Origin of the sequence: Bacillus sp. OV166 (assembly GCF_900177675.1) — a bacterium.
Taxonomy (GTDB): domain Bacteria; phylum Bacillota; class Bacilli; order Bacillales; family Cytobacillaceae; genus Neobacillus.
Window position 1 is genome coordinate 57,672 of sequence record NZ_FXWM01000002.1, and the last position, 115,343, is coordinate 173,014.

94 protein-coding genes and 6 pseudogenes (2 of these 100 cut by a window edge) are annotated in these 115,343 nt (G+C 34.8%); 75 read left to right on the top strand and 25 right to left on the bottom strand.

Annotated elements, in window-relative coordinates; translation table 11 throughout:
- The 5 genes from istA to CCK98_RS32035 form a co-directional block, all read left to right on the top strand.
- On the top strand, positions 1-1,177 hold the 3' portion of the coding sequence (gene istA, locus CCK98_RS32015; protein WP_088090664.1) for an IS21 family transposase. 383 nt of this gene lie to the left of the window's left edge; only the last 1,177 of its 1,560 coding nucleotides appear in the window; the start codon falls outside the window, past its left edge; its stop codon occupies positions 1,175-1,177.
- The gene (gene istB / locus CCK98_RS32020) at positions 1,174-1,938 is read left to right on the top strand and encodes an IS21-like element helper ATPase IstB (protein ID WP_088090665.1); all 765 of its coding nucleotides are present in this window, start codon (positions 1,174-1,176) and stop codon (positions 1,936-1,938) included. Before istA ends, istB begins: the two co-directional genes overlap by 4 nt.
- A gap of 1,623 nt (positions 1,939-3,561) precedes the next feature.
- Positions 3,562-3,696 carry a protein YhfH gene (yhfH, locus tag CCK98_RS32025; protein WP_088090666.1) on the top strand — a complete coding sequence of 45 codons (135 nt, stop codon included), beginning with the start codon at positions 3,562-3,564 and terminating at the stop codon, positions 3,694-3,696.
- Between the two features lie 1,552 nt (positions 3,697-5,248).
- Positions 5,249-5,722 (top strand): hypothetical protein, encoded by a 474-nt coding sequence (locus CCK98_RS32030; RefSeq protein ID WP_088090667.1) that lies wholly within the window; start codon positions 5,249-5,251, stop codon positions 5,720-5,722.
- On the top strand, positions 5,703-6,329 hold the full coding sequence (locus tag CCK98_RS32035; RefSeq protein WP_088090668.1) for a hypothetical protein: 627 nt from the start codon (positions 5,703-5,705) through the stop codon (positions 6,327-6,329). The genes CCK98_RS32030 and CCK98_RS32035 overlap by 20 nt, the downstream gene beginning before the upstream one ends.
- A gap of 264 nt (positions 6,330-6,593) precedes the next feature.
- On the opposite strand, the gene CCK98_RS32040 is transcribed toward CCK98_RS32035, so the two are convergent.
- Positions 6,594-7,013, bottom strand: coding sequence for a hypothetical protein (locus tag CCK98_RS32040; protein WP_088090669.1), 420 nt, complete (start codon positions 7,011-7,013; stop codon positions 6,594-6,596).
- Positions 7,003-7,143: a hypothetical protein gene (locus CCK98_RS35815; protein ID WP_179196054.1), complete on the bottom strand. Its 141-nt coding sequence runs from the start codon at positions 7,141-7,143 to the stop codon at positions 7,003-7,005. The genes CCK98_RS32040 and CCK98_RS35815 overlap by 11 nt, the downstream gene beginning before the upstream one ends.
- A 157-nt stretch (positions 7,144-7,300) precedes the next feature.
- On the opposite strand from CCK98_RS35815, the gene CCK98_RS32045 reads away from it, so the two are divergent.
- Positions 7,301-7,525 (top strand): helix-turn-helix transcriptional regulator, encoded by a 225-nt coding sequence (locus CCK98_RS32045; RefSeq protein WP_088090670.1) that lies wholly within the window; start codon positions 7,301-7,303, stop codon positions 7,523-7,525.
- Between the two features lie 1,348 nt (positions 7,526-8,873).
- Here the strand turns inward: CCK98_RS32045 and CCK98_RS32055 are convergent.
- Positions 8,874-10,529: a helix-turn-helix domain-containing protein gene (locus CCK98_RS32055; RefSeq protein ID WP_088090672.1), complete on the bottom strand. Its 1,656-nt coding sequence runs from the start codon at positions 10,527-10,529 to the stop codon at positions 8,874-8,876.
- A 5-nt stretch (positions 10,530-10,534) separates the two neighbouring features.
- Positions 10,535-11,014: a hypothetical protein gene (locus tag CCK98_RS32060; RefSeq protein WP_088090673.1), complete on the bottom strand. Its 480-nt coding sequence runs from the start codon at positions 11,012-11,014 to the stop codon at positions 10,535-10,537.
- 2,325 nt (positions 11,015-13,339) lie between these two features.
- Between CCK98_RS32060 and CCK98_RS32065 the strand changes: the two genes are divergently transcribed.
- Positions 13,340-14,458, top strand: coding sequence for a hypothetical protein (locus tag CCK98_RS32065; RefSeq protein ID WP_088090674.1), 1,119 nt, complete (start codon positions 13,340-13,342; stop codon positions 14,456-14,458).
- A gap of 923 nt (positions 14,459-15,381) precedes the next feature.
- A complete protein-coding gene (locus CCK98_RS32070; RefSeq protein WP_088090675.1) occupies positions 15,382-15,927 on the top strand; it encodes a hypothetical protein in 546 nt (181 codons plus the stop codon).
- A 1,096-nt stretch (positions 15,928-17,023) separates the two neighbouring features.
- On the opposite strand, the gene CCK98_RS32075 is transcribed toward CCK98_RS32070, so the two are convergent.
- Both CCK98_RS32075 and CCK98_RS32080 read right to left on the bottom strand, forming a co-directional pair.
- A complete protein-coding gene (locus CCK98_RS32075; RefSeq protein ID WP_088090676.1) occupies positions 17,024-17,302 on the bottom strand; it encodes a hypothetical protein in 279 nt (92 codons plus the stop codon).
- Positions 17,303-17,307: 5 nt separating this feature from the next.
- Positions 17,308-17,568, bottom strand: a complete 261-nt coding sequence (locus CCK98_RS32080) for a hypothetical protein (protein ID WP_088090677.1) — start codon at positions 17,566-17,568, stop codon at positions 17,308-17,310.
- A 215-nt stretch (positions 17,569-17,783) separates the two neighbouring features.
- On the opposite strand from CCK98_RS32080, the gene mobQ reads away from it, so the two are divergent.
- The 3 genes and pseudogenes from mobQ to CCK98_RS36655 form a co-directional block, all read left to right on the top strand.
- A complete protein-coding gene (gene mobQ, locus CCK98_RS32085; RefSeq protein WP_088090678.1) occupies positions 17,784-19,799 on the top strand; it encodes a MobQ family relaxase in 2,016 nt (671 codons plus the stop codon).
- A 335-nt stretch (positions 19,800-20,134) separates the two neighbouring features.
- The gene (locus CCK98_RS32090) at positions 20,135-20,470 is read left to right on the top strand and encodes a VOC family protein (RefSeq protein ID WP_256942606.1); all 336 of its coding nucleotides are present in this window, start codon (positions 20,135-20,137) and stop codon (positions 20,468-20,470) included.
- A gap of 143 nt (positions 20,471-20,613) precedes the next feature.
- Positions 20,614-20,742, top strand: a pseudogene (locus CCK98_RS36655) (integrase); the annotation flags it as partial.
- Positions 20,743-20,872: 130 nt separating this feature from the next.
- Here CCK98_RS36655 and CCK98_RS35030 read toward each other — a convergent pair.
- The 3 genes from CCK98_RS35030 to CCK98_RS32105 all read right to left on the bottom strand — a co-directional run bounded on the left by CCK98_RS35030 (position 20,873) and on the right by CCK98_RS32105 (position 21,985).
- Positions 20,873-21,052, bottom strand: a complete 180-nt coding sequence (locus CCK98_RS35030; protein ID WP_142292248.1) for a hypothetical protein — start codon at positions 21,050-21,052, stop codon at positions 20,873-20,875.
- Positions 21,039-21,449 (bottom strand): hypothetical protein, encoded by a 411-nt coding sequence (locus tag CCK98_RS32100; protein WP_088090680.1) that lies wholly within the window; start codon positions 21,447-21,449, stop codon positions 21,039-21,041. Before CCK98_RS32100 ends, CCK98_RS35030 begins: the two co-directional genes overlap by 14 nt.
- Positions 21,450-21,703: 254 nt before the next feature.
- Positions 21,704-21,985 carry a hypothetical protein gene (locus CCK98_RS32105; RefSeq protein ID WP_088090681.1) on the bottom strand — a complete coding sequence of 94 codons (282 nt, stop codon included), beginning with the start codon at positions 21,983-21,985 and terminating at the stop codon, positions 21,704-21,706.
- A 422-nt stretch (positions 21,986-22,407) separates the two neighbouring features.
- On the opposite strand from CCK98_RS32105, the gene CCK98_RS35820 reads away from it, so the two are divergent.
- The 6 genes from CCK98_RS35820 (at position 22,408) to CCK98_RS32135 (ending at position 29,017) form a co-directional block, all read left to right on the top strand.
- Positions 22,408-22,581: a hypothetical protein gene (locus CCK98_RS35820; RefSeq protein WP_179196055.1), complete on the top strand. Its 174-nt coding sequence runs from the start codon at positions 22,408-22,410 to the stop codon at positions 22,579-22,581.
- Positions 22,582-23,685: 1,104 nt separating this feature from the next.
- Complete coding sequence (locus tag CCK98_RS32110) at positions 23,686-24,189, top strand: RadC family protein (protein ID WP_256942607.1); 504 nt, start codon at positions 23,686-23,688, stop codon at positions 24,187-24,189.
- Positions 24,190-24,245: 56 nt separating this feature from the next.
- Complete coding sequence (locus CCK98_RS32115; RefSeq protein ID WP_088090682.1) at positions 24,246-24,437, top strand: hypothetical protein; 192 nt, start codon at positions 24,246-24,248, stop codon at positions 24,435-24,437.
- 974 nt (positions 24,438-25,411) lie between these two features.
- The gene (locus CCK98_RS32120) at positions 25,412-25,936 is read left to right on the top strand and encodes a hypothetical protein (protein ID WP_088090683.1); all 525 of its coding nucleotides are present in this window, start codon (positions 25,412-25,414) and stop codon (positions 25,934-25,936) included.
- A gap of 550 nt (positions 25,937-26,486) precedes the next feature.
- Entirely contained in the window at positions 26,487-27,947 is a 1,461-nt protein-coding gene (gene zwf, locus CCK98_RS32130; protein ID WP_088091076.1) for a glucose-6-phosphate dehydrogenase, read from the top strand.
- Between the two features lie 38 nt (positions 27,948-27,985).
- A complete protein-coding gene (locus tag CCK98_RS32135) occupies positions 27,986-29,017 on the top strand; it encodes a glyceraldehyde-3-phosphate dehydrogenase (protein WP_088090685.1) in 1,032 nt (343 codons plus the stop codon).
- Positions 29,018-29,327: 310 nt separating this feature from the next.
- On the opposite strand, the gene CCK98_RS32140 is transcribed toward CCK98_RS32135, so the two are convergent.
- Positions 29,328-29,690, bottom strand: a complete 363-nt coding sequence (locus CCK98_RS32140) for a helix-turn-helix domain-containing protein (RefSeq protein ID WP_088090686.1) — start codon at positions 29,688-29,690, stop codon at positions 29,328-29,330.
- 168 nt (positions 29,691-29,858) lie between these two features.
- Here CCK98_RS32140 and glpX point away from each other — a divergent pair, with 168 nt between their 5' ends.
- The 11 genes from glpX (at position 29,859) to CCK98_RS32195 (ending at position 42,213) form a co-directional block, all read left to right on the top strand.
- Positions 29,859-30,845 (top strand): class II fructose-bisphosphatase, encoded by a 987-nt coding sequence (gene glpX / locus CCK98_RS32145; RefSeq protein ID WP_088090687.1) that lies wholly within the window; start codon positions 29,859-29,861, stop codon positions 30,843-30,845.
- A gap of 87 nt (positions 30,846-30,932) precedes the next feature.
- The gene (gene fba / locus CCK98_RS32150) at positions 30,933-31,826 is read left to right on the top strand and encodes a class II fructose-1,6-bisphosphate aldolase (protein WP_088090688.1); all 894 of its coding nucleotides are present in this window, start codon (positions 30,933-30,935) and stop codon (positions 31,824-31,826) included.
- 31 nt (positions 31,827-31,857) lie between these two features.
- Positions 31,858-33,858 carry a transketolase gene (gene tkt, locus CCK98_RS32155; RefSeq protein ID WP_088090689.1) on the top strand — a complete coding sequence of 667 codons (2,001 nt, stop codon included), beginning with the start codon at positions 31,858-31,860 and terminating at the stop codon, positions 33,856-33,858.
- A gap of 391 nt (positions 33,859-34,249) precedes the next feature.
- Positions 34,250-35,209: a 6-phosphofructokinase gene (gene pfkA, locus CCK98_RS32160; protein ID WP_088090690.1), complete on the top strand. Its 960-nt coding sequence runs from the start codon at positions 34,250-34,252 to the stop codon at positions 35,207-35,209.
- A 159-nt stretch (positions 35,210-35,368) separates the two neighbouring features.
- Positions 35,369-35,821 (top strand): ribose 5-phosphate isomerase B, encoded by a 453-nt coding sequence (gene rpiB, locus CCK98_RS32165; protein WP_088090691.1) that lies wholly within the window; start codon positions 35,369-35,371, stop codon positions 35,819-35,821.
- A 724-nt stretch (positions 35,822-36,545) separates the two neighbouring features.
- Positions 36,546-36,662: a GapA-binding peptide SR1P gene (locus CCK98_RS32170; protein ID WP_088090692.1), complete on the top strand. Its 117-nt coding sequence runs from the start codon at positions 36,546-36,548 to the stop codon at positions 36,660-36,662.
- A gap of 247 nt (positions 36,663-36,909) precedes the next feature.
- Positions 36,910-37,104 (top strand): hypothetical protein, encoded by a 195-nt coding sequence (locus tag CCK98_RS32175; protein ID WP_088090693.1) that lies wholly within the window; start codon positions 36,910-36,912, stop codon positions 37,102-37,104.
- Positions 37,105-38,055: 951 nt separating this feature from the next.
- The gene (locus CCK98_RS32180) at positions 38,056-38,493 is read left to right on the top strand and encodes a cupin domain-containing protein (protein WP_256942643.1); all 438 of its coding nucleotides are present in this window, start codon (positions 38,056-38,058) and stop codon (positions 38,491-38,493) included.
- Positions 38,494-38,798: 305 nt separating this feature from the next.
- Positions 38,799-39,584, top strand: a complete 786-nt coding sequence (locus CCK98_RS32185; protein WP_088090695.1) for a hypothetical protein — start codon at positions 38,799-38,801, stop codon at positions 39,582-39,584.
- A 73-nt stretch (positions 39,585-39,657) separates the two neighbouring features.
- On the top strand, positions 39,658-40,671 hold the full coding sequence (locus CCK98_RS32190; RefSeq protein WP_088090696.1) for a DMT family transporter: 1,014 nt from the start codon (positions 39,658-39,660) through the stop codon (positions 40,669-40,671).
- Positions 40,672-40,882: 211 nt separating this feature from the next.
- Positions 40,883-42,213 (top strand): IS3 family transposase gene (locus CCK98_RS32195; RefSeq protein WP_088087180.1). Its coding sequence is split into 2 segments (ribosomal slippage): positions 40,883-41,255 and positions 41,255-42,213, totalling 1,332 coding nucleotides; the frame shifts between segments, so codons are not numbered across the junction.
- A gap of 87 nt (positions 42,214-42,300) precedes the next feature.
- Here CCK98_RS32195 and CCK98_RS32200 read toward each other — a convergent pair.
- From CCK98_RS32200 to CCK98_RS32215, 4 genes are all read right to left on the bottom strand, one after another.
- Positions 42,301-43,767, bottom strand: coding sequence for a PTS transporter subunit EIIC (locus CCK98_RS32200; protein ID WP_088090697.1), 1,467 nt, complete (start codon positions 43,765-43,767; stop codon positions 42,301-42,303).
- On the bottom strand, positions 43,764-45,911 hold the full coding sequence (locus CCK98_RS32205; protein ID WP_088090698.1) for a BglG family transcription antiterminator: 2,148 nt from the start codon (positions 45,909-45,911) through the stop codon (positions 43,764-43,766). Before CCK98_RS32205 ends, CCK98_RS32200 begins: the two co-directional genes overlap by 4 nt.
- 259 nt (positions 45,912-46,170) lie before the next feature.
- Positions 46,171-47,190 carry an ABC transporter substrate-binding protein gene (locus CCK98_RS32210; RefSeq protein ID WP_088090699.1) on the bottom strand — a complete coding sequence of 340 codons (1,020 nt, stop codon included), beginning with the start codon at positions 47,188-47,190 and terminating at the stop codon, positions 46,171-46,173.
- 684 nt (positions 47,191-47,874) lie between these two features.
- Entirely contained in the window at positions 47,875-48,879 is a 1,005-nt protein-coding gene (locus CCK98_RS32215) for a Gfo/Idh/MocA family protein (protein WP_088090700.1), read from the bottom strand.
- A 725-nt stretch (positions 48,880-49,604) separates the two neighbouring features.
- On the opposite strand from CCK98_RS32215, the gene hxlA (CCK98_RS32220) reads away from it, so the two are divergent.
- From hxlA (CCK98_RS32220) to CCK98_RS32355, 27 genes and pseudogenes are all read left to right on the top strand, one after another.
- The gene (gene hxlA, locus CCK98_RS32220) at positions 49,605-50,246 is read left to right on the top strand and encodes a 3-hexulose-6-phosphate synthase (RefSeq protein ID WP_088090701.1); all 642 of its coding nucleotides are present in this window, start codon (positions 49,605-49,607) and stop codon (positions 50,244-50,246) included.
- A gap of 16 nt (positions 50,247-50,262) precedes the next feature.
- The gene (hxlB, locus tag CCK98_RS32225; protein WP_088090702.1) at positions 50,263-50,820 is read left to right on the top strand and encodes a 6-phospho-3-hexuloisomerase; all 558 of its coding nucleotides are present in this window, start codon (positions 50,263-50,265) and stop codon (positions 50,818-50,820) included.
- Positions 50,821-51,239: 419 nt separating this feature from the next.
- Positions 51,240-53,183, top strand: coding sequence for a primary-amine oxidase (locus CCK98_RS32230; RefSeq protein ID WP_088090703.1), 1,944 nt, complete (start codon positions 51,240-51,242; stop codon positions 53,181-53,183).
- A gap of 93 nt (positions 53,184-53,276) precedes the next feature.
- On the top strand, positions 53,277-53,855 hold the full coding sequence (locus tag CCK98_RS32235; protein ID WP_088090704.1) for a hypothetical protein: 579 nt from the start codon (positions 53,277-53,279) through the stop codon (positions 53,853-53,855).
- Between the two features lie 501 nt (positions 53,856-54,356).
- Positions 54,357-55,022 carry a ribulose-phosphate 3-epimerase gene (rpe, locus tag CCK98_RS32240; protein ID WP_088090705.1) on the top strand — a complete coding sequence of 222 codons (666 nt, stop codon included), beginning with the start codon at positions 54,357-54,359 and terminating at the stop codon, positions 55,020-55,022.
- A gap of 183 nt (positions 55,023-55,205) precedes the next feature.
- Positions 55,206-55,958, top strand: coding sequence for an IclR family transcriptional regulator (locus CCK98_RS32245; protein WP_088090706.1), 753 nt, complete (start codon positions 55,206-55,208; stop codon positions 55,956-55,958).
- A gap of 265 nt (positions 55,959-56,223) precedes the next feature.
- Entirely contained in the window at positions 56,224-57,222 is a 999-nt protein-coding gene (locus tag CCK98_RS32250) for a DUF3445 domain-containing protein (RefSeq protein ID WP_088090707.1), read from the top strand.
- Positions 57,223-57,241: 19 nt separating this feature from the next.
- A complete protein-coding gene (locus CCK98_RS32255; RefSeq protein ID WP_088090708.1) occupies positions 57,242-57,832 on the top strand; it encodes a dimethylamine monooxygenase subunit DmmA family protein in 591 nt (196 codons plus the stop codon).
- Positions 57,833-57,853: 21 nt separating this feature from the next.
- On the top strand, positions 57,854-58,810 hold the full coding sequence (locus CCK98_RS32260) for a PDR/VanB family oxidoreductase (protein WP_088090709.1): 957 nt from the start codon (positions 57,854-57,856) through the stop codon (positions 58,808-58,810).
- 71 nt (positions 58,811-58,881) lie between these two features.
- Complete coding sequence (locus CCK98_RS32265) at positions 58,882-59,130, top strand: hypothetical protein (RefSeq protein ID WP_088090710.1); 249 nt, start codon at positions 58,882-58,884, stop codon at positions 59,128-59,130.
- A 1,010-nt stretch (positions 59,131-60,140) separates the two neighbouring features.
- A complete protein-coding gene (locus CCK98_RS32275) occupies positions 60,141-61,769 on the top strand; it encodes an APC family permease (protein WP_088090712.1) in 1,629 nt (542 codons plus the stop codon).
- Between the two features lie 391 nt (positions 61,770-62,160).
- Positions 62,161-63,498 carry a glucose-6-phosphate isomerase gene (locus tag CCK98_RS32280; RefSeq protein ID WP_088090713.1) on the top strand — a complete coding sequence of 446 codons (1,338 nt, stop codon included), beginning with the start codon at positions 62,161-62,163 and terminating at the stop codon, positions 63,496-63,498.
- A 53-nt stretch (positions 63,499-63,551) separates the two neighbouring features.
- Positions 63,552-63,779, top strand: a pseudogene (locus CCK98_RS32285) (NAD(P)-binding domain-containing protein); the annotation flags it as partial.
- A gap of 103 nt (positions 63,780-63,882) precedes the next feature.
- Positions 63,883-65,244, top strand: coding sequence for a glutamyl-tRNA reductase (gene hemA, locus CCK98_RS32290; protein WP_088090715.1), 1,362 nt, complete (start codon positions 63,883-63,885; stop codon positions 65,242-65,244).
- A gap of 113 nt (positions 65,245-65,357) precedes the next feature.
- Positions 65,358-65,600: an IDEAL domain-containing protein gene (locus CCK98_RS32295; RefSeq protein WP_088090716.1), complete on the top strand. Its 243-nt coding sequence runs from the start codon at positions 65,358-65,360 to the stop codon at positions 65,598-65,600.
- Positions 65,601-65,708: 108 nt separating this feature from the next.
- Positions 65,709-65,879, top strand: coding sequence for a hypothetical protein (locus CCK98_RS35825; protein ID WP_179196056.1), 171 nt, complete (start codon positions 65,709-65,711; stop codon positions 65,877-65,879).
- 91 nt (positions 65,880-65,970) lie between these two features.
- Complete coding sequence (locus tag CCK98_RS32305; protein WP_179196057.1) at positions 65,971-66,837, top strand: PfkB family carbohydrate kinase; 867 nt, start codon at positions 65,971-65,973, stop codon at positions 66,835-66,837.
- A gap of 201 nt (positions 66,838-67,038) precedes the next feature.
- Positions 67,039-67,734: a response regulator transcription factor gene (locus CCK98_RS32310; protein WP_088090719.1), complete on the top strand. Its 696-nt coding sequence runs from the start codon at positions 67,039-67,041 to the stop codon at positions 67,732-67,734.
- Positions 67,715-69,865, top strand: coding sequence for a sensor histidine kinase (locus CCK98_RS32315; protein WP_088090720.1), 2,151 nt, complete (start codon positions 67,715-67,717; stop codon positions 69,863-69,865). The genes CCK98_RS32310 and CCK98_RS32315 overlap by 20 nt, the downstream gene beginning before the upstream one ends.
- Positions 69,866-70,160: 295 nt before the next feature.
- The gene (locus tag CCK98_RS32320) at positions 70,161-71,021 is read left to right on the top strand and encodes an FAD synthetase family protein (protein WP_088090721.1); all 861 of its coding nucleotides are present in this window, start codon (positions 70,161-70,163) and stop codon (positions 71,019-71,021) included.
- Between the two features lie 55 nt (positions 71,022-71,076).
- Entirely contained in the window at positions 71,077-71,490 is a 414-nt protein-coding gene (locus CCK98_RS32325) for a cupin domain-containing protein (protein WP_088090722.1), read from the top strand.
- An 80-nt stretch (positions 71,491-71,570) separates the two neighbouring features.
- Positions 71,571-71,984 (top strand): cupin domain-containing protein, encoded by a 414-nt coding sequence (locus CCK98_RS32330; protein WP_088090723.1) that lies wholly within the window; start codon positions 71,571-71,573, stop codon positions 71,982-71,984.
- A gap of 163 nt (positions 71,985-72,147) precedes the next feature.
- A complete protein-coding gene (locus CCK98_RS32335; RefSeq protein WP_088090724.1) occupies positions 72,148-72,894 on the top strand; it encodes a hypothetical protein in 747 nt (248 codons plus the stop codon).
- Positions 72,895-73,006: 112 nt separating this feature from the next.
- Positions 73,007-74,245, top strand: a complete 1,239-nt coding sequence (locus CCK98_RS32340) for an acyl-CoA dehydrogenase family protein (RefSeq protein WP_088090725.1) — start codon at positions 73,007-73,009, stop codon at positions 74,243-74,245.
- A gap of 195 nt (positions 74,246-74,440) precedes the next feature.
- Positions 74,441-74,995: an NADPH-dependent FMN reductase gene (locus tag CCK98_RS32345; protein WP_088090726.1), complete on the top strand. Its 555-nt coding sequence runs from the start codon at positions 74,441-74,443 to the stop codon at positions 74,993-74,995.
- A gap of 401 nt (positions 74,996-75,396) precedes the next feature.
- Positions 75,397-76,464, top strand: coding sequence for a DMT family transporter (locus CCK98_RS32350; RefSeq protein WP_088090727.1), 1,068 nt, complete (start codon positions 75,397-75,399; stop codon positions 76,462-76,464).
- The gene (locus CCK98_RS32355; RefSeq protein ID WP_088090728.1) at positions 76,465-76,770 is read left to right on the top strand and encodes a hypothetical protein; all 306 of its coding nucleotides are present in this window, start codon (positions 76,465-76,467) and stop codon (positions 76,768-76,770) included.
- A gap of 459 nt (positions 76,771-77,229) precedes the next feature.
- Here the strand turns inward: CCK98_RS32355 and CCK98_RS32360 are convergent, their stop codons facing one another.
- Entirely contained in the window at positions 77,230-77,721 is a 492-nt protein-coding gene (locus CCK98_RS32360; protein WP_256942608.1) for a site-specific integrase, read from the bottom strand.
- Positions 77,722-78,119: 398 nt separating this feature from the next.
- Here CCK98_RS32360 and CCK98_RS32365 point away from each other — a divergent pair, with 398 nt between their 5' ends.
- Positions 78,120-80,399 carry an ATP-binding cassette domain-containing protein gene (locus tag CCK98_RS32365; protein WP_088090729.1) on the top strand — a complete coding sequence of 760 codons (2,280 nt, stop codon included), beginning with the start codon at positions 78,120-78,122 and terminating at the stop codon, positions 80,397-80,399.
- Positions 80,400-80,956: 557 nt separating this feature from the next.
- On the opposite strand, the gene CCK98_RS32370 is transcribed toward CCK98_RS32365, so the two are convergent.
- The 4 genes from CCK98_RS32370 to CCK98_RS32390 all read right to left on the bottom strand — a co-directional run bounded on the left by CCK98_RS32370 (position 80,957) and on the right by CCK98_RS32390 (position 84,805).
- Positions 80,957-81,355, bottom strand: a complete 399-nt coding sequence (locus tag CCK98_RS32370; protein WP_179196058.1) for a FixH family protein — start codon at positions 81,353-81,355, stop codon at positions 80,957-80,959.
- A gap of 255 nt (positions 81,356-81,610) precedes the next feature.
- Positions 81,611-82,870 carry a helix-turn-helix domain-containing protein gene (locus CCK98_RS32375; protein ID WP_088090731.1) on the bottom strand — a complete coding sequence of 420 codons (1,260 nt, stop codon included), beginning with the start codon at positions 82,868-82,870 and terminating at the stop codon, positions 81,611-81,613.
- Between the two features lie 766 nt (positions 82,871-83,636).
- Positions 83,637-84,560: an IS3 family transposase gene (locus CCK98_RS32385; RefSeq protein WP_142292249.1), complete on the bottom strand. Its 924-nt coding sequence runs from the start codon at positions 84,558-84,560 to the stop codon at positions 83,637-83,639.
- Positions 84,503-84,805, bottom strand: coding sequence for a helix-turn-helix domain-containing protein (locus CCK98_RS32390; RefSeq protein ID WP_373408552.1), 303 nt, complete (start codon positions 84,803-84,805; stop codon positions 84,503-84,505). Before CCK98_RS32390 ends, CCK98_RS32385 begins: the two co-directional genes overlap by 58 nt.
- A gap of 1,767 nt (positions 84,806-86,572) precedes the next feature.
- Between CCK98_RS32390 and CCK98_RS32395 the strand changes: the two genes are divergently transcribed.
- From CCK98_RS32395 to CCK98_RS32425, 7 genes and pseudogenes are all read left to right on the top strand, one after another.
- Positions 86,573-86,938 (top strand): helix-turn-helix domain-containing protein, encoded by a 366-nt coding sequence (locus CCK98_RS32395; protein WP_088090734.1) that lies wholly within the window; start codon positions 86,573-86,575, stop codon positions 86,936-86,938.
- 413 nt (positions 86,939-87,351) lie between these two features.
- Positions 87,352-87,558 (top strand): hypothetical protein, encoded by a 207-nt coding sequence (locus CCK98_RS32400; protein WP_088090735.1) that lies wholly within the window; start codon positions 87,352-87,354, stop codon positions 87,556-87,558.
- Positions 87,559-87,611: 53 nt separating this feature from the next.
- Entirely contained in the window at positions 87,612-89,033 is a 1,422-nt protein-coding gene (locus CCK98_RS32405; protein ID WP_088090736.1) for a PepSY domain-containing protein, read from the top strand.
- Between the two features lie 192 nt (positions 89,034-89,225).
- The gene (locus tag CCK98_RS32410; protein ID WP_088090737.1) at positions 89,226-89,423 is read left to right on the top strand and encodes a hypothetical protein; all 198 of its coding nucleotides are present in this window, start codon (positions 89,226-89,228) and stop codon (positions 89,421-89,423) included.
- Between the two features lie 279 nt (positions 89,424-89,702).
- Positions 89,703-90,515, top strand: coding sequence for a VOC family protein (locus CCK98_RS32415; RefSeq protein WP_088090738.1), 813 nt, complete (start codon positions 89,703-89,705; stop codon positions 90,513-90,515).
- Positions 90,516-91,196: 681 nt separating this feature from the next.
- Positions 91,197-91,394 (top strand): hypothetical protein, encoded by a 198-nt coding sequence (locus CCK98_RS32420; protein ID WP_088090739.1) that lies wholly within the window; start codon positions 91,197-91,199, stop codon positions 91,392-91,394.
- Between the two features lie 2,369 nt (positions 91,395-93,763).
- Positions 93,764-94,667, top strand: a pseudogene (locus tag CCK98_RS32425) (IS3 family transposase).
- Between the two features lie 458 nt (positions 94,668-95,125).
- Here the strand turns inward: CCK98_RS32425 and CCK98_RS32430 are convergent.
- Positions 95,126-95,672 (bottom strand): annotated as a pseudogene (locus CCK98_RS32430) (catalase); the annotation flags it as partial.
- A 43-nt stretch (positions 95,673-95,715) separates the two neighbouring features.
- Complete coding sequence (gene katG / locus CCK98_RS32435; RefSeq protein ID WP_088091078.1) at positions 95,716-97,932, bottom strand: catalase/peroxidase HPI; 2,217 nt, start codon at positions 97,930-97,932, stop codon at positions 95,716-95,718.
- 760 nt (positions 97,933-98,692) lie between these two features.
- On the opposite strand from katG, the gene CCK98_RS32440 reads away from it, so the two are divergent.
- The 7 genes and pseudogenes from CCK98_RS32440 to CCK98_RS37155 all read left to right on the top strand — a co-directional run bounded on the left by CCK98_RS32440 (position 98,693) and on the right by CCK98_RS37155 (position 104,122).
- Positions 98,693-99,118, top strand: coding sequence for a Fur family transcriptional regulator (locus tag CCK98_RS32440; RefSeq protein ID WP_088090740.1), 426 nt, complete (start codon positions 98,693-98,695; stop codon positions 99,116-99,118).
- Between the two features lie 667 nt (positions 99,119-99,785).
- Complete coding sequence (locus CCK98_RS32445) at positions 99,786-101,060, top strand: RNA-guided endonuclease TnpB family protein (protein ID WP_088090741.1); 1,275 nt, start codon at positions 99,786-99,788, stop codon at positions 101,058-101,060.
- A gap of 726 nt (positions 101,061-101,786) precedes the next feature.
- The gene (locus CCK98_RS36660) at positions 101,787-101,978 is read left to right on the top strand and encodes a hypothetical protein (protein WP_256942645.1); all 192 of its coding nucleotides are present in this window, start codon (positions 101,787-101,789) and stop codon (positions 101,976-101,978) included.
- The gene (locus CCK98_RS36665) at positions 101,926-102,228 is read left to right on the top strand and encodes a hypothetical protein (RefSeq protein WP_256942610.1); all 303 of its coding nucleotides are present in this window, start codon (positions 101,926-101,928) and stop codon (positions 102,226-102,228) included. The genes CCK98_RS36660 and CCK98_RS36665 overlap by 53 nt, the downstream gene beginning before the upstream one ends.
- A 543-nt stretch (positions 102,229-102,771) precedes the next feature.
- A pseudogene (locus CCK98_RS35035) lies at positions 102,772-102,972 on the top strand (transposase); the annotation flags it as partial.
- A 627-nt stretch (positions 102,973-103,599) separates the two neighbouring features.
- Positions 103,600-103,797 (top strand): ATP-binding protein, encoded by a 198-nt coding sequence (locus tag CCK98_RS36670; RefSeq protein WP_256942611.1) that lies wholly within the window; start codon positions 103,600-103,602, stop codon positions 103,795-103,797.
- A 142-nt stretch (positions 103,798-103,939) separates the two neighbouring features.
- Positions 103,940-104,122, top strand: coding sequence for a DUF5348 domain-containing protein (locus CCK98_RS37155; RefSeq protein ID WP_373408558.1), 183 nt, complete (start codon positions 103,940-103,942; stop codon positions 104,120-104,122).
- A gap of 702 nt (positions 104,123-104,824) precedes the next feature.
- On the opposite strand, the gene CCK98_RS32460 is transcribed toward CCK98_RS37155, so the two are convergent.
- The 4 genes from CCK98_RS32460 to CCK98_RS32475 form a co-directional block, all read right to left on the bottom strand.
- On the bottom strand, positions 104,825-106,909 hold the full coding sequence (locus CCK98_RS32460; RefSeq protein WP_088090742.1) for a PAS domain S-box protein: 2,085 nt from the start codon (positions 106,907-106,909) through the stop codon (positions 104,825-104,827).
- 436 nt (positions 106,910-107,345) lie between these two features.
- Positions 107,346-108,323 carry a response regulator gene (locus CCK98_RS32465; protein ID WP_088090743.1) on the bottom strand — a complete coding sequence of 326 codons (978 nt, stop codon included), beginning with the start codon at positions 108,321-108,323 and terminating at the stop codon, positions 107,346-107,348.
- Positions 108,295-109,137 (bottom strand): protein-glutamate O-methyltransferase CheR, encoded by an 843-nt coding sequence (locus CCK98_RS32470; protein WP_088090744.1) that lies wholly within the window; start codon positions 109,135-109,137, stop codon positions 108,295-108,297. The genes CCK98_RS32465 and CCK98_RS32470 overlap by 29 nt, the downstream gene beginning before the upstream one ends.
- Before the next feature lie 46 nt (positions 109,138-109,183).
- Positions 109,184-111,940: a response regulator gene (locus CCK98_RS32475; RefSeq protein WP_088090745.1), complete on the bottom strand. Its 2,757-nt coding sequence runs from the start codon at positions 111,938-111,940 to the stop codon at positions 109,184-109,186.
- A 369-nt stretch (positions 111,941-112,309) separates the two neighbouring features.
- Between CCK98_RS32475 and hxlA (CCK98_RS32480) the strand changes: the two genes are divergently transcribed.
- From hxlA (CCK98_RS32480) to CCK98_RS32500, 5 genes and pseudogenes are all read left to right on the top strand, one after another.
- Positions 112,310-112,942 (top strand): 3-hexulose-6-phosphate synthase, encoded by a 633-nt coding sequence (gene hxlA, locus CCK98_RS32480; RefSeq protein WP_088090746.1) that lies wholly within the window; start codon positions 112,310-112,312, stop codon positions 112,940-112,942.
- Positions 112,943-113,064: 122 nt separating this feature from the next.
- On the top strand, positions 113,065-113,481 hold the full coding sequence (locus CCK98_RS32485; protein WP_088090747.1) for a hypothetical protein: 417 nt from the start codon (positions 113,065-113,067) through the stop codon (positions 113,479-113,481).
- A 78-nt stretch (positions 113,482-113,559) separates the two neighbouring features.
- Positions 113,560-113,997 (top strand): annotated as a pseudogene (locus CCK98_RS32490) (hypothetical protein); the annotation flags it as partial.
- 320 nt (positions 113,998-114,317) lie between these two features.
- Positions 114,318-114,572, top strand: coding sequence for a hypothetical protein (locus tag CCK98_RS36675; RefSeq protein ID WP_256942612.1), 255 nt, complete (start codon positions 114,318-114,320; stop codon positions 114,570-114,572).
- Between the two features lie 733 nt (positions 114,573-115,305).
- Positions 115,306-115,343, top strand: partial view of a sulfite reductase subunit alpha gene (locus CCK98_RS32500; protein WP_088090749.1) — the beginning only. Its footprint extends 1,147 nt past the window's final position; the window shows 38 of its 1,185 coding nt (coding positions 1-38); its start codon is at positions 115,306-115,308; its stop codon lies beyond the right edge, outside the window.

A 115,343-nucleotide genomic window follows, 5' to 3' on the forward strand; every position in this document is an offset into this window, starting at 1 on the left:
AATGGGTGAACAAATCCAAGCAGACTTTGGATTTAAAACGGTAAAGAACCGATTTGGTAAACCAGTTAAGTTAGTTTTTATTGTATTTGTCTTAGCACATTCCAGATACAAATACGTCGAATATCAAAATCGCCCTTTCACGACAAAGGATGTAATTTCAGCTCATAGGAATGCATTTAAGGAATTTGGGGGTGTTTCAAAAGAGATCTTGTATGACCAGGATCGACTAATTGTTGTATCTGAGAACGAGGGAGATATTTTACTCACCGAAGAGTTTCAACAATTTGTAAATGAAATTAAATTTGAAGTTAAACTCTGTAGAAAAGCTGATCCAGAAAGTAAAAGGAAAGTAGAAAATGCAGTTAAGTTTATCAAGAATAACTTCATTAATAATAGAATTTTTCATAACATTGATTCCTGGAACGAGCAGTCTCAGAAATGGTTAAAAAGAACAGGTAATGGCAAAATTCATAACGGCACAAAAAGAAGACCCGCCGATGTGTTTCTCCTCGAAAAGCAACACATGCGACAGGTCAACTCGCTAAATCATATTCACAAAAATAGTATAACAAGAAGTGTTCGAAAGGACAATACAATCCTATATCTCTCGAACAGATACTCTGTTCCGTTAGGAACATTTCAAAAGTATCCAGAAGTCCTTTATTATGTGACCGATGATAATAAGCTAGTAATCTATGTCCAGGAGTCAGGGGAAATACTGGCAACACATTGCATTAGCCCTGATAAAGGAAAACTCATTCAAAATAGATCCCATCAACGGGATAGATCGAAGGGAATAAAAGAGCTTATTGAAGTCGTTAGTGAACATTTTACAAATAAATCACAAGCTACTAAGTACTTGAATGAGTTACGAAATAGGTATCCTCGTTATATACGAGACCAGTTAAGCTTAATAAAAAAATGCATCGAATTAGGCTCATTAGAAGTAATAGATGAGGCACTAGCACTCTGTATGGAGAGGCAACTCTTTAGTGCGAATGACTTTCAAGATGTTGTATCCCTCTTTAAACGACAACGCCAAGTGAACAGTACAAACGCCAGCGATCAACAGATTGATACAGATTATAACGACATCGCTGAGTTAACACTAACAGATACTGAGGCAAACCAGCGTCCATTGGAAGATTATTACACTATCATGGAGAGTACAAAATGAAGCAGATAAAATATCTTCAAGACTCCCTCATTTCACTTCGGTTGGTGGAAACATCAAAAAAGCTCCCTTCTCTTCTCGAAGAAGCTGAAAAGGAGCAGCTTAGTTATATTGCTTTCCTGAACAATGTAGTGGAGTACGAGCGAAAAATGAGAGACGAGAAAAACATGGAAAAACGATTGAAACTCGCAGCATTCCCATGTATTACTCCGTTGGAGCAATTTAATTTAGATGAACTAGAATCCCTAAGCTTAAAACAGTTTAATCAATTAAAAGAATTAGCTTGGATTGAGCAGTTATTTAATCTTATTCTATTGGGACCGCCAGGTGTGGGGAAAACACATATGGCGGTTGGCTTAGGATTAGAAGCGATTAAACGAGGTTACAGGGTCTCCTTTATAGCAATGGGAGACTTGGTTCATACCTTGAAAACTATGGACATTACGAGAAAATCCCAAACTAGGATTAAGAGAATTAAAGAATCACAATTAGTCATTATTGATGATTTAATGTACGCAGCGATGGATCCAAGGGAAGCTAATTTGTTTTTCCAATTGGTTAATGACCTGTATAACAATTCATCGATAATCCTTACTTCCAATCGCTCTCCAAAAGAGTGGACCGAACTACTGGGGGATGTAGGGGTAGCGACAGCTATATTGGATCGGCTCATCCATCGGGCAGAAATCGTTCATTTTAACGATTCAAGTTATAGGATGAAACATCGTGAGACAATTTTTAAAGAAGAAAGTGTTCAAAATTAATAAGCAAAATTGTTCAAATGTACTTGACGCTTACAATAGGATAACAAATCAATAAAAAGAAGGAAGCCGAAAACAGGTAAATAAGGAAAATGTAAGCAGCTAATTTATTTCATGTGAATAAATCAGTTGCTTTTTCTTTTCTCTATTAAAGAACATCCTTAGCGTTATTACCTACTGAAAAAAATATATATGTATTTTAAGATATATATTGAATTATATATTAAAGTTTTATCGTAAATAATTCGTTAAATTTACTGGGCTTGGTTAGTTCTATCATATACACCCCATTTTATTTCGTTTGCCTCATTTTAAATGAATTCAGACTTATCATCGGAAGTTGATAAAATAGCTGCAAAGAGAGAAAAAGGGGAGAATTTAAACTGATTATCAAAGAAATTAGAAAATTGAGTAAGGACTTATTGAGGAAAAATAACTTCATACAGTTTCAAGAAGGTATGAGTTATTAACTTAGATTATCTCTTAGTTTTTAGAAAAAGGTCAAATGAACAATAGTGTTAAAATTGTATTATATGTTAAAACATGTATTAACATATAATTTATCATATTTATATACTTATTGAACTGTTAGCTTCATTACGAACTCCGTATTAACCAGTTTGCACACCACCTGTTTTCCAACTAAAGAACTCTATTAGTGCATATTCTGTTCTAACTTTCCTTGCGAAAACTAGTGGGTCATCAACCTCCTCGATATTAACATGAATCAAATTCAGCGCATCAAACAACCATTCATAGTGAACGGATGAAACTAATATTCATGGATCGTTACAAATCGCAGCAACTAATCGATTACTATGGTTAGTCAGTTCTAAACATATAACACAACGGTCCTTGAAATTAACATTAATATATATGTTAATTTATAAGTATTTTTATATGTTAATATTGTTTTATATTCCTCTTCAAAATCTTCATTCACCCGATGTATTGAAATTTTAATCTAGGATCATTATGATAAAAGATCGTTTCAGATAACATAGAAATTATCAATATATTAAATTAGACAATTAGATGAAAGGTGATTTACACATTCATTTTTCAAATTTCCGAGTAAAGCTACTTTTTTTCTGTTGCCCATCCTTAATAATTAAATTGAATTTATTTAATATGTCCCTCTAGAAAAAGTTTGGTAACAAATTACTCAATTATTAAGTATAACTAAAACAGTCAAATAAAAATTAAGATGTCATGACTGATAAAAAACACATTTACATTCATATTAAAACCAATATCAAAACATATGTTATTAATGACAATAAAAATAATAATGTTGGTGCTGTTAATGGTTAAGATAATCATTATTTCTGAAATATAGCTTCTGGAAAGAAACATTGGAAGTAAAAGAAAGAAGATTTTGTCCTCACTTTCTATGGATCCAGATTTATATGTGGAAGTGGAGCAAATTGATACCGGGGGAGAATAAGAGGATAAACCTAAAACAATCCGAAAAAGAAAATTGTAAAATTAAGAATTAAAAAATCTTATTTTAAAAAATTGTGCATATTTTTTAAAAAAGTTCTTCTCATTATTCCCTTTTTCGTTTATACTGTATTATAACAGCATAAATAAAAGCTAACTGTATTAATAAAGGAGGAGATTTAAATGGTAGTTAGTCCGGTTGAATTTTTCCGCAATTTGCCAAAAAAGGAATGTCCTGAATGCAGGCAGCATATGCAAGAACAAGCAGAAAGTTATTTGATTGAATGTGATCGCTGTTTATCCAAAAAAGAAGAATAAGTTTGTTAACTCCCCAGCATTGCTGGGGAGTTTTTAATTTTATATCAATAAATGTTTTGGAGAGAATTAGGCAGACATAAACCATATGCGTGGGGCAAAACCTTAAATAAGGAGTTGATTTTATGGCAAACAAAAAAGATTTAAAATAACTTTTTTCAATTACTTAAAGATTTTGAAGACATAATAAAGTAAATAGAGGTGCGGCAGCCTTTTTCTGTTTCACAAACAAAGGAAGTTAGTGGATTAAGATTTCCTGTATAAGAACTAAAAAGGCACATAATTAACCGCGTTAAATTAAATTATTTAGAGGTTGGGATTATTGAAATTTGAAGCCAAACTAATCTAAAGGGAAATTTTATAAATAAGAACAATATAAAAAACCATGTTGATAACGACAATAAAATATATGTTAATTATAACAATAACAATAACAATAATAATAAATATAAAATTGTTATATATTATCATTAATGACACTATCAATCTCTATCTACAGGTTTATTTTTAATGTTTACAAATTGTAAACTTCGAACAATATTGATCTTAAAAGTCCAAATATATAATTTCATATAAAAAATTACAGTAATTTTTTACGAATAAATGATTTCCATAAAAAACCTTAATATCCTGGCAAAGGGTGAAAATCATTGTGGTAAAAACAATTAATTGAAATGTAAGCAGCTTATTTATTCCATGTGAATAATTCTGTTGTTTTTTTAAAATTAAGATCCGATTACCTTGAATTGGAGATGTAAGCAGGATATCCTAATCCGACAAACTGACGTCTTTCCATGAAAAGCTATAAAAATTTTCTAAACATGATGGATTGACTTGCACTAACTGCTTTTGAAAAATCGGATACCTCAAAGATAAACTCAAAAGTCAGGGGTAACAATAACCGGAAAAAATCTTTTTAGGTCTTAATATTAACCCTGATAAAAAGAGTTTATATTTTTAATAAAGTCCTATTCTCTCTTTATTTTGTAAACCTCTGCTGTTTAAATTGTTAAGAATGGAAGGAGAATTCTATGACGTCATTTTAACCAAACACCGATATTATAGACGTTTGAAACATCCACTTTTAACTTGAACCAAAGGTTTAACTCCTTCTAATATATTTAATAAAACCGGAAATGCGGAAAAAGAGAATCTATTTTATTATTAAACAACCTCTTCAAATCTAATCTTTTATTCAACTCTATAATCAATCAAGAATAGGGCAATAATCCTCCTTTTAGCAGATGTTTTCCCTGTGTTTATCTCAAATCTTTGAATTCCTTATCGCACTTCCACTTTAACCAGTTTCACGCCCGCCTTTTTTGCATCTTTGACTGCTTTTTTTAACTGCTTTGATACACTTTTATCCTTCTTTTTATTTGACATGTTCATCATTCCTTTCTAGAAATTCGTAGTAGCCAGTATTCCCTTATTCTAAAAAAATATACAAAAGAGTTCTATATTCCCCCTTCCCTCACTATATATCTAATAAAACATGGAAAAGTGGAAAAGTGACCATGAGCTAGATTGAAAAAGTAAGAGGGGGAGAAGGAAAGTGGAGAGCTTAAACCCAATGTTTCAAAACACTCATTCAAAAAAAATTATTTCAAAAAAAGATGAACAAGAAAGTTTCCCTAAGAAAAGACGACAACCTCGTTCGGATAAATGCCACAATATTAAATTCCCTGTAACACCTATCATGCAGATGAAATTGCGTACCCTCTGTAAGCAAATGGAGAGATTTATTCAAACTAAAGAGGGACAACCTTTAAGCCAGACCGCATTTAATACTACCCTCTTAAAGTTCGGGTTAAGTCATATCGATATAGTGGATTGGGTTCAGGATTATAAAGATACCAAAACCTATATGCATACCATGCTGAAAGAAAATAGTTACAATAGGATTGGTGGTCCGTATGGACTGGCCATTCAAAAACAATTATCAGAACGTAAGGTCGTTTTCATTATAATGGCCAGCGTCTTGAATTGGATTGAAAAGGGTGGTTCTCTTGAAGAAATCCTACAGTAAGTTGAATCTCCTTCAAAAAAAATTACAAGGCCTCTCTTCTCCAAAAGGCTTTTTGGACTATATGCTAGGAAACAGAAAGTACCTAACCATTGTTACCGGTTACTACGATTATATAAGAGGGGAAGTGTTTATCGACGACATGTTCGATATATTTGATGATGTGCCTCGAGGATTTGATTTAGCCGTCCTGATTCATCTGCTTTATCAGGATTTCCTTACCCAGGTCAAAAAAGGTAATATAAATAAGCAGGTTGCAGGGTTCCTGGTGTCAGGAAAAGCACGATATTTAGGAGAAAAGAAAGCAGAAAGACGAGTGATGAAGGCATTGACAGAACATGTTTTTACGTTCGAGTCCATTGAAGAAGAGATCATCGAGGAGTCAGAAAAAGAGAAGAAAGCTTATATCACAATTCAAATGAAGGAATCTGAAATATTAAGGGGGGAGATCCTTTTACATGACCTTACCCCTTATCTGAACGACCAGCATGTAACAATTGAGGATTTGTTGACGATCCTTTATTTAGACTTCATCAACCAGATAAAAGAACAGGGGAATTCAGATAAAATACAGAAAAGTATTCTTTCTCACCTGAAATCGGCCCTTTAGAAACGATATCAGGTGGGAAACCATCAAACGAGAACCTTAATTGTAGAAAAAACTCAAAACCCTTACAAAACATATTCATTACTAAGAATAAAGCCAGAGCTTACAATATAAAAAATTGTACATCATCAAACAATAACCAGGCTTCCTTTTAAAAAGGATTTCTAAGTTAGCAAGTACCCGTTATATGTAAGATCCCCTTTAAGATCCTACCATTAATCCACCGTTTCTCTTTGAAATAAGCAGCTTATACTATCCTTTTTTATTCTAATCCAGTGTAAAAACCAAGCCTCCTGTAATCTTAATTGGTTCGGAAGGAATTTTAGCCTGTTCAAATCGGATATACCGTTTTTTTTCACTTTCGGGAACTAGTCTCATAGTGTTTTCATTATCCTTGATTATTTCTTCTGCTTTTGTCTGCTCACCATAGACGTCCTTCTCTCCAGTGTTAACTTTAGGGGACTGCTGTAGCCATAAACTGTTCTGTTCTAGCGACCATAAAGGAGAAGGTAGAGGGACGTCACCCCTTTGATACGGCTTTATTAAATCATGAAACTCTTTTGAATGGACAGCCGTAAATAGAGCTGCCCTTATAATCTGATTCCGATCTAAATGAGTAGCATGAAAGAGAGCATCCACATGGGTTCTGAATACTTCATCATAACGAATGGTAGGTCTATATACCATAAGAAAACGCCACCTTTTCATTTTTAGGGTAAGGATACTTGTAATTAATTGAACATCCATAACATTCATTCCTATTAATAATCCATTCGATTTCCATATCCATAAATCTTTTCCGTTCAGTAGTGACCATATAAATACCCCCTTTAATGACGTCTCTTGACGTCGTTAGTACAAGGTATGAGCAATAACTTGTCCATTATTCCCAACTTTTTTGGAATCAATCGAATATTTTTGGGATTAGGGGTCAAGACTGGGGAATAAGATGAATTAGAAGGGAGAAATAAAGAATGTGGGGTATAGGAAAATCACGGAGTAATCTGGGGAAGTGGTTAGATCAAAAAGGATTAGAACAACAAGATCTCGCCAAGATCGCTAACGTTAGTAAAAATACAGTTACTAAAGCATGTAGCGATGAAGACTACATTCCACGCCAGGACGTCATGAAAAAACTATTAAAAGCGATACGTAAAGTGGATCCACAAGCGAAAATGAGCGACTTTTGGGATATGTGAATGTAAAAGCTTCCCTTTAACCCCAATGATTCACTAGGGTTTTTCGTTTTTTGAATTATATAGAGGAATAGAAAAATGCTACGACTTTAGAATAAACATAAAGATTAAAGTCATTCTACCGTTTTCCTTATATTCTAATGACTATAAAAGATAACAACAAATCCAATAATGATGTTGTACAAAACATTATTAAATTACACAATGATAACGAAAATAACAACAATATATATGTTAATCTTAACACTAATAATGATATATGTTTTAACATATCTAACATTACAAGGTATAAAGAAATTAGGTCAATCAGGTTCCTTCATTATCCACATATTTGTTAGCATTTATTTATCACCATTGGTTACAAAATCATATTTAACCATCGTCCCTATACCCGTTTTCTGTATTTTCAAAAGGTTAATTAATAATTGCAACAAAATGATGTTATACAAAACATAAATAATGTATACTATAATATCGATAATAACAACATCATATATGTTAATGATAATAATGAAATATTTTTTCCCATTTACCATTTCAGGAATTAAAAAAATAGGTCAATCAAATTACTTCCTTATCCACATTTTGTTTAACATTTATTTATCATCCATTTGGTTTTGATAAATATTAAAGATTCTTCCTGATTTTAGTATTTCCAAAGAATAACAGTTAAAAATAAAAATAATGTAGATCAACAGAAAACAATAATTAACGATATTTTGAAAAACAATAAAAAAATATTATCAATGTTGATAACGAAATATATGTCATCCATAACAATATTATTAAATATAAAATCGATAATATTAATAACAATATAATTATTAATTTAGGCAATTAAAAACAAAGAAGAAAAACAAGAAGGATGTGTAATGGAAATTACCTCTTAATCCGTAGCTCCCCAAAGAAATGGTATCCCTGGGAATAAAAGGAATACAACAGTGTAAATTAATATTATAGATTATAATTCATTAAGCATACATTACTCCTAGTAGACGCAAAAAAGTCTTACAGACCCCTGAAAAAAAGGTTGTCATGACAGCACTATTTTAACGCTATTGTTCCGCCTTAAGGCGGTTCTTATAACTTAAGTTAGGTCAAAAGCTCCGTCTTATATTTAACCTACCAATTGCTACCTTATAGATGGCGTTGATAGGGCTTTAAACCTTCTACCAACAAAGTATTTTAACTAAACCCATATTGTTTCATCCCTTAAATTTCACTATTCTTAATTCAAGAAGGAGGGGATTGTTGTAAGTGTTAAAGCGAATGGAATAATTCGAATAAATCACTTTAATGATAAACACTTGGAACAATTTTAAATAAAAAAATAAGCACCGAATTTCGATGCTTATTTTGCATTTAGCCATTCCTTCATTTTTTCTAAATTCTCGGTATACGGGCGTTTAATTAAGTTCCTTTCATACCTGGATAAGGTACTGTGGGAAATACCTATTTGATTTGCTGCCATTAATATGCTTAATCCTCGGTCATTTCTTTCCCTACTGATGTTTTCAGGAGTTACCAACTTTTCTTCGACTGTTTCAATGGAAGCTGCAACCTCTACTTTCGTCAAACCCTTTAACATGGTCGAAAAATTCACCGTTTCATAATCATAGTCTTCAATCATCAATAAATCCCTGTCATCACCAATTCCAGTGATTTCAGTAGGAGGAATAATTTGAACACGGGCCTTCAACCAGGTGTTTGCAAACCAGTTTCGCTCCTGCTCAATTTGTTGTTCTAAGTCTTTTTCTTTATAGCTCCACTCTTTAATGATTCCGTCCTGCTGCAGAGTATCTAATATTTCTTCAAATTGCTCCTTAATTCTTGAACCATATCGAGGGTTTACATCCAAATCCATGACTTTTAACAGCCCTTTATCTCCACCAATATGATAGGCTCTTAGATAGTCTGCACTCTTTTGGCGAATCCTCCACTGCCAGGATAGATACCGTGATAACCGTTTATGGTACTTTTGCTTTGTGGGATGGTATTCGAGCGTCTTTAATGCTAAAAAACCACTGCTTTTTTGGGAACCGTACAAGAAGTTAGCAAGTATTTCCCCTGGACGGATGCTGCATTCATAAATACCAATCGGATTTTCTCCCCGATAGGCAACCGTTACGCTATCAATCAAAAACAGGGGATTGAATTGAACTTGCCCTATTTCATCAAAGTTCCCTTGATCCTCATTGATGAACCTTAAATTTTCTCGTTCAATCCTGATCCATATGGTCGTCAGTGCTGCCAACCTTTTCATAATATCATCCCGTTCTTTTTTCCGATACGAGGTTTGATAGCCGTTAGACTCTCCGCTCCGCCCTTGCAATCTCCTTAGATTCAAGGCGTCATCCGTGTGGAAATGAATCATTTGATCTTTATGAGTGGCCTGCTGCATCCACAGAATCGAAACGATATCGAAAATGTCTGCCGTTAAGTCATCCATCGAGGTTATGGCTTGAGAGGTGAGATTTTTCCATTGTTCGATCGCTGCATTGGATTTCATTTTTAGATAAGCATTTTCGGATCTTACTTGGGCAGTGGCTTCTAATGCCTTCTCCGCAATCTTTGCAGTGGGTATTTCTGTTGCAATGTCAAATTCATTTTTACTGATGGTCTCCCTTAATTTATGAAATAATAAAGCTGAACCGGACTCTGCAAAATTCTGATTTAACAAAGAATTTATTACTTGTCTATTGCTAGACTTTAAGGAATAGGGGGCACTATCTTCCCCAACGATCCGAATGTATGGAAGGACAAAATTTCTTATCTCATCTTTATAATCTTGGACCCAATTTTCCATACTCTCAAATTTCAATTCATGATCTTTTGCTAAACGATCTATGATCACGAAAAACGCCTTTAAGGATTGGCAAGGCTGATAATCCACTTGACTTGCCATAAGATGACCGATATCATCGGTCCACTCGTCAAAGAGTTGAGGATGATCTGGAAAAATCGTTTTCGTAATTTTCAAAAAATTATTTTGCAAGGTATTTAACATGATTCTTAATCCCGTCCTTCCCTAGTCGTCCCTATGTATTCATATGAGTACTTGTGGATGTAATCATGGAAAACATCCGACTCCAAAATACCCAAATCATGTAGATAGCTGATGGATTCAAAAGAAAGGAACTGAGCAATCGGTTTTTTTTCCAGTATGGCACTTATCAGTAGTTGGATGTCCTTTTCCTGATAAACAATATAATTCCCCATACATTCCTTAATTTCTTCAGGTGAATAGTTTGTTTCTTTCATAGGATAATTATGTTTGCATTCATATACTTTTTCTTCAACAATATAATAAGTAGTTACACCCAACTCTTTACTAGTCTTATAATATTCAATCTGTTTCCGAAGCCAAATGGGACCACTTGATAAGTTGATTACTGGTTTAGGCAGCACACCACGCAGATGATAGGTTGAGACCTTTCTCCGGTCCCAACCAAGAATTTCCCCCGCCTCTTTAACACCTACTAAAAAACCCATCTCTTATTCCCCTTATTTACTAGTCTAAAGTTATTATGATTGAGGATTGTTGCATTTGTCAACATTTCTTTTTCCCTATCTTTCCCTTCAAAAAAACTTTTCTTCATCATGTATACCCATTGGAATGTGCAACTCTTTCTTTGACGTTTCCTTTCACAATGTGCACAGCCTTTTAAAGAACTTTCATTTTAGAATAAAGGAGATATCTACTCACCTTTTATTGGTAATGCACTTATTGTGTCTACTTTGACGGTTCCTCTCACAATGTACACATCCCATTTTAAAGAGCATTCTTTCAGCATAGAAGAGAGTTGTACATCTTTTACTGGTAATGTACTTAATTTTGTCTACTTTGACGTTTCCTCTCACAATGTGCACAGCCTTTTAAAGATCATTCTTTCTGAATAAAAGAGATATGCTCTTATCTTTTACTGGTAGTGCACTTATTTTGTCTACTTTGACGGTTCCTCTCACAATGTGCACAGCTTTTTAAAGATCATTCTTTCTGAATAAAAGAGATATGCTCTTATCTTTTACTGGTAGTGCACTTATTTTGTCTACTTTGACGGTTCCTCTCACAATGTGCACAGCCTTTTAAAGATCATTCTTTCAGCATAGAAGAGATATGCACACCTTTTACTGGTAATGCACTTATTTTGTCTACTTTGACGGTTCCTCTCACAATGTGCACAGCCTTTTAAAGATCATTCTTTCAGCATAGAAGAGATATGCACACCTTTTACTGATACTGCACTTATTTTGTCTACTTTGATGTTTCCTCTCACAATGTGCAAATTCTTTTAAAGATCTTTCATTCAACATAAAAGAGAGATACTTATCCTTTACTAGTAGGTCACTTATTTTCCACTTTGACGTTTCCTCTCACAATGTGCACAGCCATCATCTTAAAGGTCCTTCATTCTGAATAAAAAGAGATATACCCATCCTAAACTAGTTGTGCACTTTTTTTTACTTTGACGTTTCCTCTCACAATGTGCACATCCATCATCTTAAAGGTCCTTCATTCTGAATAAAAAGAGATATACCCATCCTAAACTAGTTGTGCACTTTTTTTTACTTTGACGTTTCCTCTCACAATGTGCACAGCCTTTTAAAGATCCTTCATTCAGCATAAAAGAGTATCCTCATCCTTTACTAGTTGTGCACTTATTTTCTACTTTGACGGTTCCTCTCACAATGTGCACACCCTTTTAAAGATCCTTCATTCAGCATAAAAGAAATATACTCATCCTTTACTAGTAGTGCACATATTTTCTACTTTGACGGTTCCTCTCACAATAGGCACACCCTTTTAAAGGATCCTTCATTCAGCATAAAAGAGTATCCTCATCCTATACTAGTTGTGCACTTATTTTCTACTTTGACGGTTCCTCTCACAATGTGCACACCCTTTTAAAGATCCTTCATTCAGCATAAAAGAGCATCCTCATCCTTTACTAGTTGTGCACTTATTTTCTACTTTGACGGTTCCTCTCACAATGTGCACACCCTTTTAAAGATCCTTCATTCAGCATAAAAGAGTATCCTCATCCTTTACTAGTTGTGCACTTATTTTCTACTTTGACGGTTCCTCTCACAATGTGCACATCCTTTTAAAGATCCTTCATTCTGCATAAAGAGATATACTCATCCGTCTAATAGGGCACTTATTTTCTGCTTGACGTTTCCTCTCACAATGTGCACAGAGTAAGCCTAAATCATGTGAAACCTTTCTTTACTCCAAGCGACCTGGTCATTATTAAATGATTGACGCTCCCTTTCACAGCAGTACATTAAAAATCCTGTGTGCAACTTTTTTTTGCCTGACGTTTGCTCTCACAATGTGCACAAAACCTTCAAAAGACTACATTTTTTGTCTGAATGAACATCCTTGGTTGAATAGTGAAAATTCATTAATTTCTTATAAAAACACAAATTATTGCAAAGTTTGCTCTTTCTTGTGTTTGAAAATGAAGGATAATGACGTTTCCTCTCACACAAAATAGCAAAGATTTCTGTGCAAGTTTTTTAGTTCTGCTTTTTTTTTAATAGACTCTTTTAAAAAAACGTTGATATATCAACGTTTCTCTCATTCCATTAATCAATCAGGTATGACGTTTCCTGTCACAATATGCACAAATTATAAAAAATAATGACGTTTCCTTTCACATAAAAAATTTTAAAGTTTTTTTCAACCCCTTGGGGGACAAGGGATTGACGCCTGTTGTGCAACTTTGAAAATCCCTTAATAAAGGGCATCATTTCCTCTATTTCCATTCTGCTATAATTCAAGCTAGGAAAATAGACGAGAGGAGGGCCCCAAGTATGAACAGTAAAATGAGAATCGACGGTTTTCGAATGCACCATGCCATATTGGAAGAATTCCGTTTTCTACGCGATGAGTCATTTGAGCGCCCTCCAGCATCTGCCTATGTCGTATATATGACCATGTTAAAGCAATTGGAAGTAGAACAGAATCAACGCGGCATGCTAAAAGAATATAATCTCTCTTCATGGGCTAAAAAACTTAGAATCTCTTATTCTACTCTTTGGGGAGGAAAGCGATTTCTAGAAGAACATCATTTTGTGAAAGAGGAAATTCACGAAGGATTACCTGTTTTAGTTCTAAAAGATGTCGAAAAGTATAATACACCTGAACAAAATGGTGGGGTTCTCAACTACCTGATCATACCACATGGCCTTTTTGACACAAATATATTAGCTGAATTCGTACGCACTTCAAATCCTGAAGGGATCGAATTACTCTTATCCTTGCTTAACCAATTTCGTACTGGTATGTCTTTTAGCAAAACGGGGGAAGTGGAGAAAGTAAAGCAAGAACGAACGATGAAAACACTCAAATTACAACTGAACAAAAATGCAAAAGGAGTCCGAAAAACATTAAGCGTTTTAGAGGCTCTATTTTCCATTGAATTTACTGGAATTGAAATTCGTGGTAAACAATTATGGATTAAGAAAGTTGGCTTTTCCTTGAAGCCGGAATGCGTGGAAGAGAATACAGATGAATTCAACGTGAACCCGCTTATGGCAAAATTATCGAAAGAGCTAACGTACTTCTTGGATGGACATCAAATTAAATATAAACCAAGAGACCAAATTGATGTCATGCTTTCTTTTAAACAGGAAGTAATGAATAAAATGAACTATTTACTGGATGAAGATAGTGAGAAATTCACTGTCAGGGATCGCTTTATAAAAAATTTCTTTTTAGAAACAATGGATCAAATTGGAGTCTTAATACATACAGAAAAACAACGAACCGGAACGTTTCATTTTTACTCAATCGGTGCTTTTTTCAGGATGGCTTTCAGAAAGTATCTCCCTGGTGCTTTAAAGAAGCTGCCTTATGAACTAATCTTTGAAGCCAAAATAAGGGAATATACTATAACGGGTCAAGAACCAGCACTTTACAATCTAATTTAATAGAAATAATCAGCCTTGTGAAAAAAATGGACCCTCACAGGGCTCTTCGTATTTGACAAAAAATTAAAATCATAGTTCAATTTTTTAAAAAATTCCTTTCTTTTTCTTCTGTCTTCTTCTTTGACAGATTTTCCAAGAAGGAATTATTTTTTTTGAGTAAGAGGTTCCGAATATATACTTGTGTATTTGTTGATTTTTAAAATAAACCCTTGTGAATATGTAAATAGTTTAAAAAAATACTTGTGGAGATGTGAATTCTATTTTGTGATCTTTGTGTAATAGTGGAAACTATGTTATTACTACTCTCCTAAAAGTCTGAAACCCTTCTCCCACAACGGTTATACCCCGAAATTTTAAAATGCCTATTAATATTGTTTCTCTTATTACATATGTATTTTTTACTAACTATATATATTCTTATTAAATATAATTTTTACGATAGAAATCCATGACTATAAAATTCCTGTTAATTTAATACCATCTATTAAATTTATTCCTCGATTAATAAAAACATGAGAGCTTTTAAAAAGATCACAAATGAATTTGCTTGTTCAAAAAATATTATTTTTTGTTAACCTTACCTACTTCTTTAGCATACTTATAAAATATAAATCGCCTTTAATACCAACACCAATTTGTTTCAAAGCTCGCCTAACACTAAGCAGCCTGCCAAGGCGTGCTTTTTTTCCTTTAAGAAGGTGATGATAGGAAAATTGCTAATCATTCATCGTTATAACCAAAACAGCAGCTAGATAAAACTCAAAGAAAAACAAAAGAAAAAGAATACTCTAGAAAAAAGAATGTTGAGGAATGAATGAGTTACACCGTGATACTTATACAAGAGGATATGGTACTGTAAGAAGGAAATAAGCAGGATTTACTTTCCTTTTATCGAAAAAGTAATGATGAAAGGAAGGATGCAAATGAATTTAGATTCAAAAAATTTGATTAGATGGGGAATACCTGGATGGATGCTCTTGGCTATATTAATTTCCTATTTTACAATAAGTGATTACGGGGCAGTAAAATCGTTCATATTTAGTAAGGACGTTCCGATCATTGTCTCTTCAATTACACTTTTTATTGGGACTGGGATTATTATAGGCAATTTAATACATCAAATCAGTCTTAGTTTTGGATTTATTATTTGGATAAACAAGAATAAATACTTTAAAAACGAGTATGAGATGGACTTAAAAATGATTAAAAATCAATTCGGAAAAGAAATCCAAAGGATTTATAGTTATAGACTTGGGAATGTTCATGCTTTAAGAGTTTTATCTACTAGTTTATTCCTATCATTATTAATCTTAGTTATATTATCTCTAACGATTACTTTTTCGATAAGGATAGGTATCTTACTTCTAATAGTTCTTGGGCTTAATTGTATTGTGTTCTATAATTGGTTTTATTTTCAAAACAACTTGAATTATTTTATAAAGAAAATTAAGTCTGATTTTGAATTATAGGTTATGGCATCCTTTGGGATGTTTTTTTTTTATTAAAGTAAGCTGCTATGTTATAAAGCTTGCTGATTACTTAATGTAAACTTAGTAAGTAGGTAGAAGGTAACTTAGGGAAAAATAGAAATGTTGTATTAAGAAAATGATGAGTATTAATAATTCGACATATACTAGAAAAATGAATTTTTGAGGAAAATAGTTTACTCACAAATAATCAATAAATTAGCAGGATAAAATCTCTCTTTGCTGAAATGTAACGAGGAAGGGGAGTGAGAACTATGAAAAACTACGTAACTTATACGTTCCATCAATTGGGTTAAAACGCGATTCAGAAGAATTGAATAGAGTGATAGGGGGTCTATGCTGAAGACAACTATATCCTTCATTCTGTGGTGCCTAAAATTAGTGAGAGTGATACTGAAGGATATATTTTAATTTTTGTCACAAACATAGCTGGATTTGATCCATCCTTCGTAGTGTATTTTTTTATTTCAAAACAATACCAAATTTGAAATGCATGACTTTTTATTGTATTCTTCTGCCTTGTCACTTCAAATCATCTTTATCATCTTTAAATGAAATAGAGAAAGAACAAATGCAGAAAGAAGAGAAAAACATGATGGTAGAATAAATGCCAATAACGGAAGACGCTTTTGATATAAAGTTCGAACAATTGAAAAATATTTCTAGGTAGTAGCAGATGTGAATTTCTTAACATAGAAGTTCCTTCTGTTGATGGAGATAATCTTTCAAATTTTAACAATATTCAAATGAAAATGCTCCCAGGATTGACGGTGCATTCGAGATGTTAAAAGTTTATTTATCTGTAGAAAAAACTAGGATATGGATGGAAGTGAAATTTTTTGTCAAAAGTATTTAAGAATTTTTGATAATAGTAAATACCTATAAACATAATGATCTGTATAATATTCTTAAAAATTTTTAGGATTTTACCGGAATAAAAGAATTGATCATTTAGGGGAATAGGTGTAACACTAAATAGATTTTCTTATAGAATTTTTGAATGGATTTCATCGAAGTAGAAAGTGGAGGAGTAATAAAGGTGAGAAAAAAAGCGCATTAACAATTTGTAGAATTTAAATTAATGCGCTTCTCGATCTTCCTGCATGTTTTGAATTTGTCTATCAATATATTCTTTATTTTTATTTTTAAACTCAGCTAAAATTTTTAACAAATCTTCTGTGTCCTTTAGGGATACATTTTCATTTTCTAAGTACTTTTCTAAAAGTGCTCCTTTTTGGATCAATCTTCTAGTTCTTGCTCGCCGATCTTCATTAGAAATTTTGTATTCTAAGGCTTTCTTTTTTTGCTCCAGGACTTTTATTTTGTCCTCAAGTTTATGTAACTCTTCATTTGTCATATTAATCACCCAGTAGGTTTATTGGTCGTCTCTTCCTCTTTTTGCTCTTCGTTGGATGATGCAACCTCGGAATACACCTTTACTTGGTCCTTAAACAAATCTATTAATGTTTTTGCTTCATTTACATCTTCAATTCCCCATGTGTCCATTAAGTACTTACCAATCTCTTTTTGGGAATTGGTTAAAATACGTTTTTGTTTTTCTTTCAGTTTTTTAATTTGTTCTTCGATATCGTTTATTTTTCCCTTTGTACTGTGTTTTGGCATTTTAGCACCCCTTTTGGATAATTTACTATATTATAGCATTTGAACCAAAACATGGGAAGTGATATAATTATCCCGAAAACTAAGTTCAGGGCGCACTTATATACCACTATTGTGATATTGTGCGTTAGCCCCTTCTTCGAAGTAACTAATTTCGTGAGGCGTCTGAAAAATTCGCTTCGCTCATGTCATTAAAATAAGTTGAGGTGACTATAACTATGGCAATCTATCATTTCTCTAATCAGATTATTTCTAGAAAAAAACAACAAAGCACCATTGCAGCTGCGGCATACCGTTCTGGTGAAAGATTGATAGATGAAAGAACGAATGAAGAAAAGTTTTACAAAAGAAAAGTTGAACCAATAACTCATATTCTTGCGCCTAGTCATGCGCCTCAATGGGTTTATAATCGTCAACAATTATGGAATGAAGTGGAGAAAAAAGAAAAACAATGGAATGCTCAACTTGCTCGTGAAATTAATATAGCTTTGCCAAAAGAATTATCAAAGGCGGAACAAGAAAAATTAGCCATTGAATTTTGTACTGAAATTTTTGTTACAGATGGGATGGTTGCAGACTTATCCATCCATCGTGATGATGAAGAAAACCCTCACTTTCATGTGATGTTAACATTCCGTCCATTTAATAAAGATGGATTATGGGGAAATAAACAAATGAAAGTAAAAGAAATGGTTGATGGAAAACTACAAGTTAAAGCTTTACATATTACAGATTGGAATACGAAAGAAAAACTGGTTTATTGGAGAGAACAGTGGGCTCATTATGCCAATCGTTTTCTAGAGAAAAATGGGTTTTCTGAAAGAATCACTCATTTATCATATAAAAGTCGAGGGATTGAAACACTGCCAACGATTCATGAAGGTTTTGTTGCAAGGCAGATGCAAAGCGAAGGTAAAGAATCCGATAGGATTAAAATGAATACTAACAGAAAAGAGTACAACAAAACGGTCATTGAACTTGCAGAAGCGAAGAAAGAAAAACAGATAAAAGAAAGAACTGACAAGTATGTTCGTCGCTTTACTCCTTTAGAGAAAAAGCAATTACGTGAATCAGCAAAACTGTTACGGATGTTTGTCAACTATGAAAATATTAATACTCGAAGATTACAATTAGGAAAATGGCAATCCCGACTTGAGTTTCATCAGGATTCCATTAATAAATATAAAAAAATAAGCCGGATAGAAAAAGAAACAGAACTATTAAATCAGACAGAAGAAATCTTAAAAATTGAAGCAAATAGATTCTTAGATAAATATTATCCGGATTTAAATAAGGAAGAACTATCTACAGATCAAAAAATTGAAGTTATTGAAACCACTGTTTCTCAAAATAAATTGTTGAGCACCAATGATATCAAAAAAGTACTTAGTGAATTAGAGAAAAAGCATATTGAAAAAGATCTGCATGTTTTATTGAATAATAGACCAAAGTTCGTTTTATCTTTGCAGCAAGAAATACAAAATGCAGAGAACCAATTTGAACATTTACGAGTTAAAAATGGAATTAACTTTGCTGATCCATCTACCATAAAGGATGCTTCTGATAAAGATTTAAACCAAATGCAGTTTTTATTAAAACAAAAAGAAAATATAAATAAATCGTTAGACTTAATGGATCAGCTTTATGATCATCAGCTACAAGGTATGTATCTTAATTGGGATGGACGAAATTATTTAACAATTGAACAGAAAGAATTCTTTTTGATGGCAGAAGAGTTTTATGGAAAACCCATTTTGCCAACAGATTTCTCCAACCCACCAAGAAAGTATTCAAAACAGGAACAAAAAGAAATTATTTTCTCTTTGTATTGCATTAATAATGTTAAAACTAATTCATCAAATAAGGATAAACATTATGATATTTTACGCTATAAATATCCTGATTTCCAAATTGATAATCCATCTTATATGAAAGTCTTTTATCATGAATGCTTGCGTTATTCAGATGAAATTGGCCCAGATAATATTAATCAGCTTCACAGTGCATTTAATGTTCAAACTTTTGAAAATGTCGAAGAATCATCATTTAAAGCTCCTAACACTGTTACACCACATCCTAATCATTATCTAGGTTCTATATCTCCTGATGGAACGGATTTCTTCTCGATTCTTGAAAGTGCAATCCGTGAAGCAGACCGCAAGTGGGGAGAAGATGAACTTGAACAGCATCACAAAAACAAAAAGAAGAAAAGACAAAAAGGAATAGAACGATAGAAAGAGATTGAATGGATGAAAAAAGATAGTAACCTTTATAAAAAAAAATCGCCAGCAATAAGTAATTTCATTGTGCAAGCACAAGCTAACTTTATAAGGATTGGAGGTTATGAAGATGGTTGTTTATCATTATGAACGTAACTTTAATTTGAAGCCATTGAGAGCTTTGAAAATGTCTTTTTTTTAACTTAATAAATAAAATAATCCTATTACAAGGAGAGAGCCCACTGATTGTGCCAGGATTTTATTTTTTTGACTTCATTTTTCCGTGTTATTAAGGTGTATGAATTAAAAAATATTTAAGATGAAAGAACCTCTTCTAGTCCTTTATTGAGTTGAGTAAGATAAGTAAAGACAGGCACCATGTAGGTTTAACATTAAAAGGAACACTTCTCCATACAAATGGAATTATCCGATTAGCATTCCTTGGGTTTAATGAATCAGATGAAACTGAATTGGAGTTAATTCAAGGCTACAATGATCAACTACCTGCGGAAGGTAAGGTCCATCATTTCGCTGTTACGGTGGACTATATTGAGGAAGAATTTAAACGTATTCAAAGCTTAGATGTAGAATTAGTGGATCAAGAAATTACTTCATTACCTAATGGACATCGCTACTTTTTCGTATACGGCTTAGAAGGGGAATGGGTTGAATTTTTTCAACGCTAAGAATTTACAATATCATTAGCAGAAAGAAGAGATTCTTCTTTTCTGCTAACGATATTGTAAAAACACTCCCATTTAGTAAAGACATTAATCGGTTTCAAAGTTAATCCAGAAAAGATCTTCTATAATATCTACTTGTTTTATAGCAGCGTTCCCCTAAATTTACGGTTCGTGGAATTCAGACCATGATTGAAAGTTACAGCTTGCCGAAGAAAAAATTAACACCCCATATGTTCAGGCATACATTTTGTAAATGGATGTTAAAAGCAACGAATTACCGGCTTGTTGGTCCAGTGACGTCAGCGTTCGAAACAAAGCGCGCGGATCTGGATTCTTTTTGGCATAAGTCAGAAAGTCGTTATACAAAAGGTTTATTAAATCGTTTTGCGAAAAGGGCATTTCTAATTAGTCCTGTATATCTTCACAAAATACCTCGACCCTTAAGTACAGATTTTTAGGGACGTCTATCGACAATAAAACGGTAGACGTCTTATTCATTTTCTGAAGGAACCGGCCGAAAAGGTCAGAGGAACCAATTAACGAAAGTTCCTCTTTCAATAGGTCAGCTTGGCTATATTTCCCCATCGGTTATTCCTCCGAATTGCTTTTTCTTAAATGCTTCGATAAAAATTCGGTGAGCTGCTTTCCGAACACTGTATTTCCATTTATCAGCGTATTCTCCTATTTTCTGATATGTTTCATAGTCTACTTTGCAATGGACTGTATCAGGAAGGTCCTTATACGTGACGTCTGGGTAAACAAATATCTGATTAAGTCCGAACGTTAATATTTCCGTTCCCAATGCTGTTTTGGATCCGTTCCAGAATCGTCTTGATTCGCGTCTTAAAATCGAATCCATAGATTCTGTAACCGGTATTTTAATGTCATGCAGCTTATCTGAACGGACCTTTCTAGTCTGTGGTTCCCTATATCTATTTTGTGGAATGGAAAGAATCGGGTTTAAATGTGTTTCCTTCCCCATTCGCTTTTCCCCCTTCTTTTTTGGTTTTATCCTAGGGTTGGTTGGTCAGTTGGTCATTTGGCAACAGCTTTATGGAACATAGAGGGAGGTATATATCTTTTTCATCTTGGCCATCCTTCTGCTAGTGAGGTGAATCGGAATGAGTAAAGATAAAGGCATTTCCAAAGAAATCGCTCAGAAGCTGGCCAGTAAAGCTTCAACCCTTAGTTATGTGAAAAGTACCAGCCCTAAAAAAGGCTAACCAATAACAATTTTTATCCCACCCTGCTCAATAATCTTGATTGGAGCTGGATTTGGTTTTTTCCTATAATTCTGGTCCTTCCAGCAGCGTTCTTCATCCTTCCCCCAACCAGGTCGGGGGAGAGGGACGTCAGCTGTTTGATGCTTTTTAAGGATACGTTGTATTCATCTGAATGCGCGGCCACATATAGGGCGAACCGGATGATCTGGTTTCGGTCCAGGGTAGTAGCCTGAAAAACCTTTTCTACATAATCCTTGTATACATCTGGATATCGTATAGTAGGTCGATAACTCATTTTTCATCCCCCTTTTGTACAAAGTATATTGACGTCAGTTGGTAAAAATGCCAGTTGGTTAAAATAGAGCCTTTCTATGGTTCTTTTTTTGTTTATTTTAACGAAAATCATTGACGTCACATAAGGTACTACGTGTTGCCTCTATACATAAACATCCGAATGATATTAACGTTTTAGACCATTTTGAATGTAAGCCTTGTTAATTAGATGAATAATTTTCATGACTCCGACCAGCGAGTTATGAAATCGGCTTTTCCTAATAACGATAATCCTGTAGAGCAAATTTCTTCACAACACCAATACCATATGCTAGACTTTGTTAAAACATAGGTGCGATGAATTGGCAATTATGTTTTTCATGTTTTATATTGTTAGCCAAAGGCAAAGATAGTAAAGATAACTTGGAAAGGGAGGAATGAAAAATGGATGTTCCATTAACATCAAAGGAAGTCATTACTCAGATCCAGAAGTTACAGAACCAAGGTGATTCTCTACGTAAAAAAGAGGTAAAACAACTTTATCCTGATTTAATGCGGAGTGCTTTGTATTACTATCCAAGTTGGCAACAAGCCATAGAAGAATGTAAACTAGGTTAGAATAGCTCATTTCCATCAAGACAATAGATTAACATGAACTCTGCTAACAAAAAGGCTTCGCTCCCCGTGAAGCCTTTTTGTCATGTTAAAGTTCCTTTAAAGATTACCTGATTTCAGTGTTTTTAAATAAATTCATCTTAACGGGAATTAATATTCTTTGATCGTATCGTTTGATTTCCAAACTGGATCGAACGACTGAATCCACATATGATCCTAAATGAGCTCACTAGATGAGTGGGGAGCTGTGTTTTAGTAAAGGAAATTGTCCACTTCGCTTCGATTAAATCGTTCACCTTACCGCCTCATAAATCTGCTTTATTATGTTACTGTTAAACTGGTTAACCATGAAGGTTTCTATTTTATTGTTATAGTCTTCTAGAGTTCTTTGTCATTCTTTCAAATAAAAATCAGCTATCCTTTCAAAGTAACAATTTTGTCCTGAATTGCTTTGTTTGGCCTCTCCTTCAATCGCTTGAAAAGGAGGAAAAGAAAGTGATTCATTTGGAACTTTGGGTGATTAAGAATAGGGGAAGAGTTGAATTTTTACTTTAATATAGAAATTGATGAAATCATGATTTAATAGAACTCGTTCAAAACAATGCTCATCTTTCTTCGGACGTCAGCACTACGGACTGATCAGAAAGGAAAGACGTCTTTCTGTCATTCCGTACGTGTCGCTTTGGCACTAAATGGTCCGATAACCACGGTCTGTAAGGCTTTAGCCTACATTCCGTTGGTTCCTGTTCCATTTGCGGCGTGCCGCCATACCAAACGAGCCGAAAAACGGAAATTCAAAAGTCTGAAAGATTAAAAGAATAAAAGACAAAAGGAGAGCAGCTGAATCAGCTGCTTTTATTTTTGTATATTTTTCCCTTTTGCCTTACGAATCGTAAAACATCGCAAGCCGACTAACCTTCTAGCCGGCAGGACACCCGAACCTATCCGGCTGAAAGCTAAGTCAGCTAGTCGGCCTATCAAGGGGCAAAAAACTTTTTTGCTTAAGGGCGCTAGCGCAACAACAAAAAACTTTTTGTGCTGATCCCTTGACCGGCCGCCTATGCGTGTTTTTCGTTTCTCCATGCCAAAGGGGAAAAATAATCCCCTTTGGGGAGCTCATTCGCTTCGAAAGGCAAAAGAGAAAAGGGAGTTGGAAAGATGGAATTATTGTCAATCTTTGAAGTCGTAAGAATCAAACAAGAAATTAAGGAATCGCCAGAACCGTTTGCGCAGTATGTCATTCGTTCACCGGAAGATGCTCAAAAACTAGCGGCCTCTTATATTGCTGATGAAGACAGGGAAGTGCTTCTTGTCATGATGCTCAATACGAAAAACCAGGTCGTCGGGTTACATAGAGCTCATATAGGAAGTTTGAACACCAGTATCGTCCATCCAAGAGAGGTGATGAAATGCGCGATTCTCAATAATGCAGCATCCATTATTGTCAGCCACCAGCATCCAAGCGGAGATCCCACACCTAGCAGAGAAGATATAGAGGTCACGAAAAGACTTGCGGAAGCAGGGAGAATTTTAGGAATTGACGTCCTTGACCATGTGATTGTCAGCCATACAGGGAAGCATGTAAGCCTAAAGGAGAAAGGATATATATAAAAATATCAAAATAGCAAAGGGGATATTTCCCCTTTGCTTGAAAGGAGAAATGTATCATGATGATTATCGTATCTGATTTTTATAAAGATGAGGCAAAAGCTATTGAAGAGGCAAGTCTAAAAGATGAAATCGAATATCATTTAATGGAATATGGGTGTAAGCCTAAGAAAATCTATATCCTGCCATTTTTAGAGGCTATGAACGAAAAATATAAACCCACAAAAAATACGATGATTTTATCCGTGTAAAAAATGAAACCGAAAAACATCGGCTGGTTCAGCGCCGATGTTGGTTTACGAAAGGATATAAAACATCCGTTTTTTCTTGATTATATGACTCAGGCATCGAGCCTGCTTGACGGTTGCGGACGCAACCTTTTGAAAGATGATTCTAGGAAGAAAGGAAACCATTTGCCCTGGCAAATGGTCTTTTCTCATTAGACAATTGATTTAGTACATAAAGAAATATCTTAAGATGCACAACTGTTATCAATCATTTAAATCACTATACCTCTAATTATCAATTTTACTATTCTGTTTTTTGTTTGCCAGACAGCCTAATTATCTAGGAGATCTAACGCAAATAGTCATTGAATTAGATGCACAAGAGAGGTTTAAAAACAGCAATGGATATTATAACCATTGCTGCCTTTGGATTAAATGGAGGATAAAGCCTAATAAAAGTTGAAAAAAGTATCAGCTGTATTATGTTTTGTTTAAAAGACCAGAAATGGTCTTTTTCTTTATAAAACCTATTAATTTAAAAAACTAAAAAACATTAACGAAAGCAGGCATTGAGCCTCATTGGCGGTTGTTAATCAACTTTAATACTGTGATATGTTAAATGATGTTTCCTTTCACAATATGCCAAAACCGTAAATTGGATGAACCTCCATAAGAAATTACCGATGGACTCTAAATAGTTAAGAGCCTTAAGGAGACTAAGAGATAAATAAAAAAGGAATTTTAAAAAACGTAGTTTAAGATGATAAATTTGATACTATATGACAAAAAAGTGCGTACTTTCATATTAAATTTATAGATATTATACTTAATTTATTCCAAACTCCGAAGAGTTTTATTTGAAAATTCAAAATTTATAGAGTGAAGCAGTTGCTTTAAAAGCATATTAGTTTACACAAGTCCAATACCATTTTAGTATTGTTTAATTTCTTATATTTTTTTGAGGTATAAGATACGAACAAGGAAGAGGGGATGATTAAATGGATATAGCTAAAGCGAAAGGAATTATTGATCTTAGTAAAGAATTAAAGGAATTGCAACAAGTGTATTTAAGCAAACAAAAATCGGTAAAAGAACATAGGACTAAAATAATGTTGGATAGTGCTATTGAAGCTTTTAATGTATATCTTGAGGATCAAGGGTTTACTGTTACTGCGGATGAAGGACTTACAAGGTTAAAAGCAAATTTAGATGGTGAACTTCCAATTATTTTGGATAGAAAACCATTCATCTTTTCCGTAAACATGCCTAACGATGAAAGATATACTGTGGAGATCGAAAGTGATTTAAAGCTACAATACAATGAACATAGCGGAAAAGGCCAAGATTTAGAGATTTCTCACTTAAAAAGGGATAAAGAAAATGTGAAGGAGCTAATTTCTTTGATTGAGGGCCAAAGCTTTTATTATCTTCTTCATATGGAAACGCGCAGCTTTTATAGATCATTAAGTAATTGTCAAAAATTTACGAACTTTCAAGAAGCGTTAAAGGTAATGTTCAGTTAGTTTCATTTTTTGAAAGCGCTATACTGGTGAGAATATTTTTATTGGCAGCTGTTGCACAAACATGTTTCTTTTAAAAATTGATGTAAAATATTTAATATTAAATACGTGTAATCGGGTAGAACGGTTCTCAATTGAGGATCGTTTTTTTGTTTACTCAATCCAATAAGCTTTTCAATAATACCGATGCTGACTTGGTGATTATTGCTACAGGTTTAGCCTGTTTACAGGGGGGAGCAATTATGCTCCTCTTTTTATATGCCTTCTTTAAGCTGTTTAAAGTGTGTTTCCATAATACCCAATTATTAAGAATAATCTTAATTAAGTGTATTTTTATATACTATATAATAAAAAAGTGCGTACTTACAAATAAAGTTTTTCAATATTATACTATTTTCATAAGAAATTTTAAAAATCTTGTTGGAAAAGCTGTAAATATGTGGAGCATAAGGGGTTTATCTATAAATTAGGAGGGGAAAGTATGGGTGGTGTGACGATTCCTCGGAGTATTAATTTAGTCGAGAATGATTTCAACAGTATCAAACCAATGGAATTGGATTCGTTGACATTTGTTTTGTTTGGAGCAACTGGGGATTTAGCTAAGAGGAAAATATTTCCTTCCTTGTTCAATTTGTTTTTGGATAGAAAAATGCCTAATTCATTTACAATTATTGGATTAGGTAGAAGAGAATGGTCTGATGAAATATTTCAACAACATGTTGAAAAATCATTACAATCATTTTCTATACGCTCTAAAAATGTTGAAGCTTCTAAAATAAAAAAATTTCTAAGTTCATTTCATTATAGTCCTTTGGATGTTACAGATAATGAAGGGTATAAACAGGTACTAAATTTGATTCAAAAACGTGAAGAAGAGTTTGGTATTCCTGAAAATCGCCTTTTTTATTTATCAGTTGCACCAGAGTTTTTTGATGTAATTGCTTTGAACATCAAAAAAAGTGGATTAGGGTCAATTAAGGGATGGAAGCGCCTAGTAATTGAAAAACCATTCGGACACGATTTGAAGTCAGCTCAAGAATTAAATGCAAAATTAAGAGAAGCTTTTGAAGAAGATGAAATCTATCTTATTGATCACTACCTTGGGAAGCCGATGGTCCAAAATTTAGAGGCCTTAGAATTTGCAAATCCAATGTTACAAGCTATATGGAATAATAAACACATTTCTAATGTTCAAATTACAGCAAGTGAAACTGTGGGTGTTGAAGAGAGAGCGAGTTATTACGACCAGGCAGGAGCAATTCGCGATATGGTCCAGAATCATTTGCTACAACTAGTTATGATAACTGCTATGCAGCAACCGGAAAAAATAAGTGCAAACGAGATTCGTAAACAGAAAATAAAAGTTCTGGAATCCCTTAAACCATTACAAATAGACGACGTAGATAAAAATTTGGTCCGTGGTCAATACATTCATGGGAATATCAACGGTGAACCAGTTCCATCATATACGGTGGAACCTGGGATTAAGGAATCTTCAATGAATGATACTTTTATAGCTGCCCGTTTATGGATTGAAGACACTTTTTGGAGTGGCGTTCCATTCTATATCCGAACAGGAAAAAGAATGCGGGAGAAGTCTACAAGAATTGTGATTGAATTTAAAAATCCAATAAAAGATTTATATAAAGATAAAAAAGAGGAAAAAGCTCCTAATCTTTTAATTATTGAAATAGGTCCAAACGAAGGCGTTTCAATTCAATTTAATAGCAAAAATCCATTGAAAAATAGCAAAATTGAGCCCATTACTGTGAAATTTTCCGCTAATCAGCAAAATGTCCCAGAAGCTTACGAACTGTTGTTATTTGACGCTCTAAATGGAGACTCCACTTTCTTTGTACAATGGAAAGAGGTGGAATCATCTTGGAAATGGGTGCAACCGATTTTAGATGCTTTTGAAAAAAATACGCTTCCTCTTCATGTATATCCATCTGGAACTATGGGACCAAGGGCATCTGAACAATTATTGGAAGAAGACGGATTTAATTGGTGGTAGGTAAAAACCATAATAAAAAAGTCTGGAGGAAATAGGAAATGAAGGTGAGAATAGCCATCAATGGTTTTGGAAGAATTGGTAGACTCGTTTTCCGGAAAGCGATTATGGATGAAACACTTGATGTAGTAGCAATCAACGCTAGCTATTCTGCTGAAACCTTAGCCCACTTAATAAAATATGATACCAATCATGGTAAATTCAATGGGGAGGTGACTCCTGCCGATCAGGCTTTGCTTGTGAATGGTCACTTCATTAAGTTATTAGATAGCAGAGATCCTAGATATCTTCCTTGGAAGGAATTTGATATAGACATCGTAGTTGAAGCAACTGGAAAATTTAATTCTAGAGAAAAAGCAGCTCTTCATCTGGAAGCAGGTGCTAAGAAAGTGATTTTAACTGCTCCAGGGAAAAATGAAGATGTGACCCTAGTGATGGGTGTAAACGAGAATGATTTAGATATTGATAATCATTTCATAATCTCTAATGCTTCATGTACTACAAATTGTCTTGCACCCGTAGTTCAGGTATTAGATCAACAGTTTGGTATTGAAAATGGTTTAATGACAACAGTACATTCATATACAAATGATCAAAAAAATCTGGATAACCCACACAAAGATTTACGGCGCTCCCGTGCCTGCGGACAGAGCATTATTCCAACTACCACCGGTGCTGCGAAAGCACTTTCGCAAGTATTGCCGCATTTAAAGGGCAAAATGCATGGTATTGCACTTCGTGTCCCAACCCCTAATGTTTCATTAGTGGATTTAGTTGTCGACTTAAAAAGAGATGCAACTGTTGAGGATATCAATAATGCTTTTCAATCTGCTGCAAACAGTACATTAAATGGGATTTTGGACTATACTACCGAACCGCTTGTTTCAATTGATTTTAATTCAAATCCCCATTCAGCAATTATTGATGGATTATCGACAATGGTTATCGGCGGAAGAAAAGTGAAGGTCCTTGCATGGTATGACAATGAATGGGGATATTCAAATAGAGTAGTTGAACTTGCAAAGTTTGTTGCAGAGAAAATGGGAAACGTATCAAAAATTAAGGTGAAATAGCCTCATAGAAAATATCTATACTCCTTAAGTCCTTGCAATAGCAAGGACTTGCTTATAATTATTGAGATCCCTTTGAGTATTAGATTAATTTACTTATTTATTAGATTTTGTTTAGATTTTCAGTAGAGAATTATGAATAAAATAGTTAGACTATTAAGAAAGTCGGTTGGTATTTTCTGTATTTTCATGAGTTTTATTAATTAATATAGGGTCTAAAGATAATGAATGTTCTTTAAGGCGGTATAGAATTTGATTTTCTTTTTCATATTGTTTTAATTACAAAAGGCAAATCTTAAAAATGAACGGAAGGTTAGTCTATATCGATATATTCCTCTCTTTTTATCAAAACCGTATTCATATAATTTTTTCCCCATTCATACATAGATTCTAGAATGGGCATTAGACTTTTCCCTTGCTCGGTCAGTGAGTATTCCACTTTGGGTGGAACAACAGGGTAGACTTCTCGATGGACAATGAAGTCTTCTTCTAGATCTCGTAATTGATTAACGAGCATTCTTTGAGTAATTCCAGGCATCAGAGCTTTTAATTCGTTAAACCGTTTGGTTCCCTCTTTGCCAAGATACCATAAAATTAACATCTTCCATTTTCCACCAATAACCTCTAGTGTTAATTCCTTTTCACACTTAAAAGTCGTATTATCAATATGCTTCATAAGAAACCTCCATAAATTAATTACAGTATATTTTTTGACACTATATGAAATTAAAGTGCGTACTTACATAATGATATTATACAATTTATAATTATATCTGTACAGATGATTACAAAATACAAGATACGATGACTTGTATAATTAATAACGAACTCAGGGGGTGAGGTGATGAGTAAATTGGAGAGTAGTGTTGTTAGAGAAGGGTATGTTCATACACTATCTATGGATTTTCTCTCTGTAGCACAGCAAGCAGCAATCGCTTCCTATCCTTGGATAGGTAAGGGCAACAAGAATGGTGCTGATGGTGCTGGAACTGAAGCCATGCGTAATCGGATGAACCTAATTGATATGAATGGACGGATTGTAATTGGTGAGGGAGAAATGGACGAAGCTCCTATGCTTTACATTAACGAAGAGCTAGGAACTGGAAAAGGACCTAGAGTGGATATTGCAGTTGATCCTGTTGAAGGAACGACTTTCTTGTCAAAAGGGCAGGAAAACGCAATAACTGTTGTTGCTGTATCAACCAGGGGGAGTTTACTGCATGCACCAGATATGTACATGAGAAAACTTGCTGTTGGTCCAAAGGCTAAAGGTCATATTAACATCGAGGCCTCATTAACAGAAAATATGATAGCAGTCGCAAAAGCTTTAGGAAAGGATTTATCCGAATTAACAGTAATGATTCAGGATAGACCTCGTCATGATCATCTAATAAAACAGGTTTTTGATGTGGGGGCTAGAGTTAAGTTATTCAATGATGGTGACGTTACTGGGGCGATAGCTACGGCAATAGATGAATTAGACGTTGATATATTAGTAGGAACTGGCGGTGCGCCAGAAGGTGTAATTGCTGCAACAGCGCTAAAGTGTTTGGGAGGGGATTTCCAAGGACAACTAGCCCCACAAAACCAAGAAGAATTTGATCGCTGCATCAAGATGGGATTGTCAAATCCAGAACAGGTTTTTACATTAGATGAGATTGTAAGATCAGATGATTGCTTTTTTGTTGCAACAGGAATTACTGATGGAATGCTTATGCGGGGTGTTAGAAAAAAAGAGAATGGTTTAATTCATACGCACTCTTTTCTTACAGGTAGGGGAATAAATGAAAGATTTCAATATATTGAAGCATATCACTCATTATTGAAATAAACATAGGAACTCTAATTGCTACCATTACTAGTTGAAAAGTTCTATTTATAAAAAATATTAAATGAAGAAAAAGGAGAGGAAAAGAAAATGCCATTAGTTTCAATGAAAGAAATGTTAATCCATGCAAAAGAAAATCAATATGCGGTTGGACAGTTCAATATCAATAATCTTGAGTTTACACAAGCAATATTACAAGCAGCACAAGAAGAGAATTCTCCAGTTATTCTCGGGGTATCAGAGGGTGCTGCTCGTTATATGGGTGGATTTAAGCTGGTTGTCTCGATGGTTAAAGAATTAATGGATGCATATAAAGTGACTGTACCTGTTGCTATTCATCTTGATCATGGTCCAAGCCTTGAGATGTGTGTTCAAGCTATCCATGCTGGGTTTACTTCCGTTATGATCGATGGATCTCATTATCCACTAGAAAAAAATATTGAAATAACAAAACGTGTTGTTGAAATAGCTCATTCTGTTGGTGTATCTGTTGAGGCTGAACTTGGTCGCATCGGTGGACAGGAAGATGATCTAAACGTTGAGGATTCTGAAGCTATGTATGCGATCCCTGCTGAATGTGAACAATTAGTTCGCGAAACAGGAGTAGATTGTTTTGCACCCGCGTTAGGTTCAGTCCACGGCCCATATAAAGGTGAACCTAATCTTGGTTTTGATCGGATGAAGGAAGTTAAGGAATTAACAGGTGTTCCACTTGTTCTTCACGGTGGTACAGGTATTCCAACTAAGGACATTCAAAAAGCTATTTCGCTTGGATCGGCGAAAATTAACGTTAATACAGAAAGCCAGATTTCTTCTACAAAAGCTGTTCGCGAAGTATTAGCTGCAAAGCCAAACGAATACGATCCACGTAAATTCCTAGGGCCTGCTCGCGAAGCAATTAAAACCACAGTTAAAGGAAAAATGCGTGAGTTTGGTTCTTCTGGTAAGGCTCAGCAGGCAGAAGCCTACTTAGTAACAAACTAAGGTGCCAATATAGATAGAAAGGGGAAGAATAATGATTGATCAAAAAGTGAATTTAGATGTGCTATCCATTAATACTATTAGAACTCTAAGTATTGATGCAATTGAAAAGGTTGGGTCAGGTCATCCAGGTATGCCGATGGGTGCCGCGCCTATGGCTTACACGCTTTGGACGAAATTTATGAATTATAATCCAAGCAATCCTCAGTGGTTTAACCGTGATCGATTTACATTATCTGCAGGTCATGGATCTATGTTGTTATACAGCTTATTGCATTTAACGGGTTATAACCTATCAATAGATGACTTAAAGAATTTCCGTCAATGGGAAAGTAAAACCCCTGGGCATCCTGAATTTGGTCATACACCTGGAGTTGATGCTACAACGGGACCGCTAGGACAGGGAATTGCTATGGCAGTAGGGATGGCTATGGCAGAAAGACATTTAGCCACTACGTATAATCGGGGTAATTTCAATTTAATTGATCACTATACCTATAGTATTTGTGGTGATGGTTGTTTGATGGAAGGTGTATCTGCAGAGGCAGCCTCACTTGCTGGTCACTTGAAACTTGGTCGTTTAATTGTATTATACGATTCAAATGATATCTCCCTTGATGGCGATCTACATATGTCATTTAGTGAGAGTGTTAAGGGTCGTTTTGAAGCATATGGTTGGCAAGTACTTCAGGTTGAAGATGGTAATGATGTTGATGCAATTGCTAAAGCGTTAGTGGAAGCTAAGGACAATCAAGAGCAACCAACATTGATAGAAGTAAAAACAACAATTGGTTATGGATCTCCTAATAAAGGTGGTAAGTCTGATTCACACGGTTCCCCACTAGGAAAAGATGAAATTAAACTTGTAAAACAACAATACAACTGGGAATATCAAGAAGAATTTTATATCCCAGCAGAAGTTAAATTACATTTTAAGGAACTTCAAGATGTATCTAATAAGAAGGAATTAGCTTGGAATGACTTGTTTGAAAAATACGAGGAGGCCTATCCAGTTCTAGCAAAAGAATTAAAATATGCAATAACTGGGCAACTTCCGGTAGGTTGGGATGAGTTTGTTCCAAGATATCAAATTGGTAAAGATAAGCTTGCAACCCGTTCTTCCAGCGGTGAAGTGTTAAATGCCATTGCGAAAAAAGTTCCACAATTATTTGGTGGCTCTGCCGATTTGTCTTCTTCTAACAAGACTTTGATGAAAGGTGAAGGTAACTTTAGTGCAGTAGATTATAGTGGACGAAACATTTGGTTTGGTGTACGTGAGTTTGGAATGGGTGCCGCTGTAAATGGTATGGCACTACATGGTGGAGTAAAAGTATTCGGAGCTACCTTCTTTGTTTTCTCTGACTACTTGCGTCCTGCAATTCGTCTTTCTGCCATAATGAAAATACCAGTAATCTATGTATTTACACATGATAGTATTGCAGTAGGTGAGGATGGACCAACACATGAACCAATTGAACAATTGGCGTCCTTACGTGCGATGCCAGGTCTCTCTACTATTCGACCGGCAGATGGAAATGAAACAGCTGCAGCTTGGAAACTTGCAATAGAAAGTAAAGGAGAACCAACGGCACTCATCCTTTCTCGTCAAGATTTACCAACACTTGTTGATTCTGAAACTGCTTATGAAGGTGTTAAGAAAGGAGCCTATGTAATTTCAAATGCCAGTAACATTGATGGACTGTTATTAGCTTCCGGTTCAGAGGTTTCACTAGCTGTTAAGGCGCAAAAGGCTCTTGAAGTAGAAGGAATCAATGTTTCAGTTGTTAGCATGCCAAGCTGGGATCGATTTGAAAAACAATCTGCAGCATATAAAGAAAGTGTACTTCCTAAAAACGTTCCAGCACGACTTGCTATTGAAATGGGAGCTTCCCTGGGATGGCATAAATATGTTGGAGATCATGGTAACGTCATTGCCGTAGATCAGTTTGGAGCTTCCGCACCAGGAGATAAAATAGAGGCAGAATATGGATTCACTATTAAAAATATTATTTCTCATTTTAAAATGCTTCTATAAGCTTATAGCTGAAAATCAATACAAATACTACATTAGATAGAAGTACTAACCTAATTTTATAGGAAGAAAACTCATTTTTACTTGAATCCTTTCATTCAGGAGTAGGATTTACTTGTTGATGAACACTTTGGTATTGGGCAGACTCACCGCTGGTGGACCTGCCCTTTTTAGAATCCTAAAAAGTCATAAAAAATTAATTTAAAACTTGGGCCTGGAAACCGTTTATAACAATCAGTATTTCTGTTTTGTAAATAATTGAATTTTGATTCGTTGATTGTAATAAAACGAACAATACTTCAGGTTAGTACTTCTGATGAGGTATGTACAAATGCGGAATATTTCGAGGTTCTTCCAGCACGATAATATGTGAAAATTTGGAGGAAAAATAAGAATGAAAAAGATTGCAGTATTAACTAGCGGCGGAGACGCACCTGGAATGAATACAGCTATTCGTGCAGTCGTTCGTAGGGGTATACACAATGGATTGGATGTATATGGTGTGGAAAATGGCTACAAAGGCTTGATTGAAGGCGATTTTATTTCAATGAATTTAGGGAGCGTAGGGGACATCATTCATAGGGGAGGCACTATCTTAAAAACTTCCAGATGTGAGGAATTCAAGACCATTAGAGGACAGCAACAAGCAATTCTAAAACTAAGAGATAAGAGTATTGAGGGATTAATTGTAATTGGAGGGGATGGTTCGTTTAGGGGAGCGAGAAAATTGTCAGAATTAGGCTTTCCGACGGTCGGGATCCCAGGCTCTATTGACAAAGACATTGCAGGAACGGACTATACAATTGGGTTTGATACTGCAGTAAATACAGCTGTTGAAGCAATTGATAGAATTCGTGATACGGCATTCTCTCATGAACGCACTTTTGTACTTGAGGTAATGGGTCGAGGTGCTGGAGATATTGCCTTATGGGCAGGAATGTGCGGTGGGGCAGAGTCCATAATTATCCCAGAAGCTAACTATGATATAGAAGATGTGATTGATCGAATAAAGCAAGGACATCAACGTGGAAAGACCCACAGTATTATTGTGATGGCTGAAGGTGTTGGCAAAGGGATTCAAATGGGTAAAGAGATTCAAGAAAAAACCGGCTTTGAAACAAAGGTTACCATACTTGGACATATTCAAAGAGGAGGTTCCCCTAGTGCCTATGATCGGATGATGGGTAGCCAAATGGGAGCATTAGCAGTTGATTTACTCGGAGAAGGGCAAAAAGGTGTAATGGTAGGGTTGAAAAAAGGCCAACTAACTCATACACCTTTTGAGGTAGCAGAAAAAGATAAACATACGATTGATCTTTCCATTTACGAGTTAGCAAGAAGTCTATCTACATAGGCAAATATGCTAATTGATAAGGTCATTAATGTATTCACCACTGGTAATAGCAGAGTCCTATAAGGAGCTTCTCGGGTTCTTGTGAAGGCTGAACTATCGTGTAATAGAGAAAAAGGACAATATGAAACTTAATAACAAGGATTTAGGAGGAAATAGTATATGAAGGTAGCAATTGCAAGTGATCATGGCGGAATGAATATTCGCAAGGAGATAATTTCTTTGATGGAAGAATTGAATATTGAGTATGTTGATTTAGGGTGTGAATGTGAGGGCTCTGTTGATTATCCTGATTATGCAATTCCGGTGGCGGAGATGGTAGCAAGTGGAGAAGTAGATCGTGGCATCCTCATTTGTGGTACAGGAATTGGAATGAGTATTGCAGCTAATAAAGTACAGGGAATTCGTTGTGCTCTTGTCCATGATATGTTCAGTGCAAAGGTAACGAGAGAACATAATGATACCAATATTTTAGCGATGGGGGAACGTGTAATTGGTCCAGGGTTGGCTCGTGGTATTGCCGAAACATGGTTAACTGCCTCCTTCGAAGGAGGGAGACATGAAACTCGAGTTAATAAAATCTCATCATATGAATCTAGAGTTATTCATCAGTAGAATTAAAGCATTCTATTTAGATAAGAAAATGCTCTAAGACCCATAAATTACAAGACTTATGGCACAAGAATTGTACAAAACTAAAAATATATTTTAACTGTATAAATTATTAGCCATTTGTCTCTCTTTTTTATAGATCCAACGCTTCTTAGGATTGTCATTCCTTAACAGGAAATGTCTTCCCTTTTTGGGTTAATAAATTAAATTCAGAATAGGAGAATGATCACCATGGAAAAGAAATATTGTATTCATTGTAGATCACTTTATACTAAAGAAACGGTTTGCAATATATGTGGAAAAAGTGAATTCCAGGAAATAAAAATTGTTATCCAACACCAGAAACAATCAAATAGTAAGCAATTATTCGTAGATACCTTTCTTTCCTCTAACCTAGAACTAACTTAAAAGGTAAAATGGTTTTGATATTATAACCTATAAAATTGGTTGAATTCATATTTAAACCTATTTAAAACCTTTTAAGTAAAATAATTAACAGTGGTAAAAAGAGTAGGCATTTAAATAAGACCTTAATCCTGGGTAAGTTTACAGCCTAAAATATGAGCCGTTTATGAATGAAATAAGGAAATAATCTATCTTTTATATTCCAATGCTTTGTGACATAATTTGATAGTGAAAATAATTGTGGTCTTTTTTAATAACTAAAATAGAAAGCGTTTTCATTTATTGTTATTTATATTTTATAATCAGGAAGGAGCTTTGCAAAATGGTAACAATTGTTTGTAAAAACTGCGATGCTATTATTGAACACGATGATGATGAAAAGGTACGAATTCTTTATTCTTTATGTGAAAAATGTCAAGAAGATGTATCTGAAGCCTAGGATTGGGGAGAATGAATTAAAACCTAAAAGATACATTTTCTGTCATTTTTTCTTTACTCTTCGTGTAGAAATCATAACTAAGTGTGACTTTCGCTGAACTATTAATTAACGTTTAAAATGATTAAATCAAGTTATAAAACCTTAGATTTTATTTATAGTAGTTAAGTTTTGGACAAAATCCGTTATGATGCATTTTAATTAAAGATATCGCCGGATTCCACTTTTACCTTATTTAGGGGGCGGAGGTATGGAGAAGAAAACCAGATATTTATTGTTTTGTAATAAATGTGGTATACCTCAATTAATCCCGAAATACATTTTGCAAGCATACTTCATAAGTGGGGTTAATGGAGTTTATTGCAGCAATTGTGAAAATCATACGATTATTCCTGAGTATTTAAAAAAGATTGCTGGGGAGCTGCTAATTCATAGTGCGGAGTAACAAATTCAAAAAAATAAAAGCCTTTTTAGATGAAAGTTATCAGCCTCCTTCTATGCAAGTTGAAAGGAACTTCCAACTTATTCAAATCCTTTAGAAGAGAATCAAGGACATTAGTTTCAACTATTGTTTTTAATGCTTTTTTTGAAATGGGCTACATTATATTTCATTAAAACATCCTTGGCATTTCCCAAAATTAAAGTAATTGTTTTAGGGGACATATTAGGTTGAATGACCATAAGAGATATTAGGTCAATGAAACTATTTAAATATAGTAGTGGTTTAGATGGTTATAAGTTGCTGTTCAGTTCCGATCGGGTTGAATATGTTTAATAAAAAGAAAGAATATGCTTTATTTATTCCACAATAAGACGCTATTGTTGAGTAACGAATTTAGTAAAGTCCTTTTTTGCTATTAAATGTGTGTCTAATATTCGGATTTTTGTCAAAAGTAAACAACTATTTTTTGAAAAAGCCGCATTCTTCATCAAAAGAATGCGGCTTTACGCTGTTAAAATTAAACAACTTATTTGCTCAATATTATGGTGTATCTAAAGTGGTAATCTTCCAAAATACATCTAGAAATATCACTATATTATAACATCTGGCTCGGATTTCATTAAAGAGTCCTACCACAGTTAAACAATTACCTCAATTCATTAACAGACCTAATCCCTTTAAAGAATTTAATGAACCAGGTGCTCGTAACACTAATAGGCAATTCAGTCTTTCATTTTCTATCAAATTATCTTTGAACCAAATCTAGTTTTGTCGCATTTTGAATGCGACAAACCTTAGGAATCTAGAGAACGAAAATGATATCTATTGATGATAAAATTAAAATATGAAAGCGGAATCAATGCTTAAACTAATATTTAGATTTATATTAGTGATTTTACCTCTCCTATTAAGTAAGTGAGGTAGGACCTTAGAGTTGAAAACGCTGTAGAAATAATAAAAAAAAATGGAGGGAAGAAGATGAGCGAAAAAACAGCAACAAAAACAGAATTTAATTACTTAAGTCAAAAACCGGGTGTACAGCTAATTAAGGCAGGTACTTATAAAAAGATTGAATTAAATAACGTGTTAGGGATTCCAGCTGTTAAAAGCCAAATCATTGATGTGCCGGTTACTTCAAAACAAAATGCATTACAGTTAGGATACTTTGCTATGCAGCCTGGAGAAGAATTTGAATTTACGTATACATTCTTAGAAGTAAAGACCATTATTAAAGGGAAAATTGTGGTACGTGATGATCAAGGGAAAAAATATGTAGCAGAAAGAGGCGATGTCTTCATCTTTACCCCAGATACAACTGTTGTTTTTGATGGAGAGAGCGATGGAGAAGCTATTTATACAGGACATAGATTACCTGAACCTTTATTTATGTAAATTTACGATAAAAAATTTTCAACTCAAACAATGGCACTTGTCTGATAACTAGAATCTTCTGTGGAACGACAAAATGAGCGGGTTGCCCATCAAGAAGGGACGAGCTCATAAGTAAATAAAACATTCTATAGGGTGTTTATTAACTCAATAGTATGTTTTTAATATAAAAAATCTGAATTTTCTGCACATTAATTTTAAAGGGAGAAAAATCGATAATCAATAATTGATATATAACATTATGATTTTTCTACTCAAAAGTGATATCTATCAAATCTAGACATACAAAGGGAAGGAGCTAGCAAGCGATGCACACGATAAATATGATGAGTTATGCTGATTTTGATTTTGGGATTAACGGAAACAAGGTTTTTTTGGAAGACATATTCCCTGGATTCAATGAGCACGATCGTATTGGAGTTGTTGTACGGCAAGCTGGTGGAGGCATGGGTGCAAGTGCCCTGCTCATGTCAGCGTTAACACGTTTTTACGATTTTCATCGTCCTAAGCTAGGAGACGAGCCTGGTAAACTGCGAATCTACCCCGAGAATTTTGTCTTCCATGTAGGAAAATTACACATGAACCATTCTTGGATGGATGTATGGCCACCACACAAGGAGGTTGTCGTCGAAGATGACCCAGAGCAAATATTGGAGGCGATTAATGATCGCGGTATAACACGTCTGCTGGTCGAGGACATTTCAGCTTTATCTGCCACATTCTTGAGAGAGACAATTAGTAGTGCTCAACACCGAATTATCAGTACCTTGGCGTATTCGCCTACCGGACTTGTCAAACATGCCGACGTCACAATCATGAGTTGCTCAGCTGCAGAAGATAATGTCCTTGACTCTCTAAATAGGTCGGAAGAGTTGTCTGAAGAAGTAAAAGAAAAATTACGTAAGGGCCGCCATCATCTTTATATCGACGGTCGTATAACAGAGACTTATCGCCGGATTGAACTATCCGATGCCCTTCAAATGCTCACTCATACTACTGAACAGGGGGCTTCTACACGAAGCTATATGGGTATTCTAGGTAATAACCCAATCTATACAACTAGTATTCAATCACTTGAAAAAATGAACAGTTAAACTTAAATCTTTCTAATGCATTTTGTGTTAGGTATATGAATGATATTAGTAATTTGAAAAGGGGTAGATTAAAATGCATGCAACAAATATTTCAGAGGCTAGAAAAGGAGTTGCAGTGGGAGTTACCTCATCGATCGCTTGGGGCATAAATACAGTCATAATTGGGGTAATATTATCGAAAGCACCTTTTATTGATACAAAAGAAGCCATTGTATTAGCTCCATTTATAAGCTCCTTCACTCATGACCTTTTCTCCTCTCTTTGGATGATTTTATTAATGGCTGTAAAAGGTAAAATTATTGAAGTGCTAAAATATATGAAAACAAGAAACGGATTGATTATCGCACTAGCAGCTTTATTCGGCGGTCCCGTTGGGATGACGTGCTATTTACTTGGTATCAATTATATAGGTGCAACCTATACCGCAAGTATTAGTTCATTGTTTCCTGGAATAGGAGCCCTGCTTGCTTTCATATTTTTAAAGGAAAGAATAGGCCCTAGAACTTGGCTTGGTATTGTTTTAAGTATAACCGGGGTCATTATATTAAGCTATATGCCATCTGCTGGAAGCTCTAATCACCACTTTTTACTTGGAGTATTGCTTGCTTTAGGTTCAGCTATAGGATGGGGACTAGAAGGAGTAATCTGCGCTTGGGGAATGAAGGATGATGATGCTGATCCTGAAATTGCAGTTGTCATTAGACAAACAGCTTCTGCACTTGCATATGCTTTAATAGTCATACCAATTATTCATGGATACTCATTAACCTTTCAAGTCATAACATCTGGCGCAGTATGGTTGTTCCTTATAGCTGCTTTTCTAGGAGCCGCCAATTACGTATTATACTACAGAGCCATTCATTTAATCGGTGCTGCAAGAGGTACAGCACTTAACAATACGTATGCCGCTTGGGCAATCGCCATTAGTGTAGTCGTATTCAATACACCAGTCAGCTTCCAGTTAATTATTGGTACAGTTATCGTAATAGTAGGTTCGTTCTTTGTATCAGGAAATCTTAAAGAGTTAGTTCACATATCCGGTGATTTTGACAATAAAGATTTAGAAGAATCAAAAATAACAGGGTAATTTGAAACCCCTACGGGTAAAGCCGGAAGGTATCATGCAACCCAAAATTGCTAAATTTATATTTTGGAAACAAAAAGCCGATATTCCTTTGCATGAACTATAACCCGAATAATGGACACTTTATAAAAAGTCCCTTATTCGGGTTTTTCTGTGTCCATTTCACAAAAACCCGTTTATAATCAAACTCAATGATGTGAGCGGAGGACATATAATGAGTAAAATTATTTTTAATGAAATTCAAATGAAACTACTAGAACAGAATCCAAATGTACAACACGTATCGGATCGTTCTATCGCATATAAGCCTGAATTTAAGGTAGAAGCAATTAAAGAAAATTCAAATGGTAAAGGACCTGCCCAAATTTTTATTGAACATGGATTTGACTTAGAAATGATTGGGTCTGATAAACCTAGTGAATGTTTAAAACGCTGGAGGAAAACATTTGAGCAGTTTGGGGAGGATGGTTTCTTCACAGAAAGGCGTGGAAAAGCAAGCACTGGTAGACCCTCTTCAAAGCCTCTTTCAGTTGAGGATAACTTAAAGAAAGCTGAAGCACGAATTAAATTCCTAGAAGCGGAGCTTGAATTCTTAAAAAAGTTAGACGAACTAGAAAGGCAGGCGAAGAAGAAGAAAAAGTAACCGTTTCAGAGAAGTATATGCTTATCGAACAAACTATTAGAAAGTTTGGGCTTATACATATGGTGAAATTCCTCTGTAAGAAGGCAGAGGTAAGCAGAAGTGGATATTATGCTTGGGTAAAGGCTGAAAGCATGCGGTCTGATCGAGAAGAGAATGATTGGAATGATTATGAGTTAATCAAGGAAATATTTGATAAGAAAAAGGGTTTCGCTGGAGCACTTACTATCAAAATGATTTTAGAGAATGACTATTTTGTGGAAATGAATCACAAAAAAATCCGACGGATTATGAGGAAGTTTAATTTAGTGGCAAAGGTTCGCCAAATTAATCCTTACAAAAAAATGGCTAAAGCTACCCAAGAACATAAGACTCTCTCTAACCTATTAAATCGAGAATTTGACCAAGGTGAGCCTGGAAAAGTATTGCTAACGGATATTACTTATGTGTACTATGGAGCAGCGCAACCGGCTTATTTGTCTTGTGTAAAGGACTCCTCGACAAGGGAAATTGTTGCTTATCATTTGTCCAGAACATTAAAGATGGATCTTGTTTATTGTACATTGGATAAACTCTCTGTAGCACTTGGTGATCTAGTTCATCCGGAAGCTATGATTCACTCAGACCAGGGATTCCATTACACGCATCCAGAATTTCAAAAAAGAGTGAAAAAGCTAAAGCTTACTCAGTCTATGTCCCGTAAGGGAAATTGTTGGGATAACGCCCCAATGGAATCATTCTTTGGTCATTTAAAGGATGAAGTAGATTATTCTTCATGTCAGAGCTTTGAGGAATTACAGGGATTGATAGGAACCTATATTGAGGAGTACAACACCAACAGATATCAATGGAGCCTAAATAAAATGACTCCGGCACAATACCGGAGTCACTTATTAGCAGCTTAAAATATTCGGTCTTTTTTTAGACTGTCCATTTTATGGGTCACAGTTCAGCATTAGGAAAATCGGCTTTTATATTCAGAAACTGTATTATCATATATTTTCCTCTTCCCCTAATGGAGAGCATACAAAATTGTTTAATCGCTCCACCAGTTCATCATAACCTTTCATATCGGTGAAGGATTTAAGCGGGTAGCAAGCATTATTAGGAACCGTTTTTTGGATAACTGAAAGGAACCTCTGGTGACAAATGATGAAGTCGGCATACTCCGGAATTTCACTAATAGATGAGTTTTCTACTTTTATAGTAAGATTTGCTTGTTCGAGCTTCTTTCTTAATATTGAGGCTCCTGCTGCACTAGAACCCATCCCTGCCTCACATACAAAAATGATGTTTTTAACGTTTTTTATATTGATTAGTGCTGAAACATTTTCTTTCTCTGCTCTTTCTTTATTAATTGGTAGGAGAGTAATATTCTCCGCCATTTCTTTTTTACCTCGTTTTTTATACTTCTCTAAACTGTAAAAATTTTTAAATTCATGGTTTTCCTTTAAAGTAGGAGAATCCGATACCTGTTTTAATAGAAACATACTACAAAAAAGGGATGCAATAGCTGAAAGTAATACACCCAAAAAAATGGTTAATATATCTTCTTTTGGTGCCAAACCAACAAGTAAGAAGATACTGCCCGGAGATGGGATGGCTGCAAGACCGACATTAAACAATTGAAATGTAAACGTTCCAACCATCCCCCCTAAAATGAGCGAGATAATAAGAAGGGGGTTCATTAGAACATACGGGAAATAAACCTCATGTATTCCCCCTAAAAAATGAATAAAGGTTGCTAGTTTAATACCCTGTCTTTGTTCATCTTTCATTTTAAACCAATAGGCAAGAAGAACACCTAACCCAGGACCTGGATTTGCTTCTAATAAGAAAAAAATTGATTTCCCCAGCTCTTTCGCCTGTTGGATCCCTAGTGGTCCTAAAATACCGAAATTGATAATATTATTAAAAAATAAAACCTTTCCTGGTTCAATAATTGTTGCTGTTAATGGAAGCCAGCCAGATTTAATAATTGTTTCCAATATCTTTGTTAGCCATTCCACTATAGTAGTAAACATTTGTCCAACATAAAAGAAACATAAAATCGTAAATACAGTAGCAATCACCGAAGCTAGTACATTACCAATCAGTAATTCATAACCAGCACCAGGTAAATTCTTTTTAACCACATTATCAAGCTTTTTTATCACCCAACCTGTACATGGCCCGATAATCATTGCACCTAGAATAGCTGGTGTAGAACTTGATAGTGTTAATCCATAAGTCACGATAGAGGCTACAACAGCTCCCCGTTGCCCTCCTATTAATCTACCACCAGTATAGCCTAATAAAATAGGTAAAAGTATGTTATAAATAGGATTCAATAAAAGTAAAATCCTATCATTATACCACCATCCATATATTCCAAAGATTCCATCAATGATTCCAGCTGTTAAAATGACAGCAATATTTTGGTAAACGATTGCGCTCAACAATTGGGCTAGTTTCTTCATTTACCTTGAATCTCCTTTAAGGAACGTGTGGCTTTCATTTCGTATGCCTTCGATAATACAACCTCCAAAGAACTTTTCACGACATCAGCCGTAGATCCAACTAAAACATTAACAAATGATTCCTCTATTAACATAGAACTAATTTCACTTATCATTTCAATATGCTCTTTTGGAGCTTCCTTAGGTACCGCCAAGAAGAGTATCGAATTAATAGACTGTTGCTCTTCATCATCAAAAGGCCATAAAAGAGGTTCCTTCAACCGAAAAACGGCAACAAGTAAGTTTTTTACTCCTTCAGACTTAGCATGGACCATCGCTAAACTACCTATTACAAACCCTCCTTGCTGTTCACGTTTTTCAAGGTCTTTAGAAAGTTCAATATAATCACTTATTTCTTCGACATTCTTTATTGCATTAAGAATACTAGAGATAATAGGAGGTCGAACATTCACATCATTATATATTTTTAGATTGCGCAAAATTTGAATCATCCCTTCCCCATATCTTGCAAGGGACATGACGGAAGGGGATTTTCCCGTAATATCTTGTACTTTTTTTTGAAGGGGTTTCGGTATATTAACTTTTGATAGTGCATTTTGAATTCTTGAACGATCTTTTTGATTGAGAAAAGGGCTTACAATGACGACATTTTTATTTTTTACAAATGGAAGATTAATCGTTGAAATCAAGATATCAACGTCCACCTTTTCCTGTAGCCATCCTTCAAGCTGATTCATCGAGACAACTGCTTCTACTATAATATTTGGCATTTTAGTACGTAGCCTTGAAGCTAGATAGGTGGATGTTCCAAGTCCACTAGAACACACAACAATGGCTTTATACTCTTTCTTAGAAGCATCTTTCTTTCGAATAAGAGCAGCTCCAATGTGCATCGCCAAATAACCAATCTCATCGTTTGGAATACGGCAACCGGTTTTATTTGTTAAAAGCTCACACGATTTCTTACAGGCAGAAAATATTTCTGGGTACTTTTCTTTAATTTTCTCAAGCATCGGATTATGTATTTGAAGACCGTGTTTTAAACGGGTAAAAGCAGGAGCAAAGTGGGATACCAACCCTTCAAGGAGGAGTTCATCACCTTCGAATGATTCTTCTAGATAATATTCCATTGCACGAATAAAGCTTTGTGTCAATTCAATCCAAGTAAATTCTTCTTTTTCATAGTTAATCATTTCCTTTCCAGTAGAAAGGCGGGTCCCAGCTAAATGTAGAACAATATAATTCACTTCAATTTTAGGAATCGAAATTGAAAGAACGGTTTCAAGGCGTTCGACAATTCTTTCCGCAAGTGAGTAGATTATGATATCAAATTTATAATCCTGAGATAAATCGGGTGTTTCAATAACATCTCCGTTTTTTATTCTCTCGACCGCAAGCATTAGATGCACGATTAAATTTACATAGTTACGGTCAGTTAATTCGATAGTTGTTTGCTCTTTTAAGACTTGACGAACAACCCGCTCAACATCCAAGATTTTATCAGGTTCAACAAACCGTAGTATTCGGTTTCGAATCACCATGCTCAATTCGACCTGAATCTCTTCCTCTTCCGTTTCTGTACTTCTATGGAAAAGTTCGAGCCATTCTTCAAACGTTATATCCTTATGGTGCAATCGTGATAACATCGTCCTCCGTTGCTTTTCCTGCCCATCAATATATACTCCAATTCCTGGTGTCCGAATAAGTTTAATCCCTCCCTTTTCAAGCCACATCCTCACTTTGTCCATATCAGAGCTAACGGTCGTTTCCGTAACACCGTACTTTTTACTAAACACATATTGCTTAATCGGTTCCTTTGAAAGCAATAAATCATAAGTAATGCCATCCTGCCGCTCTTCTGGGGAGTATGCAAACAATTCTTTTGCTTGTTCTATGTGTTCTTTTAACTGTTCCTTCCCATCTGATGATCCTTTCAACTCAAAACCATCTCCAATTTTTTTCTCTATTTTTAATCCATAGATATCTAAAATGGATTTGAGAGCTTTGATTTCTCTTTGTATTGTTCTCGTACTTAACTTAAACATTTCAGATATTTCTTTATAAGAAACGGGTTTGTTAGTTATCAGGAGTGTTCTTAATAGCTCTTTTTTGCGGGAATCTATAACAGGAAATTGTATCTTCATTTTGTTTGTCTCCTTCCAAGTTAAGCATTACATGTTAAAAATTTGTGGTTCTGTTGATAATATTTTTCGTTCCTAGTTGCTTTTTACTTTTTGGCAATTCTATTAACTGTAACAAGGGAATTTGTATTCCAGTAGGTATTTTCAATCAGCTTGTAAAAATAAAGGTATCCATTTTGTTATCACCCAAAAATTCAGATGATTATAGGTTAGACGGAAAATTACAAAAACTCCAGATGGTCTTCGATTGATTATTTACACCTTAATTATTTAGATTTGACTTTACTTTTTCACTTACATCTCTCGGAACCCAAGTGTTCCATACCCCTTCATAATTTTTTAGGAACCATACTGCCGTTTCACGCGGAGTTGCATTATGTTTCTTCATATAAACTAAAAAGTCAGTTGTAATTGCACTACTTGTAGAGTAGTTACTTAGAAACTTAAAAACTTCTGGTACTTGTTCCTTTAGTTTATTATGAACAGCAATAGTTAATCTTTGTGAAGGGAACTCTGTACGATACCCATCTAACCAATCTTTTTCATTATATGGTTCATCTTTTAATTCAGTAATATCATATAATCCTGCAATCCATGATGGTTTCCATTGGTAGCCTACCCATGGCTTCCCATCCTCATATGCACGAATAAATGATGCATTTAATACCGCTTGAGATTCCGGTCCAAAATAATTAAAAGTCTCGAATAAATTATACTTTTTCATTTTTTCTTGGAAGACTTTATCGGCATTCCATAATGGAATTGCACCATAAATACGTCCTCTATTAGGCTCATCTGGATCTTTAAATAGATTCCAATATTTTGGTAAATCGTGAATTGATTTCAAATTAGGAGCCAACGGTTTTATACCTCGCTTTGGATCCCCTTTAATAACATAAGTTGGAACAAAGAGGCCTTGCCGTGTATCATCTAAGTTTACAGAAGCTTCTATAATATCGCCGTTTTCAATTGCTGATTTATATTGTTTTGGGTAGCTTCTAGTCCAAATCTCCATATAAACATCCAAAATACCAGTACTTATCGCAAAAAGTGAAGCTGTTTCCGAACCTGGAAGTACTTCTGTTTTATAACCATAACCTGTTTCTATAATAATTCTTGCGATCTCGTTGTGCACCCTAATACTATCCCAACCCGGATCAGCAAATTTAATTGTCCCGATGGCTCTGGTAGGTATTCTAGAAGCACCAGAATTTATGCTTCCTAACATGACAGTCGATGATATAAGAGTCACTGTAAGAATTAAGCTAAAAAACCTTTTCATTGTAATTTCCCCTCTACCTATAAAGGTCTTCATGTTCCGGGACAAAAAAGTTCTTTACAGAACAATGAGACAGGGCGTTATCTTATTCCTTGTGTCGAACCTGATAATGGTAGCGCTTTCAAGTAAAGAAGGAAAAAGCTTTACTTTTGGATTGAGTAGCTTCAGAAAACATGGATACTCCATATAAGAGTTCCACACCAGAATAGTAAAAGTAGCAATTTATATTCCTTAAAAAGCAATCTATTTACTTAAGGACCAACTAACTCAAAGCATTGAAAATGTATACGATGCAGACGATGTTCAATTTGAAAAATGGCTGTCGAATAGAGAGCTGATAGAAGCCCAGTCTGAAAAAGGGGAATATATATTACTAAAAATACATCTTAAGAAGATAGTTTTTACTACGTTTAAACCATAGAACCCTCTAGGTGTGCATTTCATGCCCAAAAAACAATTTCGATACAGAAAATGTTCTGGAAAAGGAGCTAGTTGTTAAAAGAAAAACCTCAAATTAAGTAAAGCCAGGATCATTGACAACATCACTAAATTATTGAAGAATCCTATTTTTATTTGAAGAATGGATTTGTTTATGGGGATTTCCTAACAATTGTAAATTTTTCGCTTGGTACTTTTTCTTCTAAAATCAATTAGTATATTAATATAGAAGATTTTTGCTCAGAATCTTTATTTTATATAAGTTGGTTCAGCCTGATCAGCTGGGTAGGTAAGTCCAATTTGTTTCCGTGCTTCATCTATGATTTCTAGTGTTATTAAAGAATTTTTAAAAGAATTGATGGAAGATTCAAATTGTCTACGCTTTATTAAATTAATAAATTCATTAACTTCGTAATACATCGAATTATTTATTTGAGATTGGTTTATATCTTCTATCCTTCCATCTTTATATCGAATTTCCACATTTGTCGGAGTGTCTATTTGGTCTATTAAAATGCTTCCGTTTTCCCCCTGAATTTCCGATGGGATATAGGAATTAGCTATTTTTGAGTGCACTACAATACCTTCGCTTTCTTTATATTTTAAAAGGATACTTCCTTCTCCATCCACTCCAGATTCGAGTAAAATTCCATTAGCCTTTATACTTAGAGGCTTCCCGAATAATGCGACCATAGGATAAATACAATAGACTCCAATATCCATTAAAGAACCATTAGAGAATATAGGATTAAAAGCGTTTAAAATGGTTCCTTCTTTATAAGCATCATAACGTGAAGAGTATTTACAAAAGATTGCAATGTAACGGCGAACTTTTCCAATTTTATGCAAATTGTTCTGAATACTTTGAAAATTAGGGAGAAATGTTGTTTTTAAAGCCTCCATTAACAATACTTTATTTATTTTTGCTGCAGTAATCATTTTTTGTAATTCTGCTGTATTCGAAGCAATTGGTTTTTCACAAAGAACATGTTTACCATAGTTCATACAAATAATGGCCTGTTCTGAATGAAAAGAATTAGGACTTGCAATATAGACAGCATCAATTACCTTACTTCTTGCCATCTCTGAGACATCCGTAAAGATCATCGTAACGCCATACCTTTTTGCAAACTTTCTTGCAGTTTCTTCTGTTCGGGAATACACAGCGGTTAAGGAAAAATCCTCAATCAAACTAGCAGCTTTAATAAATTTCTCGGTAATCGGATTTGTTCCAATGATTCCAAAACGTATCATAGAGTATCCTCCTTCTCTTTTATAAAATTATGGTGAAATACAAATTATTACTTTTATCCTGATTTGGCATAACTAAATGACATATTATTTTTAGTTATTAATTATCTAGTACATTCTAAAATCATTATTCTGTTTCAGATCTAAAAAACAATATTGTTACCTTGTCTACAGGAAATGCTTTCTTAATATTTTGTATGATTGTATGTACAATTGTTTAGAATAAAATTTATGGCGAGCTATAATTCAACAAAATTCACCATCATTTAATATAAAGTCAGAATATTCTAATGTTTAATTGTAAATATAATATATAACAGAAAATTGATTTGTAAAGGGAAAATGACTTTTTTAGGTCTTAAATTTTTTTGATAAACCTTATTTTATGAACGTTAATGTATCGACATTTTATGGTTTTTCTTGCGATTTTTTCGAAATATTAAAATGATTTTGATGATTTGTTGGTAAATTCTCACTTATTACATTCATTGTAAAAGAATAGGGAAATAACAAAAATATTTATAGATTCCCATATAAAGCTTGAAATATTTTATTTTCCCCATATATTTCTAAATAATTTCTTAATTGTAGAATAGTGATTCTTAGTATTATCCTCCTATATAGTATATTATTAGACACTATCTGATAAAAAAGTGCATACTTTTATTTCTTAAACTTGAAATTTATACTGGTGTTGTAGCATTCAAAACTATTAAGGAGTGAAAAATATGAAACTTCAATTAGCATTAGATCTTGTAAATATTCCAGAAGCAATCAAGGTAGTGAGAGAAGTAGAAGAGTATATTGATGTAGTTGAAATTGGCACTCCGGTTGTTATCAATGAAGGTCTTAGAGCTGTTCAGGAAATTAAAGAGACTTTCCCTAACCTAACCGTGTTGGCAGACCTAAAAATTATGGATGCTGGTGCCTATGAAGTTATGAAAGCATCTGAAGCAGGAGCTAATATCATCACCGTGCTTGGTGCAACTGACGATTCAACTATTAAGGGTGCAGTAGAAGAAGCTAAAAAACAAGGGACAAAGATCTTAGTAGATATGATTAATGTGAAAGATCTTGCTAAACGAGCATATGAGGTTGATGGTCTGGGTGTTGATTATATTTGTGTACACACTGGTTACGATCTTCAAGCAGCTGGAGAAACCCCGTTTGAACAACTTCAAACGATTAAACGTGTGGTAAGAAATGCGAAAACAGCTGTCGCTGGTGGTATTAAATTAAATACTTTGCCTGAAGTTGTTAAAGCACAGCCTGATCTTGTTATTGTAGGCGGTGGAATTACTGGACAAGATGATAAAAAAGCAGTAGCTGCAAAAATGCAAGAATTAATTAAACAAAAGTCTTTAACTTAAGAAGGGGACTTTAATTATGACGACGGTTAAATATGCATCGGAAATTGTAAAAGAGTTAAATCGGACAATAGACCTAATAGCTGAAGATGAAGCTGAAAAATTGGTAGAGCGGATCCTTGAGTCTAAGAAAGTGTTTGTAGCTGGTGCTGGGAGATCTGGATTTATGGCCAAATCTTTTGTAATGCGCTTGATGCATATGGGGATAGATGCCTTTGTTGTAGGTGAAACGGTAACTCCTAGTCTTGAAGAAGACGACATTTTAGTTATTGCTTCCGGATCAGGTGAAACAAAAAGTCTGGTATCAATGGCAGAAAAGGCAAAAACTATTAATGCATCTGTTGCAGTTGTTACCATTTCTCCCGAGTCGACCATTGGAAAATTAAGCGATGTAGCGATTAAAATCCCTGCAAAACCAAAAGCAGGTGCAGATAGTGATTACAAAACCATTCAACCTATGGGTTCACTATTTGAACAAACCCTCCTATTGTTTTTTGATGCTGTTATATTAAGGATTATGAGTAAGAAGGGATTAGAATCTGGGGTCATGTACGGCAGACATGCGAACTTAGAGTAGGACAAGCTGTTTGACTTGCCAAAGGACAGATTCTATTTTTTTAAAAAAAATTCCTTATATAAAACCTATTTCTATATGAATTAATTAATTGCTGCTGGTTGCAATTCTAAGAATATTGGCTGAAGTATATGTTAAGTTGGAGAAACCACTTAAAGGATCGAAGTTCCTTATTTTAAACGTGTATTAATTTACATGATTCCTTTAATAGGTAGATTAACCGATTATAATTATTTAAATTTGCTTGTATTAATAGAAGATTGACGAATTCAATTAATTGATTACTCAGAATAAATATACTTAGGAAAAAATGAATGCGTTATCATACATCTAATTCTGACTGGGGATTAGATGGAGAGTTAACAGTTTATTAAATAATTTGATATTAAATAAATATTAAAAAATTAAGAGGAGGAAAAAACATGCAAAACCAAGTTTTACAAAAGGTTGGTCATCCATTAGAACCACTAACTGGAGAGGAAATTCTTAAAGCAGTTGCTATTATAAAAGAGCAACGGGGCTTAACTGAATCTTCAAGATTCGAACAAGTTGTATTAAATGAACCTGAAAAAGAAGTTGTAATAAATTTTAAAGAAGGGGATCCGATTACACGGGAAGCCTTCATCGTCGTCTTAAATACTAAAGATAGTAAAACTTATGAAGCAGTTGTCTCTATTACAAAAGAAGCAGTTGTTTCGTGGAAACATATCCCTGGTGTTCAACCGTCATTTCTTCTTGAAGAATATAGCGAGCTTGAGGAAACAGTGAAAAAACATCCTGACTTTATTGCGGCTCTTCGTAAACGCGGGATTGAAGACTCAAGCTTGGTTATGGTTGATCCTTGGTCTGTGGGATACCATGGCATCCAGGAGGATGAAGGCAGAAGGCTTGCTAAAGCATTATGTTTCGTAAAAAAGTTTCCAGGTGACAATGCCTATGCTTACCCTCTTACAGGTTTACTGCCTGTAGTTGATTTAAGTACGATGGAAATTGTTAGAATTGAAGACTCTGGTGTAAGAGAACTTCCTCCATTGCATGCCCTTTATAAACCTGAACAAAATGAGAATATCCAAGTTCGAACAGATTTAAAACCAATTGAAATCACACAACCAGAGGGCCCGAGCTTTGAAGTTGACGGGCACAATATTAAATGGCAAAAGTGGGATATCCGATTCGGATATACACCTAGAGAAGGTCTAGTTCTTCATACAGTAAGTTATGAGGATAAAGGTAAAAAACGCCCAATATTGTATCGTGCAGCTTTATCTGAAATGGTTGTTCCATACGGAGATACAAACCCTGCCCATGACTGGCAATGTGCATTTGATGCTGGTGAATATGGAATCGGGCGATTAGCCAACTCTTTAGAGTTAGGTTGTGACTGCTTAGGGCATATCCACTACTTTGATGCCACTATGGCAACTAGTAAAGGTGGAATTCATAAAATTCCTAATGCTGTTTGTCTTCATGAAGAGGATTACGGAATTGCATGGAAGCACACAGATTGGAGAACAGAGGATGTTGAAGTACGTCGTTCACGTCGCTTAGTACTCTCCTTCTTTACCACAGTAGCAAACTATGATTATGGGTTCTTCTGGTATTTCTATACAGATGGCAAAATTGAACATGAAGCTAAATTAACTGGTATCTTAAATGTTGGTGCAATTCCAAAAGGCGAAAAGCCGAAGTATGGTACGGAGATTGCACCACAGCTCAGTGCGCCAATCCATCAACATATCTTTAATTACCGTATTGATCCACAAATCGATGGCCAAAAGAATACATTGGTAGAATACAATACTGTTGCATCGAAGCCTGGTGGAGCTAATGAGAAATTAATTGGTTTCTATGCCGAAGAGACACCTTTAAAAACCGAACTAGAATCACAACGAACCATAAATATGGAAACAGGAAGGATTTGGAAGATTACCAATCCTAATTCCAAAAACTATGTGGGTGATCCGGTGGCTTATGAATTAGTTCCAGGTCACAATCTCGTCCCATTTATACACGATGAATCCAGTGTAATGAAACGTGCAGGATTTATCAAAAATCATTTGCATGTTACCAAATTTGATCGTAATCAAATGTTTGCTGCTGGAACATATCCAAACCAAAGTAAGGGTGGAGATTCTCTAGAACATTGGGTAAAAGAGAATCGTTCAATTGAAAATGAGGATATTGTAGTTTGGTATAACATGGGAGTTCACCATGTGGTACGTCCTGAGGATTGGCCGGTAATGCCAACTCACTATATTGGATTTGAATTGAAACCTCATGGATTCTTTGATGGAAATCCTGCTTTGGATCTTCCGCGTCCAGAAAAAGGTGCAAGCTGTCATTCAAATTCAAGCTGCCATAAGTAAAAAAAAATAGATGAAAAAGGAATTGTGCTTAATTCAATTCCTTTTTCACCTTATTTATCAGCAAAATTCGTCCTAGAAACCGGAGGAAAACGTATGTTACTAATCATAAGTACCTTATTAGTAATAATCTATACGACAATCTGTATAACGAAGGTTTATAATCATAAAAATCATTTAGTAAATATGACAGGTATGACTGTTGTAATGGTATTAGTAATGTCAAGTAGCTTAGTGGTGGGCTTAATTACTGGAATTGCAGTAAAAGGCGATTTAACTCTTTCTACAATTATAGCGATTAGTTTCAGTATTTCAGTTGGAATTTTAGTAGGAAGTTTTATTAACCTTCTTACCCTAGTAGAAGGAATTGCTGGAGGAATAATGGGAGGAATGATGGGGGCTATGTTAGGAGTTATGCTGCCTCTAGATAATTTTAAACTCATGTTGGTATTCACTGATGTACTTTTTATTATAAGCTCCTTATTCATAATTCTCATAATCAATTCTGAATTAAAGAAGAATGGAGAATCAATTTCTTTTTATCCTCGTAGCTTTCCTTGGATTGTAACATCACTCATTTCCGCAATGATTATACTTACTTTTGCACAACTAGAAAGTAAACCGGCACTTAGCAAATCAATTGTTCAGAAAGAACACCACCACCACAATGAATGAAACTGTGATTTTTCTTGGGTAAAGTGGGGTACAAAAACGATTTATAAACTTCCTCACCTTTGTACATATAACCTATAGAAAAATTTCATTATGCAATAGATCAGTTTCAATAGGACTTATAAAAATAAAATTCAGAACAATCAGTTAATTGAAAAGTTGAATTCTTTGCTGGAAGGATTTTAAGAAATTTTATAATGCTATTTCCGTATCTGTTTTCAAGTATTATTAAAGACCCTATTTTTTTCTTTTAAGTAAAGCGATTTTCGATTTAGCAGTTGTTTATTACAATGTGTGGTCAAGACATAAAAATATGCAAAGGTGAACTTGAAGAGAAATTCGCAGCTGAAGTATAAATAGCATTGAAAGACAATGAACCCATCTTGCTTAAACATCAAGAACTAAAGAGAAAGTATCAGTACCATCATAAATAATTTTTCATCTTATTTAATAGAAAATTCTAGATGAGAAAGAACCATTTAATAGAAAGCAGAGGTATTAATTATGATTAAGATTGCACCTTCTATACTTTCAGCTAACTTTGCCCGGCTCGGAGAAGATATAAAAGATGTTGAACGAGGCGGAGCCGATTATATTCATGTTGATGTCATGGATGGTCATTTTGTGCCAAACATAACGATTGGTCCGTTAATTGTTGAGGCAATTAGACCTATAACAAAGTTACCTTTAGATGTACACTTAATGATTGAAAATCCAGATCAATATATTGAGGCTTTCGCAAAAGCTGGAGCTGATATAATAACGGTCCATGTTGAAGCATGTACCCATTTGCATAGAACCATTCAACAAATAAAAGCTCAAGGGGTGAAAGCGGGAGTTGTATTAAATCCCCACACTCCTGTTTCTATGATTCAGCATGTTCTAGAGGAAATTGACCTAGTATTGCTGATGACAGTAAATCCAGGCTTTGGCGGACAATCGTTCATACATTCAGTCATACCAAAAATTAAACAAGTTGCTAGCATGATAGAAGAGAGAAAATTGCAAGTTGAAATTGAAGTAGATGGTGGGGTAAACTCAGAAACCGCGAAACTTTGTATCGAAGCAGGAGCAAATGTTCTTGTAGCTGGTTCAGCCATTTATAATCAACAAGATCGAGGAGAGGCAATTGCAATAATTAGGAACGAAAAAAAGATTTCTTCACTTTAGACAAAATGATTGCTTGAGGCTCATGTAAGTATAAATCAAAATAATTTTTAGACATTGGCTTTGATTGTAATTTTTCTTAAAGATCAATATCTAAAGATGCGTACATTTTGCAACTACTGACGTAATCTACTTTGATTCTATTCCTGTTATTTGAATTATTATTTACAGAAAAGGAGAGAGATTATGTCGGAGGTGATTAGGAAATCGATTACGATGCTCACTACTATCATTCCTAATGAGGATAAGGAAGAGTGGAGTGCAACTGAAGTAAGTCGCCAATTAGATATTCCAATTCAAACAGTGCATCGATTACTTTCAAGTCTTTCGGAATATGGATTTGTGTTTAAGAACAAAGAAACCAAGAAATTCCGATTAAGCTTGACTTTAATGCAGCTAGGGCTCTCAATCAGGGATAATCTATTAGTTCGCAATAATGCACTTCCAATTATGGAAAAATTGAAAAAGAAAACGATGGAAAGTGTTTATTTAACTGTTCCAGAAGGTAATGATGGTGTTTTTATCGAGTGTATTAATGCGGATTTATCTCTAAAAGATGCAGAACCGATAGGGATGCGAACCCAATTATCAATCGGTGCTTCTAATAAAGTAATACTAGCCCATATGAAAAAAAAGACCCAGCAACAAGTGATCCGAGATCTTATAGGACAAGGCCAAATAGAAGATTATAAAAGGTTTGACACTGAATTAAAGCAGATCGAGGAATCAGGAATTGCCATTTCATTTGGAGAAACAACTAAAGGAACAGTTAGCATAGCAGCGCCTATTTTTTCTTGGGAAGACAAGGTTGTTGCGTCTATAAGTGTAGAAGGTATGGAATCAAGGATTAGAGACCAAAAAATTAGGTATTTTATGTGTGAAACACAAAGAGCAGCTGAAGAAATCTCTAAAGAACTAGGTTGGGTGAAACCTAAATAAATTGTAATTTTCAAATAAAGATATTAATACCTAACTTGATGGTCCTTTTTCTGAAGGAGTTATTGTTTAAAAATTATCAGAATCTTTTGAGCTGAGTAATTTAAATTCATTTATTTTATTAAGTCTTTATTTATAAAGACTTAATAATAATTTCTGATAAATTTTCTCAATATTCGGTAAAGCTTGATTTTACCTATTTAGTATTTGTATAAACATAGGATTCCAATAAAAAATACTTTTATCTTATTTTAAAGGAGGAAAAAGAATGACAAAAGTTAATCTTAGGTCAATAAACAAAGAACTTATTCCACATCAATCTTTGATAGAACGTTTTCCATTTCCGTTTAAAGGAAATTCCTATCGATATTCTAACAATGCAGCACCGCTTCAATCAGGGAATTTACTTGATATTACACCTGAATATTTTGAGGAGATTGAACTAAAACGTCATCTTTTAGAAACCGCAAAAGAGCGAACGTATCAATCTTTTCCACATTCTATCGAAGCTCAATGGGAAATTTTAGAAATGATTATGCATGAGATGGTGTCAGTACATCCAAACTATTTTAGTTTAAGTAAAAATGAAAACAGTTGGACATTCCGTAATCATTTATTAGGAGAAGAACAGTCCTTTACTTTTGGAGATGTTTCAACTTTACCTTATGAACCATTAGATTTTATAGGACGCCATGTTCAAGAAGATTTAGTTTATCTTGGACAAAGGGATGGAGATTTATACTTAGATGCTGGACAACTAGCTTTTCCAGCCAATTGGTCGCTTGCCTTTGATCTTGGGATGGAATTTTTAGCAATTCATTCCCCTGTTCCAAAGGCCTTTACTGGAAGTGGTTTGGCAGAAAAGGTTCGTGGCTTTATCTTAAGAATGGAGGCAGGCAAACCTTGGACCCGGTTTAACTGGACGATAACTGTTGAGCCAATTCTCGATACAGCTCCTGAAACTTTTGATGAGTGGGGACCAAAAAAGGAAAAAGTAACTGCTGAAAATACAGGACAATTAGTCTATTTAAGAGTTGAAGATCAAAGATTGTTTCGCCTCCCTCGCAGCAATGGTATTTTATTTGGGATCCATACACATTTCATATCACTTGAAGAATTGTGTGAAAATCATCAGTGGATGAATCAGTTTTATAATGTGCTTACCGACCTACCAGATGATTTAGCAGAATACAAAGGCTTTATTTCCTTCAAAGATAGAATTATAAAATACTTAGAGAAGAAGATAGAAAATTCTTCTTCAATATAGCAGAAGGGAGGTAGCTGAAATGCAAGAAAGAAACCATTCTCATTTAGCGGAACAACTCCAAACTCAAAGTTTTGAGTTGAATTGTTTAGAGCATCCCTTATTCGAACAACTACCTAACTACAGGAAAGTATTGTTTCTAATTGATGAGTTAGATCTTTTTGATAGTTTAGCAATTATAGATTTACTTTCCCAAAATAAGATAGAGACTTCAATCTATGTTAAAACAGATAGACAACAAGGGGAAATATTGAACCATATTCAACATATTACCCACAATAATATTAACTATGTATCGTCTTTTGAAAACGATGAAGTTGAGACTCTACTTAATGAACAAATGATAGGTACAAGGATTTTCATTTCTGGACCATGGGAAATGATTCAACAGATAAAAGAAATTGCTGGAACAGTAGGTTTTACTGATGAGGAGATCCATTATAATGGGTCTGGAGAAACCAATGATAAAGTATATTGTGTAAAATGTTACTCCTATAATAAAAGCCAAAATACTAATGAAATTACATGTGAGCATTGTAATACAGTTCTTGATGTATCCAAGCACTTTTCAAAAAGACTTGACGCTCACCTTGGTTATATCCAGGTTAAATAAAATAAAGGGGATGTTAGTCAAATGTCAGCTGGTACAATTGATGTTATTGTTGAAGAAGTTAAAAATGAATCCCCGCAAGTTAAAAGTTTTAAGCTAAAGGCAGCAGACGGATCAAGTTTGCCACGTTCTAGCGGAGGATCACATGTTACGACGCTTATACAAAATGAACAAGGAACAATCGAACGTCATTATTCATTAACAAATGACCCAGACGAAACAGATTTCTATAAAATTGCCATTCGCCGAAGTGATGAATCAAAAGGTGGTTCTATCTATTGGCATGATTATATAAAAGCAGGGGATCAGCTTAAAATTAGTTATCCTAAAAATCATTTTTCACTCAGTTTTAAGGCTAAGCACCATGTCTTTATTGCGGCTGGAATTGGTATTACTCCATTTCTTGCTATGGCAGCTGAATTAAAAAAGAAGTCAAAATCGTATGAGTTGCATTATGCTGCACCTTCAAAAGAGTTATGTGCTTTTTATCCATTTCTCGTTTCTAATTACTCAGACGAAACTTACTTTTACTTTTCAAAACAAGGACGAAAAATGACAACAGAGTTAATGAAAGAGCAACCAATTGGAACACACGTTTATTTTTGTGGACCTGAAACAATGGTGAGGGAATATACAGAAGCAGCAAAAACATATGGTTACCCTGAAAAAAGCATTCATTTTGAACTATTCACACCACCAGACATGGGTCCTATGCATCCCTTTGAAGTAAAACTGAATAATAGCAACCAGGTCCTTCAAGTTCCAGAAGGGGAAAATTTGCTGGATATTTTGTTGGCACATAATATTGATGCACCATATTCATGTAAAATTGGAGGATGCGGAAGCTGTTCAGTTGATGTTTTGGAAGGCGAAGTCGATCATAGGGATATTTTCCTCACAGATAAAGAAAGAGATGAAAGAAATGTTATTTTAACATGTGTATCAAGAGGCAAAAAAGGATGTTTAGTTTTAGATTTATAGGAGTCCCCATCCTTTGAATGGTTGAAAGGACAAGGTGAATTTAAAAAAATCAAAGCATTGGGAACTTTACAATGAAAGATATAATAAAAAAGATTTTTAAAGTTTTATTTCCATCAGTACATGGAGTATTTTTATTTTTCAATATTGCAAGTGCACATGTAACAGTAAGTCCGAAAACTTCAACAACAGGGCATGGGAAACCTATACGGTTAAAGTTTCTAGTTGAAAAGGATGTCTCTATTACAAAAATCACCTTAAAAGCACCAGCAGGTATTGAGATTATGTCTTATCAACCAGTTCCTGGATGGAACTTTAAGTAAAAGCTTTTACCTTCCAGGCAACAGGAGATGGTATATTATCTGGTCAATTCCAACAGTTTACTATTGTTGGGAAGAATCCTGAAAATGCTACAAATGGAGCTTGGGATGCCTATCAATATTAAAGACGGTAGTATTGTGGAGTGGACAGGTGATGAAGGATCAAATTCACCTCAATCAATTACAGAGATTGTAAAGGGACAAGCACACACCAGGATGCCAATATGCTACACACTGAATAGACCCAGTCACAGGTACATGATGAAGTGGATCATAAATCATCCGCATCATTTCCACTTATTTTATCATGAGTTGCTATTCTATTATCTTTAATTTCACTTATTTTAATGCTGCGAAAAAAATAAAACAACTATAAGAAAAGCAGAGAATCAAAAAAGGATTTTCTGCTTCTATTTAAAGATTTCCTTATTATAATTTAAATTTAGTAATGGATTTAAATCCTATCTAGTTTTCTCAATGTTTATCAAATTATATCATTCTATGAATATTAAGTAATGAAAATTCAAATGAATCTCGATAATTGAGAAAATCAGATAGTTTTTTTAAATTCTAAATAATAATATTTATAAGTAGATATTAATTATAAATTCTTATAAGAACAGGAGTGAACAATATGAGTAAATAATATTTCATTTTTGGCAAAAAAGATAAGACCGTAAAAAAGATAATTATTAGTTTTCTAGTATTCAAAGATTTAAGCAAAGTATTAAATGATCAGTTTCTTCTAAAATGAATAAAATATTGGGGTAAAACATCCGCTTATTTTTCTGAACATTCGGAATATATTTTCGTGCTTTAAATGAGGATATTTGCAAAAAGAGAAATAGTTTAGTGGAAAATTTCTTACAAATATTAAACCATGTCATTGATATTGTGGAAAGTAGTAATAGTATTGATAGCATTGTGCTAGTCTGTAACCCTTTCTAAACATTAAAGTCATTAATACCACTAATAAATAAAAGTTGTATATCAAAAATTTGGAGGTTAGTTTTATGAGTATAAGTGCACCTGAAAGGACTTCTGAAAACGCTTTACAAAATCCTAATCCCCAATTCGAGGGTCCACAGGATTCTGTGGTTGAGTTGAAAAGAGAAATGACTTGGAAAGATGCATTTTGGTTCTCAAGTGGTGTACCAGCCTTAGTATTATTTTCAATTGGATCTATTGGAGCCACTGTTGGGAACGTCTCATGGTTAGTATGGACAATATCCATTTTTATGGGGTTTCTTCAGTCCTTCACTTATGCTGAAATTGCAGGACTATTTCCTAATAAGTCTGGTGGGGCATCAGTTTACGGTGCAATGGGGTGGATAAAATATTCAAAACTTATTGCGCCATTATCTGTATGGAGTAATTGGCTTGCTTGGTCCCCAACATTAGCTCTTGGAACATCACTAGCATCAGGATACGTATTAAATAGTTTTTTCCCCAATTCAGCCATTACAAATTGGCAACTAACACTTCTAGATTTGGGTTTCATTAAGCATGACTTAACGTTAAGAATTAATGCAATTTTCTTGTTAAGTGCAGTATTACTTTTAATGATATTTGCTATACAACATCGAGGCGCCCTTGCTGCTGCGCGTCTACAAAAAGTGTTAGCAATTTTCGCACTTGCACCATTAGTTATAGTCGGACTCGTACCGTTATTTATGCATGGAATTTCGTTAAAGAACTTATTCCCTCTTCATCCATTGTCAGGTTCTTGGGATATGGCTGGAGTGACAATAATGATGGGCGGGATGTTTTTAGCAGCATGGTCGTCTTATGCGTTTGAAACTGCCATTTGTTATACTAGTGAATTTAAAGATCCTAGGAAAGACACATATAAATCTATATTTACTTCAGGATTATTATGCATAGGAATGTTTATTCTTGTTCCACTTTCGTTCCAAAATGCTATTGGATTAAAAGGGTTACTAGATCCTGGTCTCATTAGTGGGTCAGGAGTCGGTAGCATTATGGCTAAAATGGTAGGCGGCGGCATTGTAATATATAGTGTTATTGTATTAATGTTAATCTTTTCCTTGGTGTTAGCAATTATGACATCTATGGCAGGTTCATCTCGTACATTATATCAGGCGTCTGTGGATGGCTGGCTTCCAAAGTACCTATCTCATGTTAATCACCACGGGGCTCCTACGAGAGCAATGTGGACGGATTTAATATTCAATCTAGTATTACTTACGATGTCAGATTACACGTTTATCCTTGCTCTATCAAATGTTAATTATATGATATTTAATTTTCTAAATCTTAATGCTGGTTGGATCCACCGCGTAGATCGTCCAAATTGGACTCGACCATTTAAAGTTCCAACTGCGCTATTAGTAATAAATGTAGTATTAGGTTTTGTTAACATTATTTTCTTAGGAATGGGTGCGGATATTTGGGGAGCTGGTACTCTTTGGTCAGGTATAATAGCTGCCATGTTTATCATACCTGTATTTCTCTACAGACATTACGTAACTGATAAGGGGAAGTTTCCGGGACGTATGCTGGAAGATATGGATATAATGTATAACACTCAAGAAAAACGGGCTGGTATTTGGCCATATGTAGCGATTATTGCAGCGGTTGTACTAATACTGTTTGTCCATAATATTGCTGTTTATCAATAACACTTTGAATCCTAATTAAATATAAACTCTATTAAAAATAAATCATAACCTTATCTTACTAAGTTTATGATGGGTGCACCGTTTTTATTAGTAAGAACAGTTGAACAAACAAAAATTGATGCAGAAAAATTTCGAAAAATGTTTTTATCCTTGGAGGAAACAATTTTAGAAAATTCTAAATAACTAATCTTGGAATTTTGTATATATGAGTTTCTAAATTTTCTATAATATACAGCGCGGTCATAATGGGACTGAAGGAGTGATAAAACTCATAATTACAATAGCTTCGATTGTGTTTTAGTTCCTCTAACATTTAAGTTTCTTATAAGAAACTTAAATGTTAGATATTAGAAAAAAATAGTATTTTTAATTGGAAAAGGGGAAGTAACATATGTCTATTTCTTTCAATTACTCGAATGCTTTGCCTTTCATGAAAGATAGTGAAATTGATCATCTTAAGGATTTTATTCAAAAAGCTCATGGCTGGCTTCATGAAAAGAAAGGAGCGGGATCGGATTTTGTAGGATGGGTGGATTGGCCGGTTCAATATGATAAAGATGAATTCTTACGTATCAAACAAGCTGCAGAGAGGATTCAAAAGTCCTCAGATGCTTTAATTGTGATTGGTATCGGAGGATCTTATTTAGGGGCCAGAGCGGCCATTGAGGCATTATCCCATAGTTTTCATAACCAAATTGGAAAGAAAACTCAAATTTATTTTGCCGGACATAACATTAGTTCGACTTATATTTCCCATTTGTTGGAGCTGTTAGAGGAAAAAGATATTTCAATTAACGTTATCTCTAAATCGGGGACAACGACTGAACCAGCAATTGCTTTTCGTATTTTCCGAGACTATTTAGAAAAAAAATATGGAAAACAGGAAGCAAGGAAACGTATTTTTGTTACCACAGATCATTCTAAAGGAGCTTTAAAAAAGCTTGCCGATAAAGAAGGTTACGAAACATTTGTCATTCCTGATAATATAGGCGGTCGATATTCTATTTTAACGTCCGTAGGTCTCCTTCCTATTGCTACTGCCGGCCTAAATATTGATGAAATGATGCTCGGAGCACAGGAAGCCTATTATAAATACAATAATCCGGATGTTCTAACTAATGAGTGCTATCAATATGCTGCAGTACGAAATGTTCTATATGCAAAAGGGATAGACATTGAATTATTGGTTAACTATGAACCTTCTTTACGTTATGTATCTGAATGGTGGAAGCAATTGTTCGGTGAAAGTGAAGGAAAAGACCAGAAGGGGCTGTTTCCAGCTTCAGTCGAATTTACAACCGATCTACATTCTATGGGGCAGTTTATACAGGAAGGCAGGCGCAATCTGCTAGAGACCGTCTTGCAAGTTAATACCTCAAAAGTGGAATTTATGATTCAGGAAGACCCAGAGAATATTGATGGTCTGAATTTCTTAGCAGGTAAAACTATGGATGAAGTCAATAAAAGGGCTTTTGAGGGAACTGTGTTGGCGCATATAGATGGGGGTGTGCCAAACCTATTAGTAGAAATAGATGAAATGAATGAATACAGTTTCGGTGAACTGGTTTATTTTTTTCAAAAAGCCTGTGGGATTAGTGCATATTTATTAGGAGTAAATCCTTTTAATCAACCAGGAGTAGAGGCATATAAGAAAAATATGTTTGCCTTACTTGGCAAATCAGGATTTGAAAAAGAAAGGATAATGCTTGAGGAACTTCTACACAGGTAAAGAAACTATGAAGGTTAAACTGATTCCTTAAATGACGAAGAAAGGATTTTACCATGAACCAACAACAAGTAGGTGTAATCGGTTTAGCAGATTTGGGAAAAGACATAGCACTAAATATAGAAAGCCGCGGCTTTTCTGTATCCGTTTATAGTCATTCGTCTAGCAAAACTAAAGAGTTTATTAAAAAAGAAGCGAAGGGAAAAAGAGTCGTCGGAACATATAGTATCAGTGAGTTCGTCCACTCATTAAAAAAACCTCGTAATACTAAAGATATTATTAAGTGATGTATCTATAAGAGTTGATGACTCTTCACTATTTATAAAAATTAAAAATACCACAAAAAAATTTAGTGTTTTTTTGTTAAAGAATAGGGAGGTGATTGATATGAACATCATTGTGACGGGTTTAAACTATAAGACTACCTCTATTCAAATACGGGAACGATTTACTTTCAATAAAAATATGCTTTTGAGAGCAATTCAAACGTTGCAAAATAGAATTGGAATACTTGAGTGTGTGATAGTTAGTACTTGTAATCGAACAGAGATTTATAGTGTTGTGGATGAAATAAATACAGGGAGGAATAGTATAATAGCCTTTCTTTCTGAGTGGTTTAATACTGACCAATCAGAACTTGAAAATATAATATATGTTAAAGAAAACGATAATGCAATTCGTCATCTTTTTCGTGTATCCTGTGGACTTGATTCGTTGGTTATAGGTGAGACACAAATATTGGGACAGGTAAAGGACGCCTTTTTCCATAGTCAACAACTAAATGCAACGAATAAAATATTTAATAAATTATTTAAGCAGGTAATTACATTTGCAAAATATGTTCATACCCATACAGAAATTGGTAAACAAGCTGTGTCTGTTAGTTATGCAGCTGTTGAGTTAGGAAAAAAAGTATTGGGCAATCTTTCTGAAAAGATAGTTGTTATTCTTGGTGCTGGAAGGATGGGTGAATTAACTACACAACACCTTTATTCAAATGGGGTGAAAAAAATCATAGTAGTGAATCGAACATATGAGCATGCTTCAGAACTTGCTAAACGGTTTGATGGAGTAGCTTTAGGATTAGATCAGCTCTCAACAGCTTTGAAGGATGCTGATATTGTTATTAGTTCATTAGAGGCACAGTGTAACATTATTACAAAGCAACAAATTCAAGCTATTTTTGAACAAAGGAAGCATCCATTGTTTTTAATCGATATTGGAGTTCCTAGAAATATTGATCCAGAAATTAGCTACATGGAGAATGCTTTTTTGTACGATATTGATGATTTAGAGAGTATCGTTAAGTCGAATTTTCAAGACCGTGCTAAAGAAGCAGATAAAATCGAGGAAATGATTTTCGAAGAGGTAGCTGAATTCAACATGTGGCTAGACACCCTCGATGTAGTACCATTAATAACTAAATTGCGAGAAAAGTCTATGACTGTTCAAGAAGAAGCTATACATCAAATAGAAAATAAATTACCTAATTTAACAGAATATGAACTTAAGGTAATTCGAAAATTTTCAAAATCAATTGTAAATCAGCTCCTTAACGAACCACTTATAAAAATGAAACAAATGGTCGTGGATAACCCAAATAAAGACGAATTGATAGAAATATTTACACAAATATTTTCTCTGGAAGAGGAAAATAAAGAGAAATTTCAAGAACCAACTGTTCAAATTAAGGGGTCTGATATAAAGAACATAAGATTTGCTTTAAATAGTGCGCCTATTCATTCCTAGTGAAAACAATATATTAAAAAAACGAATATAACAGGACTAAAAATTACAAGGGTTTTAGTGTTAAGCTTCTCATATTTAATTATTTAATTAAAAAGTTTTAGGGGGGATGGGTAATGAATAATAAAAAACAGAATAAATCGTATAGTGAGATTATGAAATCCCTTCATAATCAAAAGATAGCCCAAAAAGGAAATTCAATTCTTAATACGTATATACAAATGATTTTTGATGAAGCAATAATTACCCATCGATTAAGGAACCTTGAAGAAGGGATAAATGCTGCTCTTGATTCAAAGAATAAGCTGTTATTTCTTGAATTGTCAACTCAATATATAAAATTAAAACTTGTAGAGTAAATGATTATTAATGCTATAAAAAATGAGGGGGAGGTTAATACTTCTAACCCTCATACCTATACCTATTTTTACCTGTTTTCAGCAAGTAATTTTAAAGAGTTGTACCAAATGGCAATTGATATTCATAATGTTAATAAGGAAGATAGCCATGTTAACACAGGCAATTTGATTCAAGTGAATTTTGTACATAAAGAGACAAAAGAAGTTATATTTAGTTATCGTAGAACTGAAATATTGGATTTATTACTATTAAAGCAGGAAGTATTATTAACTTTCTAATAGCAGTAATAACTTTTTTTTGTATTAAGGTGTTTATATGGTTTTTTACTATCTTTTGATAAATCAAAAATATAAATGGAGTTGGAATAATATGATTAAGGGTTTATTCTGTGGTTTAACAGGTTTAGATATAACATACTACCAAAATGAGTATCCCTTAGAAAACCAGAAAAGTAAAACGAATGATTATCGAACATTTGTGGGTGGTCCAGCTGCAAATGCAGCAATTACATACTCTATTTTAGGGGGCAATACAACTCTAATAACTTGTTTAGGGAACAGCATAATAGCCAAAGCAATAAAAACAGAATTATTAGAAGAATATAATATAGATGTAATAGATATGGCGGCGGATTCTCAACAATTACCTAGTTTATCAAGTGTGTTGGTGAATATGAAGAAGGCTAGCCGAACTATTTGGAGTGGTCAACAACAATTTTATATAAATGATGAAAATACCTACGAACAAATGATAAATGAATCTGATTTTTGTTTTTCAGATTGCAATCTTCCGGAAATATCTATTGGTTTATTAAAAAAAGCGAGGGAATCAGAAAAGGACATTGTTTTAGATACTGGTTCCTGGAAGCCTCATTTTCCTGAATGTTTAAAATTGGCGGATGAAATTATTGCATCTATTACTTGTAATCCCCCAGGAAGTGACTTGCTGACGTTTTTAAAAGATACAAAGGTAAAAAATATAGCAATAACAGATGGAGAAAATGACACTTTTTGGCTTGAAAGTTCTAACAGTGGATTGATTAAAGTCCCCAAAATACAGTCAGTAGATACATTAGCAGCTGGGGATATATTACATGGAGCATATTGTTATTATCGTTTCTACGAAAAAAACTCATTTGTAAATGCTTTAGAAAAAGCTACATTGGTGGCATCAGAAAGCGTAAAATATTTCGGACCTCGAGAAGGTGTTTACAATATTAAAAAAAATAAATTTTAATTCACTTTTGTTTTATAACTAGTAAGCCTTTTTCTTTGTTTACTTCTTGCGAAAACTGTAGATTTTGTTAGTTATCCCCATTAAAGCAGGTAATAAAATTGGCATCGCGATTAAACTCATTAATAAAAGTACTTACTATTACACATTGATTTAAGAAAATAAAAAATTTTCAGAAAAATCGGTTGGCGGGGGTGGATAAACTTGGATAAAATTTTAATAGTTGAAGACGATGCAGATATACAAAAGGTCATATCAATGAATTTATCTCTTGATGGGTTTGCCTACTCTATTGCCGGAACAGGAATGGAAGCCATAAAAAAAGTTAGGGAAAACCAACCTGATCTTATTCTTTTGGACATTGAATTGCCTGATATGAATGGAATTGATTTATGCCAGCAGCTGCGAGAGATGACGGCCGCGCCTATTTTATATGTAACCTGCAATAATGACGACAGGGAAAAGATTCTTGCTTTTGCAATGGGAGGCGATGATTATATTGAAAAGCCATTTAATTCAAGAGTTTTAATCGCCCGCATTAAAGCCCACTTAAGAAGAAATTCAATCAACCATAATCAAAATGCATGTAAGAAGCGGATTTGTTTTGATGACTTTGTCATCGATCTGTCTGCCAGGGAAGTAACAAGGAAAGGAAAAGTCATTGATTTAACAGCGAAGGAATTTGAATTGCTTGCCTACTTTGCGCAGCAGCCTAATCAGGTATTCTCTGCGGAGCAGCTGCTTGATCAAATTTGGGGGTATGATTCGTTTAGTGAGAAGAGCACCATTATCGTCCATATTTCAAATTTAAGGAAGAAGATTGAAGATTATCCGATAAATCCTTCCTATATCGTTACAATGAGAGGGGTAGGGTACAAGTTTGTTCAAACGTCCATTTAAATTCAGGAAATCCTATTACTTTAAAATTCTCCTATTTACCACGATGATCTCCTTTATTCCTTTTGTGATGATTGCCGCCTACAGTATGTATCAGGGAAGCAATCTATCGAATCAAATTATGAAGGATCAGATAGCTGATACAAAAAAAGAAATATTGTCTCAGAAATTGTTATATCTTCAAAAAGAAACACAAAATTTGAATACTGACCTGCACAATCTCGAAAATACGTTAAGGCTAATTCAAAAACAAGCGGAAACCCTTTATAGCAACCCAAACCCAACTCTAACAAACGAACTGAAATTGACAAAAGGTAAAGAAGGATATTTGTGGGAAACATTTAAAGATAAACGTGAAAAAACAAATGTTTTTATCAGTTCTTTATATAGCGATTCTCCGGAATCTATCATCAAAGATTTGAAAATTGCCAAACAGCTTGAACCATTATTTATTCAGACAATAAAAAATGAATCCATGATCAACGCCGTCTACTTGTCACTTCCAACCTCATCCTGGCTGTATTATCCTTTTCTTGATGTAGAATCGGCCATTGCCGCAAAGACATTTTCACCGGATTTGCGTTTTCAGGATTATGAATTTTACACAGTATCTTTAAACTCCGAGCGTAAAGTGAAATGGACGAAGCCTTATCTATGGTCGGCAAAACCGGTTGGCGATACAACGAAGGAAGACTGGCTTATATCTGCGGGAGCACCAGTGTATACAGCCGCAGGCAATTTTAAAGGTATGGTCGGTTTAGATGTGCCAATTGAAAATATCAAAAATCAATTAATGAATGTCACATTTAGTGAACCAAACGCCTTCGCCTTTTTAATTGACGATAAAGGAAACTTCATCGCCGGACAAAGGAAAGCGGAGGGGATAGAGAAAAACAAGTTTATTATGAAAAAGGCTTTGGAAAATAAAGAAGGCATCCTTCCCATTAAGTATTCGAATTCGGATGCTTATCTTTTATCTTCAACTTTAAACAACGGTTGGAGCCTCAATTTTCTAATATCCGAGTCTGATATCGTACAGCCTATTGTAAAAAGTACAAAGGAACAAACGAACAAGCATATGCTTCTTTTTTTGAATCATCTTTTGTTATTTTCAATTTTTGGGATTATCATCCTACTATATATGACGTATCGTTTTTCAAGGACGATTACACAGCCAATTGATCAGTTAACAATTGCACTAAGAGAAAGTGCTGCCGGAAATTTTGTGAATGAACTTCCTATTAAGCAGGAAGATGAAATTGGAAACCTTGCATTAGCTTTTAATTTTATGAACCGAAAGATCCAAGAATTGATTGTCGAATTAAATTTAAAAGCCAATCAATTGGAGGATAAAGTATTAGAACGGACGAAGGAGCTGGAAAGTGCAAATGAACGGTTAGTGAATACAAACCAACAACTCCAGGAATCGGAAAAACGGCGAAAAGAATTTATGTCACAAATTTCTCACGATTTAAAAACGCCGCTGACTTCTGTCAGAGAGTATACTGAACTCCTAGTAAACCACCCCCAACTTTCTGAAGTGCAAAAAAAAGAGATTATGAATTCAATTTTGCTGCGCAGCAACCATATTATCCAATTAATTAATGATCTATTTGAAATAAATACAGACGATGATGGAGACTACATAAAAGAAGTCATTCCATTTGATTTCCTGCTGGGGCAATCGCTGGACATGATCGCTATCAGATCAGAAGGCTCCGATATAGAAATAACAAAAGACTATGAAATTGGATCACATTTTATTTTTGTTGATCCTAAAAAAATGAATCGTGTATTTATCAATATCGTGGAGAACTCCATCAAATATTCCAAGTCAAATATGAACCAAAAAATAAAAATAGATATTATGGCATATCAGCAAGATAAAGACCTGATTATTAAGTTTAAAGATTATGGGATAGGCATATCGGAAAATAGTTTGGAAAAAATATTTCTTCCATTCTTTAGAGAGAAAAGAACAAAAACAGAGAAAATTAAAGGAAATGGTCTAGGTTTGTCGATAGTCAAAAAAATCATCGCTGCACATGATGGAAAAATTTTGGTAGAAAGTAAAGTGAGTGTAGGAACAACCATTACAATTGTGCTTCCGTTAGTTGAAATATGGGACTTCTGAAAACCATACAGTAAAACAAAGGCAAGAAGCGATCATATATATACAGTTCATCCAAAAAAGAGCGGATACTATTAATTAGTATCGCTCTTTTTTATGGATGAAATTTATCGAATATTAAATATTTTTGGAAAATTTATCTGCAGTTTATTTTAACTTTAGGTTCACTTTATAAATAAATAATATGATAAAGATATCTTAAAAGTCAGCTTCGATAGAGAAAGCAATGGAAATGTTTTCTTAAAGCGAAGACACATGCCTGAGCCTTCATATCCAAAAAAATTAAGGAGGTGAGCGATTGAAGGTCATTTATGTAAACAAAAGCAACCGGCATACGTTTCTGGCGGAAAATGAACCAACTGTGATCGCATTAGGCTTTTTTGACGGGGTTCATTTAGGGCATCAACAAGTGATCAAAAAAGCTAAAAAATTAGCAGATGAAAAAAAGTTACAGCTAGTCTGTATGAGCTTTTTCCCTCACCCTAAGGAAGTGCTTAATAGAGACAATCAAAAAATTCAGTATTTAATGCCTATGAGAGCGAAGCAGCGTGTTTTGAAAAAATTAGGTGTAAAAAAATTTTATATCATCCAATTCGATAACGAATTCGCATCTTTGACTCCTGAGCAATTTGTCCAAAATTATCTGATTGATTTCGGCGTAAAGTATGCTGTCGCAGGATTTGACTTTACTTACGGCCAATTCGGAAAAGGGAATATGGATCGGATTGAAGAGGATTCCAATCACTGGATTAAAGGCATAAAGGTGGAAAAAGTAGAGCATGATGGCGAAAAGATCAGTTCTACTTTAATAAGACAATTGATTTCCTCAGGAAAAATGGACATCGTCCACCGCTATTTAGGCCAGCATTATCAAATCCAGGGGAAAATACACTCCAATAAAAACAGTGTCGAAGTGGTAGCAAACCCTTATTATCTCCTTCCTCCCCCGGGAGTCTATGAAGTAAGAGTCTCAAATGGGGATAACATAGCTAATCAGGTTGTTTTAGTGACACAGGAAGCTCCTAGAATTATTTTTTCCAATCGTAACAATAGTTTATTGATGGACCAGCAAGACATCTATATAGAGTGGATCAAACGGCTCTCAGCTGGAAGGTTCACGATTGTAGAGGAGCATGCTTCCTTATTCAAGGAAGCCTAATCTAAACCGGTAATATCGGATTTATTATAAAAAATAAAATAATGGAGGGTTAAAAATGAGTGTAGAAACAGCATGGTTGGAAAGTTTGACGTATTTAAACGATCAGCCAGGAGTCAAGCTAATTAAAGCCGGGACTTATAAAAAGAAGGAACTAAATGACATCCTCGGTATTCCAAATCTTAAAAGTCAAATTATTGACGTTCCAGTTTGCACAGACCAACATGCTTTGCAAATGGGTTATTTCTCAATGCAGCCTTCAGAGGATTTTGAATTTACGTACACCTACCTTGAAGTAAAACTAGTGATCAGAGGGAAAATTATCGTGCGGGACGCTCAAGGGAAAAAGTATGTAGCAGAAGAAGGCGACGTGTTTGTCTTCGCTCCGACAACCACCGTAATCTTTGACGGAGATAGTGATGGAGATGCGTTTTATACAGCACACCGTAATCCTGAACCCGCATTTATGTAAATGCAAAAAGAAATCTTAATTAATATGTCTCTTCAATAGACAGAATATTCTTAAAAATAAAGATTAAAGGGGTTGTAATTATGAGTCAATCTGCAACAGAATCAACAAACTACAACTATTTAAGTAAAGAACCAGGAATCCAAATATTTAAAGCAGGCACTTTCCAGAAAAAAGAACTGAATGATTATCTTGGAATCCCCGCACTTAAAAGCCAGATTATTGATGTTCCGGTCACATCTAAAGAAAATGCGATTACTATAGGCTACTTTGATATGCAGCCAGGTGAAGAATTTGAATTTGTTTATGAATTCTTAGAAGTAAAATTCGTTACGAAAGGGAAATTTATCTTACGTGATGAGCAAGGAAACAAATATGTAGCGAAAAAAGGGGATGTTGTCGTCTTTACGCCAAATAAAAAGGTCATTTTTGACGCTGAAAGTGAGGGGGAAGCTTTTTACACGGCTCACCGTATCCCTGAACCATCATTTATGTAAGCGTGTCCAATGTTATAAAGCTGTGGACAGGTGGCGCAGAAAGGAGATTGAAACTGTCTTTGTCAGTCTGCTCCAGCCGAATCCCCCAATTCTAACCTAATCAAGTTTCATACTTTGCTGAGAATTAACCCTTATCAAAATAAAGTAGAAGGGGGGTATCGAAATGCATACGGTAAATGCCATGAGCTATCAAGATTTTGATTTTGAATTGAATGGAAGCAAAGCGCTTTTGGAGGATATATTTCCAGGATTCAACGAATACGACCGCATTGGGGTGGTTGTAAGGGAAGCAGGTGGCGGAACGGGTTCCAGTGCCTTGCTCATGTCTGCGCTTACCCGATTTTATGATTTTTTTCGTCCAAATCTCGGTGTTGAGCCTGGAGCACAGTTTATTTATCCGGAATTCTTCATTTTTCATGTCGGAAAAAAACATATGACCCATTATTGGATGGATATTTGGCCTCCGCATAAAGAAGTGGTGGTTAAAGAAGACGATCCTGAGCAAATTTTGGAAGCGATTAATGACCGTGGTATTACACGCTTGCTCGTCGAAGATATAGCACCATCTCAACCCATCTTTTTAAGAGAAACGTTAAACAGCGCGAAACATCGAATTGTCAGCGCCTTGGCCTATTCCCCGACTGGACGTGTAAAAAACAGCGATGTCAAGATTACCAGTTGCGAAGCAGCCGAAAAAAATGTTCTTGACTCCATCAAGATATCAGAAAACCTCTCAAAAGAATTGCTGTATGAGCTGCTGGAAAGACGTGAACTCCTTAAAGTGAATGGCCGCGTTACTGAAACGTATCGCCGGATTGAAGTCGAAGAGGCTTTGCATATGCTTACCGAAAACACGGAACCGGGTGCAACGACACTCAGCTACTTTGCCTTACTCGAAATGGAAGTTTGAGTGTGAAGATCGAATGATTTAAGAAGGGGTTAACAATTCTATTTTTTTGGCAATAATTTGCTGAATTTTATAAATAGTGAAAAACCTAAAACTAATAGAGGAGTGAATGAGAATGTCAGTAAGTAGCACAGCTGTAGTAAACGATGGGATTATGCGAATTCCGGGTTGGTGGTCTTGCCCGCCAGGATATGAACATTTGCAAGAAAAAGCACATGAAATAGGGAAAAATTATCTGCTTGAAAGATCTTTTATTGCAGATAGAGAAAGCCAATATCCACATGAAAGCATGTTAAAAATCGCTGAATCAGGATTTGGAGCTGTTACTGTACCAGTTGAATATGGTGGTCTTGGAACTGGTCTTACTGGCTTTGCAGTATTAGCAGAAAGCATTGCCCAATATTGTGCATCTTCAGCAATGTGTTGGGTTATGCATACCGCAGCTGTACAAACACTTTTTGCATCTGGTAATGAAGAACAACGCAGAAGATTCATTCCGGAAGTAATAAAAGGTAAAGTAGGGGCTTTAGCTTTTAGTGAACCGGCAACTGGAAGTCACTTCTGGAATGTTGTAAGTACAGCTCCACGACATGGGGACGGCTACTTATTAAATGCAGATAAATCATTTGTAACAAGTGCTGGAGCTGCTGACTGGTATATTGTTTGTACATCTTCACCGGAAAGCCCTCTTGAAGATAAGCTAACGTTTTTACTTGTTGAAGACGGTCAGGATGGGATTACACAATATCCGTTCTCAGCTATGGGACTACGTGGTAACTCCAGCGGTCCAATGAAATTTAGAGATGTGTTTGTTCCAAAGGAGAACCTTTTAGGTACTGAAGGCGGTATGGCTTATTATAACGATAATGTTATTGATCCATTATTCCTATTAGGAACTGCTGCAGTTTGGACTGGTATTGCTCAGGGAGCTATTAATGAAGCGATTGATGGAGCTAAGAAAAAGGTTCATGCTGATACAGGTAAATCTGTTGCAAGCTATCAAGTCATTCGCCATGAATTAGCAAAAGCTCAAATTCTAGTTGATAGTTCCAGAAGTATGTTATATAGAGTTGCCGAGAATTTTGACAGAGCAGTTAAAAATGGAATTCCATTGCAAGATGTTCTATTACCGGTTTGGGAACTAAAAACCTATGCTGCTGATATGGTTATCCAAGTAACAAATCAAGCATTACAAGTAGCAGGTGGAAGAGGTTACCTGACAGGCCGAATTGAAAAGTATCTGCGTGACGGCCGTGCCGGAGCTGTAATGGGACCAACAAATGAAATTTTACGTGAGTGGATTGGTCTTTCTTTACTTCAATCCCCTTGGTATAACCAAGACATTAAAAAATAAAACCTTGTAGATTGATAGAAATACTAATTGTTACTTAATAATTCCAGGATGAGTTAATTGATAAGTCATATATCCAAATAGACGGATAGTAATTTGGATATATGACTTTCCAAACGATTTCTGGGTTATTTATTGTCGCGAAGAACGATAAATTTTAAATTATTAAAATGCCAACGACGAAATGGAGGAGAATAAATGAAATTACTAGGAATCTCGGGAACAATTATTGGAGCGAAACCACGGATTGTTGTTGAAAAAGTATTAGATGAGGTAAAGAAAAATCACCCTGAAATTGAAGTGGAATTGCTTGATTTAAGAGACTATGATGTTCAATTCTGTGATGGACGTAATCCTTCAACATACAATGAAGATACAAAGAAAGTAATAGATATCGTTTCCTCAGCAGATTTCTATATTATTGGAACACCTATTTTCAATGGTTCAATTACGGGTCCTCTTAAAAACCTGTTTGATTTAATCAATCCAAAGGATTTCCGCAACAAAGTAATGGGCTTTATTGCGACTGGAGGAACATATCAGCACTATTTAGTCATTGAAAATCAATTGAAACCAATTGCAGGCTTCCTCCGTGCTTTTGTTGCACCGGGGTTTGTATATGCGAATAATGATCATTTCAACCAGCAAAATGAACTGGTCGATCAAGAAGTGTTACAGCGTGTATCAGCTTTAGCTGAAGAAGTGGTCTTTATGCAAAAAGCATTAAAAGCGCCAAAGAGCGTTACAGTATAAAAAAGGAATAACAAATAGCATGGGGATTAACCTCTTTTTCTTGCAAGTGCGGCAGAGAAAAAGAGTGTTTTTCTTTTAGCACATCAACGTCATTTGGATTCATTACTAAATAAAAACATTTTAGTGATAGGATTTGATCGGTACTTGGCTCTTGCGGAATGCAAGGTTTATATATATTTTTTGGCGTGTAAAAGTCTTAAGGCAATGAAGAACTAAGCAAGAAAATCTGGAAATAAAGTAAAATGCCATCACTGAAAGAGAAGACCGCAGGATGTGCCAAGCAGACACCGTCAGTCTTCATTTTTCCATCCTTGAATCACACCCGAAGAGAATTCAGGTGAAATGGCATTGCGTCCTGCGAAAAAATTTTAAACGATTTCATTTAGGAGGGTAATTCGTTTATGAATTCATTAGCAGCTGCAAAAAAGAAACACGGAAAAAAGACAGTACGCTGGGGTTTTATGTGGGCTTTATGGACAGCCGTCCTTTGGGGAGCATGGTATGTACCTGGATCTGCAATATGGAATGAACTGCCATTCAGCTCTATGGCAATGAAAACAAATGAAGAGTTTTTAACCGTCGCAGCCGTCATATCCGGTTTAAATGCCGTCTCCGTTTTATTATTTATGTTTATTTGGCTAGGCGTTTTAGGAAAGTGGAAAGATTACGGAAGGACCATTGTTCACTTCAGGAAGGTGACAAAATGGTATTTTATCGCAGCATTATTTGGAGGACTGATGGCGATTTTCGGCAGTTTCCTGGCTATTGGCTTTGTTGGCGGTATTTTTGCTGCTGTTGCAGGGCTGATGTATCCGATTGTAGGATCAATTTTAGCAAATCGATGGTATGGCGAAAAAATATCACGGAGAGCTGCAATCGGCATTGGTCTTATCATTGTCGGGGGAATCGCTGTGTTTGCTCCGGGTATACTGGACGAAATACAAAACAGTTCAGGCTCCTGGCTGGGATATTTAGGCGGTTTAATGGCAGCAGTTGGCTGGGGAGTAGAAGGTGCAATTGCTGGACGCGCATTGGATGCTACAGATCCGGATGTTGGCTTGACAGTCCGGTTTACAGGTGAAGTTTTCTGGTGGGTTGCTGTTGTTTTGCCGCTTTTCGTACTTTTTGGAGATGTGCCTATTTTGACGATCATTGGGAAGACGCTGACATCTGGGGCAGCGGTAATTTGGCTCCTGCTGGCCGGTATCACTTTTGGTTTCTGCTATGTGTCATGGTACAAATCCTTCCCATTGATCGGGGTTGGAAGAGGGCAGGCAATTGGAGACTTGTATGGCGTTTTTTCTATTATTTTCATCAGTATTTTCACGCTAACCATGCCGGAATGGAATTTTGTAGTAGGCGCATTGGTTGTTATTGCCGGAGGGTTTGTCATGTTTACTGAAAGGCGTGATGATATAGTCCTGCGGGCAGTTCCTTCAGACAGGAAAGATGTAGAGGAGGCCATGTAAATGCCAAAAATGCATATTAAAGGATTAATATTGCAAATCATAAGTGATAACACAATGGAGGAATCGGAAAAAGGCATATGGGATTATGAAATAGCCAAACAGGTCCTTAAAGAGTACGAGTTGGACGGTGCCTATGCCATGGGCAGCGTGCGCCTAGCGCTAACGGATTTGTATTCAGGGGCACTGATTAAAACAAAGGAAGAAAAATTGGACAATGGCGAGCATTTCGGTAAAGGGAAAGTGTTATTTAAATACTCACTTACAAGCTTTGGCGAAGAAAGAATGAGAGATGCAGGAATCATTTAAAGAAAAATTTTAAAAAAGGAGTGGATCATATGCTGGAAATGAATGAATTTTGGGGATTTGCCGCTGCTCCCTATGTTGCAATAATCGGGATTACTGTAATATCAATTATATGTCTTGTAACCGCAAGGCTTTTTGTCACCAAAATATAAGTAGTTATGAAACAAAGGGAAGAGAGCGACCAGTAGGTCAGGCGCGCGAGGAGTTTAGGGAATCATGGGCGGCATGATGTAATAACGCAGTCAATATATTGATATACAAGGGTTTGGAATAAAGGTAAAGTGCAATGCTAACATTTTGCTAACATTCATCGCCTGATTAGAGGCTTCTCATTAATTGACAATTTATGAGAAGCCTCTTTTTTCATTTCTTTGGTTACATGCAGATAAACATTTTTGGTTGTCTCATGTTCACAGTAACCTAACCGATCCATAATTTCTTCTAAGCCTACTTTTGCTTCTGCTAATATGATGTATGCGTATGGCGCAAAGAGTGGGGAGTAAGTTCAGGAATTAAACCGGATAACTTCAGTAATCGAGCCATTCTGTTTTCAACGGTCTTAATGAAAATAGGGTAACCTGGTTGTCTATCTTTCTTGGCGAAAATGAATCCTTCATCAAGATAAGCTTCACCCAATCGCTCCTTAACTTTCTTTTGTGATAACATATGCTTCTTAAGAGCGACAATAACAGCTTCATCAACCACTATGTTTCGTTTGGATTTTCTAGTCTTAGGTGGCACTAATTGATAATCCAGCGTGTTATTCTTCGGGTTATAGTAGGTTTTCGATATACTGATGGTATGTTCATCAAAGTCAATGTCTTTCCACTTAAGCGCTACTAATTCACCAACATGCATTCCTGTGTAGGAAAGAGTAAGAAAGATTAAGTAATCCAAATCCAATCCTTTATTAGCGGATGTTTTCAACAGTAACTTTAACTCTTCCTTCTCCATATATTTAGGGATTTCTTGTTCCTCTTTCAGCGGATTATAAACAAGACAGTTTCGTGTGTTTTAAGTCTTAGGAAACAGAAATGAATGTTTTTAGTATCGAGTGAAGAGGTTGAATTTTCTGCCGGTATAGTTGATTGATTTAGCAAAATGTATAAATACCTAGTTGACAGATAATAGCGAAACAAGATATTTATATCTACGAGGAGATTCTATATGGATGAATTGGTAGAAAAATTCTCATTTTAGATAAGCTGAAGAAACCAAGAAGAGTTTCGTAAGCAATAAAATTATTTTATTTGATGTAATTATCGCATTTTTTGGTATTCCCCTGTCAAGGGTGGCTAGACTTGTAGCGAACTGAAAGAAGCATAGTAGTTAAAATCAGAAAGGAGGACAAAATGCCAGAAATAAAAGATGAAATCATTTTAAGAGGGCTTAAAGAACATAATTTAAAAAATATAGATTTAAACCTACCAAAAGAAAAAATTATCGCATTTACTGGTCTTTCAGGCTCAGGAAAGAGCTCCGTTGTTTTTGATACATTAGCAACAGAAAGCAGAAGACAAATGATTTTGAACTATCCTCACTATGTCAGATATCAAATGCCAAGGTACGAAAGGCCTCACGCCGATCTTATGCAAAACTTAAGCCCGGTTGTTGTAGTAGAACAAAGAGCTATAGGGAGCAATTCCCGCTCAACAGTAGGCACCTATATGGATATAAATCCATTAATTAGACTTTTGTTCTCAAGAATAGGAAAGCCATCAATAGGTTCTGCCAACGAATTTTCTAGCCAAAGTTCTTTTGGCAGATGTCCAGAGTGTGGTGGATTTGGGGAGGTAATTGCGCCAGACCTAAATAAGATTATCGATGACAATAAGTCACTTCGAGATTATGCAGTGAAATTTAAGCCATTATCGCCTTCAGGTTGGCAAGGCAGATGGATGATGACATGCGGATTATTCGATCCGGATAAACCGATAAAGGACTACTCAAAAGAAAAACGTCATCTGCTTTTATATGGTCCCCGAGAAGGTGAAAGAGTTTATGCGCCGTTTCACACAAAACACGGACCTCTAGATCATGAGTGGGATGGGTTATTTCCCAGATTTACGCGCCTTTATATCAATAGAGATATCTCAAAGCTAAAAGAAGTATCCCAAGATGACGTCTTAGCAGTATCAACACATTCATTATGCCCAACCTGCCAAGGTTCAGGCCTAAACCCAAAGGTATTAGAATGTAGAATAAATGGTTTAAATATCGCAGAATACGATCAATTAGAGCTTACAGAACTACTGGAAGAACTAACGAACATAAGAGATACTATGGGAGAATATATCGCACAACAAGCAATCCCACATATCATACAACTAGTTGAAATGGGATTAGGATATTTGAGTCTATCAAGAAAAATGGGTACCTTGTCCGGTGGCGAAGCTCAAAGGGTAAAAATCGCTCGCCATTTAGGGAGCAGCCTGAACAATATCACATACATTTTCGACGAACCAAGTGCAGGACTCCATCCAGAAGAAGTGGATATGTTAATACAAATGATGAAAAGTCTAAAAGCCCAACATAATACCGTCATTGTAATTGAACACGATCTATCTGTCATAAAAGTAGCCGATGAAATAATAGAGATGGGACCAGGAGCAGGTGTAAATGGAGGAGAAGTTGTCTATCAAGGAAAATTAGAAGGACTAAAAAACTCTCCCACCGCAAAAGCCCTAAATCACAAACTAAAAATAAATAAAAATCCAAGGGATATAAAAAGTTATTTTACAATAAACAGAGCAAGAAACAATAACTTAAAAAATATAAGCGTAAATATTCCTAAAAAGATCTTAGTCTCTATATGTGGAGTATCAGGTTCAGGTAAAAGCTCCTTAACGTTGGAAGCGTTCACGGAAAGATATCCAAAAACCATAATGGTAGGACAAGGCGGCATAGGAATCTCCAACCGTTCGACACTAGCTACATATATGGGAATAATGGACGATATTCGCGCAACATTTTCAAAAGAAACAGGACAACCAGCAGGTTTGTTCAGCTTTAACTCCTTGGGAGCATGCCCTATCTGCAAAGGAAAAGGAGCCCTAACGCCAGACGTAGCATTTGCAGATCCGGTGACAATCCCTTGTGAAGCATGTGGCGGTACTAGATATTCAGATGAAGCACTGTCATATCGATATCAAGATAAAAATATAGTAGAGATTTTAGATTTAACAATAGACGAGGCTATTAAATATTTTAAAATATCAAAGATCATAAAAAGAGTGCATACGCTAAAAGACGTAGGATTAGGGTATCTGACCTTAGGACAGACAACAAGTTCTCTAAGCGGAGGAGAAATCCAACGTCTAAAACTCGCAAGCCACTTACAAAAAGAAGGACAAATCTACCTATTAGACGAGCCATCCTTAGGACTACATACAGAAGATAATGAAAAACTCTTAGACGTATTTCAAAATCTCGTAAACAGAGGTAATTCTGTCATAATAATCGAACACAATCTAAACTTTATAGCGGCGAGCGACTGGGTAATAGAATTGGGTGTAGGAGGAGGAAAACAAGGTGGACAAATTATATTCGAAGGTACACCAGAAGAAATGTTAAATGTAGAGACATTGACAGCGAAATGGTTAAAGGATGGAGTTAGAAAGCATTTCATTTAAAATGTGGATTTATTGAACCTCTTTGTAAAAGTATTAAAGAAGAATATTAAGATATTAGCACGATGATGACTTTGAAAGTTCCATTCGTTTAATATCTAAGCATCATTTTCAAAAAGATTCCTGTCGTGAATGAAGCAGGCTAGGGTGTAGGGATTATAAGCCGTGGAGATATTATCCATAATTTATCAAAATCAATATTTAATGAAGAATTCTAAATACATACCAGCACCTCATGTGTTGCCACATACACTCTGGACATGAGGATTGTGGAACCATTGTTAAAAAGCGATGTATATAGAATTTGCATCGCTCTTGTTATAAGAGTCATCAAGTCAATTACATATCATTGTCTGATAACAGCATGCTAACATTTTGCTAACGAAATATTATAAATCGCATTAAATTCAGGTTAAAGATGTTACACGTAGTACTATCAGAACGTTGATTTTTCGTGCTTTGTTTCTACTATGGTTAAATAACAAGCCCTTTTCATATCTACGCTTTTCGGCAATAATATAAAGTTTTTCAATAGAAAATAATACCTTCCACGAGAAAAACTATTTAGCTTTAATAGATATCTTACTGACATTACGAGTGTATTTTCCTTGTTTTAATACTACGATTTTATCCCAAGAACCATCCATCGGTAATTCCAATTTAGCTTTATAAACCCCTTTTGAGATTTTTTCCATTTTGCCATCTACTTTATGACCCATGCCTTCCATTTCTAAAATCATTTCCACGGAATCTACATTAACTGGTTCATTTTTCTTATTTGATAAAAAAACTTCATAACTATGTTCAGAATTTTTAGTTGTGGGTTGATCTGAAAGTGTAACTAAAATATTATTTAAAAATTCATTTGAAACTTCTGTTTCTTGTGATTTTCCACAACCTGCTAAAATTATGATTAGTAATACTGAAAATATTAAATTTCTTATAAAGATAACGCTCACTATACACCTTTCATTTTTTGTTATTCTTCATCTCTCGTAATCTTGCAAAAAACTTATTCTCCATTAGCCAAACATATGCCGAAGTCATCTTCCTTACTACGAATCATTATGAGGTAAGGTGCTTTTGGATGATTTAAAAGAATAGTATGAAAAAGATACTATTTCACATTATCTTTTCTGATCTACATCATGTACGTTGATTTTCTGCTGCAAATGAAACTAGAGTTTATAGTAAATAGTTGAATTTTCAAATTATTATGATATATCGTTGTCAGTATCTATTAAAATTTTTGAAATTCGTGCCACTTTCTCATACTGCTCTATCTTCATATAGTGATTATATAATTCCTTGGCATAGCTGTTTTTCATAATCAAATGTTTGTTGGACTGAAAATAGGGTAGAGCATTTTCCTCTATAAAACTGTAATACTGATCCAGTTTATTTTCTATACGATAGATGAGAAGCTTGAATAATATTTTGAATAAACTGTTGTCTAACTTTTTTGCTAAGGATAACCCTTCATGAGCCTTTTTCAGCATCATTGTATTCTGTAGCAGCTTTCCTTCCAAGCAACTTTTTAAATAATCGTACAGATACTTAAGATGTAGAATGGAAAAATTATCCATCATATCAAGCGCCTCTTTAAAAAACTTCTGTGCGTTGACATAATCCTTTCTTTTGGAGTATATATGGCCTAAGTTGTTTAGAAGCGTCCCTTTTCTATCAGGTGCATTCAGTATTTCACACACTTGAATCAGGTTATGATAAGATACTATTATTTTTTGAAAATCAATATAGATGTCGTTCCCGTCCAGCCAAAGTATCAAGGTTTCAGCGTCAATCGCTCTTATGAAGTTATTCGTTTCCTTGAAGTACCGCAGGGCTTTTTCTGCATATACATAGGTCCTTACTTTGGAGTCGATCCAGTGATAGGCCATCGCCAAGTTATAATAGTATTCGTAATTACCATATGTATCCTTATCAATTTCGACCAAAACTTGTATAGCCTTTCGATGATTTTCGGTGCCTGAGGTGTTGGAATTGTATATGTAATATATACCCCATACGTGCCGCAGTAGGTTCTTTTCATATGGTGGAAGATCTGGATATTCTCTTTGAACATGCTTCAAAATGTCATAAGTGTTTTTGAAATTATTATTCAGGATATAATATCTTGCCAGCAGTAATTGGTACATGGCAGTATGTTTGGAAGTGCTTATGAAAGGGATTTTTTCTAATTCTTTACGGGTCTCTTCTACCTCCTTCATCCTTTGCATAGTGATCTCCTTATGCCAGCGATGAAGTTGATTCTCCATGTTCTCAAGACGACTGATCTCTTTTTTTATATCTATTTGCAAGCGTTCTGTTAATAATGCGAGAATTTCCGAAGAATAACTTGTATCCCCACGCTCGATTTTGCTTACATGCTTAGATGAGCAGATGCCCGTTCCTAATTCTCCTTGTGTAAGTCCAGCTTTAGTACGATAAAATTTTATGATTTCTCCTACTAGCATTGAAACTCTCTCCTCTTAAAACCCCTAAGTAATAAACTATTAGAATACGGTATTAGTTACTAGATAAAAATGTAACTACTTTAGAAGTAGCTTATTCCGATGTTGAAACACACATTTTCAGATCAAAAGAATGTCCTTTCTAAAAGAAATATTTTCATATATTTTATAGTTATTTCTTTGTTTGTATTATTTTATTGGGAACACTGAATCAATTAACACTTTTTTTATTCTTTTATTAAAAAAAGTAATGAATTATGTAATAAAGCTATTCCTATTTTTGTTTTGGTAAATAGTTCTGAAGATTGTAAACGTTTACAGATTAATCATGACTTATTTGACATCATAAACCTTGTTTTAATAATAATTATATCATTTTATATTAAACTATTCTCTGTCCAAAATATTCCTATATTTCACCATTAATTTGGTCATTCCATTGATTTTTACAATTAAATACAAAGCATTGCTTGTTGATCGAGACAGTGGAGTTTATCGTGTTATAGATGAAGAGTAATGGAGTCGAGATGTCATTCTACTCCTACGTAGCTGCATGCATTTGCGTTGCGATCCCAGAAGTAGACAATATAAATTCGGATTTAGAGAAAGGAATCAGTAATAATCGCTCTGGTTCCTTTCTTCTTCTCATCTTTTCGCATGGTCTCAGAACCCTGGTAGCCTGTCAAGGAAAGCACTTGACAGACTCCCAGAATTCTGAGAATTGGTCTGTAAGATGCGAAGGAGAAAGACTAGCCCTGTGGTCTGTCTCTTAACTGGCTGCTGCATATTGTTTAGGTGTTTTGTAATCTAAGACCCCTTGAATTCGGTGATGGTTATAATAGTTTATATACTCATGAATAATCTGTTTAGCTTCGTCTATTACCTTAACTGTTTTTAGTTCTTTGCGTTCTGCTTTTAGAAAGGAGAAAAAGCTTTCTATACATGCATTATCGAGGGCATTTGCTTTTCTAGACATACTTGGAGTGATTTTATTTTCCCCTTCCCCCATTAACTCTTTCCATCTATTTGACCGGTAGGGCATTCCTTGGTCAGAATGAATAATCATCCCCTTCTTTTTATTTCTAGTTTCTAATGCAGAGACAAGCGTATCTTCTACTAGATTGACATCATGGGATTCAGATAATTGATATCCTAAAATATAATTATCATGTAAATCCATTAGGGCAGAGAGATAAAGTTTTGTATTTCCTATCGGAATTTCTGATACGTCGGTAACCCATTTTTCACTAATTTCAGAAGTGGAGAAATCCCTTTTTAATAGGTTTTCATAGATATGGCCAGCCGAAGATACTTTATGACTTTGTCCATTGATAGATTTTCTTTTATCTCTACGCGCTTGACTTTTTAACCCCAACTCACTCATTAATCTCCGCATTATTTTCTCACTAACCGGAAGGTTATACTTATCTCTTAATTCGGCATTTATTTTGCGATAACCATAGTTCTTGTGGTGTTGATGGTAAATTATCGTAATATATTCTTTTAACTCTTTATCTCTATTTGTTTCCTTTTTCTTTTTACCTTTGTTTTTTATATATTTGTAATATCCAGCCCGGGAAACTAAAAGTTTTTTACAAATTTTTGAGATAGGATATTTTGATTTAAGCTCATCTATTACTTGGAACTTAGCTTTTTTTCCTCCCTTTTTAGAATTTGAAGGTACTTTTTTAATATTTCATTCTCCATTTCTAATTCTTTGATTTTAGCCTTATCGTCAATTAAACTGTTTCTTTTTTTACGCTTTAATCCTACTTCACCATAAGTTTCATACTTCTTAATCCATACATAAATATAGTCTGGATCAACAATCTCAAGCTGCTTCGCAACAATTTTCACACTTTCACCAGCTTGAACTCTATTAACAGCATTTAGTTTAAGTTCAAATGAATAAGATTTACTTTTTCTAATAGTAGACAACGAAATCACTCCTTATTTATGACCAGTATGGTCATAGATTCCCCGAATTATTCGTGTCTACTCTAATGGGCGCAATCCAATTGCAGTAGGTTTAATTTCCTACTGACGTTTAATTGAGTCTTCGAAGGTTTCCAACATCAAAGCAGAGCTCAATACTATGAAAATAGGTTAGATGTCTTTGAACTTAAACCAGGAGAATCTGGAGTACCTTGGGTGCCCAAAATTGAAAGCATGAACTTACCCATGAACAATTTATCTTTTTTACATACCCTTTAGATCATATAAGGTCATGTCTTATTTAAATGGCCCTTTTTTTGCTACATGCATTATTTAACGGATTTTACTTTATTGTGTGTTATTGTTCGAATTTTTCATAAAATAAAAAATCATTGTTATCCCAACGCTTTTTTATTTAAAGTGAGATCTATAGAATTCCATAATCTTAAAGAGATAATTATTTTCTTTCTGTAACGACATAGTCTTCTAATAATTTTATGATTTCCTTGTTGATCAGTTGGATTTATCCCACTTTTCCCCACGTGCTGCAATTTTATTTACTTCAGCAGCAATGTCTGGATCCTTTTAGAAAAAGTTAAAAACCTTCTTCACAATTTTCTTTGAGGTCTTTTTCCAGAAGAAAGATTTCGGAGAGAATCATCCTCATCATAAACATTAAAATCCTCAACATTAACAATATTATTAATGTTGACATATATTTTATTTGCAATGTCATTGTTATTATCATCATTGATAATTTCTTCATTTATGTTTTTTTATCGATATCTTTTTTGTATCATCTTTGCTTTCATCCTTCATCAATCCTGTTTTAATAGAAATTAAAAAATGCTGCAGTGGAATTTGGTCTTTTTATTCTATCTTTGGAATGTAAAGTTCTAATGCATTTTTTCAATTCTAGGTTTCCATCAAACCTCGTAATAGTAAAACGTATCCCGTCCAGTTTCAATATAAGTTATATATTCATTGCTGTTATATGGTGAATTTACTTGGTGTAATAACATTGGTGAAGCAAACAAAAATTCCACCCCTCCAATAATATTAACACCAAAAAACGGACTTACTTTTTTTCAAAATGCTAATTAAATAAAATGAAGAGTCTTAGAAGTGAAGTTTATGAATAAAAAGGCCTATCCAACAGCACAGACTCTTAAGAAAAAAATTAACAATCAATGGGATCCATAGATTTAGAATTATTTTTAAAACTATCTAGTAATTAATATCTCCTTAGTGATGAGAGTGATAAACTTTCACTCTTAGATGGTGGATAATTCACTGTAACAAAAATACTTACTAGATTCCCCAGACAAAATGACGAGGACGATAATTATTTGGCTATATTATGAGAAGTTTAAGTTTACAAGAGTTAGGGAGAATGCTACCTCCTAATTCTATTTCGAGATAAATAGGTGTTATTTAAATTCCTTAGTACTTAATTTACTAAAAAGTCGGGTGATTTTTATTGAAAAATATCGAAGAATTTTGTCGAATATATATTAATAACGCAGAAACACCTGAAAATATGCATAAAAATAACCCTCCATGAATTCAGGCGGTAATGATTGATTTAATTCTAAATTTTTTCAATAATTAGAGTATATCGACAATTTGTTTCAAAAGATGTGGAATTGAAACTGGTAATACCTAAAAAGATTATCCACCGATTGTATCAATACAACAAAGGGTAGAATTAAAAATCTATTTATATTTTAATAGATAAAAAAATTTCAGTTATTATTAGGAGGAGACAAAATGGGACATTTAGGTGAGAAAGTTTTTAACTGTGAGAAGGAATTAACATTGTCAATCATTAGCGGAAAATGGAAAATACTAATTATGTGGCACCTAGGGAAAGAGGGGACCAAGAGGTTTGGTCAATTAAGATCTATGATTCCTGGAATTACCCATCGAATGCTTGTTAGTCAATTAAGGGAGCTCGAGGAAGACCTAATAGTTTCGCGAGAGGTTTATCCCGTGGTTCCTCCTAAGGTGGAATACTCATTGACCGAAAGGGGAAGAAGCCTTATGCCTATTCTCGATTCTATGCATGAATGGGGGATAAATTACTTAAAAACAAATTTATCAGAAAAGCCTTATAAAAAAGTTAAATCTTTATAAGTGAATAAAATGTAAGGGTTTTCAAATTGATTTATATATAATTTTCCATTCTACAATCAGTTGAAATCGTAACAACACTTAAAAGATACCTATTTTTTTAGGATGAACAATAATCTAAAAATATCCTATTTATTATGATTAGCCATAATTACATCTCCTTTCGTGGTACCATACTTTTAATATACAGGGAATGCTGCTACCATTCAGTAACAAATATCACATGTTACTAAACTTCTAATGAAAAAGTTTCTCTCAAATTATTTGCCAAGATTATTTAATAGATTTCACAATTGGTTGCTAAAACTATATTTTAAATAAAGATATTAATATGCATTTTTGCAATCCACAAATCATTGCTTTCTGGTCAAAGGAACAAGCCGAGAAATTTCAATTGGGATTTGGGGGTGACATCTATGATTTTAAGGGAATTATTAGCGCCGTTAAATCTAGGTTTCTATTATCCTTTTCTCTTTCATCGGTATGCTGACACCTTCCAGATACGAGGCCTAGAGTTTGCACCTGTCGAGGAAATTGCAAAAGTTCTTAATGTAAATGTGAACAGGACGGAAAAAGTAATTGAATTTATTCATTTCGGAATGCCCGCCTCAATGGATATGTAAGCTAAAGAGGAATAAAAAAAGAATTGTAATACAAATAAAAGGCGGGATAAGAATTGGAAGCTGTAAAACTAGAAGAAGTGAAACAACCTAAAACAAAATCAATTGAAAATAGTAATAAATCATCTCTATATCAAACAGTCTGGAGATGGCATTTTTATGCGGGAATTTTTTTCGCACCCTTGATCATTTTTTTGGCAATTACCGGAGGAATCTACCTGTTTAAACCGCAAATTGAATCTTATATGTACCATGATCTATATTTTGTACAGCAAGGACAACAAGTAATTCCTACAACTGAACAAATCGATGAGGTAAAAAAACATTATCCCAATACAAAAATAACAAGTTTCAAACCTTCTTTTGAGGCGAAAAGGTCATCTGAGGTTGGTCTATTGGACAACGGAGAAAGTGTAACCGTGTATGTCAATCCATACAATGGTGACATTTTAGGAAGTATAAATGACAGTAATAGATTCATGGCAACGGTCAAAGAACTACATAACGGTGAAGTATGGGGGGCCATTGGAAACCGATTTGTGGAACTTGCAGGTTGCTGGGCGATTATCTTAATAATAACCGGCTCTTACTTATGGTGGCCTCGAAATAGGAAATCTCTTTTTGGGACATTGATTCCACGTATAAGGTTGTTTATGGGAAAACGAATGTTTTGGCGTGATATACATGCCGTAACAGCTTTTTGGCTTTCCTTGTTCATTATCATCCAATCGTTTTCTGGACTCATGTGGTCTGAAATTTTTGGAGGCATGGCACACCGTGCCGTTGAAGCAACAAATATGGGTAGTCCAGTTGGCGACCAACCTTGGGAAAAGTTTGCATTTCCTAAATCAACAATTCCGACAAAAGAGGTTGCAGATGTTCCGTGGGCTGCAGAAAATATGCCATTATCTAAGTCTGGTCATAGCGGTTTAGCTCCGATAACGATTGAGAATGTCATACAAATTGTAAAGAACAATAATGTTCATGCTGGCTATAATATCGGCTTTCCTGAAGGTAAAACAGGAGTCTACACAGTTTATCTAGACCCAGCTGATGTGTATCCAAATACCCCAATGCCTTGGACTCAACAAACTTTGCACATTGACCAATATAACGGTAAAGTTTTAGCCAATTTTGGTTGGAAAGATTACGGATTACTGGGGAAACTCGTTACCCTCGGTATCGCTTTCCATCAAGGAGAATTTGGCCTAATAAGCCAACTTTTTATGCTTGCTTTAATGGTTGGTATCGTATTGATTGCCTATAGTGGCTTGGTGATGTGGTGGAAACGAAGACCAAATGGAAAATTGGGTGCGCCTTCGTTACCGGAAAACTTTAAGATGCTAAAAGGAGTATCTGTAATTGTTCTTGTTCTTGCCCTTTTCTTCCCTTTGGTTGGTCTCTCACTTTTAGTAGTTTGGGCTTTCGATTGGTTAGTTATTAAAAGAATTCCGAAGGTAAAACATTTAGTTGGATAGAAATTGTTAAAAACCAACAAAATGGCATTAATTTTTAAGCTGGTTTGGCATTCTTTTTTTAGTGAAAGATAAACAACCTCATAAATCTAATACAGAAGTGTGCCAGATGGCTATGTGATTATGAAATTCCTATTTAAAAAGTTAGAAATTCTGCGAGATGCTCATACACAAGCACACTAGGAGGATGATAATATGAAACAGTTAAATGGAAAGAGATTACAGTTTAAGCACGTAGAAGGTAAGATTATATTAGTTGGGGAGCATTTGCTTTGGGGTGAATGGGTAACATCATTCGAAACAGAGGTTACAGAAGAGGTAATACCTGTCGTTGATGACTACCTAGTTTTTAATGTCCAAGCACCTCAAAACAGAGCCCTTAGTCTAAGATAGAGGTATTATTTTGAACTCGGAACATATAAAATAGGTTTAAACACTAAAAATAAAATCAAATTAAAAGCCAAAAAAATCTCTGATTTAGTTAAATATACATGTTAGATTTTCACCCTTTACTAATGACAAACATGATAAGAAACTTGGATAGTATTCGAACAAACAGACATTAATTATTATTGTGGAGAACAATGATAATTCCATACAACAAATATGAAAATGCTTTATGTTAATTTGTGTTAAATATCGTGACTATTTGTCAAAAAGAGGTGTTTATTTATGCAATTTTCTTTTGACCATCTTGTTTGGTTCTTAAGGAAGCCAGAGGAAGCCCTGGCTCCCCTTGAAAATATTGGAATTCATACGGTCAATGGAGGTAGGCATAAAACGTGGGGAACGTATAACACTTTAACATATTTTGGTTTAAGTTATATCGAGTTTTTAGGCATTGAAAACTTATTAATAGCTGAAAAACATAAAGAAAACCGATTAATAACTCATATCGTTAAACAGTTGCCAAAAGAAAATGGAGAAGGCCCAGCCAGAATAGCAATACGTACCGATGATATTGAAAAACTGGCAGTAAAGCTAAAAGAGGAAGGGTTTACTGTTTATGGCCCGATTCCGGGAGAAAGAGTCCGTACGGATGGTCAGGTAATCCGTTGGTCGCTTCTATTCACAGAAATCGCCTCCAATCATCATTCTCTTCCTTTTTTTATCCAATGGGAAAAATCGGATGACGAGAGATTTAAAGAATTAGAGGAACAAGGAGTATTAGGAAAACACACCTTAGGTCATCCGGGATTTGATAGTGTTGGTATTGCTGTATACAATTTAGACCATACCGTATCAACTTGGGAGAAAATATTGAATCGTCATTTAAGTGTTGAATTTATTAATCTCACAATAAATGCACGATGTAGCACATTAGACTTGCAGGGTGCAAAGCTGCTGTTTTGCACACCACTAGGTGATGGTCCAGTTGATCAAGTTTTAAAAGAAAGAGGGGAAACACCATTTTTAGTTAACCTAAACGCAACGAATCAAAACCGCTTTTTTAAAATGCTGAATGGATGCTGGATATTTCAATAATCATTGTTTTAAATGTGTTTATACCACTTGAAAAAAAGCCTTTATTGCTTGATAGCCTATATAAGGGGGCTCGTCAAGTAATGGAGGTTTTTATTAATAAACTGATATGAACGAAAAAAGTAAGCCCACTGTTAAACTTTATTAAATCAGGATCCTTCTTTACAAATATGGATAGAATGGGCTTTATTCAACTTACAGACGATCGATCTTTTTCTTGGTTTCTTTGTTAAGGGTGATTTTCCCTTGACGAACGAAAACAAGAATAAGGTATAATTATTCAGCTGGAAAACAGATTAAACTCTTGGCAAGAAGGCAAATAACGCTGATGGCGGTTTACAGTATGATATTCCGGGTTGGTTACCGCATTTCAATCCTGTCTGTCACGGAGCTGCTTCTAACTAAACGCTAACGTTCAGTTATAAATATACCTATTTTGCCGCCGAGCCAAAACTTCAATACCCAAAAAACAATGAGTTAAAGAATAGATATATTTTTGCTTTTAATAGAATTTAGCAACATTTGTTTACACCTGATTTCTGATTTTCAATGAAACAACCAATCGCCCAGATAAAGCCAATAAGTTCCTAGCTACGGCTACTGCTGTATGTTTCCCACTTTTCCCACGGAGTGATCCGGTAAAATTTCTTGTGAAGACGGTCTTGTGCTTTCCAGGAGAGTCTTTTGACTTCAGGAATTGTCCCTCTTGTCGTTTTAATAACTCTCCTTTTAGAGAAGGAGAACGACGATATGCTCAAGCGGATTCACAAAGAACAACGACGGATTTGTGCATTCCCAATCTTGGTTAATGACCCCTGCCATTGGCTAGACCCACTTGAATATTCCTCGGAACAAGACCAGCATGGGACATTAATTGTCTAGGACTTGAAATCTTGAGATTCTCCTATTTTAGCTACCAACGTAACTGCCGTTAGTTCTGAGATTCCTCTTTATGTTTGAAGTGATTGTAGAACAGGTGCATGTTCTTTGTTTCTTAGGTTTAGTGTATGGTTCCCAAAAACAATAACGACATCCATACCGTCAATGGTTAAGCACAACTGTTGTGTTCTTGCTCTAGTTTGCTAGAAAAGGGTATAACGTTTCGCTAAGGCTCTCATATAAAGGTGACCTCCTGCTATTTGATTAATGAAGGAGAGGTCCTCCCTCTCCCTTTACTAGTCCGTATTTTTTTAAACGATAAAAAAGGAGAGAAACAATGTTTCCCTCTCATATGAAGTATCACACTGGGTGGTAATCTTCCTGGTAATCTTCCTGAAGCGGGGGATTCCCCACGTGTCGGCTGGCGTTCCTTGATTTAGATTATTCTGAGACATCAAGCTTGGTACCCGGAATAATCCATTACTGCAGGCTGACCTTGAGGAACTTGATTAAACTGCTGACCAAAATTTATTAGCTGTGGAGCAAAACCTTGTAGCTAGATAAGCTGGATATATCCCGCCTGTGGTTGAGGAACAAAGTTCTGAGCTGGCATTTTAACCGCTACACCCGTTTGCAACGCCTCGTAACATTTACTATTTCACACGCTTTAATTTTTTCTTTTTCAATCTTCTTTTATAGACATATGATCTTGTAAAATAACCTAAAACAAATCCATAATAAACTCCAAGTACTATTCCTGCCATTTTATTTACCTCCGTCTCCCTTTTATTTGCTATTTTCAAAAGGATGTGTAACAAGTGTTCGAATTAATATTTACAGAATGACTCAATTTAAATAAGACCAACTAACCTTTAATTATTAAAAGTGAATATTATTATCATTTATCTGTAAATATGTTATTGATGATAACAATAATAACAACGTTGTTATTAATAAAGATGAAGAAGATGATTATCTTCGAGAACTACCAACGGGGAAAAGACCTTTAAAAAAGAAAAACAAGAAGGTATTTACTTCGTTTTATATGGATCCAGACTTAGCTGGTGAAGTAGACAAAATTTCTTCCAGAGGTGAGAAAGGAGATAAATCGAAACTAATAAATAAGGCAATAAGAAGTTTGTTAGAAGAGTACGGTGTCATTGAAAAAAATAATATTGTACGGTTTTATTAAACTTACACGTGTAAAAATAATTTTTTAAAGAGCGTTGTTTCGACAATGTTCTTTTTTTGGTGCCCAGCATGGATACCATCTAAAGTCTGTAAGACCAGAAATTTCAAGGAATTATAACAGTTAATTTAACACAAGGGTATCTATAATGACATTGAATTAGAGGGAAGCATCGGCGAACCTGGGTCTTAGAAATACGAACTTCCTTTTAGAGTAGTTATCAATCATGAGCTTTCTAATCAACTTCCCGTAGATGGGGAGTCAAGTAAAAGAAGTCTAGATATAGTAACTATCTAAGAAATACATACCTTAATTAAGGGAAGTATTGGACCATTAGAAAAAACTAAACTCATTGCATTCATTTCTTATCATTAAACAGATTATCAATTAGCTATCTTTAAGAAGGAAACGTTCTTATCCCTAGGGGAGCTTCGAAAGGGAGAGAAGAAATGACGCAAATAGTGTATCTTTCGTGAAGAATTAACTATCCAGTCTATAAGTTAATGTAACTGATTTTGTCACGGGTAATTACCTTTTAAATATAGTCTCCATCTTAAACTATGTATGTCCATGCTTACAAAAGGGGTACATTCAATAACCAATGTACTGCCTTCTAGATTAGTATTTATACTCTTTACCATCATAAATGTTTAACGGACAAGGGGAAGAGAAACTCAAGAATTTTCTTGAGTATTAAGAAAAAAATTATTAATCATTAATAAAAACAACATAATATATGTTAATGTTTACAACATTTATAATGATGAGGATAATGTGTTAATAAATTTATAATATATATTATTATATATATATTTAACCTTTGGATTTTCAGGTCAGAAAATATAATCGGAAAGAAACATAAATTAATGAGCAGAGTAAAGGTTCGTGTCGCTTGCTCCTTTCAACTATTTCTAGATTAATTGAATCGGTTACACTTAACTGGACAATAAAATTAAGGTCAAGTAGACTAACCACCAAATCTGGATATATTGCATAGTAAACATAAGTGATCTGTACAACGTGGAGTGGCGGGTATGCTAGCCTTGCTGGCGAGCAAGGTGTATTGATCAGCTGGCTTCCTGGGCGGGAAAGCGTGCCCGCAGAGGCTCCATGTCAAGTTTCGGCAGTAACCCACTATTCTGATAGTCTATTACATCTTATTCAGTTAAGGAGAGATTTTAAGATGACAAAAACCAGAATAAATGAAAGTGGAAAGCCTAGAATAGATATTATTAGTGAATATGATTTAACGCCTTCGGCATGGAACAACTGGGTAAAACAAAGTCAAACATCTGGTTCGTTTAAAGAGAAGGATAATAGAACACCAGAAGAAACAGAGTTGATCAAACTTCGTTAAGAAAATCAACGTTTATTGATGGAGAATGATATTTTAAAGCAAGCTGCGCTGATAATAGGACGAAAGTAAATGTGATCAAAAATAATCGACACAAATACTCGATATCAGCAATGTGCGACGTCCTACAACTTTCGAGAAACCTATTATTATGAAACAAAAGAGCAATCAAAATCAGAGGATGAACTAACGGCTACCGTCATTGATATATTTCATAAAAGCCGCCTGAACTATGGTACACCTAAAATTAAACATGAGTTAAAAGAGCTTGGTATAGTCGCATACAGACGACGAATTGGCAGAATCATGGAAGAGAATGGATTAGTATCTAAATATACAGTCACTCAGTTTAAGCCTCATGTTGATAAATGTAATGAATCAAAAGTTGAAAATGAACTAAATAGGAAATTTGATCAACAAAAGGAATTAACAGTTGTAGTAAGTGATTTAACATACGTAAGAGTCGAAAGTCGATGGCATTACATATGTTTCATTCGATATTAAACGCTCATTGAGCATGAAAGGATGCCCATATGATAATGCAGTTGCCGAGGCCACATTTAAAATTATCAAGACGGAGTTTATAAAAGGTGAATATTTTGAAAGTTTAGAACAGTTGAGGTTGGAATTAGATGATTATGTCCATTGGTTTAATCATATAAGAATACATAGAACACTAGGCTATTTAAGCCCTATTGAATATAAAAGGGAACACCTTAAAAAAGTTGTTTAGTTTAGTGTTGACATACCAAATTTAAGAAAAAGTGACTATGGGACAGTTATAAAAGTGAAATAGAACAGGAAGAGTAGTAGTGGAGTCAAATCATTTCAGTTATTTAATAACTTTTTCAATACGTACCAATTTAATAATAGAAATAAGCACTGAATAATCGATGCATATTTTGATTAACCCTATCCTTCATTTTTTTCTAAGCTATCTGTATAACTTATAGTCAAAAGTTAGCTAGTTTGATCTGTATATTCTAAGGGGAGATCCTTCCATCAGTTTATAGATTAACTGTTTAATAAATAAGCTGATGAAGGAAGTGTTAGGCAACCGGACTTTTATAAGTTTTTTTTTTATATTCAAAAGATATACTTGGAATCTAAAAATCAGTCTTTAAATTATGGCACGAAAGGGGGATGCCTTGACAAAGATTACCCTACTTTTCTTTATTCAAAAGAATTCTATTATTTTATTTCTTGTGTCACTGATAGATTTAATCCTCTAGCAATTCTTTCACCAAATTCAGCATCAGCTTTATAGAAATTTAGAGTTGCACGCAGTTAATATCTTCTCTTTCGACAGGCTTCATCGCATTCACGATATTCTCAACTGTACGAGCCTTTTCTCCTTCATCCATCAAACAATACAAATCACCAGCTTGTGTGTAGTAATCGTTATGATCATAAGCAACCTGTTCTGCTACACCTGTAACTTGGAATGGTGTTTGTTTATTTTCAGGTGACTCCTTTGGTCCGCTAAAGCTGTTTAGTTCATAATAAACAAAACCTACCCCATTTTGATCAAAACACATTTGATTGTCACGTTGATAATCATTTACTTCTCCTTTTGGACGGTTGATTGGCAGTGCAGCATGGGTTGGCACCAATACAATAACGATGGACATCTGAATAAGCAAAGATACGGCCTTGAAGCATTTTATCTGGAAAAGCCTCGACAACTGGTACCATTGTGCTAGGAATGAATGTTTGCTTGGTCAACTTCAGCGAAATAGACCGACTAAAAATAGTCGGTCTTCTTAGTGATAAAGGGGATCTTACTTAGCAACCTCTATAGGGCTTTGTTGCTGTAATTTAAGGTCGAAACGATCTGCATTCATTACCTTGACCCAAGCAGCGATAAAGTCACGCACAAACTTTTCTTTGTTATCGTCTTGAGCATAAACTTCTGCAATCGCACGTAGAACTGAGTTTGAACTGAACACTAAGTCAACTCTAGTTGCTGTACGCACTACTTCACCTGTCTTGCGATCACGTCCTTCATATACGCCACCGTCTACAGGCTTCCACTCAACTCCCATGTCAAGCAGGTTAACAAAGAAGTCGTTAGTAAGTGTACCTACACGATCAGTGAATACACCGTGTTGTGTCCCACCGTAGTTTGTACCTAGAACACGCATGCCACCAACAAGTGCAGTCATTTCTGGTGCAGTAAGGTTTAGCAGTTGAGCCTTGTCTACTAGAAGCTCTTCTGCACTTACACTATACTGCTTCTTCTGATAGTTGCGGAAACCATCAGCGATAGGCTCTAGTACTTCAAAGCTTTCTACATCAGTTTGCTCTTGTGTTGCATCGCCTCGTCCAGAAGCAAAAGGAACCGTTACGTCAAAGCCTGCATCTTGTGTAGCTTTTTCTACTGCGGCACTACCGCCTAGTACAATCAAGTCGGAAAGGCTGACTTTCTTATCTAGATGACTTTGAATGTCTTCTAGAACAGTAAGCACTTTTGTAAGTTGTTCCGGTTGATTTACTTCCCAATCCTTTTGTGGAGCAAGACGGACGCGAGAACCATTTGCGCCACCACGATTATCTGAGCCACGGAAGGTATTTGCTGAAGCCCAAGCCGTTGTGACTAACTCGCTAATTGTAAGGCTTGAGTCTAGGATCATAGTTTTAATTTTTTCTACTTCATCATATGTTAATTCATAATCAACAGTTGTTACAGGATCTTGCCAGATAAGCTCTTCTTCTGGAACTTCTGGGCCTAGATATCTTGAAAGAGGACCCATGTCACGGTGTGTTAGTTTGAACCATGCACGAGCAAAAGCATCTGCAAACTCTTCTGGATTCTCATGGAAACGACGAGAAATCTTTTCGTATACTGGATCAAAACGCAATGCCATGTCTGCAGTGGTCATCATCGTCGGAACACGTTTTGATGAATCCTCTGCATCCGGTGCAAGATCCTTCTCATCAGGATTTACAGCATGCCACTGATATGCACCTGCAGGACTCTTTGTAAGCCACCATTCATATCCAAACAATAGATCAAAGAAACCATTATCCCACTGTGTCGGATTAGCAGTCCAAGCACCTTCAATACCGCTGGTGATGGTGTCACGACCTTTGCCGGTGCCGTGTGAGCTTAGCCAACCTAAGCCTTGTGCTTCAATAGGAGAAGCTTCTGGTTCTGGACCAACATGAGCTGCATCTCCTGCGCCGTGTGCCTTACCAAAAGTATGGCCGCCAGCAACTAGTGCTACTGTTTCTTCATCGTTCATTGCCATACGTGCAAAGGTCTCGCGTATGTCACGAGCACTTGCAAGCGGATCTGGTTTACCGTTTGGACCTTCAGGGTTAACATAAATTAGACCCATCTGAACGGCAGCAAGTGGGTTCTCAAGCTCACGATCGCCTGTGTAACGGTTATCACCTAGCATTTCAGTTTCAGAACCCCAATAGATGTCTTCTTCTGGATGCCAAATGTCTGCGCGTCCGCCTCCAAAACCAAATGTCTTGCCACCCATTGATTCAATCGCAACATTACCAGTTAGAATCATTAAATCGGCCCAAGAGATCTTGTTGCCATACTTCTGCTTAATCGGCCATAGCAGTCGACGGGCTTTATCAAGGTTACCGTTGTCAGCCCAGCTGTTTAGTGGAGCAAAACGCTGATTGCCAGTTCCAGCACCACCACGACCATCACCTGTACGATAAGTACCTGCAGCGTGCCATGCCATACGGATAAAGAATGGACCATAATGTCCATAGTCAGCAGGCCACCACTCTTGACTGTTTGTCATTAAATTGTGGAGATCCTGTTTAAGAGCATGGTAGTCTAGCTTTTTAAATTCTTCTGCGTAATCAAAATCTTCTCCCATAGGATTGGATTTTCTGTCATGCTGATGAAGAATATTTAAGTTCAACTGGTTTGGCCACCAGTCTCGATTTGGCACACCACTAGATTTTAGATTAGTAGCGGCGCCGTGGTTAAACGGGCATTTTCCAACGTTTGAAATTTCTTTAGTGTCCATATTTGTTTCCCCATTAGTCATTTTTTGCACCTCTTTAAACAATTTAATATAATATTAATTATAATTTAAATTTTCAGATAAAAAAGTATGCACTTTTTTATCATATAGTATCTAATTGTATACTATATTTTAATTTATTATTTTTTAGATATAAAACGCTTAATAATATTAAAAACTCCCTTATTTCTAGAAAATTAATCAATCCTTTACTTAGTTAGTATATTCTTTAACACTATTTGAAAAAAAAGTGCCTACTTTTTTTCTGAAAATTTAAACTTATAATGGTATTATAGCGAATAATATCTAAAAGGAGTCAAAATAGGGAATTTCAATTAGCATTAGAGCTCGTAAACATTCCAAAAGCAAAAAAGCTTGTGAGGGAAATAGGGGAGTATGCTTGATGTGATTGAAATTGGAACGCCTGTTTTTTATTAAAGGCCTTCGTGCAATAAAAGATTTAAAGATGCTTTTTTCAAGCAGCTGGAGAAAGCCTATTTGAACTCCTTCATACCATTAAACGGGCGGTTATATCACAATGGCAATTTACAAAAGTTCCACCCTCGGGTCATTACTTCCTATAAGTTATAATGCTCAGTAATTGTGTATTACCTAAAAACCGATTGGATACTGACTTGTTTACGGAAAGTGATTGAAACAGAACTTGTGTTATACATCGATTATCAGTTCATTCTGATTAAATTTATCATATTCACTATTATTACTTCTATGTTGAACGAATATAATACAAAGGAGAAGTTACGTGGCTAATCATCATCGTTTACAGAAAGGATTTGAGGTATTAAAAAAAAGTGGGATAAGGATCACTCCTCAGAGATTGGCAATATTGGAGTATATGGCCACTGCTGAATCTCATCCAACAGTAGGTGAAATCTATAAGGATTTACAGGGGGTTTTGCCTAGCTTAACGACTGCCACGATTTATAGTAACTTAAAATGCTTTAAGAAATATAATCTTATTAATGAATTGTCCTTTGGGGAAGTTTGTAGTCGCTTTGAATGGACAACTTCCTTTCATTACCATATTAGATGTGAATTTTGCGGAAAAATTGTTGACTTTTATTATCCAAAATTAATGGAAGTAGAAGAATTCGCTAACATTAGAACAGGATTTAATGTATCTCATCACTTTTTTGAAGTAAAGGGAATTTGCCCCAAATGCCAATGATAAAAGGTATTCCAACTTGATAGTTTGGTGTACGGCTGTTCGATTGTTCGTCTGAACTGCTTTTTATTCTTATCAATTCTTTTAATACTTTGTCTAAAACTATAAGATTATATGTTAAGCATACAGGATTTACTCTATACAGGTAAATTATCTAGTGGAGCTGCTGTCATTTTTTCATATCCAAAGGTAGACATTCATTCTTGACTTCTAAATTTGTAATTTTCAAGACACTAGCCCTAACAAATCGACTAGAAAATTGAAATAAAAGGCACCTCTTCTTTACATGACGAGTCTGACTTCTTTATGACAATGAGGACTAGTATACTGATTCAACTGTCCTGATAAATTTTATTTTACAATCGTTCTTAGTTGCCAAACCCCGTGGCAAGATGCGACTTTTAATCATGCTGAACCCAAAAAATAATGTTTTCCGTTTTTCCCCATATATTCTCCGTTTGATTACATTATAAATGTTTCGATTTCAAAAATTGGGTATCAAGCTAAAACCATATTGTATAGTATTTGAATTATCAAATAGTGGCGTAAAACCCCTTTCTTCAGAAATGGGGATATAAGCCATATTTTTTTCTTTTTACTTTCAATTACTATTCCATAGTAGTATAATAAATATATAGAACAAATGTTCTGTGAGGAGGTGAAATAAGAAATGGAGCCCCATAAAAAGAACATGAAAGAACAGAAGAAAAAAGAATCGAAAGGAGATATTGTCATTCAGAAATTTCCACTCCGTTTAACCGGGGAGGAGAGAAGATTAGTCGATACTCTACGTATGGAAGCAGCGAATCTGTGGAATGACTGCTTAGATCTCCATTGGTGGCTATATGATGCTTATAAGGTTTGGACAAGTGCGTCTGAAAAAAAGCAATGGTACAATGCCACCACCCATAAATTACACTCGCAAACGATTCAATCGATCATCGAGTTACATGAAGAAACATGCAAAAGAACAAGGGAGTTACGGTCAAAAGGTGAGAAACAGTGGCGTTATCCTTGGAAATACAAAAAGTTCTTTTCCGTCAAATATAAAAAAGCAGCGATTAAATTAACTGGTAAAAAGCTCAGGTTTAGCAATGGAAAACAACAATCCCCCTTAGTGATCCCTCAACCGAAGCACATTGATTTCCATACGATAAAAAGTGCCGAAATCGTTTGGCACAAAAATCAATACTGGATGCATATAGCAGTGGAAGTACCAAAACAAAAGCAGGTTCAAGGTAAAAAGGAAGCCGGCTGCGATTTAGGGCTCATCCATGCGGCCGTTTTAAGTAACGGAAAAATTCACCTCATTGTAACAGGAAGAGAACTTCGCTCGTTACAGCGCTACAGAAACAAAAGGTTGAAAGAGTTTCAGAAGCTGATTAGTCAGAAGAAGCCAGGTTCGAATAAAAGGCATAAACTCATTTTGCGTAAACGCCGTTTTTTAGAAAAACTGGAACGGAGAATGGAGTATCTATTGCATTCTATTTCGAAAATGGTCACTGATTGGTGTGTGGAAAGCCAAATTAAAACACTCTATATAGGAACACCGGATGGCGTTCAAAAGAATACGAAAAAGGAAAGGAAAACCCGTAAAGAAATCCGTCAACAATTGTCCAATTGGAGTTTTGGGCAATTAATCGGAAAAATAAAATACAAACTAAAACTTCGAGGAGTCAAAGTCCAACTTGTGGAAGAGTCCTATACTTCCGGAACGTGCCCGTCATGTGGAGAATTCCGCAAACAAAGGAATCGAAACTTCGACTGTCATTGTGGCGCGGAAGGACATCGGGATGTAGTAGGCGCCATTAATATTTTGGACAAGTCTGTCAATAAACAGCTAACGAAAAATCGGGAATTACCTAAAATAGAAGATACAAAGTATCGCCGAGTCCTTTTAGCTCCCATTGTCTCGCACAATGAGGCTAAAAGGGCAGTGGCGTAGTGCCTATGATTGGGCTGCGGTATGTGGTTTTTACTACATGTCGTAATGAACTGGAGAAGTAGTAAGACCTGGAAGCCCCGGCCGAAAGGCGGCTTTGATGAAGGTTTAAAAAAGAATCCCCTGGATTTATCCATGGGGAGAAGTCAACTTAAAACTGTATCTAGTTTCTTCTTTTATATAATGATAATTTTAAATCTATTTCATATTGCATAATTACAACACTTTTATACCATTTTTAAATATTGCTTGTGGCTCCTTTTAGCCATACCAAGATCTGAACACTTTGTTCCGCTCTTATTGCCATTGGGAGTGAAGACCAAAACAGGGGCTCCAATGGTAATAAATTAAACTTATGAATTTGGTTTAATAATTAATTAGTATATCCAATTTTAATAAAATACCACCAATTTGAAACTAAAGCAAAAGGGCGAATTATATAGCAGAGATTAAATTTGATTTGAAAGTTCATCCTATTTTAGAAAAAAAAATTCAGCTAATTAAAACAACAAATGCTGCAATTTATTTAGTTGGGCCAATGCGGCTCCCAGTTAATCTATATGGAGAAACAGTTGTATTCCAATGGTATTGCTGGTTAATTGTGATGAGATAGTAAAAGATTTCGAACGATTAATTGAGAAATTATCTTCCCTTAACTTAGCTGAATTCCCACAATCAAGTGTCTTGACGTATGGCGACTTTTCTTATGGAGATGATGCAATTATTCGAATGCATTCCATTTGTCATACATGTGACATATTAAGTAAAAGATGCGATTGTGGATTTCAATTAAAGCAATCAATGAAAATGATTGCTGATCATGGTACAGGTGCCCTATTTTATTTAGCCAATCATGAGGGAAGGGGGATTGGATTATTTAGTAAATGCAATGGCATATTTACTACAAGAAAATGGTTATGATACCGTAGAAGCAAACGAAGCTCTTGGTTTTGTTTATGATTCTAGAAATAATGGTAATGCGATTATGGTTCTTAAAGCATTACGTTCTAAACAAGTAAAACTAATTACAAACAATCCTATAAAATTGGTAGCATTAAAACAGTCTGGACTCCCTGTATCTGGAAGACAACTGTTATGGGGAGATATTTCCGAATATAATGAAAAGTATCTTGAGACGAAAATAAATCGTTCTGGGCATTTCAAGAGTTGAAGGTTCTTTTCTTAATAACTTACCATTTTAATAATATGTGGAATAAGGTCTAATATTCAAGTTTTTATGTATGGCGTGTTTTTTACACTTTATTTTCAATCCAGGTAACATACTTCCAAAAACAGCTTTTTTTGATTGCCAAATATAGCTCAGATAAAATGTATTAATTTAATAGAGTATTTAATGTTAATACCCTTTATAATTTGGAAGAATTGCGTATGAAAATCAAGTTCCTTTACATTCACAATTCTTATCGTTACTCTAGTGACGGTTTTGATTTCTTCTCGTTTTTTAAAAGGGTAATCAGTTAAATTGACCGCAAGTGGACGAGTATAATGTCTTCGTATAAAGCCGGAGAAAGGAATAGACGTCCCCCAAATAACACCTATGGTTATTGTTTCAGATTATAAACTTATTGAATAAACTCTTGGCGATTTTAGTTAGAGGTGCGAGGTGCTGGGAGAATTCCCACTCCCTGTTGCGAAAAAAGCATGAGCGTCATTGGACTAGTAATAGAAAGTAGGTAGTGATTCAAAAGGTAAAGTTGAACGTTTTAATAGAGTAGTAGATTCATTCCTGAGTGAAGTAGGACTTGAAAAGTTCAATACTTCGGATCGATTAAATGAACTTTTTCAATTCTGGCTAAGCGAATGTAACCAAAATAAGCCTCACTCAGCTCTTGGAGAGAAAATTAGTCCGGAGTCTATTTTCGAAATGAAAGAAAAAAGCTCTTCGGTTTGTTGACCCAGATACGTTGGCGAAATGCTTTTCTCCATTGTTAGACTTGAAAGGTAGATAAATCGGATGTATCAGTATTATGCAGAAAAATGAAGTAGGGCTTGCTTTTATTGGCCGTCAAGTCGATGTTATTTTCGATCCTTCGGATCTTGAGGAACTTATAATTGAGTATGAGGGATACTCACCATAGAAGGCTCGAAAGCTTGTCATAGGTGAAAAAGCAGGGAAGTGATTACCGATGCCTTTTCATCTTCAAACAAAAGAGTCCAATTCCAGGACTAATGAAGGCTGCGGAACAGAAACATTTGAGAGCGTCGGATAGAACAGACTCCTGCTGTTACCTTCCGTACAATATGGTAGGAGGATGTAGAAAATGTTTAAGGAATTTTACGGTATAGATAAATACCTCTTTTTCAAGGGCTGTTCTAATAGATAAAATATATGATTCTTCAATTAGCAAGAAATACTGGGGGAGGCTTAAATTTACGCCAAAAAGACAGCTTTTTGCAGTTCAACCAGCGACTGTGGAACCAGTAAAACAACTAGTATCCGTAATTTTGTGGATAGGCTTGATAATACAAAATTTCAAGTATCTATTTATCTGATTCAAAATTTACCCCTCGGTACTTTTATTTGGGATCGTTAGAACAATTAGGTTCTGAAGCCAAGTTTTATAGGGATGATACGAAACGGCAGCTTTATCGAGAGATTGAGTTAATGAGAGGTATTCGCAATAAACAGCCTGTTGTGGTGGTGGACGAAGCACATATTTTAGATCGTAAAATGCTTGAGGAGGTAAGATTCTTACATAACTTCAAAATGGATGCTTAAAGTCCTATGGCCCTTTTCCTTGTAGGTCAGAGTGAATTATGGGATCGCCTCCGACTTCAATCATTTGCAGCAGTTCGTCAGAGAATCATATGGTCAAACAGGTCATCCAGGGGGAACTGTCATGAAACGGCAATGAATACCAATAAGATATAATAAAGATTTAGGTTACTGGTTAGTTTTAAAAGCTGAAAATGGTTATATGATGCATTGCGTTGAACCGTTTGCGCTTTGTATCGGAGGAGATAGAGATGTATCTTGTGTTTTGGAATTAGGGAGACAATGGTATGTCGTTATAAGCTCAAAGGGAGTATACCCTAGTTTATGAACAATGAAATTTATAAAATTCAGATTTAGAGAAAAATGGGAAGCATGGTGAAAAATTGCTTCCCTTTTAATTTGGTCATTTATTTCATCAAAATCCGGATAATTAACACCATTAAAATTCTGGAAATATTTAATGTAAGTAACACTAAATCCTGTATAACTAACTCCTCTACTTCGCTTTTTATTGTAATATCACGTATCATAACTAGTCTTGAAATTCTGCATATACAACTATATCATCAAAATCATTATCATGAGCATCTTCAATCCGTAGGATTGAGTATTATCACCATCAGTGTTAAATGGATTTTCTTACACAATACTTTGATACCAAGATGCTCCTCTGTTTGATCCACTGTTTTTATGCCACCCAGTAAATCTATACGGAACATCATGACCCGTATTATTTTCAGGTGTATAGAACGGTATATCAGTGCGTCAACGATGATTGCCTGCTTCAAAAAGTTTACCGTTAAATAAAAGTTATCTGGGAGTGGGGAAGTTATCGTTGGTTTGGCTTAATTGAAGACACCAATCAAAAAAAAAAGCATCTACCCAGGGGGGGGCTCAATATACTATCTGTTTATTTATCCTAATGTTAGCAGAAATAATTGATTTAGTGCTCTAAGTGGATTTTTTTAATAAAATATTAATCCACCATTAGCCTAAATTATAATGGTGTAAAACAACCAATTTAAAATAACTAATCCTTTTTTAATTCATTAAATCGAATAAAAAAGGTAGTTCCTTGCTCACTAGTTATTAAATCGATTTTAGCATTATGACGTTTAGCAATACTATAGCAGATTGCTAGCCCTAGACCTATTCCAGTATCTTTCGTTGTAAAGAAGGGGGTTCCAATATCTTGAAGAAATTCTGAATCAATTCCACATCCTTCATCTATTACGGCTAAAACAGCGATTTTATCTTCAGTATAAGTTTTAATGATTAATTTACCACCCGATTTCATTGCATCTAAACCATTTAATGATAAATTTAAGATTAATTGGCTTATTTCTTTTTCATCTATAAATAATTTAGGACAATTGTCTAGTTCAAGTATAATAGACTTTCCAGTTCGTAAAGCTTCTGCCTGTATTAGTGGGTATAATCCTTCAATAATAGGATTTAGATGTTGAAGCGTTTTATAGCTTAACTTGTTTTTTGCTAAATTAAGGTATTCAGTAATAATCGAATTAGCTCTATTTAATTCTCCTAGCATTAAATCAATGTACTTAATGGTTAAATGCTTGGGATCGCTTTTAGATAATTCTAAAAACCCTCGGACTGTAGTCATTGGATTTCTAATTTCATGAGCAATACCAGCTGCCATCGCTCCAATTAAATTCAAACGGTCTAAGCGAGTCATTTCACGTTCCAGGTGAATTCGCTCTGTTATATCTGTAATGACTTTCATGACACAAGTTTCTCCTTGAATCTCAAAAATCTCAGTTGATATCAAACCTTCACGTACTTCACCTGACTTAGTTTGATACTGAATTTTCGCATTTCTTATACTTTCTTGAGTTTCTAAATCTATATTCACTTCATTACTTGAATCTATAGTAAGATTTAATATTGAGGTGTTTTGATGAATTATTTCTTCATTGGAATAACCAGTATAGTTTAACCAACTTGAATTCACATTGATGTATCTTCCATCTGTTAATGAACGAATCTCAATCAAGCAAGGGCTAGATTCAAAAATTCTATAAAAATGTTCTTGTGATAAACGAAGATCTTCAACTATTTTTTTTCGCTCATCGATTTCTTTTCTGAGCATTTTGTTGGCTAACATTAGTTCCTGAGTTCTTTCCTCTACTAGTTTTTCCAGAATATTATACTGTTGTTTTTTCTCATTATCCTCTATTTTCCGTATGGTTATATCACGAATTGAAAGGACAAAGATTTGTTCATCATCTATTTTAGCTTCGCCAATTTGAATATCTACTGGAAAATTACCTTCCCTTTTGTGTTTTGCAACAGCTTCAAAGAGTTGTCCTTTCTTCTTACCAAGGGATGTCATACGGAATGGGGTAATTTCGTCACTATTAAACTTAACTGCTGGTATAAGATTAATAACATGTTGTCCCAATAATTCCATAACCGAATATCCGAACATATTTTTTACTGCAGGATTGACCGATAAAATAAATCCTCGTCTATCAAACGTAATAATGGTATCTAATAGAGTTTCATCGATAACCTTTGCAAGAACTTCATTCTTTTGTAAATCTAAGGTTGTGCGCTCTAGCTTTTCATTTACTACATCAAGTTCAGACTGACGCCGAAGCGCACTTCTCTTTATTTTTTCTTGGTTTTGATAAATCTTTACAAACTCTTGTACCTTCATTTTTAATGTTTCAGGATGAAAGGGTTTAATTATATAGTCAACTGCTCCCATGCTATATCCCTTTAGAACATGCTCTGATGTTTGGCTATTAGCCGTGATAAAAATAATAGGAATATACTTAGATCTCTCTCTTTCTTTAATCATCTTTGCCGTTTCAAATCCATCTAAACCTGGCATCTGTACGTCTAATAAAATGACTGCAAAGTCCTGTTTAAGCACGCATTTTAATGCTTCCTCACCAGAAGTTGCACAAACTAGATTATACTCTGGGGAATAAAATACAGCTTCTAATGCAAGTAAATTTTGCGGGTGATCGTCAACCATTAAAATGTTAATCTTTTGATCCACATTGCTTTCATGTTCTAATACATGAATATTTGATAGGCTGACTTGATTTGATAAGGAATTATTTGATCCTACTGTATTGTTTTTCAAATGTATCAACCTCTCTTTAAGAATTTGCAATGCTTATAAATTTAATTCTTTCTTTACTTCCTAAACCTAGTATTCCAGGTAAGCATAGACTTTCATTAAGTACATTGAATACTCTATTTTGAAGCGTTTTATTAAAATTAATCATTTACTTACGCATTATTAGCCATAACAACCAGATCAATGTCGGGATTACTTTGTAAAGTAGATTTCCTATCAATTCCATTTTTGCAAACATTATCTCAACTTTATATTTTTCAAGTGCTGTTGTTATTGCGAAAATAAACGTACTATCAATACCATAACTGATAGTAAAGGATAATTAATTTTCATGTATTTTACACTATTCAATAGCATTGTTATAATGAAATAAAATATTATGAATTCCATATTTTAACATAAGTGTATGCTGCTTTCGAAATTACAATGAAACCATCTATTAAAAGGGATAAATCTCACTTAATTGAAAGTACTGTTGTTTTTTCTCGTTATCCCCTTTTTCCCGATTGTTTATATCACGAATTGAAAGCACAAAGATTTGTTCATCATCTATTTTAGCTTCGCCAATTTGAATATCTACTGGAAAATTACCTTCGCTTTTGTGTTTTGCAACAGCTTCAAAGAGTTGTCCTTTCTTCTTCCCAAGGGATGTCATACGGAATGGGGTAATTTCGTCACTATTAAACTTAACTGCTGGTATAAGATTAATAACATGTTGTCCCAATAATTCCTTAACCGAATATCCGAACATATTTTTTACTGCAGGATTGACCGATAAAATAAATCCTCGTCTATCAAACGTAATAATGGTATCTAATAGAGTTTCATCGATAACCTTTGCAAGAACTTCATTCTTTTGTAAATCTAAGGTTGTGCGCTCTAGCTTTTCATTTACTACATTAAGTTCAGACTGACGCCGAAGCGCACTTCGCTTTATTTTTTCTTGGTTTTGATAAATCTTTACAAACTCTTGTACCTTCATTTTTAATGTTTCAGGATGAAAGGGTTTAATTATATAGTCAACTGCTCCCATGCTATATCCCTTTAGAACATGCTCTGTTGTATGATTATTGGCCGTTACAAAAATAATAGGAATATACTTAGATCTCTCTCTTTCTTTAATGATCTTTGCCGTTTCAAATCCATCTAAACCTGGCATCTGTACGTCTAATAAAATGACTGCAAAGTCCTGTTTAAGCACGCATATTAATGCTTCCTCACCAGAAGTTGCACACACTAGATTGTACTCTGGGGAATAAAGTACAGCTTCCAATGCAAGCAAATTTTTCGGGTGATCGTCAACCATTAAAATATTAATCTTTTGATCCACATTGCTTTCATGTTCTAATGCGTGAATATTTGATAGGCTGACTTGATTTGATAAGGAATTATTTGATCTTACTGTATAGTTTTTCAAATGTATCAACCTCTCTGAAAGAATTTGCAATGCTTGTAAATTTAATTGTTTCTTTACTTCCTAAACCTAGAATTCCAGATATGCATAGACTTTCATTAAGTAGATTGAATACTCTATTTTGAAGGGTTTTATTAAAATAAATCATTACATTCCTGCAGATAATAACATGAAATTCATTAAATGAGCGGTCGGTAGCCAAACTATGCTGTGCAAAAACTACATTTTTTGTTAGAAAAGAGTCGAAAGTTGCATTTTCATTTTCCGCTGTATAATACTCTGAAAAAGAGCTTTTACCTCCAGCTGCATGATAATTTTTTGTGTATAATTGCATTTTTTTTAAAGAGAATTTACCTCTTTTCCCAATACTTATAACGCTTTCATTAATATCTGTAGCATAAATTCTTGTTTTTTCATATAAGCCCTCTTCGTGTAAGAGAATTGCCATCGAATACACTTCTTCTCCAGTGGAACAGCCTGCATGCCAAATACGAATATAGGGTAAGTGCCTTAAGAAAGGGACTATGTTTTTTCTAAATGATAGAAAAAATCTTGGGTCACGAAACATCTCAGTAACATTGATGGAGAAATCATTAAGTATTTTTTCCATAACATGAGGATTTTGGAAAACTCTTTCTTGTAAACCTGAAATACTTGATAATTTCTCTGCACGCATTAGATTCCATATTCTACGTTTTAAAAATGGTAACGAATAGTTTCTAAAATCAAATCCGTAATATCGGTAAATACCTTCAAGTAATAATTGAAGCTCAATTTCTTCTATTTCACTAAAAACTTTTCTTTGTTTGTGATTCATCTTTTTCGATACCTCATATTCTATTATAATTGCTAAGCGGTACCACCTATCTATATAGCCATACTCTTATCATTGATATTAATTGCTTTAAATTAACTGGTTTACTGATATAATCTGAAGCTCCCGCTGCAATGCATTGATCACGATCATATTTCATTGCCTTAGCTGTAAGTGCAATAATTGGGATATTTTCGAAATCCGGCATTTGACGTAGGAGCTTAATAGCTTCAAATCCATCCATATCCGGCATCATAATATCCATGAGGACTAAATCAATGTCTGGATTACTTTGTAAAGTAGATATCCCTTCAATTCCATTTTCCGAAAACATTACCTCAACTTGATAATTTTCAAGAGCTGTTGTTATTGCGAATATATTACGCACGTCATCGTCTACCACTAGTATTTTCTTACCTGCTAATAAGGCTTTCTTATCAAACATCCGTGTGGAGTTTTCTTCAGTTTTTGATGAGAACACCATAGGATTTACTGGTGAATTCGTTTCCTCCAAAATAGCTGTAGCTATTTCTAATTGAGGAATAGTTAAATCGGATTGTTTAATGTTTTTATTATTAGGTAAATATAAAGTAAATGTACTACCAGTGCCTTCTATACTTTCAACTTCAATGAAACCACCTAATAAATGAGATAACTCTCGACTTATTGAAAGTCCTAAACCGGTTCCTCCAAATTTTCTGTTGATTGTTCCATCTGCTTGTTTAAAAGCATCAAAAATAATATCATATTTTTCTAAGGATATACCAATCCCAGTATCCTTAACAGAAAATTCGAGATCAATTTCTGAATGAATGAATGATGTATTTTTGTTTAAATAAGTCCCTTTTTCCGCTTTATTTATTATTAAAGAGACACTTCCATCATTCGTGAATTTAAATGCATTAGATAATAAGTTTTTCAAGATTTGCTCTAATCGCAATTTATCGGTATAAATAAACTTTGGCATATCTGAAGCGATTTCAATATTAAATTCAATAGATTTATTTCGGGCGACATGGATAAATTGGGCTTCTAGAATATCTTTGATGTCACTAATGCTGACCTCTTTTATACTAATTTCCATTTTTCCGGCTTCAACCTTTGCTATATCTAATATGTCACTAATTAGTTGAAGAAGATCGTTTCCTGATGAAAAGATCGTTTCCGCATAGGTGATCTGTTTTGAAGTTAGGTTCTCTTCGGCATTTTCTGCTAGTATTTGAGCTAGAATTAACAAGCTGTTTAGTGGAGTTCGAAGCTCGTGGGACATATTAGCAAGAAATTCTGATTTATACTGTGAACTTAGGGTTAATTGCTGTGCTTTTTCCTCAAGAATAGTTTGTATATTTTCTAACTCTTTCGTTTTCTGTTCAGAATCTTCATATTGATCTTCTAGTTGTTCATTAACATTTCTTAATTCCTCTTGCTGTAAATGAAGTTCTTCCGATTGACTCTGTAATTCTTCCGTTAAAGCCTGTGATTCTTCAAGAAGCATCTCTACCTGTATGTGCCTTGAAATACTCTTTATATTGATACCGAGATTACTCATTACCTCTTTAAGCATCATTTGATCTAACTTACTGAATGATGCGAATGATGCTAATTCAATAATAGCAAGTACCTCTCCTTCAAACTCTGCGGGTAAGATAATTACTTCTGCTGGTGATGCCTTTCCGATGCTAGAAGATATATTAATATAGTTTTCAGGAACATTTTTGAGCAAAGTCATTTGGTTATCTAATGCAGATTGTCCAACAATACCTTCTCCTAGTTTGAAACTTTCTGTACCAACGAGCTGATTATTATGAGCATAGCCAGCAAGTTTCTGGAAATATTCTTCATTTCCATTGCTTTGTTTTATATAGAACACTCCATAATTTGCCCCTACCATAGGGGCAATCTTTGTTATGAACAAATGTGCTAAAGTCTCTAAATTAGCAATTCCAGGATACATAGTAGCAATTTCAGCAACTTTTGTTTTTAACCAACTTTGTTCTTCCGCTGCAATTTTTAGCTGTTGCTCCTGTCTTGTATGTTTTTCTAGCTCTTGGGCCATTTCATTATATGAAATAGCAATCTTCCCAATTTCATCTTTTGTTTTAACCATTATTCTCGGTAGCTTATCCAATCTATCAAAATTAACCGATCCCATTACAGAACTAACATGATTTAGTCGTCTTGTGACATTCCATAAGAGCCAAAAAAGCATTAAAGCACCGATTACATAATCTAGAAGTACATAATTTGTAGTCATGCTATTAATTGCATAATAATCCTTGTTAGAATTATTTATCTGTTTATTAGTTGAGTTGCTTTGTAAGGTTAAAAGTTGAATAGAAATTTCAAGCATTTTTTCTGAAACTTTTTGGCCCTGTAACCAATACAGTTTAGTTACCTCCTGGCTTTTATCTTCCTTTAAAAGTCTGTCCCTTTCTTTTTGTATTTCTTCATAGGATTCAATTGATGCTTTTAAATTATTAATTAATTCTTGTGTTTGATCACTAGTATCTAACTTTTGTAAGTCAAATATAGTATTATTTATGTTTTGTATTGCTCTGTCTCTATTTTTTAAAAATTGTTCTTTAAGTTGTATAGGTGGATTTGAAAAAAGTTCTCTTGATGCTTTACTATAAACATTCAATTCATCATGAATAGTGTTAGTCAAGGTAAGTGAATTATAACTTTTTGTTGAACTATTCATTTCTTTGTCGAGGTGATCCATCTTTTGCCATAGGTATACGTGGAGAATAGCATATATTCCATAAATAATACCAAAAGCTAAAAATAGTTGTGTTTTGAATTTCATAAAATATCCTTTCTTATTCTCAAATTCATTTATTAACGAGAATCCATTTTTAATCATATACTATACGAATTTTACTAATATTCAAACTATTATTTTATGAATAGTAAAAAATATTTTTCTATATAACATCAGATGCTAATTACTAATAATTTTTAAGTATTAAAAAATAGATATACAAATTAAGAAATTAACCGTCTCATTAGGTCTTGCAGAAACAAAAGCTTATTTCGATTAATTTCAACAAACTGTATAAAAAACATCATTATAGTATAGATTTAGACACTATATGATTAAAAAGTGCATACTTTTTTTTCTGAAAATTTAAAATTATAATGAGACTTGTATTAAACAATAAGGGGTGAAAAATTTTTGGACCTTCAATTAGCATTAGACCTCGTAAACATTCCAGAAGCAAAAAAACTGGTGAGAGAAGTAAAAAATTTTATTGATGTTGTAGAAATTGGTACACCGGTTATCATCAATGAAGGCCTTCGAGCAGTTAAAGAAATCAAAGAAGAATTTCCATCTCTAACTGTATTAGCAGACCTAAAAATTATGGATGCAGGTGCCTATGAAGTAATGAAAGCATCTGAAGCAGGTGCTGATATCATTACAGTCCTTGGTGCAACAGATGATTCAACGATTAAGGGTGCAGTCGAAGAAGCTAGAAAACAAGGAACCAAAATCCTTGTCGATATGATCAATGTCAAAAACCTTGAACAACGTGCAAGAGAAGTAGACGCTCTTGGTGTGGACTATATTTGTGTACACACTGGCTATGATCTTCAAGCAGCAGGAGAAAGCCCATTTGAACAGCTTCAAACGATTAAACGTGTAGTTAAACGTGCTAAAACTGCTGTTGCTGGTGGAATTAAATTAAATACTCTTTCAGAAGTTGTACAATCAAAACCTGATCTTGTCATTGTTGGTGGAGGTATTACTGGACAAGATGATAAAAAGGCAGTTGCTTCTAAGATGCGAGAATTAGTTAAACAAAATTAAGGTTAATCATTCTCTTAAACTAGGATTTACTAGTTCCTTTTTTTCTTAGTAAAAAGTATTATTACCAGCAATAAATACAGAATATTAAAAATATTAAAATAAATTTTAATGGAGTGAAGAAGATGAGTGAAAAAACAGTCGTAAAAACGGATTATAATTACTTAAGCCAAAAACCTGGTATACAGTTGATTAAAGCAGGCACTTATGACAAGAAAGAATTAAATGCAGTATTAGGGAACCCAGCATTAAAAAGTCAAATCATCGACGTACCAGTTACGGATAGGGAAAATCCAGTATCATTAGGTTACTACTCTATGCAAAAAACTACAGACAGTTTTGATTTTATGTATGAGTTCTTAGAAATTAAAGTTATTGTCAGAGGAAATATTGTTGTAAGTGATCAACAAGGGAACAAGTACGTAGGAGAAGTGGGCGATGTTTTCATTTTTAATCCTGGTACACTTGTAACCTTTGAAGGTGAGAGCGATGGAGATGCTATTTATACAGCACATCGATTACCTGAACCTTTATTTATGTAAGTTCAAACTATAAGACAATTTAATAAATAGCTTCATAGAGCAGTTTCTAATTTAGCGTAACTTTTAAAACTATTAAAATATTGTATTGGAGTGAAGAAGATGAGTGAGAAAACAGTTACAAAAACAGATTATAATTTCTTAAGCCAAAAACCTGGTATCCAGTTGATCAAAGCAGGCACTTATGAAAAGAAAGAATTAAATGCAGTATTAGGGAATCCAGCATTAAAAAGTCAAATCATTGACGTACCAGTTACGGATAGGGAAAATGCAGTATCATTAGGATACTACTCAATGCAAAAAGCTACAGACAGTTTTGATTTTATGTATGAGTTCTTAGAAATTAAAGTTATTGTAAGAGGAAAAATTGTTGTAAGTGATCAACAAGGGAACAAGTACGTAGGAGAAGTGGGCGATGTTTTCATTTTTAATCCCGGTACACTTGTAACCTTTGAAGGTGAGAGCGATGGAGATGCTATTTATACAGCACATCGATTACCTGAACCTTTATTTATGTAAGTGAAACAATAAGACAATATATAATAAATAACTTCATATAGCTAGGACAAGCTTTATTCGTGTTTTCGCCTTTCTATATTGGCGATGCAAAATTTATAAGTGATCAAAATTGTAAATAAGTCTTCGAAGTCAGCGTTCATTTATATGATGAACGCTTCCTTATCTTTAAGACAAGAATATAGATTTAGGTTCAGATCTATCTTTTTAGATAGACCCTTTAATTTGCGTATATTTCTCAGTATTCTTTACCTATTTCTATAAAATAAAAACATAAATCCTTATCACATTATTCTTTAAATAATGGAAAGGAGACCTTTACAATGCACACGATTAATATCATGGGCTATACAGATTTCGAAGTTGAAGGCTATACATCTTCCATAGAGGAGATATTTCCTGGGTTCAATATGAACGATCGAATTGGAGTAGTGGTTCGACAAGCTGGCGGAGGGATGGGGGCAAGTGCTCTTCTTATGTCAGCTTTAACACGATTCTACGATTTTCACCGCCCTCAATTAGGTGACGAACCTGGCCGACTTCGAATTTATCCTGAGAACTTCGTTTTCCATGTTTGACAAAGGCATATGAATCATTCTTGGATGGATATTTGGCCGCCTCATAAGGAGGTTGTGGTCGAGGACGATCCAGAGCAGATATTGGAGGCAATTAATGATCGTGGCATAACTCGCCTTCTAGTTGAAGACATTTCACCTTCATCTGCCACTTTCCTATGAGAGACGATTAGTAGTGCTCAACACCGTATCGTCAGTGCTTTAGCATACTCTCCAACAGGTAGAGTTGATCAGGCAGACATTACAGTTATTAGTTGTTCTGCTGCAGAAGAGAATGTTCTTGATTCGTTGGATAGATCTGAAGAGTTGTCCGATGAATTAAAAGAGCTACTACGGAGAGGTCGACAGTCTCTTTTTGTAAGATGGTCGTGTTACTGAGACTTATCGACGTATCGAACTATCGGATGCCCTTAAAATGCTTACGCAAACTACGGAACAGGAAATTACGACAAGAAGTTACATGGCTATTCTAGGGTATAATCCAATCTATACCAGTAAAATTGGATAAATTATAAATAACATTTCTTTCAAATAAAACATACTATTATATTACTTTGCTTTTTCACTACTCACTACTCTACACTTGAATTCTATCGTGACTTAATATGATAATTTAAAATAGTAGAGGCTTAAGAGTAATAAATACAATCGATTGTAAATTATGTATAAAAAAATATATCTGATTTTCTCATCCTGTGTAATCCTAGCTTTATACAAACATTTTGAGGTGAAGCTTATGCAACTTACTAGTATAAACTCTGAATATACAAAAGA

What these genes read in the sequence shown, in the direction of transcription:
- istB (WP_088090665.1), top strand. Translation starts at nt 1,174, where the DNA reads ATGAAGCAGATAAAATATCTTCAAGACTCCCTCATTTCACTTCGGTTG.
- yhfH (WP_088090666.1), top strand. Translation starts at nt 3,562, where the DNA reads ATGGTAGTTAGTCCGGTTGAATTTTTCCGCAATTTGCCAAAAAAGGAA.
- CCK98_RS32040 (WP_088090669.1), bottom strand. Translation starts at nt 7,013, where the DNA reads ATGGTATATAGACCTACCATTCGTTATGATGAAGTATTCAGAACCCAT.
- CCK98_RS35815 (WP_179196054.1), bottom strand. Translation starts at nt 7,143, where the DNA reads ATGGTCACTACTGAACGGAAAAGATTTATGGATATGGAAATCGAATGG.
- CCK98_RS32045 (WP_088090670.1), top strand. Translation starts at nt 7,301, where the DNA reads ATGTGGGGTATAGGAAAATCACGGAGTAATCTGGGGAAGTGGTTAGAT.
- CCK98_RS32055 (WP_088090672.1), bottom strand. Translation starts at nt 10,529, where the DNA reads ATGTTAAATACCTTGCAAAATAATTTTTTGAAAATTACGAAAACGATT.
- CCK98_RS32060 (WP_088090673.1), bottom strand. Translation starts at nt 11,014, where the DNA reads ATGGGTTTTTTAGTAGGTGTTAAAGAGGCGGGGGAAATTCTTGGTTGG.
- CCK98_RS32065 (WP_088090674.1), top strand. Translation starts at nt 13,340, where the DNA reads ATGAACAGTAAAATGAGAATCGACGGTTTTCGAATGCACCATGCCATA.
- CCK98_RS32070 (WP_088090675.1), top strand. Translation starts at nt 15,382, where the DNA reads ATGAATTTAGATTCAAAAAATTTGATTAGATGGGGAATACCTGGATGG.
- CCK98_RS32075 (WP_088090676.1), bottom strand. Translation starts at nt 17,302, where the DNA reads ATGACAAATGAAGAGTTACATAAACTTGAGGACAAAATAAAAGTCCTG.
- CCK98_RS32080 (WP_088090677.1), bottom strand. Translation starts at nt 17,568, where the DNA reads ATGCCAAAACACAGTACAAAGGGAAAAATAAACGATATCGAAGAACAA.
- mobQ (WP_088090678.1), top strand. Translation starts at nt 17,784, where the DNA reads ATGGCAATCTATCATTTCTCTAATCAGATTATTTCTAGAAAAAAACAA.
- CCK98_RS35030 (WP_142292248.1), bottom strand. Translation starts at nt 21,052, where the DNA reads ATGGGGAAATATAGCCAAGCTGACCTATTGAAAGAGGAACTTTCGTTA.
- CCK98_RS32100 (WP_088090680.1), bottom strand. Translation starts at nt 21,449, where the DNA reads ATGGGGAAGGAAACACATTTAAACCCGATTCTTTCCATTCCACAAAAT.
- CCK98_RS32105 (WP_088090681.1), bottom strand. Translation starts at nt 21,985, where the DNA reads ATGAGTTATCGACCTACTATACGATATCCAGATGTATACAAGGATTAT.
- CCK98_RS35820 (WP_179196055.1), top strand. Translation starts at nt 22,408, where the DNA reads ATGGATGTTCCATTAACATCAAAGGAAGTCATTACTCAGATCCAGAAG.
- CCK98_RS32115 (WP_088090682.1), top strand. Translation starts at nt 24,246, where the DNA reads ATGATGATTATCGTATCTGATTTTTATAAAGATGAGGCAAAAGCTATT.
- CCK98_RS32120 (WP_088090683.1), top strand. Translation starts at nt 25,412, where the DNA reads ATGGATATAGCTAAAGCGAAAGGAATTATTGATCTTAGTAAAGAATTA.
- CCK98_RS32135 (WP_088090685.1), top strand. Translation starts at nt 27,986, where the DNA reads ATGAAGGTGAGAATAGCCATCAATGGTTTTGGAAGAATTGGTAGACTC.
- CCK98_RS32140 (WP_088090686.1), bottom strand. Translation starts at nt 29,690, where the DNA reads ATGAAGCATATTGATAATACGACTTTTAAGTGTGAAAAGGAATTAACA.
- glpX (WP_088090687.1), top strand. Translation starts at nt 29,859, where the DNA reads ATGAGTAAATTGGAGAGTAGTGTTGTTAGAGAAGGGTATGTTCATACA.
- fba (WP_088090688.1), top strand. Translation starts at nt 30,933, where the DNA reads ATGCCATTAGTTTCAATGAAAGAAATGTTAATCCATGCAAAAGAAAAT.
- tkt (WP_088090689.1), top strand. Translation starts at nt 31,858, where the DNA reads ATGATTGATCAAAAAGTGAATTTAGATGTGCTATCCATTAATACTATT.
- pfkA (WP_088090690.1), top strand. Translation starts at nt 34,250, where the DNA reads ATGAAAAAGATTGCAGTATTAACTAGCGGCGGAGACGCACCTGGAATG.
- rpiB (WP_088090691.1), top strand. Translation starts at nt 35,369, where the DNA reads ATGAAGGTAGCAATTGCAAGTGATCATGGCGGAATGAATATTCGCAAG.
- CCK98_RS32170 (WP_088090692.1), top strand. Translation starts at nt 36,546, where the DNA reads ATGGTAACAATTGTTTGTAAAAACTGCGATGCTATTATTGAACACGAT.
- CCK98_RS32175 (WP_088090693.1), top strand. Translation starts at nt 36,910, where the DNA reads ATGGAGAAGAAAACCAGATATTTATTGTTTTGTAATAAATGTGGTATA.
- CCK98_RS32185 (WP_088090695.1), top strand. Translation starts at nt 38,799, where the DNA reads ATGCACACGATAAATATGATGAGTTATGCTGATTTTGATTTTGGGATT.
- CCK98_RS32190 (WP_088090696.1), top strand. Translation starts at nt 39,658, where the DNA reads ATGCATGCAACAAATATTTCAGAGGCTAGAAAAGGAGTTGCAGTGGGA.
- CCK98_RS32200 (WP_088090697.1), bottom strand. Translation starts at nt 43,767, where the DNA reads ATGAAGAAACTAGCCCAATTGTTGAGCGCAATCGTTTACCAAAATATT.
- CCK98_RS32205 (WP_088090698.1), bottom strand. Translation starts at nt 45,911, where the DNA reads ATGAAGATACAATTTCCTGTTATAGATTCCCGCAAAAAAGAGCTATTA.
- CCK98_RS32210 (WP_088090699.1), bottom strand. Translation starts at nt 47,190, where the DNA reads ATGAAAAGGTTTTTTAGCTTAATTCTTACAGTGACTCTTATATCATCG.
- CCK98_RS32215 (WP_088090700.1), bottom strand. Translation starts at nt 48,879, where the DNA reads ATGATACGTTTTGGAATCATTGGAACAAATCCGATTACCGAGAAATTT.
- hxlA (WP_088090701.1), top strand. Translation starts at nt 49,605, where the DNA reads ATGAAACTTCAATTAGCATTAGATCTTGTAAATATTCCAGAAGCAATC.
- hxlB (WP_088090702.1), top strand. Translation starts at nt 50,263, where the DNA reads ATGACGACGGTTAAATATGCATCGGAAATTGTAAAAGAGTTAAATCGG.
- CCK98_RS32230 (WP_088090703.1), top strand. Translation starts at nt 51,240, where the DNA reads ATGCAAAACCAAGTTTTACAAAAGGTTGGTCATCCATTAGAACCACTA.
- CCK98_RS32235 (WP_088090704.1), top strand. Translation starts at nt 53,277, where the DNA reads ATGTTACTAATCATAAGTACCTTATTAGTAATAATCTATACGACAATC.
- rpe (WP_088090705.1), top strand. Translation starts at nt 54,357, where the DNA reads ATGATTAAGATTGCACCTTCTATACTTTCAGCTAACTTTGCCCGGCTC.
- CCK98_RS32245 (WP_088090706.1), top strand. Translation starts at nt 55,206, where the DNA reads ATGTCGGAGGTGATTAGGAAATCGATTACGATGCTCACTACTATCATT.
- CCK98_RS32250 (WP_088090707.1), top strand. Translation starts at nt 56,224, where the DNA reads ATGACAAAAGTTAATCTTAGGTCAATAAACAAAGAACTTATTCCACAT.
- CCK98_RS32255 (WP_088090708.1), top strand. Translation starts at nt 57,242, where the DNA reads ATGCAAGAAAGAAACCATTCTCATTTAGCGGAACAACTCCAAACTCAA.
- CCK98_RS32260 (WP_088090709.1), top strand. Translation starts at nt 57,854, where the DNA reads ATGTCAGCTGGTACAATTGATGTTATTGTTGAAGAAGTTAAAAATGAA.
- CCK98_RS32265 (WP_088090710.1), top strand. Translation starts at nt 58,882, where the DNA reads ATGAAAGATATAATAAAAAAGATTTTTAAAGTTTTATTTCCATCAGTA.
- CCK98_RS32275 (WP_088090712.1), top strand. Translation starts at nt 60,141, where the DNA reads ATGAGTATAAGTGCACCTGAAAGGACTTCTGAAAACGCTTTACAAAAT.
- CCK98_RS32280 (WP_088090713.1), top strand. Translation starts at nt 62,161, where the DNA reads ATGTCTATTTCTTTCAATTACTCGAATGCTTTGCCTTTCATGAAAGAT.
- hemA (WP_088090715.1), top strand. Translation starts at nt 63,883, where the DNA reads ATGAACATCATTGTGACGGGTTTAAACTATAAGACTACCTCTATTCAA.
- CCK98_RS32295 (WP_088090716.1), top strand. Translation starts at nt 65,358, where the DNA reads ATGAATAATAAAAAACAGAATAAATCGTATAGTGAGATTATGAAATCC.
- CCK98_RS35825 (WP_179196056.1), top strand. Translation starts at nt 65,709, where the DNA reads ATGGCAATTGATATTCATAATGTTAATAAGGAAGATAGCCATGTTAAC.
- CCK98_RS32305 (WP_179196057.1), top strand. Translation starts at nt 65,971, where the DNA reads ATGATTAAGGGTTTATTCTGTGGTTTAACAGGTTTAGATATAACATAC.
- CCK98_RS32325 (WP_088090722.1), top strand. Translation starts at nt 71,077, where the DNA reads ATGAGTGTAGAAACAGCATGGTTGGAAAGTTTGACGTATTTAAACGAT.
- CCK98_RS32330 (WP_088090723.1), top strand. Translation starts at nt 71,571, where the DNA reads ATGAGTCAATCTGCAACAGAATCAACAAACTACAACTATTTAAGTAAA.
- CCK98_RS32335 (WP_088090724.1), top strand. Translation starts at nt 72,148, where the DNA reads ATGCATACGGTAAATGCCATGAGCTATCAAGATTTTGATTTTGAATTG.
- CCK98_RS32340 (WP_088090725.1), top strand. Translation starts at nt 73,007, where the DNA reads ATGTCAGTAAGTAGCACAGCTGTAGTAAACGATGGGATTATGCGAATT.
- CCK98_RS32345 (WP_088090726.1), top strand. Translation starts at nt 74,441, where the DNA reads ATGAAATTACTAGGAATCTCGGGAACAATTATTGGAGCGAAACCACGG.
- CCK98_RS32350 (WP_088090727.1), top strand. Translation starts at nt 75,397, where the DNA reads ATGAATTCATTAGCAGCTGCAAAAAAGAAACACGGAAAAAAGACAGTA.
- CCK98_RS32355 (WP_088090728.1), top strand. Translation starts at nt 76,465, where the DNA reads ATGCCAAAAATGCATATTAAAGGATTAATATTGCAAATCATAAGTGAT.
- CCK98_RS32360 (WP_256942608.1), bottom strand. Translation starts at nt 77,721, where the DNA reads ATGGAGAAGGAAGAGTTAAAGTTACTGTTGAAAACATCCGCTAATAAA.
- CCK98_RS32365 (WP_088090729.1), top strand. Translation starts at nt 78,120, where the DNA reads ATGCCAGAAATAAAAGATGAAATCATTTTAAGAGGGCTTAAAGAACAT.
- CCK98_RS32375 (WP_088090731.1), bottom strand. Translation starts at nt 82,870, where the DNA reads ATGCTAGTAGGAGAAATCATAAAATTTTATCGTACTAAAGCTGGACTT.
- CCK98_RS32395 (WP_088090734.1), top strand. Translation starts at nt 86,573, where the DNA reads ATGGGACATTTAGGTGAGAAAGTTTTTAACTGTGAGAAGGAATTAACA.
- CCK98_RS32400 (WP_088090735.1), top strand. Translation starts at nt 87,352, where the DNA reads ATGATTTTAAGGGAATTATTAGCGCCGTTAAATCTAGGTTTCTATTAT.
- CCK98_RS32410 (WP_088090737.1), top strand. Translation starts at nt 89,226, where the DNA reads ATGAAACAGTTAAATGGAAAGAGATTACAGTTTAAGCACGTAGAAGGT.
- CCK98_RS32415 (WP_088090738.1), top strand. Translation starts at nt 89,703, where the DNA reads ATGCAATTTTCTTTTGACCATCTTGTTTGGTTCTTAAGGAAGCCAGAG.
- katG (WP_088091078.1), bottom strand. Translation starts at nt 97,932, where the DNA reads ATGGACACTAAAGAAATTTCAAACGTTGGAAAATGCCCGTTTAACCAC.
- CCK98_RS32445 (WP_088090741.1), top strand. Translation starts at nt 99,786, where the DNA reads ATGGAGCCCCATAAAAAGAACATGAAAGAACAGAAGAAAAAAGAATCG.
- CCK98_RS36660 (WP_256942645.1), top strand. Translation starts at nt 101,787, where the DNA reads ATGCATTCCATTTGTCATACATGTGACATATTAAGTAAAAGATGCGAT.
- CCK98_RS32470 (WP_088090744.1), bottom strand. Translation starts at nt 109,137, where the DNA reads ATGAATCACAAACAAAGAAAAGTTTTTAGTGAAATAGAAGAAATTGAG.
- CCK98_RS32475 (WP_088090745.1), bottom strand. Translation starts at nt 111,940, where the DNA reads ATGAAATTCAAAACACAACTATTTTTAGCTTTTGGTATTATTTATGGA.
- CCK98_RS32485 (WP_088090747.1), top strand. Translation starts at nt 113,065, where the DNA reads ATGAGTGAAAAAACAGTCGTAAAAACGGATTATAATTACTTAAGCCAA.
- CCK98_RS36675 (WP_256942612.1), top strand. Translation starts at nt 114,318, where the DNA reads ATGCACACGATTAATATCATGGGCTATACAGATTTCGAAGTTGAAGGC.